Genomic DNA, 111,693 nt, shown 5'->3' on the forward strand with positions numbered 1-111,693 from the left:
CGAGCGACAGGCGCAGCGAATCGCGCTCCTGGTCGGCGAAGGTCAGCGCGGTGGAGCGCGCGCCGCGCTCGCGGTAGCCGTCGACCTCCACGCGCTGGTAGTTCACGCCGACGAACGGCCCGAAGTGCATCGCGTCCTGCGCCTGCATCAGGTTGAAGCCGAGCTTGCTGCCGACTGCCCAGAGCTGCCCGTCGGTGGAACCCTTTTCGACGCGCTCGCTGCTGCCCAGCGCGAAGCGCCGCTCAAGGCCGTGGTAATCCAGCTGGCCGCCGCTGAGGGTGAAGTCGGCGAACAGGCGATCCTGCTCGTAGCGGGCAAAGGCGGTCGCCAGGTAGCTGCGCATGTCGTAGTCGGACTCGCCGGCGCCGAGGCTGACGCCGTGCTCGCCGACCGCCAGGCTGAGGCCGGCCAGCCAGCGCTCGTCCAGCCGGTGGGACAGGCTCAGCGACAGCGACTGGCTGTCGCCGTCACCGCTGCCGTAGCCGTCGAAATCCACGCTGCGATAGCCGCCGCCGGCCTGGATGCGCCACTCGCCGACCGGTTGCCAGTGGCCGCGCTGGGCCATCAGCGCCTGGTCGAGTTGCTGCTGCTGCGCGCGCAGCGCCGCCAGGCCCATCTCCGGCAGGCGCGAGATCTCCCAGGGCGCCGCGACGATCGAGTACAGGTAGTCGGCGCTGATGCGGTGCAGCGCGGTGGTCGGGTGCACGGCATCGTTGAACAGCAGGCGGTCCGGGTCGGGCGCGCTGCCGCCACGGCCATAGGTCGGATCGGCCAGGCAACTGTCGCCGGAGAAGCACACGGCGTTCTGCTCGATGTCGGCGGCGAAGCCGAATTGCGCCAGGTCCGCGCGTACCTCGTCGAGCAGCAGGCGGCTGTTGAGCAGCACGTAGTTGGCACCGGAACTGCGCAGCTGCGCCTCGAGCTCGGCGTTGTACAGGTCGCTGAGCGCGTTGAGCTGGGCGCTGTTGCCGGTCAGGGTACCGAGTGGGGTGCTGCCGACGTCGGGGAGGTCCGAGACGATGATGTAGCGTGCCCCGGCAGCGGCCAGGGCGCTGACGCCGGCCACCAGGTCGCCCGCCGCGGCGGCCATGGTGGTCGGCCGGCTGGAGAGCTGGAAGATGTCGTTGGCGCCGCCGTTGAGGTAGTACAGCGCATGCGGGTCGGCCTGCGGATTCTCGACCAGGTAGCCGGGGCGCGAGCGGCTCAGGCCGCCGGCGGCCACCGTCGAGGTGCCGGTGATGGAGTCGAGGATCTGGTCGGTACGGTAGCCGCCGACGGCGTAGTTGGTGCCGTCCGGGTTGCCGGTCAGCAGTTGCGGCAGCAGCGGGGTGGAGGGCAGCGAGGTCAGCCCCAGGCGCTCGGCCAGCAGCTGGGTGGCGACTTGGCCGCCGTACTCGACGTTGTTGTCGCCATAGGTCGGACCGGTGCGGTTGGTGAAGCGCAAGCCGCCGGTCGGATTGACGCCCAGCAGCGGGCTGCCGACGTCGGGAAAGTTGCCGGCATCGCTGAGCGAGTCGCCGAAGTTGATGAACTGGCTGAACGGGCCGTCGGCGGCGCTGGCGCTGCCGGCGAGGATGGCCAGCAGCAGGGCGGCCAGCGGTCTTGTCGTCGGATGCATCGGGTTCTCCCTTCTTGTTGTTGTTCTGCTGCGCATTCGGGCGCCCGGCCAAGCTAGCCAGGCCGGGCCGGCGGCAACAGCGCACCAAAGGGCGATTCGGCGGGCGCGGCTGTCGCCCGAAAGACGGATAGCGCGGCCGGCGCGGGAGAAATCCAACTGTTCTTGCCTTGGCTCAATGAATCGATCGGCGACTTCGCTAGGATCGCGCTGCTGGCCGGATGCCATCACGCGCAGCCCAGGGATTTCGCAGGGTGCGGGAATGGCCGGGTCTGAATGCGTGTTCCCTGCCGTGGGTAGAACAACAATGACTGCACTGATCGATCTGCTGCGTAACCGCCTTGCCACGTTGCTGCCCGGCGAGCTGAAGACCCGCGAGCTGCGCCACCTGCTGACGCCCAAGGACCACCCGCTGCTGCTCTGCCAGCGCCGCGCGATGATGATCGTCGACCGCGTTCGGCTGTTCGCCTTTCTCTTCGCCGTGCTCACGCCGCTGTGGTCGCTGATCGACCTGATGGTCTTCGACATGCCGCTCTGGCTGTGGCTGGCCGGCTTCCGCCTGGCGGCCTGCCTGGCCTTCACCGCGCTGCTGGTGTTCTACCGCCCGAGCGGCAACCTGTTCGATGCCTACCGTGCGATCGCCATCCTCTTCGCCATCCCGACGGTGTTCTACATCGCCTCGCACACGCTGCTCGGCACCTACCAGCTGGCGCAGTTCTCGGCGGTGGTCGGCGCGGGCTATGCGTTCCTGCCCTTCGTGCTGATGGCCGGGCTGACGATCTTCCCGCTGACCCTGGCCGAGAGCCTGGTGCTGGGCGTGGTGCTGCTGCTGGCCCAGGCACTGGCGGGCTACCTGAGCTGGGCGACGCTGAACTGGCCGTCGTTCGCCGGGGCGTTCTGGTTGCTGATCCTGATCTGCGGGGTGGCGACCCTGGCCGGCATGAGCCAGCTGGCGTTCATGGTCGCGCTGGTGCGCCAGGCCATCCGCGATCCGCTGACCGGCATCTTCTCGCGCGGCAGCGGCGAGGAGATCCTGCGCCTGCAGTGGGACTCGGCGCGGCGCAGCGACGGCCCGCTGGCGCTGGCCTTCATCGACCTCGACCACTTCAAGGCGATCAACGACCAGCATGGCCACGAGGCCGGCGACGCGGTCCTGCGCGAGGCCGCCCGGGCGATGCTCGGCAGCCTGCGTGGCAGCGACAGCCTGGTGCGCTGGGGCGGCGAGGAGTTCCTGCTGATCATGCCGGACACCGACCTGGCGCAGGCGCAGCTGGCCCTGGCCCGGGTGCTGCGCAATGGCCTGGGCGTGCGCCCCGAGGGTTGCCCGCTGACCGCAAGCATCGGCCTGGCCGAGCGGCGCGACGATGGCGTGGCGGACATGCGCGAGCTGCTGGAGCTGGCCGATCGGCGCATGTACGAGGCCAAGGGCGCCGGGCGCAACTGCCTGCAGGCCGGCCAGCGGCCTGCCGAGGAACAGGATTCAGGCCTGGCCCAGGCCGAATACGTGGCGTAGGTAGCTGACGAAGGCCGGGTCGCGGCACATGGTCTTGCCCGGCGAGTCGGAGATCTTCGCCACCGGCTGGCCGTTGCAGGCGGTCATCTTGATCACCATGTTGGTCGGCCGCACGCCGGGGATGTCGCAGGTCAGCCCGGTGCCGATGCCGAAGCTCGGCTTGCAGCGCCCGACCAGCGCCCGGTAGATCTCCAGCGCGCGGGCGAAATCCAGCCCGTCGGAGAACACCAGCTGGCGGCTGCGCGGGTCGATGCCCAGCCCGTGGTAATGGGCGATGGCCTTCTCCGCCCACTCGAGCGGGTCGCCCGAGTCGTGCCGCAGGCCGTCGAACAGCTTGGCGAAGAACAGATCGAAGTCGCGCAGAAAGGCATCCATGGTGATGCAGTCGGTCAGTGCGATGCCCAGCGCGCCGCGGTATTCGCGCACCCAGCAGTCCAGCGCGGCACGCTGGCTGTCGATCAGCCGCGGGCCGAGCTGCTGGTGCGCCATGATCCATTCGTGGGCCATGGTGCCCATCGGGCGCAGGCCCAGCGTGCGTGCCAGATGCACGTTGCTGGTGCCGACGAAGTGCCCGGGAAAGATCGCCGGCAACTCGCCGACGACCATCCGCTGCACCGCATGGGAGAAGCGCCGGCGGGTACCGAAATCGGCCAGGGTGAACTCGGCCAGCTCTTCCTCGCTGGCCTGGGCGCGCAGCCAGGCGCATTTGTCCTGCAGCCGCTCGTGGGCCTGCTCGAGCGTGACCCGAGGGTTGAGCGCGCGGTTGCGCATCTCGCTGATGATCGCCAGCAGCGGCACCTCGAAGAGGATCACGTGCAGCCAGGGGCCGCGCAGGTGGATCACCAGCTCGCCGCCCTGGGCCTGGATGTCGAGGTAGCGCAGGTCGAAACGGAACAGCCCGAGGAAGCGGATGAAGTCCGGCTGCATGTAGGGAATGTGCTCGAGGAAGGCCAGCTCCTCGGGCTGCATGCGCAGCTCGGCCAGGCGCTCGATCTGCTCGACGATGGCGCCCAGGTGCGGGGTCAGGTCTTCGTCGGAGCGGCAGCGAAAGGCCCACTCCACCTTGGCGTTGGGGTAGTGGTGCAGGACCGCCTGCATCATCGTCAGCTTGTAGAAATCGGTATCCAGCAGGCTGGGGACGATCTCGTCGGAAAAGGCGCTGGTCATCGAAGCTCCCACGCAGCTGTGAACGGGCAGGGCTTCGTCCGCTTCAACCGCCGCCGATGCCCTCGATGACCTTGCCGGTTCCGCCGCAGGTTGTGCAAGGGGCGTCGTTGCACATGCCGCTGCCATGGCAGTCGGGGCAGAGATTCTCGCCGCTGCCGGGCGTGCCTGCCAGCGCCTGGTCACCCGGGTTTAGCGGTTCTTCGTGTGCGGGCAAGTTGCGTGGCCTGGGATATATGAAGTTTTGATTGGATATGCAGCGAAGCGAACTTGGCGCCCGGCTGCTTGTTGCATTTAATACCTGCCGCAAATAAACAAGGGGTAAAGGCGAGCCCATACCCCTTGTTTATTTGCAGTTGCCGCTTACTTGCTGCTGTTGCGACCGCCGCCGTGGCTGTTCTGGCCACCCTTGCGTCCGGCCTCGGAGGCCTTCTCGCGGTCATTGGCGAAGTTGCCGCCGCTGTTGTGGCCGCCCTTGCGGCCTGCTTCGGAAGCCTTCTCGCGGTCGTTGGCGAAGTTGCCAGGGTTGTTGTTAGCCATGTCTTTTTCTCCTCGATGGATAGAGACTTGCCGCGGCCGATGAAAGTGCGTCTTCATCAGCCGTCATGGATTCAGAGCAGGGGCCCGGTCAAGAGTTTCCATTCAAGCGCAGACGGCAGACGAGTGGTTTTCCACGTATTTATTGCCGGTATGGCCAAGTGCAAGTGTTGAAAATCGGGCGCCTGTTTTCTTGCGCAAACAGGGCGATTAATTGAATCGCCGAATATCAGGCCAACAGTGAAAGTTGCCGTTGTGCCAGCAGGCGCATCACGTAGCCGATCTTCAGCGCGGTCGGGCCGAGGATGACCAGCGCATGGGACAGCACGACCTGTCCCAGCGTGAGATGACGATCCAGCAGGTAGGCGCCGGCGACGCCCAGCAGGAGCAGCAGAACACCGACGGTCATCAGCAGGTTGGCCAGATGCAGCAGGCGTAGCGGGTCATGGTGGGCATCGCGCATGGTGCTTACCTCATGTCGTGGGTTTGCCTGTGGCCGTCACTCCAGGGCGGCGGCCGGGCCGAAGAACTCGTAGCGGACCTGCGCCGGCGGCACGCCGAGCGACTGCAACTGGCGCTTGACCGCCGCCATGAACGGGCGCGGGCCGAGGAAGTAGACGTCCACGTCGCGCTCGGGCAGCCACTCGGCCAGGTGCGCCTCGCTGAGCAGGCCGACGGCGTCGGGGCGGCGCTCGCCGGCCTGGTCCTGCTCGTAGCAGTAGAAGCGCTCCAGCTGCGCGTGCTCGGCGCTGAGGGCGTCGACCTGCTCGCGGAAGGCGTGCACCTCGGCATTGCGGGCACAGTGGATGAAGCGGATTGGCCGGGACTGCTCCAGCGCCGACTCGAGCATCGCCAGGGTCGGGGTGATGCCGACGCCGCCGCTGATCAGCACCAGCGGCTTGTCGCTGGGCTCGAGGGTGAACTGCCCGGCCGGTGCGAACAGCTCGACCACCTCGCCCTCGGCCATGCCGTGCAGGGCGTTGGACACCAGCCCGCCGGCCTCGCGCTTGACGCTGATGCGATAGCTGCGGCCGTTGCTGGCTGCCGACAGCGAGTAGTTGCGGCGCACTTCCTGGCCGTCGACCTGCAGGCGCAGGCCGATGTACTGCCCGGGCAGGTAGTCCATCAGCGGGCCGCCGTCCTCGGCTTGCAGGTAGAAGGAGGTGATCTCGGCACTCTCCGGAACCTTGCGCGCGATGACGAAGCGCCGCGCGCCACGCCAGCCGCCGGGTGCCTGGGCCGCCGCGTCGTAGCGCGCCTGCTCGGCGCCGATGAGGATGCCGGCCAGCTGCTGGTAGGCCGCGCCCCAGGCATCGATCACCGCGTCGGTGGCGATCTCGGCGCCGAGCACTTCACGGATGGCGCGCAGCAGGCAGCTGCCGACGATCGGGTAGTGCTCGGGCAGCACCTGCAGGGCCACGTGCTTGTTGACGATCTGTCCGACCAGGTCGCCCAGCGCCTCCAGTCGGTCGATGTGCCTGGCGTACATCAGCACGCCGTTGGCCAGTGCGCGGGGCTGGTCGCCGCTGGCCTGGTGGGCCTGGTTGAACAGCGGGCGCACCTCGGGGTACTCGCTGAGCATGATGTTGTAGAAGTGCGTGGTCAGGGCCTCGCCGCCGCTCTCCAGCAGCGGGACGGTGGCTTTGATCAGGGCACGGTGTTCGGCGCAAAGCATGGATGACTCCTCTTTCGGGATGGTTCACCGCCTCGCGGGGGCGATGTGTCTGCCCTCGTGTTTCAACTTCCGTACCAGGCCTGGAATTGACTGAAATCAAGGTCTGTCCGTGGGGCGGGGTGCGATTTACCCGAACGATCCGGGGTTTTATCGACCGTGAGGGTCGTTTGTACCCTTCGGCCTGCGGCGAACCGACCCACTCTCGCCGGCCTCTAACGCACGAACCCGAACTCGCCGGAGGCAAACGATGCAGAACTACCACGTCATCCATGAAGACGGCCGCTGGGTGCTCAAGGAGGAGGGCGACCGCCGTGTGCTGATCGAGGCGGCGACCCGGGAGGAAATCCTCAACGAGACCCGCGACTACATGAAGCTGCGCACCGCCTCGGTGAAGATCCACGACAAGGACGGCGGCCTCGAGGAAGAGCGCTGCTACCCGCGCGATCAGGACCCGCGCGCCACCTGCGGCTGAGCGTCGCCCGGCCGGACGAGCCCGCGCAGTGCCCAGCAGGCGAGGATGAAGGGCAGCGTCAGCAGCGGCACGCCGAGCCAGTGCGCGGCCAGCGCCAGCGGCGCAGCCAGCACGGCGGCCAGCAGCGGCCACAGGCCGCGATGGACCTGGCTGGCAGCCAGCGCGGCCAGCGCCGGGTTGAAGCCATGCAGGCCATTCGCGGCGCCGGCGAGGTCGAAGCCCAGGCCCGCCAGCAGGCCGGTCGTCGAGCCGAGCGCCAGCCAGAGCGCGGCCCGGCGATCGGCCAGCGCCACGCCGAGCAGCAGGCAGGCGCCGCTGGCCGCGTTGTCCAGCAGGATCACCTGGGCGATGCCGCGCAGCACGCCCAGCGGCAGCTCGGCAAGGGACGCTGGCGCAGCCACGGCCGGCGCCGCGCCGCCGGCCAGCGCAAGCAGGGCCCAGCCCAGCAGGATGAAGGGCAGGGTGAAGCCCGGTGGCCAGCGGCGCGAGCGCAGCGCGTGCAACAGGCCCGCCTGCAGCGGGCAGCTGGCGACCGCGCCGAGCAGCGCCAGCGCCAGGCCCACCGGCGTCAGCCCCAGCACGAGCACGGCCAGGCCGCCGAGCAGGGCTGCGTTGTAGCCGTACAGGCCGAGCGCGATATCGACCGGCGCCGCGCCGCGCATCCCTGCCCAGCACGTCGCCACGACGACACCCGGCAACACGCCGACCAGCAGCGCCGGTGCGCCGAGCGCCACTGCCAGCAGCACCAGCAGGCCGCAGCCGGCATGCGCCTGCAGGAAGGTCTGGCTCAAGCCGTGCAGCCAGGAACGAAGCAGGCCGGACATGGGGGCGGATTCTCGGGACGAACGCAGGGGCGCGAGGCGGCAGGCGCCTCGCGGTCGATGAAACGCTGGGGAGCCGCCGGCCTCAGTCGAGGATTTCGATGCGCAGCGAGTTGGTGGTGCCGGGCTTGCCGAGCGGCACGCCGGCGGTGACCAGCACGGTGTCGCCGCTGCCGGCCATGCCTTGTGCGCGGGCCAGCTCCAGGGCGTTCTGGCAGACCTGTTCCATGTCGCGCATCGGCGCATCGATCACCGAGTAGACGCCCCAGGCGACGGTCAGCTTGCGCGCCGTGGCGATGCTCGGCGTCAGGCTGAGGATCGGCGTGGCCGGGCGCTCGCGCGAGGCGCGCAGGCTGGAGCGGCCGGACTCGGTGTAGTTGACCAGCACCGCGACCGGCAGGATGCCGCTGATACGGCGGATCGCGCAGCTGATCGCATCCGGCAGCGTCGCCTCGGCGTGGGGCCGGTGCACGTCGAGCTGGGCCTGGAATTCCGGGCCGCTTTCCACCTGGCGGATGATCTTGCTCATCATGCTCACCGCTTCGAGCGGGTAGTCGCCCGAGGCGGTCTCGGCCGAGAGCATCACCGCGTCGGCACCCTCGGCCACGGCATGGGCCACGTCGGTGACCTCGGCGCGGGTCGGCGCCGGCGAGAAGCGCATCGACTCGAGCATCTGCGTGGCCACCACCACCGGCCGGCCAAGCTGGCGGCAGGTGGCGACGATGTTCTTCTGCACCCGCGGCACGTTCTCGGCCGGCAGCTCCACGCCGAGGTCGCCACGCGCCACCATGATCGCGTCCGACAGTCGGGCAATCTCGCGCAGGTGCTGCACCGCCGAGGGCTTCTCGATCTTGGCCATGAGGAAGGCACGCTCGCCGATCAGTGCGCGGGCCTCGTGAATGTCCTGCGGGCGCTGGACGAACGACAGCGCCACCCAGTCCACGCCCAGCTCCAGGCCGAAGGCCAGGTCGCGGCGGTCCTTCGCCGTCAGCGGCGAGAGCTGCAGCACCGCCTCGGGCACGTTCACGCCCTTGCGGTCGGACAGCTCGCCGCCGGCCATCACCCGCGTCTCGATGGCGTCGTCGCGCTTGGACAGCACGGTCAGGCGCAGGCGGCCGTCGTCGATCAGCAGGGTCATGCCCGGTTCCAGCGCGGCGATAATTTCCGGATGCGGCAGGTTGACCCGGCTGCTGTCGCCCGGCGTCTCGTCCAGGTCCAGGCGCAGGGTCTGCCCACGCACCAACTGCACCTTGCCGTCGCGGAAGCGGCCGACGCGCAGCTTGGGCCCTTGCAGGTCCATGAGGATGGCGATCGGCTGGTTCAGCTCGCGCTCGACCTGGCGGATCCAGCCGAAGCGCTCGGCGTGGTCGGCATGCTCGCCGTGGCTGAAGTTGAGGCGGAACAGGTTGACGCCGGCTTCCACCAGCGCGCGCACGTCATCGACGCTGCGGGTGGCCGGGCCGAGGGTGGCGAGGATCTTGACCTTCTTGTCGGGTGTCATGGCAGGGCTCTATCGGCAGGTATTGTCGGAAAGCGCCAGCGGGCCCGCGCCAGGGGCCCGCCGCTGGCCTGGCCGCTAGCTGCGCGACGGCGGCAGGACCAGGATGGCGCGGAAGTCGTTGACGTTGGTGCGGGTCGGGCCGGTGACGATCAGGCCGTCCAGCGCGGCGAAGTAGCCATAGCCATCGTTGTCGGCCAGCGCGTCGGCGGCGCGCAGGCCCAGCGCCTCGGCACGGGCGAAGCTGTCCGGGGTCATCAGCGCGCCGGCGTTGTCCTCCGAGCCGTCGATGCCGTCGGTGTCGCCGGCCAGGGCGTAGACGCCGGGCAGGCCTTGCAGCGCCTCGGTCAGGGCGAGCAGGAACTCGGCGTTGCGCCCGCCGCGGCCGTTGCCGCGCACGGTCACGGTGGTCTCGCCGCCGGAGAGGATCACGCAGGGCGCGGCGATCGGCTGGCCGTGCAGCACCACCTGGCGGGCGATGCCGGCATGCACCTTGGCCACCTCGCGTGCCTCGCCCTCCAGGTCGCCGAGGATCAGTGGGGTGATACCGGCGGCGCGGGCCACTTCAGCGGCGGCGTCGAGCGACTGCTGCGGCGTGGCGATCAGCTGGAAGTGGCTGCGCGCGAGCAGCGGATCGCCCGGCTTGAGCGTCTCCGAGCGCGGGTCCTCGAGCCAGACGCGCACATTGGCCGGCACCTCGATGTGGTAGCGCTCGAGGATTGCCAGCGCCTCGGCGGAGGTGGTCGGGTCGGCGACGGTGGGGCCGGAGGCGATCACCGTGGCCTCGTCGCCGGGCACGTCGGAAATCGCGTAGGTGTACACGCTGGCCGGCCAGCAGGCTCTGGCCAGGCGGCCGCCCTTGATCGCCGAGAGGTGCTTGCGCACGCAGTTCATCTCGCCGATGTGCGCGCCGGAGCGCAGCAGCGCCTTGTTGATCGCCTGCTTGTCGGCCAGCGAGATGCCTTCGGCCGGCAACGCCAGCAGCGAGGAGCCGCCGCCGGAGAGCAGGAAGATCACCCGGTCGCTTTCCTCGAGGTTGCTGACCAGCTCCAGCACCCGGCGGGCGACGCGCTCGCCGGCGTCGTCCGGCACCGGGTGCGCGGCCTCGACCACCTCGATGCGCCGGCAGTCGGCGTGGTGCTCGTAGCGGGTCACCACCAGCCCGGACAGCTCGCCTTCCCAGACCTTCTCGATGGCTTCGGCCATGGCCGCGGCCGCCTTGCCGGCGCCGATGACGATGGCGCGGCCGCTGCGGTCTTCGGGCAGATGGTCGGCCAGCACATGGCGCGGATGGGCGGCTTCGATGGCGCTGTCGAACAGCTGGCGCAGCAGGGCTTGGGGATCGATGGGCATCTCTGGCTCCTTGGTCTTTTCTTGCAGAGGGCCGATTGCAGACCTTAACGCTCGGGCACGCAAGCGCTGAGGACTGAAATCGACCCGCCCGGCATTCGAGCCGTGACATCTCCTGCCGGGCAGGTCGAGGTGCCACCCGGAGGTGGCGGATGAACCAGGCGCTGCGCAGGTTCCTGGTCGTGGGGGGACGCTGTGATTCCGGCCCCGCGCAGCGCTGGCTCAACCCTTTGAGCACCGCGGCACCTTGTGCCGCGACTACCACCGCCGGATGGATTGCTGTCTGTCTGAAGGCGGTCGTCGCAGATTCGGGTGCAGCGGGCTCGAAGCGGGTCAGTCCTTGCGGATCGAGAAGTTGGCCATGTGCTCCAGGCCCTTGATCAGCGCCGAGTGGTCCCAGCCGCTGCCGCCGATCGCCGCGCAGGTGCTGAATACCTGCTGGGCATTGGCGGTGTTGGGCAGGTTCAGGCCCAGCTCACGCGCGCCGTTGAGGGCGAGGTTGAGATCCTTCTGGTGCAGGGCGATGCGGAAGCCCGGATCAAAGGTGCCCTTGATCATGCGCTCGCCGTGTACCTCGAGGATCTTCGAGCCGGCGAAGCCGCCCATCAGCGCCTCGCGCACCTTGGCCGGATCAGCCCCGTTCTTCGCGGCGAACAGCAGCGCTTCGGCGACCGCCTGGATGTTCAACGCGACGATGATCTGGTTGGCGACCTTGGCGGTCTGGCCGTCGCCGCTCTCGCCGACGCGGGTGATGTTCTTGCCCATCGCCTGGAACAGTGGCAGCGCGCGCTCGAAGGCCGCTTCGCTGCCACCGACCATGATCGACAGGGTGGCGGCCTTGGCACCCACCTCACCACCGGATACCGGGGCGTCGAGGTATTCAGCGCCGGTGGCCTTGATCTTCTCGGCGAACTGCTTGGTGGCGGTAGGCGAGATCGAGCTCATGTCGATCACCACCTTGCCGGCACCGACGCCGGCGGCCACGCCGTCGGCACGGAACAGCACGTCCTCGACCTGCGGGGTGTCCGGCACCATGACGATGATGAACTCGGCTTCCTGGGCGACTTCCTGCGGGTTGGCCAGGCCGATGGCGCCGGCTTCGGTCAGTTCGGCCGGGGCCTGATCGTGGTGCTGGGACAGAAAGATCTGGTGACCGGCTTTCTGCAGGTTGATTGCCATGGGCTTGCCCATGATGCCGGTGCCGATGAATCCGATTTTAGCCATGAGTGTTCTCCTCGATTCTGTAGGGGGCAGGCCGCGCAGCGGCCTGCGTTGCCGCGTGAGCGTGTCAGATGGCGTTGTGGCTCTTCAGCCAGCCGAGGCCGGCCTCGGTGGTGGTGGCCGGCTTGTATTCGCAGCCGACCCAGCCCTGGTAGCCGATGCGGTCCAGGTGCTCGAACAGGAAGCGGTAGTTGATCTCGCCGGTCCCTGGTTCGTGGCGGCCGGGGTTGTCGGCCAGCTGCACGTGGTTGATCGCCGCCAGGTTGTTTTCCATGGTCCGCGCCAGATCGCCTTCCATGATCTGCATGTGATAGATGTCGTACTGCAGCGAGAGGTTGGCGTGGCCGACCTTGTCGCGCAGCTCCAGCGCCTGCGAGGTGTTGTTGAGGAAGAAACGCGGGATGTCGCGGGTGTTGATCATCTCCATCACCAGGCGAATGCCGGCCTCCTCGAGCTTTTGCGCGGCGTAGCGCAGGTTCTCGATAAAGGTGATTTCCAGCTTGCCGAGGTCGGCACCCTTGGGAACGATGCCGGCCAGGCAGTTGACCTGGGTGTTGCCCAGTACCTTGGCGTAGGCGATGGCCTGGTCTACGCCGGCGCGGAATTCCTCGACCCGCTCGGGGAAGATCGCGATGCCACGCTCGCCACCGGCCCAGTCACCGGCCGGCAGGTTGAACAGCACCTGCGTCAGCTTGTTGGCATCCAGCCGGGCCTTGATCTCCTCGGCCGGGTAATCGTAGGGGAACAGGTACTCGATACCGGAAAAGCCGGCCTGGGCGGCAGCGGCGAAGCGGTCCATGAAGTCCTGCTCGGTGAACAGCATCGACAGGTTGGCGGCAAAGCGGGGCATGGTTTTCTCCTGATCTGTAGGGATCACATTCGGTTCTGCATTGCGGTGGTGTGGTGGCCACCCTGGGTGTTGCGTTTGCGGTGGATATGCTTCGCGATATCCACCCTACGGTTGCACTGGCTGGCGTGGCGTAGGGTGGATAACGCCGCTTGCGGCTTATCCACCGTGTCGCATGGCTTCAATCCAGCAACCCAACCGCCGTCGGTGCGTCCTCGCGGCAGCTGGCCAGCGCCTCGAACTCGTTGATCGCGTCGATCTCGGTGCCCATGGCGATGTTGGTCACCCGCTCGAGGATCACCTCGATCACCACCGGCACCTGGTGCTCGGCCATCCAGGCCTGGGCCTGCTCGATGGCCGGGCGCAGGTCTTCCTGCTTGAACACGCGCAGCGCCTTGCAGCCCAGGCCCTCGACCACCGCGACGTGATCGACGCCGTAGCCTTCCATGCCGCTCTGGTCGGCATTGATGTTCTCGAAGCCGAGCTGCACGCAGTAATCCATGTCGAAGCCGCGCTGCGCCTGGCGGATCAGCCCGAGGTAGGCGTTGTTCACCAGGATGTGCAGGTAGGGCAGCTTGAACTGCGCACCGACGGCCAGTTCCTCGATCATGAACTGGAAGTCGTAGTCGCCCGACAGCGCCACCACCTTGCGCGCCGGGTCCGCGGCAACCACACCGAGCGCCGCCGGAATGGTCCAGCCGAGCGGGCCGGCCTGGCCGCAGTTGATCCAGTTGCGCGGCTGGTAGACATGCAGGAACTGCGCGGCGGCGATCTGCGACAAGCCGATGGTGCTGACGTAGCAGGTGTCCTTGCCGAAGGCGTTGTTCATGCACTGGTACACGCGCTGCGGCTTCATCGGCACGCTGTCGAAGTTGGTCTTGCGCAACATCGTGCGCTTGCGTTCCAGGCAGTCGGCGGCCCAGGCGCGGCGATCCGGCAGACGGCCTTCGGCCTTGCGTGCCTTGGCCACGTCGACGAACAGCTCCAGCGCGGCGCGGGCGTCGGAGACGATGCCGTAGTCCGGCGCGAACACCCGACCGATCTGGGTCGGCTCGATATCGACGTGAACGAAGGTACGGCCCTTGGTATAGGTCTCCACCGAACCGGTGTGGCGGTTGGCCCAGCGGTTGCCGATGCCGAGCACGAAGTCGGATTCGAGCATCGTCGCGTTGCCGTAGCGGTGGCTGGTCTGCAGCCCGCACATGCCGGCCATCAGCGGATGGTCGTCGGGGATCGAGCCCCAGCCCATCAGCGTCGGGATCACCGGCACGCCGACGGTCTCGGCGAATTCCACCAGCAAGGCCTCGGCCGCGGCGTTGTAGATGCCGCCACCGGCGACGATCAGCGGACGTTCGGCGGCGCAGAGCATGTCGATGGCCTTCTCGATCTGCTTGCGGGTTGCCGCCGGCTTATAGACCGGCAGCGGCTCGTAGGTGTCGACGTCGAACTCGATCTCGGCCATCTGCACGTCGAACGGCAGGTCGATCAGCACCGGGCCGGGGCGGCCGGAGCGCATCACGTGGAAGGCCTGCTGGAACACGCGCGGGACCAGTGCCGGCTCGAGTACGGTGACCGCCCACTTGGTGACCGGCTTGGCGATGGACTCGATGTCCACGGCCTGGAAATCTTCCTTGTGCAGGCGGGCACGCGGTGCTTGCCCGGTGATGCAGAGGATCGGAATGGAGTCGGCCGAAGCCGAGTACAGGCCGGTGATCATGTCGGTGCCGGCCGGGCCCGAGGTGCCGATGCACACGCCGATGTTGCCAGGCTTGGCACGGGTGTAGCCCTCGGCCATGTGCGAGGCGCCCTCGACGTGGCGGGCGAGGATATGACGGATGCCGCCATCGGCCCGCAGGGCGGAATACAGCGGATTGATCGCGGCGCCGGGGATGCCGAAGGCGGTGTCGATGCCTTCCTTGCGCATTACCGCGACGGCGGCGTCGATTGCTCTCATGCGGGCCATGGTTCTTCCTCCTGATTCTTGGAATCTGTTCACGATCTGCTGCGCGTCGGCCCTGCTGCGTTAGAAGCGGATCGCTAGCTCGCTGGATCGTGGCTGCCTTTTTATTCGATAGTTTTTCTACGTGGCCCAAGCATGCCGCCCTGGATTCCGTGGCGGAATTGGCCGAGACTTCAGTTCTGTCGATATCAGGAGTATCGAATGGATCGCTATACGACCCTGCGCAGCTTCGTGCTGGTGGCCGACTGCGGCAGCTTCGCCGCCGCCGCGCACAAGGAGAACGTCACCCCGGTGGTGATGGGGCGGCGGCTGGATGCGCTGGAGCGACACCTGGGCGTCAAGCTGATGCACCGCTCCACCCGCGGCCTGTCGCTGACCGATCTGGGCGAGCAGTATCTGGAGCGCGCCCGCGGGTTGCTCAAGGACTTCGATGAGGTGGACGCCAGCATCAGCCACGACCGCACCTCGGTACGCGGCCACCTGGTGGTGTCGGCGCCGGCGGCATTCGGGCGGCGGCATATCGGCCCGCACGCACCGGCGTTCCAGGCGCGCTACCCGGACCTGCAGCTGTCGTTCAATTTCACCGACAGCGTGGTCGACCTGGTGCGCCACGGCTACGACATGGGCATTCGCATCGGCGAGGTGACCGACCCCAACTACGTGGCGGTGCGGCTGTTTGCCAACCGGCGGGTGGTCTGCGGCTCGCCGGAGTACTTCGCCCGCCACGGCACGCCGGCCACCCTCGAAGAGCTGGCCGAGCACAACTGCCTGGCCTTCAACCTGCAGGGCGGCCAGCAGCGCGGCTGGACCTTTCTGCGTGACGGCCGGCAGGTGGCCATTCGTGTGGCCGGCAACCTGGACTGCAACGACGGCGAACTGTTGTTCGATTGGGTCAAGCAGGGCCTGGGCATCGGCTGGCGCTCGACGTGGGAGATCCAGGCCGAGCTCAAGCGCGGCGAGCTGGTCACGGTACTCGACGAGTACGCGTTGCCGGCCTACGACATCCAGGCCGTCTACCCGCAGCAGCGCTACCTGCCGGCCAAGGTGCGTTTCTTCATCGACTACCTGAAGGACATCTACAACGCACCGGGCTACTGGGAGGTGCGCTGAAAGTGGCGATTTAGAGTGCTTCGGTTGAACCGCCCGGGCGCCGGTCAGTCTGAGCACAGGCCGGTGCCGGAACGCGCTCGTGCGCCGCAGCTGCCGGCACGGCTCACTTCAGCTGCTACGCTCAAACCAGCTTTTTTCGTCGAGGCCTGTCGTGGACACGCTGAAAATCGCCACCTTCAACATCAATGGCATCCGCGCGCGCCTGCCCAACCTGCTCGAATGGCTGGCGCGCGAGCAGCCTGACGTGGTCTGCCTGCAGGAGCTCAAGGCACAGGACGCCGACTTCCCCATCGACGACATCCGTGGCGCCGGCTACGGCGCGATCTGGCACGGGCAGAAGTCCTGGAATGGCGTTGCCATCCTCGCCCGCGACGGCGAGCCGCTGGAGATCCGCCGCGGCCTGCCGGGCGACCCGGACGACAGCCATAGCCGCTACCTGGAAGCCGCGGTGCACGGGGTGATCGTCGCCAGCCTCTACCTGCCCAACGGCAACCCGCAGCCGGGGCCGAAGTTCGACTACAAGCTGGCCTGGTTCGAGCGGCTGATCGAGCACGCCGCAGCGCTCCTGGCCAGCGGGCATCCGGTGGTGCTGGCCGGCGACTACAACGTGGTGCCGACCGATGCCGACATCTACAACCCGCGCTCCTGGCGCAAGGACGCGCTGCTGCAGCCGGAAAGCCGCGAGTGCTACCAGCGCCTGCTGGCCCAGGGCTGGACCGATGCACTGCGCGCGCGCTACCCGGACGAGCCGGTCTTTACCTTCTGGGACTATTTCCGCCAGCACTGGCAGAAGGATTCGGGGCTGCGCATCGACCACCTGCTGCTCAGCCCCGACCTGGCGCCGCGGCTGCAGGATGCCGGCGTCGACCGCTGGGTGCGCGGCGAGGAACATGCCAGCGACCACGCGCCGGCCTGGGTCGGCCTGAAAGGCAACTGAGCGGCGCGGCAGGGCGCCGCTGGTCGGCGCGTGGCCATCGGGACCGCTTGGTCGCTATGCCGTGGCAGGGCGCCTCTGGCAGGGTGTTCGTGTTGATAGGAATCGATCGCAATTGTGACGGGAGGTACGGATGCTCAGGCATGTAGATTCTGCTTCAGCCGTATACGGCCTGATGAAGCCGATCAGAATTGCCCCGCAAGGCGCGGCACCGATCGAGCTGGACCCGGCGCGGATCCTCGCCCGGCTCGAAAGCGCCAGCCTGCCGATCGGCGCGATGCTCTGCGAGGCGTTGCATGCGGTGCGCAGCCACATGGGCATGGAGGTGGCGTTCATCGCCGAATTCAGCGAGGGCGCGCGGATCTTCCGGCATGTCGATGGCCAGACCGAGAATCTGGTGATTCGCCCGGGCGATGGCAATCCGTTGGAGGAGAGCTACTGCCAGCGCGTGGTCGACGGCCGCCTGCCGGAGCTGATCCGCGACGCCACGCAACTGGCCGAGGCGCTGACGCTGCCGGTCACCACCGAGCTGCCGGTCGGCGCGCACCTGAGCGTGCCGATTCGCTTCAGCGACGGCCAGCTGTACGGGACGTTCTGCTGTTTCAGCACCTACCCGGACGGCAGCCTCAACGAGCGCGACCTGAACACCTTGCGGCTGTTCGCGGCCTTTGCCGGCCAGTTGCTCGAATCCCAGGTGAAAACCCGGCAGGCGCACGAAAGCAAGCACAGCCGGATCAGCGATGTGCTGGCCCGGCGCGCGTTCGGCGTGATCTACCAGCCCATCGTGCATCTGGTGGAGAACCGCGTCGTCGGCCACGAGGCCCTGGCGCGCTTCCATTGCGAGCCGCAGCGCCCGCCGGACCAGTGGTTCGACGAGGCCGGGCAGGTCGGGCTGCAGGAAGAACTGGAGATCGCGCTGATCGAGGCCGCCCTGCAAGGCTTCGATCGCCTGCCGGCCGACTGCTACCTGTCGCTCAACGTCTCGCCGCAGACCATCCTCGGTGGTGGCGTGGGCAGGGTGCTCGCCGGCCACCCGCTCGACCGCCTGATGCTGGAGGTGACCGAGCACGCCTCGATCCAGGATTACCTGCGCCTGGCCGAACTGCTCGCGCCGCTGCGCCGCGGCGGGCTGCGCCTGGCGGTGGACGATGCCGGGGCCGGCTACGCGAGCTTTCGCCACATCCTCAAGCTCAAGCCGGACGTGATCAAGCTCGACAGCAGCCTGATCCGCAATGTCGACAGCGATACCGGCAGCCGGGCGCTGGCGGCCGCGCTGATCCGTTTCGCCGAGGAAACAGGCTGCAAGGTGGTCGCCGAGGGCGTCGAGACGGAGGCGGAGCTGGCCATGTTGCGTCGCCTGCAGGTCAACAAGGCGCAGGGCTACCTGCTTGGCCGGCCGGCACCGCTCGGCCCGCGGCCGGTCCCGACCTGACAGGCGCCGCGCTCGCCAGCGCAGCGACCGGCGGCCTCAGCGCGGCGTAGCCTCCGGCCCTGGCCGGGCAGGCGCCTCGCTGACTTCGCAGCCCTTGAGCACCAGGCGGATGATGGTCTCGGCGGCGGCTTCGTAGTCGTCGTCATCCAGGCGCTCCTTGCCGGTGACGCTGGTGATCTGCCAGTCGAAGTCGGCATAGGTCTGGGTCGCCGCCCAGATGCTGAACAGCAGGTGGCTCGGGTCCACCGCCGCCATCCGTCCCGCGTCGATCCAGCCCTGCAGCCGCGCGATGTTGTGCGCGGCCTGGGCGTTGAGCTGGGCGACGCGCTCGGCGGACAGGTGTGGCGCACCGTGCATGATCTCGCTGGCGAACACCTTGGAGGCGCCGGCGTGCTCGCGGGAGATGCGGATCTTGCTGCGGATGTAGGCGCGCAGCACCTCGGCCGGCTCGCCCGGCTGGTTGAACGGCGCCGAGGCCGCCAGCAACGGCTCGACGATGCTCTCCAGTACCTCGCGATAGAGGTTTTCCTTCGACTTGAAGTAGTAGTAGACGTTGGGCTTGGGGAGCCCGGCGCGGGCCGCGATGTCGCTGGTCTTGGTAGCGGCGAAGCCCTTCTCGGCGAACTCCTCGCTGGCGGCCCGCAGGATCAGTTCTTTGTTGCGCTCTCGGATGCTGGACATGGGCTGTTCGATTTCCGCGGCGGGGCCGGTCTGCACCGGGCCCGGGGCTGCTCGATGACGAGCGCTGGACAAAAGTGCGGAAATTCTGCGGCAGCAGGCCGGCTACAACAAGGGCGAACTGCGCCCGGCACGAATGCTTCCCTCATTGTGATCAGTTGTGTATACAATTGTTTGGCGCCATTGGTTCGCCATGTTGCGGCGGTGCGCCATGCCGGACGTACAAGAACAACAACGATCGCCAGGAGCACACGATGAAGCCCCTTACCGCCAGCGTACTGCTGATGTTCCCTGCCGCGCTGCATGCCGAGCCGACCTACGTCGTCGGGGTCGAGCAGGCCCACTTCATGCCGCATTACAGCGTGGAGCAGACCGGCGAATACCGGGGTTTCGCGCGCGACCTGCTGGATGCATTCGCCGCACAGGCCGGCATACGCCTGGCCTACCGGCCGCTGCCGGCCGCCGAGTTGCTGCCGGCGCTGCTCGCCGGCAGCGTCGATTTCAAGTATCCCGACAGCCCGGCCTGGTCGGCTGCCGACAAGGCCGGCCATCGGCTGCACTACAGCCAGGCGGCGGTGGCCTATGTCGATGGCGTCATGGTGGCGCCCCGGCGGCAGGGGCTGGGCATCGGGCAGCTCAAGCGGCTGGCGGTGGTCGATGGCTGGACACCGCGCGGCTACGAGGCGCCGATCGGCGCCGGGCAGATCCTGCCGATCGGCAGCCGCGATCTGCCGCGCATGATCCGCCAGGCCATGCTCAGGGAAACCGATGGCGCCTACTACAACATCGTCGTCGCCATGCATTACCTCGACCACGTGCGCACCCAGCCCGGCGCGCTGGTGTTCGATGCCGGGCTGCCGCACAGCCGCGGCACCTACCACCTGTCCAGCGTGCGCCACCCGGAGCTGATCCAGCGCTTCGACCGCTTTCTCGACGAGCAGCGCGACACGCTCGTGGCGCTGAAGGCCGAATACGGCGTGGAGGCCGGCCTGGACTCGCCGTACATCGGCATGGAGCAGTGGAAGGTCGACTTCCTCGAGCGGCAGAAGGCCAGGCAGGCGGCTGGCCGCTAGCCGGGCGCGTCATGCCTGGGGCCCGACCTGGGCGGGCTCCTCTCCGGGCCGCGCGGCAGCTAATGGACGAGTGGCCTCAAGCAATGGGCCGTGCGGGTCGATAGCGGAACGTCGAGTCGTGCGCTCGGTATACACGATTGTGCACAGATCAGAACCCATACCTATAAAGCTACGGAGTCATGCCATGCGCTTCATGCAACGCAGTATCCAATTGCAGCTGGTCGTCAGCATGGGCGCCGCGCTGCTGGCGAGCCTGCTGGTGGTCATCCTCGTCTACGCCTCGGCGGTGGAGCGGCAGGCCGAGCGCTACCTGCTGGGCGAGGCGCTGCCGGCGAGGATCGGCGCGATCGGCAATGACATCGGGCGCACCCTGGCGGCGCCGATCACCGCCACCGCCGGCATCGCCGGCAACAGCCTGGTGCATGACTGGCTGGGCGCCGGCGAGGACCCGCAGCAGGCCGAGGCCATCGCCCGCTACCTGCACGGCGTGAAGGCCCAGCAGAACGCGCTGACCACCTCCATCGCGGTGCTCGACAGCGGCCACTACTACGCCGACGCCGGCCTCAGCCGCACGCTGTCGCGGGCGAACCCGGCCGATGGCTGGTTCTACGGCCTGCTCGACAGCGGCGTGGAGCGCCGGGTGGAACTGGACATCGACAAGGCCACCGGCCAGCCGACGCTGTTCATCAACCAGCGCATCGCCGCCGGCGGGCGCACGCTGGGCGTCGCCGGCCTGGGCTACAGCCTGAGCAGCATGTCCGCGCTGATCGCCGACTTCCGCCTCGGCGAGCGCGGCGAGGTGTACCTGGTCGGTGACGATGGCCAGGTCAAGATCCATCCGCAAAGCGAGCGCAATGGCCGCGCCGCGCTGGCCGAGCTGACCGGCGCCGAGGCTGCGCGGCAACTGCAGGCGCAGGCCGGGCAGGTGGTGCGCTTCGAGCGCGACGGCGAAACCTTCCTCGCCATGGCCCAGCCGCTGCAGGGGCTGGGCTGGCTGCTGGTCGCCGAGGTGCCGGAGGCGGAGGTCTTCGGCGAGGCGCGCCGCACGCTGTGGATGACCAGCCTGATCGGCGCCGCCATCGGCCTGTTCTCGCTGCTGGCTGTCGTGCTGCTGGCGCGCGGGCTGGTACGGCCGATCCGCCAGGTCACCGCGGCGCTGGTGGAGATCGGCGGCGGCGGTGGCGACCTGACCCGTCGCCTGGACGAGAGCCGCGCCGACGAACTGGGCGACCTGGCGCGCGGCTTCAACCGCTTCATCGCCAGCCTGCGCGGGCTGATCGGCGACGTGCTGACCACCAGCGAACAGCTGCGCGGCGCCGTCGGCCAGGTGGCGCGGGTGGTGGACGACACCGCCGCGCGGGCCGGGCGCCAGCACGAGATGACCGACATGGTCGCCACCGCGGTGCACGAGATGGGCCTGACCGTGCAGGAGATCGCGCGCAACGCCAGCAGTGCCGCGCAAGCCTCCCAGGGCGCGCGCAACGAGGCGCTCGAGGCGCGCGCGGTGGTCGGCGAATCCATCGCGCATATCGAGCGGATGTCCGGCGAGATCGGTCAGGCCGCCGGCTCGGTGACCGAGCTGGCGCAGCAGGTGGCGTCCATCGACCAGGTGCTGGCGGTCATCCGCGGCATCTCCGAGCAGACCAACCTGCTGGCATTGAACGCGGCCATCGAGGCGGCGCGGGCCGGCGAGATGGGCCGCGGCTTCGCGGTGGTCGCCGACGAGGTGCGTACCCTGGCCAGCCGTACCCAGGGCTCGACCGACGAAATCCAGCAGATGATCCAGCGGCTCAAGAGCGGTGCCGACAACGCGGTTGCCTCGATGCACGCCGGGCAGGCCGCCACCGGCACCGGGGTGCAGGCCAGCCAGCGCACCGGGCAGTCGCTCGGCGCGATCACCGAGCAGGTCGAGGCGATCAGCGACATGAACACCCAGGTCGCCACCGCGACCGAGGAGCAGAGCAGCGTGACCGAGGAGATCACCCGCAACGTGCAGGGTATCGCCGACCTGGCGCAGGCCACGGCGCGCGACGTGCAGGCCTGCCGCAGCGACTGCCAGGCGCTCTCGCAACTGGCCGAGGACCTCGGGCGGCAGATGGGCAGTTTCCGCCTGTAGCCGGGCAGGGCACCCACGAAAAAGGGCGACCCGAGGGTCGCCCTTTTCAGTACTGCGCAATCAGGTTCAGAAGTGCGCCTTGACGATGGCGCTGAAGGTGCTTTGGTCGGTCTTGCCGACGAAGTTGCGGCTGACGTAGCCGCCGTCCTCGATGCCGTACTTGTCCGACCAGTAGTCGTACTCGATACCCACGTAGAGCCGGCCCGGGGTGTAGTCCAGCGCCTTGCCCAGGTCGTACTTGATCTGCGGCACGATGTGCAGGTTCTTCGAGATGAAGTCGCCGCGGCGCTCGGAGCCGGCATCGTTGATCACCCAGTCGATGAAGCCGTCGAAGAGGATGTCCGACTTGCCCACCGGGAAGGTCATCGCCCAGGTCGGGGTCAGTTGCCACTGGCCGGAAGGCTTGCCGGTGCTGCCATCGGGCTTGCGGTAGTAGAGGTTCAGCGCCAGGCGGTCGAAGCCGGGCACGTCCAGGTCCACCGCCGGGCCGAGCAGGTAGTTCTGGTTCGGCGTGCCATCGGCCTGGCTTTCGCCGCGCTCGTAGGTGGCGGCGAGCAGCACGTCCTTGACCGGGCCGAACGACAGGTCCTGGCCGCTGATCTTGCCCAGCGACAGGCGCGGGCTGAATTCGCCGTAGTAGGTGTGGCCATCGTTGCCGTTGGGGCCGTTGAACCAGATGTTGTCGACGAACAGGAACAGGTCGCCCCAGGCCCAGCCGCTTGCGTGCTCGAAGGTGACGGTCTGCTGGGTGTCCGGGTCGATCTTGTAGTCCTTGCCGTACAGGTAGGTCAGGCTGTTGTTCTGCCAGTGCAGCAGGCCTTCGGCCATGGCCGGGGCGGCCAGCAGGCTGCCGGCGAGGGCGAGGGAAGCGGTCTTCAGGTGCATGGATGATTCCTGTGTTTGCCAGTGTCGATTTTTTTGGCCTCGCATTGTCGGGTAGCGGTCGCGAGGCGGGAAGCGCGGGACGGCTCAGGCCCGACGAATGCGTGGCGGTTTCGTTGTGGCATCGGGTCGCAGGGGCGGTGCCTGCGGCGGTCGGGCAACCGTCGAGGCTCGGGGCGGAGCGGCGGAAAGGGGCGGTCGAGCGGCCGTCATCGGCCTGGGTTCTCGGATCATTGCTAAGCCTGCCATTTGTTGTTGTGCGGTCATGGGCCTGCATGGCGCGACGGCTGACGGTGCAGCGTCGGGCCGGTAGCGTGCTGGACTATAGCAGGCTGTATTCACGCATGAAAACAAGTGGCGTGTATTTTTGTACACAATTTAAGGGCTGCTCAGGCGTCGAGGCGCAGCTCGCGGGCGACGTTCTCCGCCAGGCCGGTGCCGGCCTCGGTCATGGTCAGGTAGGTGCGATCGGCGCCGGCGGCCTGGATGCGCTCGGCGATGTCCTCGTACATGGCATGCGAGACGATCAGCCCGTCGAAGCCGATGCCGCGCAGCTTGGTGGTGGAGATGATCTTGGCCTCCGGGTCGTTCATCGCCAGCACCACGGCGCGCACCTGGTTCATCTCCAGGGTCTGCCAGAACATCTGGTCCTCGGCGTCGGCGAAGAAGATGTTGCGGCCCTCGTCGATGTTGCGCTGCACCATCACCGGGTCCGAATCCAGGCTGACCACCCGGAAGCCCTTGGCCTTGAGGTGGTCGTAGGCGGCGCGGCCGGTGCGGCCCATGCCCATCACCAGGATCTGCGCATCACGCAGCGACACCGGTTGCTCGTCGGGGTGGCGGATGTTGCGTTCCAGCGGGATCAGCCGGCGGGCCAGGCGATCGTAGAGCGGGTGGGAAACGCGGTTGAGCTGCGCGGAGACGACGAACGACAGCGCCACGGCGATGGCCAAAGGTGTCAGCCACTGCGGCAGCACCACGCTGGCGACGATCAGGCCGAACTCGCTGTAGTTGGTCAGGCTCGTGGCGCTGAGAAAGGCGCTGCGCGCGCGCAGGCGGAAGCCGAGGAACAGGAAGAAGAACAGCACGCCCTTGAGCGGCAGCAGCAGGGCGACGACCACCGCGAAGATCATGGCGTCGGCATCGGGCAGGCCGCCGATGCCGATCTGCAGGAAGAAGCCGACCAGGAAGACTTCCTTGATCGCCCACAGCGAGTTGGACAGCTCGGTGGCGCGCTTGTGCTTGGCCAGCATGGCGCCGAAGGCCAGCGCGCCGAGCTCGGAACTCAGGCCCAGGTGTTCGAAGCCGACGCCGCCGACCACCAGCGCCAGCATCAGGCCGAGCAGCACCAGCAGCTCCTCGTGGCCGGAGTGGTCGAGCAGGCGGAACAGCAGCGGCCGCAGCAGCGGCAGGAGGAACACCAGCAGCGCCCAGGGCGAGGGCACCTGGCCGGCGGCCAGGCTCATGACCACCAGGGCGATGAGGTCCTGGATGATCAGCACGCCGATCGCCACGCGGCCGTGGAAGGCCTTCAGCTCGCGCTTGCCCTCGAGCACCTTGGCCGCCAGCACGGTGCTGGAGAACGACAGGGCGACGGCGATCAGCAGGGCGTCGCGCCAGCTGGATTCGAAGATGAACAGCACCGCCGGCAGCACCAGCAGGCTGGACAGCGTGAAGTGCAGCAGGCTGCCGCCGATCACCTCGCGGCGCACCAGGTTGCTGAGCTTGAGCTTGAGGCCGACGGTGAACAGCAACAGCAGCACGCCCAGGTGCGCCAGGTGCTGGAGGATCTCGCTGTCGTCCGCGCCGACGCCGATGCGCTCGCCGGCTGCGGCCAGGGCGAAGCCGGCGCCGAGGTAGCCGATCAGCGGCGGCAGGCCGATGGCACGGGCCGCCAGGCCCAGGACGAAGGCAAAGGCGATCCAGCTGGCTTCAATCATCGAGGCGATTCCGGGGCGAACGGGGCGCCGAATTGTAGCCGGCGGTCATCGATTGTCGAGCGCCGCCGGGGCTGGTGCCGCGTAGCGGTCGCCCAGCCGCCGGCCCAGCGGCGAGCGACGGATCAGCAGCTTCTCCAGTTCGGCGACCAGCAGCACCAGCAACCCGGCGGCGACGGCCTGCAGCCACTGGGTGAGGCTCAGGTCGACCGAGCCGAACAGCGCCTGCATCGCCGGGGCATGGGTGAAGGCCAGCTGCAACGGCAGGCAGGCGGCGATCGAGAGCAGCACGTAGGGGTTGCCGGTCAGCCCCTGGCGGCTGAGCACCGAGGCGAAGATCGAGCGGCTGCTGACCAGGTAGAAGATCTCGGCCATCACCACCGCGTTGACCGCCAGCGTGCGGGCGGTCTGCAGGTCGCCGCTGCGCTGCATCTCCCAGAGGAACACGCCCAGCGCGCCGATCATCATCAGCAGCGAGACCATGATCACTCGCCAGGCGAAGAAGCCGCTGAGCAGCGGCTGGCCCGGCGGCCGCGGCAGGCGCTGCATGATGCCGCGCTCGTCCGGCTCGAAGGCCAGCGCCAGGCCCAGGGTGCTGGAGGTGACCAGGTTGACCCAGAGCACCTGTGCCGGCGTCATCGGCAGCGCCAGCTCGAAGAGGATCGCGGCGATCACCACCAGCGCCTCGCCGCCATTGGTCGGCAGCGAGAACAGCACGAACTTCTTCAGGTTGTCGTAGACCGCACGGCCTTCGCGCACCGCCGAGGCGATGGTGGCGAAGTTGTCGTCGGCCAGCACCATGTCGGCAGCCTCCTTGGCCGCCTCGGTGCCCTTCAGGCCCATGGCCACGCCGACGTCGGCGCGCTTGAGCGCCGGGGCGTCGTTGACCCCGTCGCCGGTCATCGCGACCACCTCGCCGCAGGCCTGCAGCGCCTCGACCAGGCGCAGCTTGTGCTCGGGGCTGGCGCGGGCGAAGACATCGACGTCGCGCACCACGCGGCGCAGCTCGGCATCCTCCATCAGCGCCACCTCGGCGCCGGTGATCGCCGCGCGGCCGCCGCCGATGTCCAGTTGCGCGCCGATCGCGCGGGCGGTCTCGGCGTGGTCGCCGGTGATCATCTTCACGCGGATGCCGGCGCGGTGGCATTCGGCGACCGCGGCGACGGCTTCCTCGCGTGGCGGGTCGATGATGCCGACCAGCGCCACCAGGCCGAAGCCGCCGTGCAGGTCGGCGCTCTCCAGGTGGCCGCTGGCCGGTTCGGCGCGCTTGCACGCCAGGGCCAGCAGGCGCAGGCCGCGGGCGGCGATGTCGCTGGCCATGCGCCGCCAGTAGTCGGCATCCAGCGGCTGCTCGCCGTTGTCGCCGAGCTGGTGGTCGCACATCTCCATGACCCGTTCCGGCGCGCCCTTGACGAACAGCCAGGAGACGCCGTCGCTGTCGCGGTGCTGGCTGGCCATGTAGCGGTGCTGGGATTCGAAGGGAATCGAGTCGATGCGCGGCCAGGCGGCGTCGGCGATGTGCTGGCTGAAGCCGACCTTGCCGCCGAGCACCAGCAGGGCGCCTTCGGTGGGGTCGCCATCGACCCGCCAGTGGCCATCCACCTCGCGCAGCCGCGCGTCGTTGCACAGCACGCCGGTGCGGATCGCCAGCGCCAGGGACGGGTAGTGCTCGGGGTCGATGATGCGCCCGTCCAGGGTGCAGTCGCCGACCGGCGTGTAGCCCACGCCGCCGACCTCGAAGCGGTGCACGGCGCAGACCACGCGCTGCACGGTCATCTCGTTGCGCGTCAGGGTGCCGGTCTTGTCCGAGCAGATCACCGTCACCGAGCCCAGGGTCTCCACCGCCGGCAGCCGGCGGATGATGGCGTTGCGCTGGGCCATGCGCTGCACGCCGAGCGCCAGGGTGACGGTCATGATCGCCGGCAGGCCTTCGGGAATCGCCGCCGCGGCGAGGGCCACCACCATGAGGAACATGTCCTCCAGGCCGTGGCCGCGCCAGAGCGTACCGACGGCGAAGGTCAGCGCGCAGACGGCGAGAATGGCGAAGGCCAGCACGCGGCCGAAGCGGTCCATCTGGCGCAGCAGCGGCGTGGTCGCGTGGTGGATGTCGGTCAGCAGGCGGTTGATCTTGCCCAGTTCGGTGTCGGCGCCGGTGCCGACCACGATGCCGGTGGCCTGGCCGTAGACGACCAGGGTGCCGGAATAGGCCATGTCGTAGCGATCGCCCAGCGGTGCCCCGCTGGCCACCGCCTCGATGTGCTTTTCCACCGGCAGCGATTCGCCGGTCAGCGCGGCTTCCTCGATGCGCAGCTCGCGGACGGTCAGCAGGCGCAGGTCGGCCGGCACGCGGTCGCCGGAGCCGAGCAGCACGCGGTCGCCGGGCACCAGTTCGGTGGCGTCGATCTGCCGGCGGTTGCCGTCGCGGATCACCGTCGCCTGGGTCGAGAGCATCGCGCGAATGGCGTCCAGCGCCGCCTCGGCCTTGCCTTCCTGGATGAAGCCGATCACCGCGTTGATCACCGCGGCGGCCAGCAGCACGGCGGCGTCGACCCAGTGCTCGAGCAGCGCGGTGATCACCGAGCTGGCCAGCATCACGTAGAGCAGGATGTTGTGGAACTGCGCGAGCAGGCGCATCAGCGGGCCGCGGGTCTTCGGCGGGGCGAGGCGGTTGGCGCCGTACTCGGCCAGGCGCTCGCGGGCCTCGGCGTCGCTCAGGCCGCCCGGGCCGCTGCGCAGTTGGCGGGCGACATCGCCGGGCGCGAGGCTGTGCCATTCCGGTTGACGAGGGTGGCGGGGCGGGGCGGGGCGGTCTTTCATCGAGGCACCTGGGCGATCGGCAACGCCCCACCAGCCTAGCCAAGTTGGCCTTGCGGCGGCTGATTTCAGGCAAGCGCGCGGCGCTTTTCTCGATGAATTTGTAACAGCAGGCGAGGCACACGCCGGGGCCGCAGGGGCCCCGGCGCGGCGGTTCAGTCGAGGCTGGCGCCCTGGGCGATCCAGCTGGCGAGCAGGTCGCGCTCGTCCTGGGTCATCTGGGTGATGTTGCCCAGCGGCATGATCTGGCTGGCGACGCTCTGCGCGTGGATCTTCGCGGCCTGCTGGCGGATCTGCTCGGGGGTGTCGAACATCACCCCGGCCGGTGCGCTGGAGAACATCGGGCTGCTCGGGTTGGCCGAATGGCAGACGGTGCAGCGCGCATGGATCACCTCGCTGACTTCTTCGAACGCCGGTGCCCCGGCATGCGCCTGGGCCGCGGCGCTGGCCTGCTCGGGGGTGGTGGCGGCCAGGTTCGGCGTGCTGCTCGGGCGGTTCGGCGAGGTGACGAAGGCCAGGCAGATCATGCCCACGGCGGCGGCCGGCAGGGCCCAGGCGAAGCGCTGGCTGTCGTGGCGGGTGTTGAAGAAGTGCCGCACCAGCACCGCGAGTGCCGCCAGGCCGGCGAGGATCGCCCAGTTGTACTGGCTGCCGTAGGTGCTCGGGAAGTGGTTGCTGATCATGATGAACAGCACCGGCAGGGTGAAGTAGTTGTTGTGCCGCGAGCGCAGCAGGCCCTTGGCCGGCAGCACCGGGTCGGGGGTGCGGTTCTGCTCGATGGCGGCGACCAGCGCGCGCTGCGCCGGCATGATGATGCGCAGCACGTTGCCGACCATGATGGTGCCGATCAGCGCGCCGGTATGGATGTAGGCGGCGCGGCCGCTGAAGATCTGCGCATAGCCCCAGCAGGCGGCGATCACCAGCACGAACAGCACCAGACCGAGCAGCGCCGGCGTCTTGCCCAGCGGCGAGTCGCACAGCAGGTCGTAGACGAACCAGCCGACGATCAGCGAGCCGAAGCCGATCGCCACGGCAGTGGCGGGCGACAGCTCGCTGCCGGGGGCGATCAGGTACAGGCCCGGGTTGAGGTAGTAGACCACCATCAGCAGGGCCACGCCCGACAGCCAGGTGGTGTAGGCCTCCCACTTGAACCAGTGCAGGTTCTCCGGCATCTGCGGCGGGGCGAGCTTGTATTTCTCCAGGTGGTAGATACCGCCGCCGTGGATGGCCCAGAGGTCACCGGACAGCCCTTCGCGCGGGTTGCTGCGGTTGAGGTTGTTTTCCAGCCAGACGAAATAGAAGGAAGCACCGATCCAGGCGATGCCGACGATCATGTGGATCCAGCGAATTCCCAGGTTCAGCCATTCGGTCAGATGTGCGTCCACGTTGATTACCTCTTGTACGGCGGCTGCAGCTGCCGTCCTTTCTTCTTATGGGTATCGGTCCGAGTCACCGCGCGCGGTTGGGCTCAGCGCGAAACCTGTTGGGGGTCGAGGAGGAGTTGCTGATCCTCCGTGAAGAAGTACTCGTCGCAGTTGTTGCCAGAACCGCTGCGATCGACCACCAGGAATTCATCCCGCTTTTCGATCGTCAGCACCGGGTGGTGCCAGACGCCGCGGTGGTAATTGACGCCCTGCCTGCCGTTGCTGCGGAAGGCGCGGACGTGGCCCGGTACAGGTGCATCGCCAAGTGGCGCGACCACGACCAGAAAGGGGTGGCCGAGCAGCGGCACGAAGGCCTGGCTGCCCAGCGGATGACGCTCCAGCATGCGGATGACCAGCGGCATCTCGAGCGCCTCGGCGGCGAAGATGCTGATGATCGCCCTGTCCTCGGACGCGGCGGTCTCGACCGTGGCCAGCTTGTGATAGCGGCGGGTCGAGCCGTTGTTGATCATGAAGAACTCGCTGCCTTCGGTCTCGATGACATCGCCGAAGGGGGCGAAGGCTTCCTTGGTCAGTGGCTCGATGGTCAGGGTGCGCATGGCATTCTCGTTATCAAAATTCTGCTTTGTAGCCCCGCATGCTTGCGAGCCTGGTTTATCCGGTGGGCTGAAGCCCACCCTACGGCCGGGGCCTAGGGCGAGCTCAGTAGGGGCGGGCGGTGTTCTGCTTCAGTCCACCATGCCCCTATCGCCACCTTACTTCGCCACCTTGCCGAACAAGCGCAGCCGGCTGACGCCGCCGTCCGGGAAGATGTTCAGGCGCACGTGGGTCACCGGGCCGAGCCTGGCGATCTGCTCGACGAACTCGTGTTCGGCGTGCATGGAGAGCTTCTGGCTCGGCAGCAGTTCACGCCAGAACAGGCTCTGGGTCTCGATCTGGCTGTCGGTGCCGCCCTTCACGTAGGCCGCCTGGATGGTGCAGCTGTCCGGGTAGTTGCCCTTGAAGTGCAGGGTATCGACGACGATGCGCTCGATCTCGCCCGGGTGGCCGAGGGCGACGATCACCCAGTCATTGCCAGGGGTGCGACGGCGGGCGGTTTCCCAGCCGTCGCCCATGTTCTCGCCACGGTTCGGGTTGAGGATGTTGCTCATGCGGCCGAAGTGCTCGTCGGAGCAGGCCAGTGCGCGGCCGCCGTTGAGGGCGGCGGCGAGGTCGATCTGCTCGTTGTCGCCGACGCTGCTCCAGTCGCGGTACGGAATGCCGTGCACGCGCAGGCGGGCGACGCCGCCGTCCGGGTAGATGTTGAAGCGCAGGTGGCTGACCGGCTTGTCGAAGGCGATCTCGTGGTAGTGATGGCTGTTGCCCTTGAGCTCGACGGCCGGCAGGACTTCGCTCCAGACGGTGTCGTCGTCTGGATCGCCTTCGGCGACAAAGCAGGCTTCCAGCGAGGCCGACGGCGGGAAGTTGCCGGTGAAGTGGCTGGTGTCGATGTCCACGCCCTTGATCCAGCCCGGTACGCCGAGGCGGATCACCGCATGGTCATAGCCTTCGAAGCGCTTGCGGCGCGACTCCCAGCCGTCCATCCACTTGCCGTTGTCATCGAACACGCCCTCCTTCCATACGGCCGGCGTCGGCTGGAACAGCCGGTTGACGTCGGCGAACCAGTCGTCAGTGACGGAAATGGCGCGGGTGCCCAGGCGGGCGTCGGCCAGGTTGACGTATTTCTCGAAGGGTACGGCGTAAGCTTTCATCGCGATCTGCCTTGAAATGAGTGGAGCGGTTTCTGCCTTTATTGCCTGTGTTGCGGTGTTGCCTGGTTTCCCGTTCCGGCTACAGGGCCTGCAGGCGGAACAGGGCGATCTTGTTGATCTCCGCCAATGCGGTGGCGAATTCCTGCTCGGGCGTGTTGTGGATGCGCTCCTCGAACGCGGCGAGGATCTGGTGCCGGTTGCTGCCCTTGACCGCCTTGATGAAGGGGAAGCCGAACCTGGCCTTGTAGGCATCGTTGAGTTCGGTGAAGCGGGCGAATTCCTCGGCGCTGCATTCATGGATGCCGGCACCGGCCTGCTCGGAGGTGCTCGATGCGGTCAGCTCGCCGCGGATGGCGGCCTTGCCGGCCAGGTCCGGGTGGGCGTTGATCAGAGCCAACTGCTCGTCGTGGTTGGCATCGAGCAGGGCGTCAGCCATGCGCCGGTGCAGGGCCTCGACATCGTCGAGGCTGGCATCCACGCCGCGGTCGTAGGCGCGTTCGGCGACCCACGGCGAGTGCTCGTAGATGTCGGCGAAGGCGGCGACGAAGGCGTCGCGGCCGAGGGTCGAGGGCTTGATCGTCTTGAACGGGGTCATCAGCTGCGCTCCGCGGTCATGGGGTGGGTGGCGTGCCAGTGGCGGGCGATGTCGACGCGGCGGGCGAACCAGACCTTCTCATGGCCCTTCACGTAGTCGATGAAACGGGCCAGCGCGGCCAGGCGCGCCGGGCGGCCGAGCAGCCGGCAGTGCATGCCGATCGAGAGCATCTTCGGCGCGCCTTCGCAGCCCTCGGCGTAGAGCACGTCGAAGGCATCCTTCAGGTAATTGAAGAAGTCGTCGCCGCTGTTGAAGCCCTGCACCTGGGTGAAGCGCATGTCGTTGGTGTCCAGCGTGTAGGGGATCACCAGGTGCGGCTTGACCGGCGCCGAGTCCGGGTCCCAGTAGGGCAGGTCGTCGTCATAGGTGTCGGAGTCGTAGAGGAAGCCGCCTTCCTCGCGCACCAGGCGCCGGGTGTTGGGGCTGGTGCGGCCGGTGTACCAGCCCAGCGGGCGCTCGCCGGTCAGCTCGGTGAGGATGCGGATGGCCTCGAGCATGTGCTCGCGCTCCTGGGCCTCGTCCATGTACTGGTAGTCGATCCAGCGATAACCGTGGCTGCAGATCTCGTGGCCGTCGGCAACCATCGCCTTGATGACCTCGGGGTGGCGCTGCGCGGCCATGGCCACGGCGAACACCGTCAGCGGGATCCCGTGCTGCCTGAACACCCTGAGCAGGCGCCAGACGCCGGCGCGACTGCCGTATTCGTAGAGCGATTCCATGCTCATGTGGCGCACGCCCTGCAGCGGTTGCGCGGAGACCATCTCCGACAGGAAGGCCTCGGATTCCTTGTCCCCGTGCAGCACACAGCGCTCGCCGCCTTCCTCGTAGTTGAGCACGAAGGACAGGGCGATGCGGGCCTCATCCGGCCAGTGCGGGTGCGGTGGGTTGGCGGCGTAACCGATAAGGTCGCGTGGGTAGTCGGCGCTCACGACGTGATTCCTGTGTGGCGGGTCGCATGGGTGCGACCGGATGGCATTATTGTATACAAAATCAATTGCCTTCTGTAAACCGCTAAATCGCCCCGTTCACTTGTTGTCGGCTCGAGCCGCTTATCGGCGTTCGGGCAGACGCCGCCGCAGCGAAGGGCCTCCTGGCTTAGTGAAGCAGGATATTGGCGAACCAGTGCAGGACTTTATGTATACAAAAATATTGGAAATTGTCTTGAGTGATGTTGCCGGCTTTGGCTATGCTCAGCTCACACAAACAAGCGGAGGTGCCCGTGGGACGTCTGACCACACACGTACTCGATGCCGCCCATGGCTGCCCGGGTAGCGGTATCACGGTGACGCTGTTTCGCGTCGAAGATCAGCAGCTGACCCGCGTGGCGATACGCCAGACCAATGCCGACGGCCGCTGCGACCAGCCGCTGCTCGAAGGCGACGACTACCGGTCGGGCGTCTACCAGTTGCATTTCCAGGCGGGGGACTACTACCGCCGTCGCGGCGTGACGCTTGGCGAGCCGGCGTTTCTCGATGAAGTGGTGCTCAGGTTCGGCATCGATGCCGGGCAGGATCACTATCACGTGCCGCTGCTGATTTCGCCGTACAGCTACTCGACCTATCGGGGCAGCTAGCCGGTTCCCTTCAGTGCTGACTCTCCGGAGTCCCTTTACCCGCCGTCATGGCGGGTTTTTTATTTTGCGAAGAGGTGAAGCTGAGCGCTTCGCAGCACCGGAGTGGGAGCGGTCTTGACCACGAAGAGCGTTGGCACGAGCGCATCATCGGCACGCCGCGCTTTGCTCGGCGCAACCGTTAGCTCGCAGGGTGGAAACGCCATGCGGTTTTCCACCCTGCGGATCTCTTCGGCACCAGCCCCTCAGCGGCTCAGCAACGAAGCCGCCCCCGCGCCGCCGAACAGCGCCGCGCTGGTGCGGTTGAACCACACATGCCCGCGGCCGCTGCGCAAATAGCGCGCCGCCCCCTGCGCGCCGAATCCGTAGGCCAGCTTGCAGCAGAGGTCAAGCACCGCCCAGGTCAGGATCATCACCAGCAGCTGCGGTAGCAGCGGTTGCCCGGCGCTGAGAAACTGCGGCAGGAAGGCGGCGAAGAAGAGGATGTCCTTCGGATTGCTACCGCCGAGAATGAACGCGCGGCCGAACAGCCGGCTGAAACGCGGTGCCAGCGCCGGGGTTTCGACTTCCCGGGCGGCCGGCGCCTGGCGGGCCTCCTGCCAGCTCTGCCAGGCCAGGTAGAACAGGTACAGCGCACCGATCAGCTTGAGCGTGCTGAACAGCCTTTCCGAGGCCAGCAAGATGGCGCCAAGCCCCAGGGCCGAGGCGCTGAGCAGGAGGATCGAGGCGGTCACCCCGCCGAGGAACGCCGGCCACGAGCGGCGCACCCCATGGTTCAGGCTGTTGCTGATCATCAGCAGCGACAGTGGGCCGGGGATCAGGATCACCACCAGCGCTGCGCTCGCATACAACAACCAGGTTTCCAGACTCATCACACCCTCCTGACAAATGAAAAAGCCCCGCCGCTATGCGACGGGGCGGTGACGCGCGCCTCGTTCAGAGGAACGCGAACTTGGCGATGAAGATCACGCACAGCACATACAGGCTGATCGACACCTTGTCGCGCTGGCCGGTCAGCAGCTTCAGCGTGGCATAGGTGAGGAAGCCCAGGGCGATGCCGTTGGCGATGGAAAAGGTCAGCGGCATCATCACCACGGTGACGATCGCCGGGATAGTATCGGTATGGTCCTTCCAGTCGATGTGGGCCATGCCGCTCATCATCAGCATGGCGACGTAGATCAGCGCGCCGGCCGTGGCGTACGCGGGGATCATGCCGGCCAGCGGGGCAAAGAACATCGCGGCGAGGAACAGCGCGCCGACGGTGATGGCGGTCAGTCCGGTGCGGCCGCCGGCGGCGACGCCCGAGGCGCTTTCCACGTAGCTGGTCACCGGCGGGCAGCCGACGAAGGCGCCGACCACGCTGGAGGTGCTGTCGGCCTTCAGTGCCCGCGAGAGGTTCTGGATGCGGCCGTCCTCGTCCACCAGGTTGGCGCGGTGGGCAACGCCCATCAGGGTGCCGGCGGTGTCGAACATGTTCACGAAGAGGAAGGCCAGGATCACGCTGATCATCGCCACGTCGAAGGCACCGGCGATGTCCATCGCCAGCCAGGTCGGCGCCAGGCTCGGTGGCATCGACACCAGCCCGTTGTATTCGACCAGCCCCAGCGCCCAGCCGATGCCGGTGACCGCCAGCATGGCGAGCAGGATCGCGCCGAACACGTTGCGGTGGCTGAGCACGGCGATCAGCAGGAAGCAGATGCCGGCGAGCAGCGCCGAAGGTTCACCGAAGGAGCCGAGGGTGAGCAGGGTCGCCGGGCTGTCGACGACGATGCCGGCGGTCTTCAGGCCTATCAGCCCGAGGAACAGGCCGACCCCGGCGCCCATGGCGAAGCGCAGGCTCATCGGGATGCTGTTGAGCAGCCATTCGCGGATCCGCGACAGGCTCATGAAGACGAACAGCACGCCGGAGATGAACACCGCGCCGAGCGCGATCTGCCAGCTGTAGCCCATCTCGCCGACCACCGTGTAGGTGAAGAAGGCGTTCAGCCCCATGCCCGGCGCCAGCCCGACCGGCCAGTTGGCATACAGCCCCATGAGAAAGCAGCCCAGCGCCGCGCCGATGCAGGTGGCGACAAAGGCGGCGCCGTGGTCGACGCCGGCATCGGCCATGATGTTCGGGTTGACGAAGATGATGTAGGCCATGGTGACGAAGGTCGTCAGGCCGGCGAGCAGTTCGGTACGGATGCTGGTGCCGTGTTCGCTGAGCTTGAACAGGCGATCGAGCAGGCGCGGTGACGAGTGCGGTAGGGCAGCGCTCGGGTGCTGCGACTTGGTGCTTTGCATGGGGTGTTCCTCATCGTTCTTGTTGTCGATCACCCGGAGCGGTGCTCCCGAGGGTTGGGTGACGTGCGCGCCCTTCGTTTCCCGGTTATTTGACCAAGAGGTCAGAAAAGGCTCTCGGCGATTATGGAGTTGTATACAAAAAAAGCAACCCGGTATCTGTCGTTCAATCCGCTCGCTGCACGCGTGGGGCGTCATTGCTACGCTTGCAACGAGCGGGCTGTGTTCGGGTTTGTGCACAATAAATCAGGCGCTTGCGACAAAATTTCACGCCGATCGGCTGCCGGTTCGTTCGCAGACGCAGTAAAGTGATGCCCTTTCGACCCCGATGGATGCGCGCCCTCGATGAATGACCAGCTGCAGCCCCTGAAGAAGCCGACGCGTGCCGCGAAGCGAACCGGGACCCAGGACGACATCGTCTACGCCCATATCTTCGACGCCATCCTCGAGCAGCGCCTGGCACCGGGGACCAAGCTCAGCGAGGAGGCACTCGGCGAGATCTTCGGGGTCAGCCGCACCATCATCCGCCGCGCCCTGTCACGCCTGGCCCACGAAGGCGTGGTGTTGCTGCGGCCCAATCGCGGCGCGGTGGTGGCCAGCCCGAGCGTCGACGAGGCGCGGCAGATCTTCTTCGCCCGCCGGTTGGTGGAAAAGGCCATCACCGAGCTGGCCGTGCAGCACGCCAGCGCCGAGCAACTGGCCGAGTTGCGGCAGATGGTCGAGGACGAGCGTGATTGCTTCGCCCGCGGCGACCGCGGCGCCGGCATCCGCCTGTCCGGCGAGTTCCACCTCAAGCTGGCCGAGGCGGCGAAGAATGCGCCGCTGGTGAGCTTCCAGCGCAGCCTGGTCTCGCAGACCTCGCTGATCATCGCCCAGTACGAGGGCGGCAGCCGCTCGCACTGCTCCTACGACGAGCACAACGAACTGATCGACGCCATCGCCGCGCGTGACAGCGCCAAGGCTGTGCGCCTGATGCTGCACCACATGGATCACATCGACAGCAAGCTCAACCTCGAGGAAGACAGTGCCTCGAACGACCTGCACGCGGTGTTCTCGCATCTGACCTTGATGAAGAAAAAGGCGCGTACGCCCCGCTGACCTCGCATTCGCGCTGCCGTTGCAGGCGGCAGCGCGCGTATCCCGCTGGCCTCGCCATCTTTCCTGTGTCGGTGCGGCATCGCAGGCGGCAGCGTCAGCCTTCAGCCGCCGCCGGCTGAATCTATCTCATGCCTATTGAACCGCTCTGCTACCGCGCTGTGCCTGCTGGTAAATGTTATGTTATAACTTTTATTGTTTTGGTTGCTGATACCGCTTTTCGAGCGGTGCGGAGATGGAGTTTCTTGATCGTGATCGAATGTCGTGAGTTGCAGTGGGGCGCCGGCGGGCGGGCCCTCACGCCGCCGTTGAACCTTAAGCTAGCGGCCGGCAGCCTGACCGCGGTGATCGGCAGCAATGGTTCGGGCAAGAGCAGCCTGCTCAGGGTATTGGCCGGTCTGGATCGCCCCCTGGCCGGTCACATTCGAATGAGCGTGGCGCGTCCGGGCGGTGTGGCCTATCTGCCGCAGCAGCAACAGATCGACCGGCAGTTTCCGATACGTCTGCTGGAGCTGGTCAGGGGCGGTTTCTGGGGCAGTCGGCTCGGCCGTAGCGAACGCCAGGCTCGGCTACGTCAGGTACTGGCCGATTGGGGCTTGCTCGATCTGCAGACCCAGGGCCTGCACGCGCTGTCTGGTGGCGAACTGCAGCGGGCGCTGCTGGCCCGGATGAGCCTGACCGATGCGCAGCTGTTGCTGCTCGACGAACCCGAGGCGGCACTCGACGACTCCGGTGTCGATCTGCTCTGGCAGCACCTCCGACGCTGGCAGCAGCAAGGCAGAACGCTGGTGCTGGTCAGCCACAACCTCGACAGCCTACTGGAAAAGCGCTGCAACGCACTGCGTATCGCGCGCAGCGGCTGCGTCGCAGCGCCGATCAATCAGCTACTCGATCGTGATCCGCTCGGGCGAGTGGCGTGACGGCCGATCTGCTCTGGAGCCCCTTTGCCGAGTTCGCCTTCATGCGCCGCGCGCTGCTCGGCGGCGTGGCGCTGGCCTGCAGCGCGGCGCCGCTGGGTGTCTTCCTGATCCTGCGGCGGATGAGTCTGATCGGCGATGCCATCGCCCACGGCATCCTGCCGGGTGCGGCGCTGGCATTCTGGCTGTTCGGTCTCAGCCTGCCGGCCCTGACGCTCGGTGGCCTGACCGCCGGGCTCGGCATGGCCGGCGCAGCGGCCTGGGTCAGCCGCCGTACCGGCTTGCGCGAAGACGCTAGTCTCGCCGCGCTTTATCCCATTTCGCTGGCCAGCGGCGTGCTGCTGCTCGGCCTGGCGGGACGCAAGCTCGACCTCCTGCACCTGCTGTTTGGCTCCGCGCTGGCCGTGGACGCCGACACCCTCAGCGGCATGCTCGCCACGGCGGCGTTCAGCCTGCTGGTGCTGGCACTGATCTACCGCGCCCTGGCGCTGGACAGCCTGGACCCGTTGTTCCTGCGCAGCGTCAGCCGAATCGGGCCATTCGCCCATGCGGGCTTTCTCACACTGGTGGTGCTCAACCTGGTGATCGGCTTCCAGGCCATCGGTGCGCTGATGGTGGTGGGGCTGATGATGCTGCCGGCTGCGGCCGCGCGCTTCTGGAGCCGACGCCTGCCCGTCCTGTTGCCGCTCGCTGCGCTGCTGGGCGCCCTGTGCGTATGGCTGGGGCTGCTGCTGTCGTTCTACGCCAGCCTACCCAGCGGGCCGTGCATCGTCCTGCTCGCGGGGGCGTTCTACCTGATTTCAGTCGTTGCGGGCCCGGTATATGGCCTGCTGCGTTCGCGCGCTTCAATCCAGACCGTCTGAGGTATCAACCCATGCGTTACCTGTTTCTGTTGTTGGCCCTCTGGCTGCCCCTTTCCCTGCAGGCGGTCGAAAAGATCAGCGTCGTGACCAGCTTCAGCATCCTTGCCGACATGACGCGGGAGGTCGGTGGCGAGCATATCGAACTGACCAATCTGGTCGGTCCCGACGCCGACGCGCACCTTTATGAACCCAGCCCGGATGATGCCCAGGCCTTGCTCCGCGCCGACCTGATCATCGCCAACGGGCTGGGCTTCGAACCCTGGCTGGAGCGCCTGCTGGCCAGCAGCGAGCCGGCGGGCAAGCGGATCGATGCCAGTGCGGGTGTCGTGCCTCTGGTGCTGGAAGAGGAGGGCGAGGCGGTGCCTGACCCTCATGCGTGGCAGAGCCTGACCAATGCCGAAATCTACGTGCGCAATATCGCCAAGGCGCTCGTGGCGCTCGATCCGGCGCATCGCAACGACTATGAGCGGCGTCGTGACGCCTACCTGAGCCGGCTACACGCGCTGCTGAAGAAGGCCGATGCCCGTATCGGCAGCCTGCCGGCCAGCCAGCGCAAGGTGGTGACCAGCCATGACGCCTTCGGCTATCTGGGGCAGGCCTGGCAGCTCCAGTTCATCGCGCCGCAGGGGCTGTCGACCCATGACGAACCCTCGGCTGGCGACGTGGCCGCGTTGATCCGCCAGCTCCGCGAGGAAGGGGTGAGGGCCGTGTTCGTGGAGAACATTCGTGATCCGCGGCTCATCGAGCAGATCGCCGAAGAGGCGGGCGCCACGGTCGGTGGCACCCTGTACTCCGATGCGCTGGCCAGCGCAGGGCCGGCCAGCACCTACCTCGGCATGTTCGAACACAACTTGGAGACGCTGATGGCCGCGCTCAAGCCTTGAGGTCGAACGCGAGTCGTTGACCCGTGCGATCCGGCGGTGGATGTAAAAAAGCGACATCCACCCTACGAACGAAGGTTGTTGTTCCGGTCCGTAGGGTGGATCACGCTTCACCGATCCACGCGGTCATCAAGCATGGAGACGACCGTTGATGACCAGGTTCGCGATCAGCTGTTCAGCACACCTTGCGGTGCACTGAAACCCCGGCGGCGAAGGTCTCCTTCACCGCGCGGTCGTCGCCGAGGATGGTCAGGGCGAAGAGTTTTTCCTCCAGCGTCCTGGCCTGGCGCAGGCGGTAGTCGATCAGCGGGGTGGCCTGGTAGTCGAGCACCACGAAGTCGGCCTCCTTGCCCGGCTGCAGGTTGCCGATCTTGTCGTCCAGATAGAGCGCCCGCGCGCCGCCGAGCGTGGCCAGGTACAGCGACTTGAAGGGGTCGAGCTTCTTGCCCTGCAGCTGCATCACCTTGTACGCCTCGTTCAGCGACTGCAGCTGCGAGAAACTGGTGCCGGCGCCGACATCGGTGCCCAAACCGACGCGTACGCCGAAGCCCTCGACCTTCTCCAGATCAAACAGGCCGCTGCCGAGGAACAGGTTGGAGGTCGGGCAGAACGCCACGGCCGAACCGGTCTCGCCCAGGCGCCGGCACTCCTCGTCGCACAGGTGCACGCCGTGGGCGAATACCGAGCGCGCGCCGATCAGGCCATGGTGGTCGTACACGTCCAGATAGCCCTGGCGCTCGGGGAACAGCTCGCGCACCCACTCGATCTCCTTGCGGTTCTCGGACAGGTGGGTGTGCATGTAGAGGTCGGGGTATTCCTTGAACAGCCGGCCGGCCAGGGCCAGCTGCTCCGGCGTGCTGGTCGGCGCGAAGCGCGGGGTGACGGCGTAGTGCAGGCGGCCCTTGCCATGCCAGCGCTCGATCAGTTCCTTGCTGTCGGCGTAGCCCGACTCGGCGGTGTCGGTCAGGTAGTCGGGGGCGTTGCGGTCCATCAGCACCTTGCCGGCGATCATCCGCAGGTTGCGCTTTTCGCAGGCTTCGAAGAAGGCATCCACCGACTGCTTGTGCACGCTGCCGAACACCAGTGCGGTGGTGGTGCCGTTACGCAGCAGTTCGTTCAAGAAGACCTCGGCCACCTCGCCGGCGTGGGCCTTGTCGGCGAAGGCGCGCTCGGTGGGGAAGGTGTAGGTCTCCAGCCAGTCGAGCAGCTGCTCGCCATAGGAGGCGATCATGCCGGTCTGCGGGTAGTGGATATGGGTGTCGACGAAACCCGGGGTGATCAGCGCGTCCGGGTATTCGACCACCTCGGTACCGGCCGCCAGGGTCGGCAGCAGTTCGGCGGCGTGGCCGATGCGCGCGACCTTGCCGTCCTCGACGACCAGCAGGCCGTCCTCGAAGTATTCATGGGCTTGCTCGATGCCCACTTCGCGCGGGTCGGCGAGGCAGTGGAGCAGGGCGGCACGGTAGGCTTTGGTGCTTGGCATGTGTTCTCTCTATGACGCAAATGTTGGAGCGGTCTTGACCGCGATTCGGCCCCGTGTGACGTGCTTTGCTGCTTAACGCTTCGCGTCGGCCGCCATCCCGCTCCTCTGTTGTTGAATTCAGGCCCTGCGCGTGATGCGCGCGTTTTCGCCTGTCAGGTCGACATCGACAAGGCAGGGCAGCAGGGCGATGGGTAAGCCGTTTGTGCTAGACATGAGGTATCTCTGAAGTTCAGACGTGGGAGCAGTTGGGGGCGCCTAGCCGGGGGTGCCTAGCCGGGGGCGCCAAGTCGGGGGCGCCCAGCCTTGACCGCGATTGGCTCGGTGTAACGTCATTCAGCGCCATTCGCGGTCAAGACCGCTCCCACACTTGTTCGTCAGCCACGCCGCGAAGCGGGGACCAGCATCGGTACGGGCTTTTCACCGTCCCCGGTTTTCTCCCCGCCCTTTTCACCGAAATGCGCGTTGTAGGTGGCGATCACCTCGCCGGTGATGGACACGGCGATCTCCACCGGCAGCTTGCCCTTCACCTCGGCGATGCCCATCGGGCAGCGCATGCGCTGTACGGTCTCCGGCTGGAAGCCGCGGTCGCGCAGACGGTGTTCGAACCTGGCGCGTTTGCTCTTCGAGCCGATCAGCCCGTAGTAGGTGAAATCGTTGCGCTTGAGGATCGCGGCGGTCAGTTCCAGGTCGAGCTGATGGTTGTGGGTCATGACGATGAAGTAGCTGCCGGCGGGCATGTTATCCACTTCCTCGACCACATCGTCGTTGACCACCTTTTCCACGCCGCGCGGAATCTCGGCGGGAAATTCGTTATCGCGCGAATCGATCCAGCGCACCTTGCACGGCAGGCTGGCCAGCAGCGGCACCAGCGCGCGCCCGACATGCCCGGCACCGAACACGGCGATATGCGCCTGCGGCTGGCCCATGGGCTCGAACAGCAGCACCGTGGCGCCACCGCAGCACTGGCCGAGGCTGGCGCCGAGGGAGAAGCGCTCGAGGCGGGTGTCACGGCTGCGCTTTTCCAGCATTTCACGGGCGATCTCCTGGGCCTTGTACTCCAGGTGGCCGCCGCCGATGGTGTCGTACAGGCGCTCACGGCTGACCACCATCTTCGAGCCGGCATTGCGCGGCGTGGAGCCGCGCTCCTCGATGATGGTCACCAGCACGCAGGGTTCGCCTTGTTGTTGCAGGTCGGCGAGTGCTTCGATCCAGGACAGGTTGCTCATGGCTTGACTCTTCTAGGGCGGAAAACCGCGAAGCGTTTTCCACCGGAACATTCGTAATGCGGCCGTGGTGGACAAGCAAAGCGTTGTCCACCCTACGGGTCAGTGCGCGGTTTCCACGGCGGGCTCCGTTGGGGACACCGCCTGTTGCTTCAACTTGCGCATCTGTTCCACGCCCCAGAGCACGCGCTCGGGCGTCGCCGGAGCGTCGATCTGCGGCTGCGCCCGGTAGTCGGCCAGGCTCGCCACGGCATCCTTGATCGCGCACCAGACCGAGATGCCGAGCATGAACGGCGGCTCGCCCACGGCCTTGGAGTGGAACACGGTGTCTTCGGGGTTCTTGCGGTTCTCCACCAGCTTGACCCGCAGATCCAGCGGCATGTCCGCCACCGCCGGGATCTTGTAGCTGGCCGGACCGTTGGTCATCAGCTTGCCCTTGTCGTTCCAGACCAGCTCTTCCATGGTCAGCCAGCCCAGACCCTGGACGAAGCCGCCCTCGACCTGGCCGATGTCGATGGCCGGGTTCAGCGAGGCGCCCACGTCATGCAGGATGTCGCTGCGCAGTATCTTGTATTCACCGGTGAGGGTATCGACGATCACTTCCGAGCAGGCCGCGCCATAGGCGAAGTAGTAGAACGGCCGCCCGCGTGCCTGACTGCGGTCGTAGTAGATCTTCGGCGTGCGGTAGAAGCCGGTGGAGGACAGCGAGACCTGGCCGAAATAGGCCTGCTGGATCAGCTCCTCGAAGCTGATGTAGTGGTCGCGCAGGCGCACCTGGCCGTTCTTGAACTCGACGTCTTCCTCGAAGATCTGCCACTTGCGTGCGGCGAACTCCACCAGCCGCTGCTTGATGGTCTGCGCCGCATTCTGCGCCGCCTTGCCGTTGAGGTCGGCGCCGCTGGAGGCTGCCGTCGGCGAAGTGTTGGGCACCTTGTCGGTGTTGGTGGCGGTGATCTGGATGCGCTCGATATCCACTTGGAACACCTCGGCCACCACCTGTGCGACCTTGGTGTTCAGGCCCTGGCCCATCTCGGTGCCGCCGTGGTTCAGGTGGATGCTTCCGTCGGTGTAGACGTGCACCAGCGCGCCGGCCTGGTTGAGGAAGCTGGCGGTGAAGCTAATGCCGAACTTCACCGGCGTCAGCGCCAGGCCCTTCTTCAGGATCGGGCTCCTGGCATTGAACGCGCGGATATCTTCGCGTCGCTTTGCATAGTCGCTGCTGGCTTCCAGCTCGGCGGTCATCTCCTCGAGCATGTTGTGCTCGACGGTCTGGTAGTAGTGGGTGACGTTGCGCTCGGTCTTGCCGTAGTAGTTGCGCTTGCGCACCTCGAGCGGGTCCTTGCCCAGCTCGCGGGCCACGGCGTCCATGATCTCCTCGATGGCGACCATGCCCTGTGGGCCGCCGAAGCCGCGGTAGGCGGTGTTCGAGGCGAGGTTGGTCTTGCAGCGATGGCCGTTGATGGTGGCGTCGCCCAGGTAGTAGGCGTTGTCGGAGTGGAACATGGCGCGGTCGACGATCGAGCCGGAAAGGTCCGGCGAGTAGCCGCAGTTACCGGCGAGGTCGATCTCGATGCCGTGCAGCAGACCGTCATCGTCGAAGCCGACGTCGTACTCGACGTAGAACGGGTGGCGTTTGCCGGTCATGGTCATGTCTTCCATGCGCGGCAGGCGCATCTTGGTCGGCCGACCGGTGAGGTGCGCGATCACCGCGCACAGGCACGCAGGTCCGGCGGCCTGGGTTTCCTTGCCGCCGAAGCCGCCGCCCATGCGGCGCATGTCGATGACGATCTTGTTCATCGGCACGCCGAGCACTTCGGCCACCAGCTTCTGCACCTCGGTGGGGTTCTGCGTCGAGGTATAGACGATCATGCCGCCATCTTCGGTGGGCATGACCGAGGACACCTGTGTCTCCAGGTAGAAGTGCTCCTGCCCGCCGATGTGCAGCGAACCCTGCAGCCGACGCGGCGCGCTGGCCAGGGCGGTGGCCGAGTCGCCGCGCTTGTGGGTGTGGCTGTCGAGCACGAAGTGCTTCTTGTGCAGCGCCTCGACCACGTCGAGCACCGGCTCCAGATCCTCGTATTCGATGATCGCGGCCATCGCCGCCTTGCGTGCGGTTTCCAGGCTGTCGGCAGCCACGGCGATCACCGGCTGGCCGATGAACTCGACCTTGCCGTCGGCCAGCAGCGGGTCGCCGGGCATCACGGCACCGATGTCCAGCTGGCCCGGCACGTCCTTCGCCGTGATGGCGATGGCCACACCCGGAATCTGGTAGCAGGGGCTGGTATCGATGCGGACGATGCGGGCGTGGGCGCGCTCGCTCATGCGGGCATAGACGTGCAGCTGATTGGGAAACTCCAGCCGGTCGTCGACGTACACCGCCTCGCCCGAGACATGCTTGGGCGCGCTGTCGTGCTTGACGCTGCGACCGACGCCGGTGACCAGGTCCTGGGTGAACAGCGCCGCGATTTCTTCCTGAGTGCGGGTGGTTACGTGGTTAGACATAAGCGGTCACCCTCGTCTCGGTCTTCGGTGCATGTTGTTCGAGGAAGCACTTGCGCAGCAGGTTCTGTGCGACCAGCAGGCGATACTCGCGGCTGGCGCGGAAGTCGGTCAGCGGCGTGAAGTCTTCGGCCAGTGCATCGCAGGCCGCCTCCACGGTCTGCTGGTTCCAGGGCGCACCGTTCAGGGTCGCCTCGCAGGCCGCGGCGCGCTTGGGGATCGCCGCCATGCCGCCAAAGGCGACCCGGGCATCGGCGACCACGCCATCGGTGATTTGCAGGTCGAACGCGGCGCAGACAGCGGAGATATCGTCGTCCAGTCGCTTGGAAACCTTGTAGGCGCGGAACAGGCGATCCGGTGTGGCGCGCGGCACTCGTACCTTCTCGATGAATTCTCCGGGCTGGCGCGCGGTGACCTTGTAGTCGATGAAGTAATCCTCGAGCGGCAGGGTGCGGCTGCTGGCGCCCTTGCGCAGGACAACTTCGGCACCCAGGGCGATCAGCAGCGGCGGCGAGTCGCCGATCGGCGAGGCGTTGCCGATGTTGCCACCGAGCGTGCCCTGGTTGCGGATCTGCAGCGAGGCGAAGCGCTGCAGCAGCTCGCCGAAATCCGGGTACTCGGCGGCCAGCGCGGCGTAACAGTCGGTCAGCGGGGCGGCTGCACCAATCTCGATATGGCGGTCGGCGATCTGGACCTGCTTCATCTCGGTGATCTGACCGACATGGATCATCACCGGCAGCTCGCGATGGAACTGGGTGACCTCCAGTGCCAGGTCGGTGCCGCCAGCAAGCAGACGTGCATCGGGATTGGCGGCGTAGACCTCGGCCAGTTCGGCGACGGTCAGCGGCGACAGGCAACGCTTTCCGCCGTCGCTGAGCTCGGCCATTTCACGCGGGGCGATGGCCTTGAGCTGGGCGATGGTCTCGGCTTCGCGGGCATCGAACTGGTCCGGCTGCTTGGCACAGCAGGCCTGTTCGGCGGCCTCGAGGATCGGCCGGTAGCCGGTGCAGCGGCAGAGGTTGCCGGCCAGGGCTTCGTGGGCCCGGTGCGGGTCGTACTCGTTGACCGCGCCGGCGTTCTTCTGCAGGGCGAACAGGCTCATGACGAAGCCCGGCGTACAGAAGCCGCACTGCGAGCCGTGACAGTCGACCATCGCCTGCTGGACGCTGTGCAGTCGGCCCTGGTCCTTGAGGTCTTCGACGCTGATCAACTGCTTGCCGTGCAGCGCGGAGACGAAGGTCAGGCACGAGTTGAGGGTGCGATAGCGCAGGCGCTCGCCCACCAGTTCGCCGACCACCACGGTACAGGCGCCACAGTCACCGGAGGCACAGCCCTCCTTGGTTCCGGTCTTGCCACGATACTCGCGCAGATACTGCAGCACCGTGGTATTGGGATCGAGCGCGCGCTCGCTGCGCAGTTCTCGATTGAGGAGAAACTGGATCAAGGTAGACCTCCGTTTTCTTGTTCTTGGCTCGGTATCGCCTGAGCCGGGAACTTAGTCATATCTGACTTCTTGGTCAAGAAAAATTGACTCAAAAGTCAATGTGGCGGACGAGCGCACCTGCCGGCGGTGCGCCACGCCCGCAGGCAGGGGTTTGCATCCTTCAAGTAAAGCCCGCTCAGACCGCTTCGGCGCTCGCCTGGCGACGGTAGGCATCGTGCACGAGCACTACTTCATGGCAGGCGGGGCCGCTGGCGGCTACTCCTGCGATTCGGTGAGGCGTCGCTCAGCCCTGGACCAGCTCGCGCGCGGCCTGCCGGTGCTCGGCGATCAGCGCGGCCACGTCGAGCCCTTCCACCGTGCCGTCGATCACCCGCCAGCGGCCGCCGACCATCACCCGGTCGGCCCGGTCGGCCGCGCACAGCAGCAGCGCGGCGATCGGGTCGTGACTGCCGGAGAAGCGCAGTTCGTCGAGCTTGAACAGGGCGAGGTCAGCCTGCTTGCCGAGCGCCAGTTCGCCGATGTCGCTGCGCCCGAGCAGCCGTGCCGAACCGCGGGTCGCCCAGCCGAGCACCTTCTCTGGGGTGATCTTCTCGGCCCCGTAGCGCAGGCGCCCGATGAACAGTGCCTGGCGCGCCTCGAGCATCATGTTCGAGGCATCGTTGGAGGCCGAACCGTCGACGCCCAGGCCGATGATGGCGCCCCTGTCCTCCAGCTCCAGCGTGTGGCAGATGCCCGAGGCCAGGCGCATGTTGGAGCTCGGGCAGTGGCAGATGCCGACACCGGCCGCGCCCAGGCGGTGGATCTCCACCTGGTTGAAGTGAATGCCATGGGCCAGCCAGGTGCGCGGGCCGAGCCAGCCGACGCTCTGCAAGTAGTCCACGGTACGCATGCCGAAGCGCTGCGCGCAGAACTCCTGCTCGTCGAGCGTCTCGGCCAGGTGGGTGTGCAGGCGTACGTCGCGCGCCTCGGCCAGCTCGGCGCAGGCACGCATGATGTCGGTGGTCACCGAGAACGGCGAGCAGGGCGCCAGGGCGATCTGGATCTGCGCGCCGTCGCCGCGTTCGTGGTAGCGCTCGATCAGCCGCTCGCTGTCGGCGAGGATGGTCGCGGCGTCCTGCACCACGCTCTTGCAGGGCAGGCCGCCGTTTTCCTTGGACAGGTTCATCGAGCCGCGCGTCAGGGTCGCGCGCATGCCCATCGCGCGCACCGCCTCGACCTGGATGTCGATCGCTTCCTCGAGCCCGGCGGGGAACAGGTAGTGGTGGTCGGCGGCGGTGGTACAGCCCGACAGCAGCAGCTCGGCCAGCGCCACCTTGCTTGCCAGCTCCAGTGCACGCGGGGTGAGGCGGGCCCAGACCGGGTAGAGGGTCAGCAACCAGTTGAACAAGGGCTCGTTGACCACCGGGCCCCAGGCACGGGTGAGGGTCTGGTAGAAGTGGTGGTGGGTGTTGACCAGCCCCGGCAGCACCACGTGCTCGCGGGCATCGAAGGTCTCGTCGACCGGCTGCGCGGGCATGGCCCCGGCAGCAAGTAGTTCGACGATGATGCCGTTCTCGACCACCAGCCCGCCGGGGGCCTGGGTGTCGTTGGCGGTGAACAGGGCAAGGGGATTCTTGATCCAGATACGCTCAGCAGGCATGGCCGGCTTTCTCCTGAAGGGTTGAGTTCAGAGTAGCCAGCTCAGTTATGCCCTGTCTGCTGATCCAGGGGGCGCGGGTGGGGTGTGCGCCGGGGAGGAAGATAAAGGGTTCGGGGTGGTTTGTCACAGGGGCTTGCGCGTGCGCATTGGTGGAGCGGTCTTGCCGCGAACAGAGCCGGCTGCGGGCGGGTTTTTCGCGGTCAAGACCGCTCCCACGGATGGTGTGCTTGTGTTGGGGTTGCGTTTTGCCGGGGGGTAGGTGCTGGGGAGGGCGTCGGCGATCTTCGCGGTCAAGACCGCTCCCACGGATGGTGCTTGTGTTGGAGGGCGCGTTTTGCCGGGGGCAGGTGCTGGGGAGGGGCGTCGGCGATCTTCGCGGTCAAGACCGCTCCCACGGATGGTGCTTGTTGGGCTGGGTTTTGCCGGGGGCAGGTGCGGGGGGGGGGGGCGTCGGCGATCTTCGCGGTCAGGACCGCTGCCACAGGTTCTGTTGCCCAGCCTAGCGCTCAAAGCCATGCCGCATCCCAGAGCGGATAATCACCGACGCGCCTGACCAGTCCGGCCCGTAGCGGGTTGGCGACGATATAGCGCGCCATTGCAGCCAGGTCGTCCTCCTGGCGTAACGCGCGGTCGTGGTAGCCGGGCTGCCAGCATTTGCCGGCGCGACCGAGATGCCGGTTGATGGCTCGAGCGCTGTTGGTCTTGACGCGTCGCATGAGTGCGTCCAGGGAGCTGTGCTCGAGGATTACCAGCCAGTGCAGGTGGTCAGGCATCGCCACCCATGCCAGGGATGTTGCCCAGCCCGCGTCGTGCGCTGCACGAAGCTCGTGCACGAGCAGACGCCCCAGGCGGGCATCCCTGGACAGTGGCTCGCGTGCGAACGTGGCGGTGGTGAGCAGATAGGCGCGGCCCGGTTCGGAAAAGCGGCCAGTGCGCAGGTTGCCCGAATGGAAACGCGGCATTCCGTTGCCTCGCCAGAATGGATGGTTAGCCTGGATCGCCGGCTGGATTGGCTGCGAACCCGATGTCGAGGAGTGGGTATCCGAATCGTCCGGCATCGACTGGACAGTTCCTGCAGACGGGACGTCACCGGTGGGCTTTCGACCGCGAATGGGCTTGCACCGAGTGCGCCAGTTCACCCCAGCCCGGCTCCACGGCACCGCTGGCGCCTGTCACCAGGCCAACCCCTGCCCCTGAAAATCGACATACCGATGCCCACCCTGGCCGATCGCCCGGGTCACCTGCTCGACCATGCCCCGCGCGCTGGTCGCCACGTCCAGCGGTGCCTCGTCGCCGCCCATGTCGGTCTTCACCCAGCCCGGGTGCATCGACAGCACCGTCAGGCCAGTCTCGCCCAGCCCGGCGACGAAGGTTCGCGTCAGGTGGTTGAGCGCCGCCTTGCTCGCCCCGTAGAGCGCCATGCCCATGCCGGGGCCGGTCTCGACGCTGCCGAGGATCGAGCTCATGAACACGATCACGCCGCGCGCCGGGTCGACCAGCGGCAGCAGGCGTTCGGCCAGGCGTACCGGCGCCACGGCGTTGGTGAAGAACAGCTCGCCGACTTCGGCCTGGCTCGCCGCGGTCGCCGGCTTGTCCTGCGGGCCGGCGATGCCGGCGTTGACGTAGAGCACATCCAGCCGGGTACCGGCGAGGCGCTCGGCCAGGCGCTCGAGGCTGGCGGCATCGTCCATTTCCAGCGCCTCGATGCGCACGTTGCCGAGCGCACGCAGCGCCTCGGCGCGGGCCGGGTCGCGTACGGTGGCGATCACCTGCCAGCCTTCGCTGGAGAATTGCCGGGCGAGGCCCAGGCCGAGGCCGCGCGAGGCGCCGATGATGAGGACGGTTCGGGTCATGCTGGTCTCCTGAGAAGGGCTCGGTCAGGCAGTCTGGCCCAGCATGCAGGCTTTGGCGAGCCGGTGCGCCGCCGACACCCCGACCATTCATGGCTGGATTAGGGCGCGATCCGGCCGGCGCGGTGGTCGCTGGAGCGAAGGTCACTCATTGACGGGTGGCGACGACCTGCGCCAGTAGGATGCGCTCCTCTTCGAGGTTGCGACGCTGGTTCTGCGCCATCGCCTGGAAGTCGGGCCCCAGCAGCAGATGGATGCCCAGCGGCGGCAGGCCGTCGCGCTGGATCCGCTCGGCCAGCGCGACGAACCAGGCGCGCCCGGCATCGCTGCTGTCGACCCAGCTGCGCACCTCGAAACCGGCGCCTTCGAGCAGCGTGCGCAGCTCGGCGGGTGATGCCAAAAAGCTGGTCTCCGGCGAATGCGCCCAGGGCACGGGAAACAGCACCGGGCCGCCGGGGCCGGCCAGCACGTCATGGATCGCCAGCGTGCCACCCGGTTTGAGCACCCGGTGCATCTCGCGGTAGAGGCGCGGTTTGTCGGCGATGTTCATCGCCACGTGCTCGGTCCAGACCACGTCGAAGGCGGCATCCTCGAACGGGAGGTCAGCCGCGTCGCCCTGGCGGAACTGTACGAGGTCGCCAAGCCCGACCTTGGCCGTCAGCAGCGTGGCGGTGCGGCAGTATTCGTCGGTGAGGTCGATGCCGGTGACCTGGCAGCCGAACTCCCGGGCCAGGCAGCGCGACGTGCCGCCGATGCCGCTGCCGACATCCAGTACCCGCATCCCGGCGTGCAGGCCCGCTGCCCGGGCGAGCTCGAGGGTCGCCGCGCGGCCGCGGATGTGAAACGCATCGACCGGCGCCAGGTCCTCGTGGCTCAGCCGGCTGGTGTCCTTGCCAGCCGCCTCCAGCGCCGCGAGGATGGCATCGCCCAGCTGGGTGCGCGTGTAGTGCGCCTGGATCGCATCGGTGACTCGGTTCGACATGGCAGGTCCTCGCTGTGCCGCTACGGTTGGGGCAGCTAAAGCGTAGCCTGGCTATCGGCATCCGCGCATCGCCGGTGCTTGTAGGCGCATCCGTGCGCCCTCGCTCGCCTCTGCAACAGCCGGCAAGCATTGTGCCTTGGAAGGCCGGGCGGGCTGTTTCATGATCAGCCTTTGCCTGTCGCGTGGTGGCCTGCATGTCTCGATTCTCTCGCCCTTCGGCGTCGGCGCTGGGGCGCTTCCTGCAGCTGGGCGGTACCGGGGCGCGGATCGCCGGCAGCCTGCTGGTGCAGCGCATCACCCCGGGGCGAACGCGGGTGGACTGGGCGCCGGTCGGCGCGCTGCTCGGCGATGCGCTCGGGCAGATGAAGGGGCCGGTGCTCAAGCTCGGCCAGCAGGCCTCGCAATGGCAGGATGTGCTGCCCGAGCCGGTCAGCGCTGCCCTGGCACGCCTGCAGAACCAGGTGCCGGCGCTGCCGTTCGCCGCGCTGGAGGCGAACCTGCAGCGGCTCTACGAGGGCGAGCTCTACCGGTTGTTCGAGACGATCGAGGCGCAGCCGTGCGCGGCGGCCTCGCTGGGGCAGGTGCACCGCGCCCGTGACCGCCAGGGCCGGGCGCTGATCCTGAAGATCCAGTACCCGGGCATCCGTGGCATCTGCGATGCCGATCTGCGGCAGCTGCGCCGGTTGCTGCCGCTCGGCCGGTTGTTCGGCACGCCGCCGGCGCGGTTGGAGGCCGTCTACGCCGAGTTGCAACGGGCCATCGACGAGGAGCTGGACTACGCCGGCGAGCGCGTCAATCTCGAGACCTTTCGTCGGCATTTCCAGGGCTGGCCGGGCCTGCGCCTGCCGTTCGCTGCGGCCGAGCTGTGTCGCCCGGGCGTGCTGGTGCTCGAGGAACTGCCGGGTCGCTCGCTGGCGCAGGTCGAGCAGGCGCCGGCCGAGCTGCGCCAGCGCCTGGCCGAGACGCTCTGCCGCTGGCTGGCCGAGCAGGCCTTCGGCCTGGGCCGGCTGCACACCGATCCGCATCCGGGCAACCTTGCCTGGCGCGAGACGGGCGAGCTGCTGGTCTACGATTTCGGCAGCGTGCTGCGCCTGGAGCCGCGCCTCCTGGAAGGCTATGTGCGGATCTTCGAGGCCCTGCGCGGGCCTTCGAGCGAGGCGCTGGAAGCGGGCTTCCAGCTGCTCGGCGGGCGTCAGCCGGGCAGTGCGCCACCGCACGGGTTGTATCGGCGCATCCACCTGATGCTGCACCCCTTGCTGCAGCCCGGTGCGCAGTGGGATTTTCGCCAGGCGGCGCTGCACCAGCGGCTGGCCGAGCTGTTCCCCCTGCTGACGTCGGCGCTCGGCAGCCTGCAACCGGCCTCCGGCACGCTGCTGGTCAATCGCACGCTGGAAGGCCACTACTGGAACCTCTACCGCCTGGGCGCCTGCCTGCCCATCGCCGACCTGCTGGCCGGGTACATCGTGCGCTGGCAGCGGGGCGCCGGGCGGCCACAGCCCTGATGACGCTGGAGATCGCGATGCAGATGCAATCTTTTCCCGAGGGCTACCGCGCCCTGGTGATCGGCGCGTCCGGTGGGATCGGCGCGGCGCTGGTCGCGGCGCTGCGCGAGGACCCGCGCTGTGCGGCGGTGGTCGAACTCGGCCGGGCCACGCGGCCGGCGCTCGACCTGGCGCAGCCGGCGAGCATCGAACAGGCCGCGGCGCAGGTGGCCGAACGGGGGCCGTTCCAGTTGATCGTCAATGCCGCCGGCATCCTGCACGCCGAGACCTTCATGCCGGAAAGACGCCTGGCCGACCTGAACCCGGAGCAGCTGCTGGCCACCTTCCAGGTCAACACCTTCGGCCCGGCGCTGTTGCTGCGGCACTTCTGCGGGCTGCTCGACCGGCGGCGCGGCGTGCTGGCGATGCTCTCGGCCAAGGTCGGCAGCATCGGCGACAACCGCCTCGGTGGCTGGTACAGCTACCGTGCCTCGAAGGCTGCGCTGAACATGCTGATCAAAACGGCGGCGATCGAGGTCCGGCGCAGCCAGCCGAACGCCGTGCTGCTGGCCTTGCATCCCGGCACGGTGAGTTCGGCGCTGTCGCGGCCGTTTCGCGGCGGCGAGATCGGCCGGCCGGCGGCCGCGGCGGCAGATGACCTGCTGCGGGTCATCGACGCCCTGGGGCCGGAGGCCAGCGGCAGCTTCCAGGCCTATGACGGCCAGGCGCTGCCCTGGTGATCAGCGGCCCTCGCGCGTGACCGGGATGTCGAAGGCGATGCTCCAGTTGTGCAGCGGGTAGGGCTTGCCGAGCAGGGCGGGGATCTTTTCGGTGCGCTGCATGCCGGGGCGAAATTCGTAGTTCGACTCGGCGCGCTGCGGGTCGCTGTCGCGCAGCTGGCCGGCGCCGCCGACGTCGAAACTGGCATAGCTGACCCGCGGCTCGCCGACCAGCTCGCGCCCGGCGCGCAGGCGGACGATGGTGTCGGCGGCCAGCTCCACCGCTTCGATGGGCACCTCGCCCTTGCCGTCGTGCAGCAGGAAGCCCTTGTTCTTCACCTCGCGCGCCTGGTGGGCGAGGTAGGGCTGGTCGAACGCCAGCGGCGGGCGAGGCACCAGGAAGTCGACCAGCACCTCGCGGCCGGACGCGGTCGCGCCGCGCGGTGCCAGTGGCGTCCAGCCCTTACCTTCGATGACCACGCGATGGTAGACCTTGCCCAGCATCTGGCCGAACCAGCGATAGCCGTTGGCCGACAGGTGCACGCCCTTGTCGGGGTAGGGGTAGACCGGCCCGACCAGGTACCAGCCCGGTTCCTGCTCGGCCAGTTCCCACTGGGCCATGCCGACCGCCAGCGAGCCGTCCTTGACCGAGGACTTGGCGTCGGTCTGGTAGCTGAGGAACGCCGGTGGCTGCTGCTGGCCGCTGATGGCGCGGGCGTCGGCGTTGAGGTCGTCGCGCAGCTGGCGCAGCTGGGCCTTGTAGTAGTCCTTGTCGTTGCGCCCGCCGCTGGTGTGGCTGTAGTCGTATTCGCCCTGCAGCCAGAAGATCGCGCTGACCGCGTAGCTCGCGTTCTCGGCATGGGCGAGGTTCTTCGCTTCCTGCATGGCCTGCGGTGCGCGGCGGTACTCGTTGGTGCCGCCGCGCTTGGCCAGCTGTGCGATCGAGCGCCCGGAGGTGGCGGCATTGCTGGCCAGCAACAGGTGGCCGGGGTCGCTCTTCTGGCCGCGCCGCTTCAGGTACAGGTAGCGGGCCATGTTGAGCGCACCGACTTCCACCGACTCGCCTTCCTCCTGGGCATGGGCATCGAGCTGCGCGATCTCGCCGTCGGCCAGCAGCTGCGCGGCATTGCTCTTGCGCTGCACAACTGCACGCAGCGGCTGGAAGGCCGCCTGGCCGACCGGCTTGAACTGCGGCCCGCTGAAGGTCGCCGAGCGTGTCGACTCGCCGAGCATCAGGTTGTCATAGCGCGGCTCGACCGACAGCGCCGGCCAGCCTTCGGCCGCCGACCCCAGCGACTGGCCGAAGGTGAGCACATGGTTGTAGCGGCTGGTCAGCGGCTCGCTGGCGCGATTCTCGGCATCCAGCCGCTTGGCGGTTTCCTGCTTGTTGCGGGCATCGCGTGCCTGCAGGTCATCGGCGCCGGCAGCCAGGGGCGCGGCAAGCACCAGCGAGAGGGCAGCGGCCAGGGCGGAGCGGGTCATAGGCAACCTTGTGCAACGTTCGGGTGCTTTTCGACGCGTTTCGCCGTTCCAAGTTCGATTCGGTGAGTGATCAGGGTGATTCGCCGGCCTGGGCCGATCGGCGCAACCACCCCTTCGGGCAGTAGGTACCCGTCTCCGGTATCAGGCCATCGCCGGGCTTGGTACGCCCTGCTGGCGGGCCAGCCCCGCGGCGTTGCGGTTGGCCTCCAGCGCGAGCCACTCGGAGACGAGGTCGGGCAGATCCGTCCGACGCCAGAGATCGCCGAACACGTCCGCGGCGCTCAGCGGCCGGTCCGCTTCGCTCAGCAGCCGCTGCCGGGCGCGGTTCAGGGCGTCGCGCTGCCGTGCGGTCAAGCGACGTACCGCGGTGATGCCCTCGTTGTAGAGCTGCAGCAGCTGCGCGTCGGTCTTGTTGTAGAAGCGTCGGTCATGGCGCTTGCGGATTTCGTGCTGGAACTCGGCGAAGCTGCGCGGTTGCCAGCTGGCCAGTTCCTCTTCGGCACGGCGGATCAGGTGCTGGATATCCTGGATTTCCCCGGGCGTGAACAGCGCCCCGTCGCGCTCGGCAACGGCTGCATGCCAGCGCAACAGGGTGGTGAGCATGGCGCGGCTGTAGCCGCTGTCGCTGGAATGCTCGGCCGCCGAGGCCAACTGCTCGATCAGCGCGGCACGCTGGGGCATGTCGTCCTGCAGGTTCAGCGCGCCGGCATAGCGCGCGCAGGCTTGTTCTTCGATCAGACTGCAGTCGGCCTGCCAGAGCACGGCGCTCTCGCTGCCTCCACCCGGTTTTCGCGAGACGAAATGGCGCTGCGCACCGTGGTGCTCGTAGGGATCGCCCTCGAGGTTGAGCAAGCCGCCCAGCAGCAGGGAAATCCCGACCGCCGGAGCGCTGAACAACGCCACCATCCCGGCGGCCGCGAGCTTCCACTCGGCATCCATCCAGACGAAGGGGACCCCAGGGATGGGATCGTTGTGGTTGACCAGGCGGTGGTGAGCGAGGCCGCTCGCCGCCTGGACGAAGGCCCGGTCGGCGGCACGGGGGGCGCCGAAGGTGTAGAGCTGAGTATCCGTCGTCCAGTGCTGGTTCACCCATTCGGCGAGAAGCAATGCAACCGCTCCGCCGAGGCTGTGCCCGCAGATGACTATGGTCTGCTCCATATAGAACGCTTCCATATAGCGTTCGACGAAGGCCTTGGCGGCGTTGAACGCGTTATAGAAACCACGATGCGCTTGGCCTGTGCCGTCCTTGATCGGTACTTGGCGGGCATCGGCGTCGAGCAAGAAATCCTCCAGCTCAAGCGTGCCGCGCACCGAAATGAGCATGACCTTGTCGCTGTGCGTAATGAAGGCCTGGGTGTTGGATTGTTCGTCGTGCAGGAAATGGACATCTTCCGGGGTGCGCCAGCCTTTCAGCGCCTCATCCTGATAGCGCTCCGGGTCGTAAGGCATGATTTCCAGACGCTTTGAATAAGGCACCTCCTCGTAGATCAAGTCATAACGCGCGCTATCGAACAGTTGCGATTTCTGCAGTTGCGCCAACTGCTCGCGTAGAACATGTCCAATCGAGCCCGGTTTGATGTAGGGGGGAGGGTTGGATGTATAGGGGATGCCCGATTCGCGAGGCTTGCTGAACGGGGCGTAGGCGAAAGTGCTCATCACGGCCAGGTGGTAGGCATTCAAGGCGCAGAACGCCTTGCTTCGCGAAAGCAGCGGGCTGTAAGCGCGTAGCGCCTTCACTTCCAGCACATGGTGGCTGTTCGAAGCGAGCGCTACCCCAGGCTGCTTGCGAGCAGGGCCGGCGTTTTGCTTGAGCATGACCGACGGCCGCGGGCCCCATGTCGCGTCGGGCTCTGGTAGATGAGCCTTGGCATCAGCGAAGTCACTGACTTCTACGCGATGAAAGACAGCGTTTTCCTGCCTTGCGCGTGCTTCGGCGAGATAAGTCCGGCCGTCTGGCCGGCGCGGGCCGGAGGGAGATTGTTCGGCGGCTATTTGCAGCGCCGTTAGAGGAAGCGGGAAAGCGTCCCTGAGAGAAAGTTCTTCATACCAAGGATCTGCATATCGCGACAGCTTGTCCGAAAGGTTAAGAACTAAGGGGCCGCAATGAGTACTGGCTATTAGTGCAAATCCCTCGCCGTCTAGATTACCTTCGAATGTCTGATCATGCCTATCGTGAAGCAGATATCGTAGGCCGGCAAAGGGGCGGCCATCTCCGTGTTCATCTACCAATCGAAAGCTGACCTTGTGATTCTGTAGCGGACATTCGAGGCCCTCCTTGGCCGTGCTATTCATCCCTGTTTACTCCTTGCAGTTTGGGTATACGGTGCAATCTAGACCGTTCATTTTGAATTTTTTAAATACAGGTGGTTTTTGGCATCGTTGCCATCCTGTTTTGGGTAGGCAGGGCTTCCATCCTGTTGAAGTATTTATCCAAGTGTTTTTCCGAGATGGACGCTCCGCTGAGTCGACTTTAAATGACAGCTGAACATGTTTTTCTGGAAGTTCAAAGCGGGGTAAATACGCCCCAGCATTTTCGCAGATCAGCAGTTTGCTGATCTCGCCTTGTCTAGATTGCGCTCTACTAAGTTGAAAGAGCCATGTACATTCCGCCGTCTTGCTCAACGTACCGTTCGAGTCGAACCCTGGCGCGCCCTCAGGCAAGGTGTCGACCAGCACCAAACCACCGTTGTCGTAGGTGCGCTGCCAATCCTTATCGCCATAGCGCCCGTGAATGAACAGGCCGACGCGTGCCAGCTGCATTTCGCAGAGGCCATCGCGGTAGTTGATCGGAATGCGGAATCGATACTCGTGGGGCGCGCCTTCGAAGTTTCGTTGGAAGGAACGCGTCTGGCTACGGCCATCGCAGCCGTTGGCGACGCCGTAATGGGCTTGTGCCTTGATGGCGAAGTTGGCAGGGAGTTGGCCTTCGAGCGTGAAGCTGTCGCCTGTCAGCGGGGCGAGCGAGCCGCAGCCGGAGAGCAGGTTGGTGGCCAGGCTAATGGCCAGCAGGTGCGGGGCATGACGGTTCATGGGTGGCTGGGCTCCATGTAGGCGACGAAGGCCTGGCAGCGATCGAAGTGTTGCTCGGGGGATTCGGCGGGGCGGGGCGTCCAGAATGGCTGTGATGCCAGGGCCGGCTGCAGGCGGCCCTGCAGCAGGAAGCGTTGCTGCTCCAGCGCGTGCCATTGCCAGTGCTCGGCCTGGTCCAGCTGTTCGGCGAGCCAGTCGTCCAGCACGACCTGTTCGGCCAGGGTCGTGGCATGGGTGGGATGCTCCTGCCAGAGCCACTGCAACAGGTTGTGCTGACGGATCTGCCGCGAGACGTCCGCTGGCTCGGGGAGTTCGAGCCAGGGTGTTGCGAACGGGGCGGGGCAGGGCCCGGGGCTGGGGTTGTCGAATGTCGACCACGTGCGACCGTCCCAGCACAGTACGCTGGCCAGCGGGCCCAGTAGTGGAGCGCGCTGTTCGGGTGCCAAGGCGCCGAGGTGGCGGGCGAGGACGCGGTTGTCTTGGAAGCGGTACAGGGCGCGTTGGCCTCGATCGTCGATCAGCATGCGCGCTTGCCAGTGTTGGCGCAGGGCATCGAGGTCGATGCTGTCGGCGCTGGCCAGCCAGCCCCAGTTGCGCTCGGGGCTATCGAGCATTGGCTGCAGCGCGACGAGGTCCGTGTCGTCCAGCCGGAGCAGCCATGGGCCGACGTTGGCCAGGTCGGCGAGCTCGGTGCCCAGGTAGAGATTGACGTAGTCGCGCATCAGGTCGGCTGCGAACAGCTCCCTGACGGGGTCGGGTTCCGCCAGGCTGTCGATGACCAGCAGCAGTTGCCGTTGCTGCCGGTGCTGTTCATCCAGCCACGGGTCCAGGCGAGCGTTCATCGGGTCGCTCCCGTGTCGCAAAGGCCTTCGCGGCAGGCTTCGCAGAGCGGGCAGCGGCTGGCGCCGAGTTGCCGGGCCGTGCGGGCGATCTGCAACTGGGCATTGGCCAGCGCAAGCTTCGGACGGGCGCCGGCCTGGTCGCTGTCCGCGGCGTTGGCCCGTACCGGCGCCAGCACCTTCACGCCCGAGCCCGTTCCAGCCGCGCCGCCGGAGTTCAGCCTGATGGTCGCGCCGCTCAGCGTCACGCCGCTGGGGTCGAGCTTGAGGAAGCTGCCGCCGCCTGATGCGGTGAGTTCCATGCCGGCGTCGATGACCACCTTGCTGCCGGCGTAATAGTGGATTTCATCGCCCGCCTCGACGAACTGCCCGGTGCCGATCTTCAGGTGCTGGCTGTGGCCGATGGTGAGGTGATCGTTGGCGCGGATTTCGGTCTTGCGATCGGCGTGGGTGGTGCGGTGTTCCTCGGCGCGGCATTCGCTGTAGCTGTTGGCTTCCACCGTGTCGTGGCGCTCGTGGCCGACGCGGATCTTCTGGTCGTGCTCGATGTTCTGGTCCCAGTCGCGCTGGGCGTGGAGGTAGATCTGCTCGGCGCCCTTGCGGTCTTCGATGCGCAGTTCGTTGTAGCCGCCACCGCCCGGGCTGCTCAGGGTCTTGAACACCGTGCGGGTCTTGTTGGCCGGCAGGTCGTAGGGGATCACGTGCTCGGCGTGATACAGGCAGCCAGTGACCAAGGGCTGATCGGGATCACCTTCGAGGAAGGTCACCAGTACTTCCATGCCGACCCGCGGGATGGCGAGGCCGCCATAGCGGTCGCCAGCCCAGCTGGAGCTCACGCGCAGCCAGCAGCTGGTCTTGTCGTCGGCCTGGCCATGACGATCCCAGTGGAACTGGACCTTTACCCGGCCGTATTCGTCGCAGTGGATCTCTTCGCCGGCAGGTCCCGTGACCACGGCGGTCTGGCTGCCGAGCACCTTGGGTTTCGGATGGCGCAGGGCCGGGCGGTAGGGAACGGTCCAGGGCGTGGCGGTGAAGTGGTTGCGGTAGCCTTGGACGAAGCCGTCACCGCCATCGATATGGCTGGATACGGACTCCTCCAGCACCTGCGGCTGCTTGCCTTCGTGGAGCACTTCGTCCAGCAGCCAGAGCTGGTTCCAGTCGGCCCTCGGATGCTCGGTCAGCTCGAGGAAGTGACCGCTGATCAGCGAGGGCTGGTCACTTTCGCCTTCGGCCCGTTCGTAGTCGTGGCGGTGGCGCTCCAGGGCGCGTTGGGCCAGGTGCTTGCCGCGGGCGCGGTCGACGAAGCGGCCGGGATAGTCGTAGTCCTCCAGATCCGGCTGGAAGTCGCTGTGAAACGCCGCTTCCATGGTCAGCCGCGGTTTCTCGAAGTCGTAATCACGACGGGTCACGCGGCTGGTGCGAGTCTCCAGGCGCACGCCGAAGCGCTTGATCACCGGCTGATCGGCGACCAGCCCGGAGTCCTGCTGGTAGGCCACTGGTGCCAGCGTGGGGAACACCGTCTGGTCGTCGCCGAACACCAGCACATGGCCGTCGGCGCTGTGCTGGAAGTGATAGTGGATGCCTTCCTCTTCGCAGAGGCGCTGGATGAAGTGCAGGTCGCTCTCGTCGTACTGCACGCAGTATTCGCGCGCGGGATAGAGCACCGGGCCGAGCTCGAAGCGATGGCCGACGCCGGCGAGGATGCCGTGCTCCTCCAGCACCCGGGCGACGATCTGCGGCACGCTGAGGTGCTGGAAGATGCGCTGGTTGCTGCGGTGGGCGAGGTAGGCGAGCTGCGGCACCAGGGTCAGCCGATAGCGGGTCAGGCGCCGGCCGGACTCACCCTGGGCGATGCGCTGCACCTGCCCGTGAATGCCGGCCCCATCCGGGGCGAAGGCGAGAAAGGCCGGCTGGTGCAGCAGCGACTCCAAGTCCAGGTCGGGGCGTTCGCTGACCAGCTCGACCTCGAAGGCGAAGGGCGTAGAGAGCGCCTCGCGGCCGTGGAATTCGAGCACCTGCAGGTCGTGCTCGACCGGCAACTGCAGGCTGAAATGGGCATGGTTGGCCGGGTTGAACATTCCTTGTTCCTCCGTCAGTCCGTTGAGCGGTAAGCGGCCAGCTTTTTACGGCGGGACGGTAGCGGAGGAGTGTACCGGTCGAGGTTTGCGCGGCTCTAGCAGGGCGTTACGTGACCTGTTGCACATAGCGTTGCTTCTGCGCGACGAGGTATTGCCTGGTTGCCCTCTGCTGGCGCGTGGCGTCTGGCGATTCACCGACCGCTTTGCCGCACGGCAGCGGGCGCTACAATGCGCGCCCCCTGACCCACGGCTATTCGCATATGACCCCGACGGCCCTCGAAACCCTGCGCCAGCATCTGGCCGGCGCCCTGGCGACCGCGCCCGACGAGGCGCGCCGGCTGTTCCATGGGCGTGGCCGCTGCTGGCCGGAGCTCGAGCAGATCACCGTGGACTGGCTGCAGGGCATCGTGCTGGTGGCCTTGTACCGCGAGCCGCCCGCGCAGCAGCTGCAGGCGTTGCGGGCGATGCTGCTGGACTTCGCCGCCTCGCCGGCGTGGCAGCACCGCGGTGCCCATACGCTGCTGCTGCAGCATCGCTACCGGCCGGACAGCCCGTGCGACTGGCTGGTCGGCGAGGTGCGCGAGCAGTGGCCGGTCAGCGAGCATGGCCTGCGCTACCTGCTCGACCTGGGCCGCAAGCAGAACAGCGGGCTGTTCCTCGACATGCGCCTGGGCCGCTGCTGGGTGCGCGAGCAGGCGGCGGGGCGGCGGGTACTCAACCTGTTCGCCTACACTTGCGCCTTCTCGGTCGCGGCGCTGACCGGCGGTGCCAGCCAGGTGGTCAACCTGGACATGGCCAGCGCGGCGCTGGCGCGCGGGCGGGACAACCATCGGCTCAACGACCAGGACCTTTCGCGGGTGAGCTTCCTCGCCCTGGACCTGCTCAAGTCGTGGGGGCGGGTGCGCAAGCTCGGGCCCTACGACCTGGTGATCATCGACCCGCCGTCGTTCCAGAAGGGCAGCTTCGCCCTCGACCGCGACTACGCCAAGGTGCTGCGCCGGCTGCCCGAACTGGTGGCGCCGGGCGGGCTGGTGCTGGCCTGCATGAACGACCCTGACGTCGGGCCAGGTTTCCTCATCGACAGCATGCTGGCCGAGGCGGCGGAATTCGAGTTCCAGGAGCGCCTGGCCAATCCGCCGGAATTTCCCGACGTCAGCGCCGACAGCGGGCTGAAGGCGCTGGTGTTCCGCCGGCGCGGCTGATCAGGCCTGCCCGCCTTCGCAAGCCGGCTCGACGGTGAAGGTCCTGCCCGAATCCACCGGGGCGAGTTTTTCCAGGGTGCGGCGGCCGAGCAGCACCGGGTAGTTCATGTCGTCGCGGTCGTTGAGCGAGAACTCCTCGGTGAGCAGCTGGCCGCCGATGCAGACCTTCATCCGCACCACCGGCCGGTCCTCGGTGCCACCGGCGCCGCGCACGGTCAGTTCGCGCTCGAGCTTGCGCTCGATGCGCGACTCCACCCGCTTGCCGTTCTCGACATCCTTGAGGTCCATGTCGAAGCGCACCCACTTCTCGCCGTCCTTGCGGAAGTACTCGACGTCCTCGCCGTGCAGCGACGAGGTCAGCGCGCCGGTATCGAGCTTGAACTTCACCGTGACGCCCTCGGGGTAGACGATCCCGCGCTCGACCCAGCCGAGCGCCGCGCGGGACTCGGCCAGGGCGACATGCGGCAGGAGCAGGGTGAAACCGGTGGCAAGGAAGGTGGCAGCTAGGGTGGAGCGGATTGCGAGGGGCATTGGGTGCTTGTCTCCTGTTGACTGGAAAAGGTGGGCTCAGCGCTTCAGTTCGGCGATCAGCGCCTTCATCTCGGCGATCTCTTCGCGCTGGGTCTTGATGATGCCGTCGGCCAGCTCGCGCACGCGCGGGTCGTCGATGTCGGCGCGTTCGCTGGTGAGGATGGCGATCGAGTGGTGCGGGATCATTGCCTTCATCCACGACACCTGGTCGATGGTCGCCTGGCTGCGCACCAGGCCCAGCGAGACGGCGAACACCACGGCACTGCCCAGCAGGATGGCGATGTTGAGCGTGCGGTTGCGGTACATGCCGCGCATGAACAGCAGCATGACGATGGCCATGCTGGCGCCCATCAGCAGCGCCATGTAGGCGCGCGTCTCGCTGAACAGCAGGTGGTCCAGGCTGTAGGTGTTGAGGTACATCAGGCCGAACATGACCAGTGTCGAGGTGGCGATCATGGTGCCGAAGCGGGCATAGGGCTGCATGCGGGTCTCCTGCGTCGCTGGGTCGGGGTGTGTGCAGACGACCCCGAAACCGCGCAGAGAGTTCGCTGGCCGCACGCGGCGCCGGTTCGCCGGCGGCGCGGCGGCTTGGTCAGCGCGGGGCGTCGGGCGGGGTGAGCCCGCAACCCTTGAGGATGATCTGCACCAGCGCCTCGGTGGCCTGGGCGAAGTCGGCCTTGGTCATGCGCTTGGCGGTGATGCGGCGGATCTGGTCGGAGAAATCGGCGTAGTGCTGGGTACCGGCCCAGATCAGGAAGATCAGGTGCATCGGGTCGACCGGGTCCATCTTGCCGGCGGCGATCCAGGCCTCGATCACCGCGGCGCGCCCGCGGAACCAGTTGCGATAGTCCTGGTTGAAGTGCGCGGACAGGCACTCGCAGCCGCTGATGATCTCCATGGCGAAGATCTTCGAGGCCTGCGGGTGGCGCCGGGAAAACTCCATCTTCAGGCGGATGTATCCGGCCAGGGCGAGGGCGGGGTCGTCGTCGACCGTGAGGTCGTCGAAGGCGGTGTCCCAGAGCTCGAGGATATGGCGCAGCACCTCGACATAGAGGTTCAGCTTGCTGCTGAAGTAATAGTGCAGGTTGGCCTTGGGCAGCCCGGCGCGCTGGGCGATGGCGTTCATGCTGGTGCCCTTGAAGCCGTAGCGGGCGAATTCCTCGGCTGCCGCGGCGAGGATGCCTTCCTCGTTCTTCTGCCGGATGCGCCCGGCGGGCTTGCCATGGGCGCCGTACAGCGGCGGGGAGGTGTCGTTGTTGTTCATCGTCCCTAGTCCGGAAGCGCGGGGCGAGGCCCGCCGTTGCAGGACGCCGGGCCCATGTCGGGCGACGGCGATCGGCCGGCCTGCGCGCCGTCGCGGGCCGGGCGCAGGGATTCTGCACGGTTTCGTCGTCCGCTGCAGCCGTTGCAACCGGCCGCAGTGCCCTGCTGGCTGTCCGAAATGCACCTTGACGAGGGCGTAGTGGTCGCCGCGGCAGGCAGCGCCTTGCGATCGGCGGTCCGCTGCACAAGCGCCTCGCGCGGGCGGTAGGGCGATCGCAACGGTGCCCGCGTCGCAGCGGCCTGGAGTTCGGCCGGCCGGTGAGCATCGGCCGCAACGTGTGGATCGGCGGCGGGGCGCTGATCCTGCCCGGCGTGAACATCGGCGACGACGCCATCATGGGTGCCGGCAGCGTGGTCACCCGCGATGTCGCCGCCGGTGCCACGGTGGCCGGCAACCCGGCGCGGCCGCGCGGCTGAGCGCCGGGCCGGCAGTCAGGGCTGGTCCGGCCGGCCGAGGTAGCGGGCCAGCGCCGGATGGTCGGCGCTGCTGCCGTCGGCGGTCTGCCAGAGCCGCCGCTCGACGCCCTGGGCGATCAGGTGCGCCACGGCCGACTCGATCGCCGCGAGCACGCACAGCTGCGCCGGTTCGTTGGTGGTGTAGCCGGCCTCGGCCTCGAGCAGCTCCTTGAACTCGATGAACTTGTAGACGTTGGCGCTGCGTCCGACCGAGAAGATCGTCTTGGTGGTCATCACGTTGGACAGCACCCGCCCGCTGCGCACGTCCACTGCGCGCAGGTTCACCGTCACCTGGTCGACCCGGTACTCCTGCGACACGCCGATGCCCAGGTAGCGCGCGCCCTGGCCACCGCTGCGGACGTTGGTCTCGTAGGCGACGATGGCGCCCTCCATGATGATGTTCGCCGCCAGCAGCGACGGCAGCTCGGCCTGGATGTTCGGCGCCACGTCGGGCTTGGCCTGGGAGGCGCGGATGATCTTGCGCTCGGTCAGCACGTTCTGCAGCCCTTCGCGCTCGAGCACCACGAACCAGCCGCTGGCCTGCATGGCGTCGACCAGCATGCTTGCCGCGCCCTGGGTCACCGCGGTGGAGAAGGAGCTGGCGGGGTTGGGCTTGTACTGCCCGGTCTGGTCGCGAAAACCGTAGACCGCGGCCACCAGCGGGCCCTTCGGGCGCGGCAGGGCGAGCAGGTCGCGGTAGGTGGAGGTGCGCGGCGTCAGGGTCGGTGCCTGGGCATCGGCCGGCATCGGCTCGCGCAGCGAACACCCTCCAAGCAATGCCATCGTCCCGATGGCCAGCAGCAGGCTTCTCATGGCCCTTGGCTCTCCCTGCGTCAACGGTAGTCGCTGTAGCCGTTGACGATGATCTCGGAGACTTCGCCGGTCAGCTTGTCGGTGATGTTCACCGTCAGGTTGCCGAGCTCGTCGTTGAGGATGTGGATGATGAAGTCGTCGGTGGTCAGCACGCCTTCCTTGCCCTGCTCGATATTGCTCAGCATCTGCGACAGCAGGCGCGACTCCAGCTGGCTGGTGAAACGCTCCAGTGCGCTGCCCGACAGCGCCGAGCGATCGAGCGCGTCGGGGTCCTTGTGGTCGTCCTGGGCCTGGGCGTTGCCCAGCAGCCAGGCGCCATTGAGCGGGCTGCCGCCGAACGACGGGTTGACCGGGGTGTAGACCAGCTCGGTGGCGCCTGCGCTGGCGACCAGCAGGGCCGCCAGCGAGGCCGTGGCGAAGCGGCGGGAGCGTTTCATAACTCGTCCTTGGCTAGGTCGATGTTGTCGTCGAACAGCGCCTCGATCTTGCGCCGGTTGATGGCCTCGAGCACGGAGTCCGCCGCCGCGTAGGCGGTGGCTTGCATGTCCGCCACGTTGGGCTGCAGGAAGCGGCGGTACAGCGGCTGGTTCTCGTGCTCGACCCAGATCAGCACGCCCCAGCGCGCCGACGGGCGCTCCCTGACCGCCAGGTTGAAGTCCAGCCGGCTGGTGTCGTTCAGCCGCTCGCAGAACTTCACGTAGAACGCCTGGCCGGTGCGGGTGATGGTGCCGTTGGTGATCAGGCCCTGCAGCTCGGCTTCCTCTGCCCGGGCCGCCAGGGCGCCGAGCAGGGCCAGCAGCACGGCCAGGCGCTTCATGCGCTGGGCTCGTAGACGTAGGCCAGGACCATCGCCGCGCCCTGGGCGCGATTGCTGGCGCCGAGCTTGCGCAGGGCGTTGTGCACATGGCTCTTGATGGTGTGGGTGCTCAGGTGCAGGGTCCGGGCGATCTCCGCATTCGACAGTCCCTTGCCGGCCAGCGCGAGGATCTGCTTTTCGCGAACGGTGAGCTGGTCGATGCCCTGGCTGGTCGGCGTCAGCTGGCGGTAGCGCGACACCAGGCGCTCGGTGAGCCCGCGCGGCAGCCAGTCGCCGCCGTCGAGCAGGCGACCGAAGCCCTGGCCGAAGGTCTGCCCGGAGCTGCCCCGGTAGAACACCCCGCGTATCCAGGGGTGCGCCTCGACCAGGGCCTCGGCCTGCTCGGGCAGGGCGTTGACCAGCGCCAGCGGCGCCTGCTCGGCGCGGCGCAGCAGGCGCACAGCGTCGTCGCGGGTATAGCTGGTCGGGTCGAGCAGCACCAGGTCGCAGCGCAGCTGATCCGGGCGTGGCTGGGTGCAGCGCTGCATCTGGCAGTCGCTGATCTGGTGAAGATGCTGACGCATGGTGCCTTCCAGCAGCTCGCTGCCCGAGAGCAGCAGCACGCGCGGGCTGGCCGGCAGGGGCGCCGGCGAGGCCTTGAAGTCGTTCATTCGCATGTCCCTTGTCGAACTGGACGAGTAGAGTGGGTGGCGCCTCCGATCCGGCGGAGGTGGCTGATTGACATTACCGAAGCCAAGCTAGTTCACCGCGGTGACAATAAAGCAGCATTCCTGCGTCAGCTCGTCAGTTTTCCGACGAGCGTGGTGACCGGTCAATCCATCCGGAGATTGATTCGCTGGCCCCGGCCCTGCCGCTTGCTAGCCTTGGGCGTTCGTGAGGGAGGAGTGCGCCATGTCCGACCCGCTGTTCTGGGGTGTCTTCCTGTCCGCCGCACTGGCGCTGAACCTGTCGCCCGGCCCGGACCTGCTCTACGTGCTTTCGCGCACCCTCGGCGGCGGCCGACGGGTCGGCATCGCCAGCGCGCTGGGCGTGTGCAGTGGTGCCATGGTGCACGTATCGGCCGCGGCCCTCGGGCTGTCGGCGATCCTCGCAACCTCGGCGCTGGCCTTCTCGGTGGTCAAGTACGTCGGCGCGGCGTACCTGATCTACCTTGGCCTGCAGGCACTGCGTGCGTCCGGCAGCGGCCTGCAACGGCTGCCCCAGATGGCGGGTTCGACCAGTGCCTGGCGGGCCTACCGCCAGGGCGTGCTGGTGGACATCCTCAACCCCAAGGCGGCGATCTTCTTCATGGCCTTCCTGCCGCAGTTCGTCCGCCCCGGGCATGGCGCGACGGCATTGCAGCTGTTCTGGCTGGGCTTTCTCGTGGTGCTGGTGGCCATCGTCGTCGAGCTCCTGCTGGTGCTGCTGGCCGCGCGGGCCAGCGCGCTGCTGCGCAGCCAGCGGGCGGTGGCGGCCTGGCTCGACCGGCTGTTCGGCTCCCTGCTGGTGGGGCTGGGCATCCGCCTCGGCCTGAGCGAGCGCATCTGACCGCCTGCTTCGAACCCTGGAGATGCCATGTCCCGTAGTCGTTTCGTTTCTGCACAATCGCGCGCCCGCCGTGCCGTCGCGGGGTGCCGCGCATGAGCATGCCGTTCTGCCTGGCTGACGGCGCGCCGGTTTCGCCGATCGGCCAGGGTACCTGGCACATGGGCGAGCGCCGTGACCAGCGCGCGCGGGAAGTTGCCGCGCTGCGCCTGGGCATCGAGCTCGGCATGCAGCTGATCGACACCGCCGAGATGTACGGCGAGGGCGGTGCCGAGCAGGTGGTCGGCGAGGCGATCCGCGGCCGGCGCGAGCGCGTCTACCTGGTCAGCAAGGTCTATCCGCACAACGCCAGCCGGCGCGGCGTTGTCGAGGCCTGTGAGCGCAGCCTGCGCCGGCTGGATACCGATTGCCTCGACCTCTACCTGCTGCACTGGCGCGGCGGCTATCCGCTCGGCGAGACGGTGGAGGCGTTCGAACGGCTGCGCGAGGCGGGGCGGATCCGCGCCTGGGGCGTTTCCAACTTCGATGTGGCGGACCTCGAGGAGCTGCCGCCCGGCGCTGCCTGCGCCACCGACCAGGTGCTCTATAACCCGGCCGAGCGCGGCATCGAGTTCGACCTGCTGCCCTGGTGCCAGGCGCGCGGCATGTCGCTGATGGCCTACTGCCCGCTGGGCCAGGGCGGTGCCTTGCTGCGCGCTCCGGCGCTGCTCGAGGTCGCCCGCCGCCACGGTGCGCAGCCGGCGCAGGTGGCGCTGGCCTGGGCGCTGCGCCAGCCAGGCGTGCGAGTGATCCCCAAGGCCAGCGACCCGCAGCACGTGCGCGCCAACGCACAGGCCGCCGACCTGCAGCTGGCGGCCGAGGACCTGGCGCTGCTCGACGCGGCCTTCGCGCCGCCGTGGCGCAAGGTGCCGCTGCAGATGGTCTGAGGCGCGACGGGCGACGGGCGACGGACGGGTTGAATGTTCACCGCCGACGGGCGGTCAGCTGAAGACAGCCGAACCGCAGGAGGACCCCCCATGAACAACCCTTCGCTCGACGGCGCCGTGGTGGTGATCACCGGCGCGTCCAGCGGCATCGGTCGCGCCGCGGCGCAGGCCTTCGCCGGGCGCGGTGCGCGCGTGGTGCTGGCGGCGCGCGACGCCCAGGCGCTGGAGGAGGTGGCCGCGCAGTGCCGCGTCGCCGGTGGCGAGGCGCTGGTGGTGCCGACCGATGTCGGCGTGGCCGACGAGGTGGAGCGCCTGGCCAGCGCGGCGGCCAAGTTCGGCCGCGGGCACATCGACGTGTGGATCAACAACGCCGGCATCGGCGCAGTCGGTGCCTTCGACGAGACGCCCCTCGAAGCCCACGAGCAGGTGGTGCAGACCGATCTGCTCGGCTACCTGCGCGGCGCCCATGCCGTCCTGCCGTATTTCAAGCAGCAGAGTGCCGGTGTGCTGATCAACACCCTGTCGGTTGGCAGCTGGATCGCGCAGCCCTACGCGGCGGCCTATTCGGCGAGCAAGTTCGGCCTGCGCGGGCTGACCCAGGCGCTGCGTGGCGAGCTGGCCCAGTGGCCGCACATCCACGTCTGCGACATCTACCCGGGCGTGATCGACACGCCGGGCTTTCGCGATGGCGCCAACTACACCGGTCGCCAACTGGTGCCGCCGCCGCCGCGTTACGATCCCGCCCGGGTCGCCGAGGCAATGCTGCGGCGCGCGCTGCGCCCGCGCGACAGTACCGCGGTGGGCGCGAGCGCCACGCTGCTGCGCATCGCCCATGCGCTGCTGCCGGGCTTCGACCGGTTCAACGGGCTGCTTACGGGCATGGCGCTGCGCCGCGCCGAGCCTGCGGCGAGTTCGTCGGGCAACCTGTTTGCGCCGCCGTCGGGCGAGCGCCGCGTCGACGGTGGCTGGCGTGCTGGCGAGCGGGTCGACAGCCGGCTGTTGCTGGCCGGCGGGTTGGCGCTCGGGGTGCTTGGCGCGCTGCTGTTGCGCCCGCGCCGCTGAGCACGGGCGTCAGCGGGCCCGCGCGGCGGCGCTGACACCTTCGAGAGTGGCGAAGGAGGTGTCCTTGGCGGTCAGCAGGAAGTCGCGCATGAATGGTGAGTCGAGCATGTCGGCGCGGATCGCCGCATACAGCGTGGCGAACAGCCCGCGCTCGCCGAGGCGCTTGGCAGTGACGTAGCCGCGCGCGCTGTACTCGTGCAGCGCCCAGTTGGGGATGCAGCACACACCGCGGCCCGAGGCCACCAGCTGCATCATCATCACCGTCAGTTCCGAGGTGCGCACCTGCGCCGGCTCCACGTCGGCCGGCTCGAGGAAGCGGGTGAAGATGTCCAGCCGGTCGCGTTCGACCGGATAGGTGATCAGCGTTTCGCTGGCCAGGTCCTGCGGCTGGACATAGGCGCGGCTGGCCAGCGGGTGCTGGTTGGCCACCGCGAGCAGGGCTTCGTAGGTGAACAGCGGTACGTAGGTGATGCCCGGCAGCTCCACCGGATCGGAAGTGACCACCAGGTCGAGATCACCACGCGCCAGTGCCGGCAGCGGCGCGAAGGAAAAGCCCGAGGCCAGGTCCAACTCGACTTCCGGCCAGGCGTCGCGAAACTGGTCAATGGTCGGCATCAGCCACTGGAAGCAGCTGTGGCATTCGATCGCCATGTGCAGGCGCCCGGCCGTGCCGCCGGCCAGCCGCGCCAGGTCGCGCTCGGCACTGCGCAGTTGCGGCAGCAGCGAGTCGGCCAGCTGCAGCAGGCGCAGCCCGGCGCTGGTGAAGCGCACCGGGCGGGTCTTGCGTACGAACAGCTGGAGGCCGAGCCGCTCCTCGAGCTCCTTGAACTGGTGGCTCAGTGCCGACTGCGTCAGGTGCAGCCGCTCGGCGGCCTCGACCAGGCTGTCGGTTTCGCGCAGTGCATGAAGCGTCTTCAGGTGGCGGATCTCGAGCATCGTGGGGCGGTCCTTGCGGTGCGCAGTCGACGGGGCGTGGCCCGGGCCACTCGCCCGGGTGGCCGCGACATGAGCGCGGCTCAACGAGGCGAGAGTGTGTCGCAGCCCGGGCGGGCTGTCGAGGGGCCTTCGCCGGGCCTGCTTTCATGAGCAATATCGAAGATAAACTTTAGATACTTGAGTTTGTTTCAGTTTCTGCGCCCCCGGACAATGACCGTCATTCATCTGGACGGACTTGGAGAAAGGTCATGGTGGTTGCGCACTCACTGGGTTTCCCGCGGATCGGTCGGGACCGCGAGCTGAAGAAGGCGCTGGAAAGCTACTGGAAGGGCGAGCTGGACGAAGCCGGCCTGCGCCAGGTGGGGCGCGAGCTGCGCGCCGCGCACTGGCAGCTGCAGGCCGAGGCCGGGCTGGATCTGCTGCCGGTCGGCGACTTCGCCTGGTACGACGGCGTGCTGACCCATTCGTTGATGTTCGGCGTGATCCCCGAGCGCTTCCGCCCGGCCGCCGGCAAGCCGGGCCTGGACACGCTGTTCGCCATGGCCCGCGGCGTTTCCGGACGCTGCTGCGGCGGCGGTGCGCAGGCGCAGGAAATGACCAAGTGGTTTGATACCAACTATCACTACCTGGTCCCCGAGTTCAGCGCCGAACAACGCTTCGAACTGGCCTGGGAGCAGCTGTTCGAGGAAGTCGACGAGGCGCTGGCGCTGGGCCACCGGGTCAAACCGGTGGTCATCGGCCCGCTGACCTACCTGTGGCTGGGCAAGGTGCGCGGCGGCGAGGCGTTCGATCGGCTCGACCTGCTCGAACGCCTGCTGCCGCTCTATGGCCAGGTGTTCGAGCGACTGGCCGGGCAGGGCGTGGAATGGGTGCAGATCGACGAGCCGATTCTCGCCCTCGATCTGCCGCAGGCCTGGAAGAACGCCTTCGAGCGTGGCTACAACCTGCTGCAGCGGACGCCGCTGAAGAAGCTGGTGGCGACCTACTTCGGCGGCCTGGAGGACAACCTCGGGCTCGCCGCGGCGCTGCCGGTGGACGGCCTGCACATCGACCTGGTGCGTGCGCCGGAGCAGTACCCGCTGATCCTCGACTGGTTGCCGGCCTACAAGGTGCTCTCGCTCGGCGTGGTCGACGGGCGCAATGTCTGGGCCTGCGATCTGGAGCGCACCCTCGCGCTGCTGCGCGAGGCGCATGCCCGGCTGGGCGAGCGCCTGTGGGTGGCGCCGTCCTGCTCGCTGCTGCACAGCCCGGTGGACCTGGCGCGCGAGCAACAGCTGGACGAGGAACTGCGCAGCTGGCTGGCCTTCGCCGTGCAGAAGTGCGCGGAAGTGGCCGTGCTCCGGCAGGCGCTGCTGCAGCCCGAGGCCGCCGCGGTGCAGGCAGCGCTGGACCGCAGCCGCCGCGTGCAGGCCGGTCGCGCGGCGTCCAGCCGGATCCATCGTCCAGAGGTACAGGCGCGCCTGCAGGCGATCCAGCCGGGCGATCAGCGGCGCGCCTCGCCGTTCGCCACGCGCATCGAGCTGCAACGCGAGCGGCTGCAGCTGCCGCCGTTCCCCACGACCACCATCGGTTCCTTCCCGCAGACCGCGGCGATCCGCCTGGCGCGCCAGGCCTACCGCCAGGGCAAGCTCTCGGCCGGCGACTACACCGAGGCCATGCAGGCCGAGATCCGCCATGCCGTGGCCATCCAGGAGCAACTGGGGCTGGACGTGCTGGTGCACGGCGAGGCCGAGCGCAACGACATGGTCGAGTACTTCGCCGAACAGCTCGACGGCTATGCCTTCACCCGCTTCGGCTGGGTGCAGAGCTACGGCTCGCGCTGCGTCAAGCCGGCGATCATCTACGGCGACCTGAGCCGCCCGGCGCCGATGACGCTGGACTGGATCCGCTACGCCCAGCAGCAGACCGGCAAGGTCATGAAGGGCATGCTGACCGGCCCGGTGACCATGCTGATGTGGTCCTTCCCGCGCGAGGACATCAGCCGCGAGGAACAGGCGCGGCAGCTGGCGCTGGCGATCCGCGACGAGGTCTGCGACCTGGAGGCGGCCGGCATTCGCATCGTGCAGATCGACGAGGCGGCCTTCCGCGAGGGGCTGCCGCTACGCCGGGCGCACTGGCAGGGCTACCTGGACTGGGCGGTGAAGGCCTTCGGCCTGTGCGCCAGCGGCGTGCGCGACGAAACGCAGATCCACACGCACATGTGCTACAGCGAGTTCAACGACGTGATCGAGGCCATCGCGGCGATGGATGCCGACGTCATCACCATCGAGACCTCGCGCTCGCAGATGGAGCTGCTCGAAGCCTTCCGTGCCTTCGACTACCCCAACGACATCGGCCCGGGCGTCTACGACATCCATTCGCCGCGGGTGCCGACGGTCGAGGAGATGGTCGCGCTGCTGGAGCGGGCCGCCGAGCGGATTCCAGCCGAGCGGCTGTGGGTCAACCCCGACTGCGGGCTGAAGACCCGCGGCTGGGTGGAGACCGAGGCCGCGCTGGTGAACATGGTCGCCGCGGCGCGGCGCCTGCGCGGCCGCAGCCTGCGCGCCTGAGCCTGGCCTCAGGCGCGCAGGCTGCGGTCGAATACCACCAGGTGCTCGGCGGTCTGGCGCTCGAGGTAGCGCTGCAGGCGGGCGCGGCCTTCGTCGTCCAGGTTCAGGCCGAGCTTGCTGCGGCGCCAGAGGATGTCCTCGGCGCTCAGCGCCCATTCCTCGGCCATCAGGTAGTCGACCTCGCGGGCGTGCAGGCCGGCGCCGAAGTGCTCGCCGAGCCCCTGCGGCCCGGCGACGTGCTTGAGCAGCAGCCAGGCGCGGCTGCCGTAGCTCCTGGCCCAGCGCGTGGCAAGCGCCTCGTCGAGCCAGGGATGCGCGACGCACAGGGCCTCGCTCAGCTCGCGTACGCTGCTCATGTCCTCGCCGCCGGGCAGCGGCGCGTCGTGGGTCCAGGCCGGGCGGAGTTGGGTGAACCAGGGTGCGAGTTCGGTGAGCGCCGCCTCGGCCAGCTTGCGGTAGGTGGTCAGCTTGCCGCCGAACACCGACAGCAGGGGCGCGCCGTGGGCCTGCCGCGTCAGGGCGAGGGTGTAGTCGCGGGTGACCGCGGCCGGCTCCTGCGCCTCGTCGTCGCACAACGGCCGGACCCCGGCATAGGTGTGGCAGATGTCGCTGCGCTGCAGCGGCCGGGCGAAGTGCTCGTTGACCGCCGCCAGCAGGTAGTCGATCTCCGCGTCGGTCACCGCGACGCTGGCCGGGTCGCCGGTGTACTCGCGGTCGGTGGTGCCGATCAGGGTGAAGCGCTCCAGGTAGGGAATGACGAACACCACCCGGCGGTCGCAGTTCTGCAGGATGTAGGCGTGCTCGCCTTCGTAGAGCCGCGGCACGATCAGGTGGCTGCCCTGGATCAGGCGGATGTCGTGTGGCGAGGGCAGGTGCAGGTCGTCCTCGATGAAGCGCGCGACCCAGGGGCCGGTGGCATTGACCAGCGCGCGGGCACGGACCGAATAGCGGCTGCCGTCGGCGCGCTCCAGATGCAAATGCCAGAGGCCCTTGCTGCTGCGAGCGCTCAGGCAGCGGGTGCGGGTATGCACGTGGGCGCCGTGCTCGCGCGCGGCGATGGCATTGACCACTACCAGGCGGGCGTCGTCGACCCAGCAGTCGGAGTACTCGAAGCCGTGGTCGATCTCGGCCTTCAGCGGGCTGTCGGCGCCGAAGCGCAGGCTGCGCGAAGGCGCCAGGCGCTCGCGCCGGCCGAGGTGGTCGTAGAGGAACAGCCCGGTGCGGATCACCCAGGATGGCCGCAGGTGCGGGCGGTAGGGCAGGATGAAGCGCAGCGGCGCGACCAGGTGCGGTGCCTTGTTCAGCAGCACTTCGCGTTCGGCTAGCGCCTCGCGCACCAGGCGCAGTTCGTAGTGCTCCAGGTAGCGCAGGCCGCCGTGCACCAGCTTGCTGCTTGCCGACGAGGTGTGCTGGGCCAGGTCGCCCTGCTCGCAAAGGAACACACCGAGGCCGCGGCCGGCGGCATCGGCGGCGATCCCCACGCCATTGATGCCGCCACCGATCACGGCCAGGTCGTAGACCTCGGCCACCGGGGCGAGAAGCGTGTGCTGCATGTCTGTCCACCTCTTGTCCGATGTCGCGGTCCGGCCTGGCTCGACGCCGTTTCGCCCAGCGCCTAAGGTAGCGGCATTTCACCCTGTGGATCATTACAGAAGATGACACCGGCCATCGACCTGCTGAAAAAGAAAGGTGCCGCGCACCGCGTGCTCAGTTACCAGCACGACCCCAAATCCGCGTCCTACGGGTTGGAGGCGGCCGAGAAGCTCGGCCTCGACCCGGCGCGGGTGTTCAAGACGCTGCTGGCCTGCAGCGAGCGCAACGAACTGGTGGTGGCGGTGGTGCCGGTGGCCGGCACGCTGGATCTCAAGGCGCTGGCCCAGGCTGCCGGGGCGAAGAAGATGGAGATGGCCGATCCGCAGGCGGCGCAGCGTGCCACCGGCTACCTGGTCGGCGGCATCAGCCCGCTGGGGCAGAAGAAACGCCTACGCACCTTCATCGATGCATCGGCGCGCCAGCAGCCGACGATCCACGTCAGCGCCGGCCGCCGCGGGCTGGAACTGGAGCTGGCCGCCGAGGTGCTGGCCGAGCACAGCGGTGCGCAGTTCGCCGACATCGGCCGGGGCTGAACGGCGCCTCAGAGCGGCGGCAGTTCCTCGCCGAGGTCGGTGGAATAGATGCCGGGGATGTGCAGGTCGCTCTGCACGAGCTGGCCTTCCATCTGCGGCTGGGTCACCCAGGTGAGGATGTCGTAGTAGCGGCGGATGTTGGCGACGAAGTGCACCGGCTCGCCGCCGCGGGCATAGCCGTAGCGCGTCTTGCTATACCACTGCTTCTGCGCCAGGCGCGGCAGCATCTGCTTCACGTCCAGCCACTTGTTGGGGTTCAGGCCCTCGGCCTCGGCCAGCTTGCGCGCATCCTCGAGGTGCCCGCCGCCGACGTTGTAGGCGGCCAGGGCGAACCAGGTGCGATCGGGCTCCTCGATGCTCTCGGGCAGGCTGTCGCGCACCTTGACCAGGTAGCGACCACCGCCGCGGATGCTCTGCACCGGGTCCAGGCGATTGCTCACGCCCATCGCCTCGGCGGTGCGCAGGGTCAGCATCATCAGGCCGCGCACGCCGGTCTTGGAGGTGGCCTCGGGCTGCCAGTGGGATTCCTGGTAGCCGATCGCCGCCAGCAGGCGCCAGTCGACGCCGACTTCGCGGGCCGTCTCGCGGAAGGTCTTCTCGTAGCGCGGCAGGCGCTGCTGCAGGTGCTTGGCGAAGGCGTAGGCGCCGACGTAGCCGAGCATGTCGACATGGCCGTAGTAGCGCTCGCGCAGGCGCTGCAGGATGCCGTTCTCCTGGGCCTTGTCGATGAACGCGTTGGCCGCCTGCAGCAGGCTGTCGTCCTCGCCCTTGCCGAGCACCCAGGCCAGGCTGTTCGGCTCGCCGATGTCGAAGCCGGTGCGGATGTTGGTGAAGTAGACCTGGTTCATCGACAGCTCGTTGGATTCGACCAGGGTCAGGTCGATCTGCCCCTCGTCGACCATGCGCAGCAGGTCGACCACTTCGACCGCGTCGGATTCCTCGTAGCGCAGTTCCGGCAGCTCGGCCTGCAACGCGGCGAGGCGTTCGGCCTGGCTGCTGCCCTTGAGCACGAGGATGCGCTTGCCGACCAGGTCGGCGGCGCGGGTCGGGCGGCGCTGGCCGTTGCGATAGACCACCTGGGTGGTGACGTCCAGGTAGCTGTGGGTGAAGCGCGCCAGCTCGCGGCGCCCGTCGCTGGCGACCAGGCCGGCCGCGGCCAGCACCGGACCGCCGGGGCGGTTGAGGCGGGTGAAGATCTCCTCGATGCTGTCGGCGGTCTCGATCTGCAGCTCGACGCCCAGGTCGTCGGCGAAGCGCTTGACCAGCTCGTATTCGAAGCCGGCTTCGCCGTTGCGATCCTGGAAAAAGGTCGACGGGCTGTTGCGGGTGATCACGCGCAGCACGCCTTCCTCGCGGACGCGCTCGAGCTCGCTGGGCTTTTCTGCACAGCTGCCGAGCATCAGGAGGATTCCGGTCGCCAGGAGCCAGGAGGCCCAGCGCTTGCGGAACGCAGTTTGAGCAAACATCGGCGCAGTATACGCAAAGGCGAACGGCCACCATATCTGGACAGTCGGGAGCAGGTCTGCTAGCCGCTGCGGCCGGCCTTGTTCGCCATGCCCCGACTGGCGACAATTGCGGCCGTCACCATCGCCGCGGAAGCGCAATGAGCAACGAGCAAGCCAAACCCTGGTTCGTCTACCTGGTGCGGGCGGCCAATGGCGCGCTGTACTGCGGCATCAGCGACGATGCCGAGCGCCGCTTCGCCGCCCATGCCAGCGGTCGGGGCGCGCGTTTCTTCCGCTCGAGCCCGGCGGTGGCGCTGGTCTACACCGAGCGCTGCGCCAGCAAGAGCGATGCGCTGCGCCGCGAGCTGGCGATCAAGCGCCTGGGCAAGGCGGCCAAGGAGGTGCTGGTCGGGCTGCCGGCATCATCGGCTGAATGCTGCGCCAATCAGGCCAACGGGTAGGCTGGCGGCGGCGCCGGGGCTAAGCTCTGCCGACCATCCATTGGCGGAGCCGGCCATGCACGAAATCATCCTGCACCACTATCCCACCTCGCCGTTCGCCGAGAAGGCGCGCCTGCTGCTGGGCTTCAAGCAGCTATCCTGGCGCTCGGTGGGCATCCCGCCGATCATGCCCAAGCCGGACCTGACCGCGCTCACCGGCGGCTACCGACGCACGCCGGTGCTGCAGATCGGCGCCGACATCTATTGCGACACCGCGCTGATCGCCCGTCGCCTGGAGGCGGAGAAGGCCACTCCGGCGCTGCTGCCCGACGGCCAGGAATTCGTCGTCGCGGCGCTGGCGCAGTGGGCCGACACGGTGCTGTTCCTCAACGCCGTGACGCTGATGTTCCAGCCCGAATCCATGGCCCTGCGCTTTGCCCAGGTGCCCGCCGAGTTCGCCGAGAAGTTCGGCAAGGACCGCGCCCAGCTGTTCGGCAGCGGCTCGGTGCGCCGCGTGCCGCTGGAGCAGGCGAAGAACGACTGGCCGACCTTCATGGCCCGGTTGCAGCAGCAGCTGGCGCGCGACGAGGGCGAGTTCCTGTTTGGCGCGGCGCCGACCCTGGCGGACTTCGCGGTGGCGCCCTGCCTGTGGTTCCTGCGTGCCACGCCGGTGACCTCGCCGCTGGTCGACGACTACCCCGAGGTCGCGGCCTGGCTGGACAAGGTGCTGGCGGTCGGGCATGGCTCGTTCAGCGAGCTGGCGTCGGCCGACGCGGTGCAACTGGCCGCCCAGGCGAGCCCGGCGGCGCTGCCCGACGAGCCGTTCTGCGAGCCCAACGGCTTCAGCCGCGGCCAGCGGGTGGCGGTGGCGCCGGTGGACTACGGCGTCGACCCGGTGGAAGGCGAGCTGGTGTTCGCCGGAGCCGAGGAGCTGATCGTGCGTCGCGAAGACCCGCGCGCCGGCGAGCTGCACGTGCATTTCCCGCGGGTCGGCTATCGCCTGGAACTGCGCTGAGGGCTCAGGGGATGGCGTCGAGGTCGGCCTGAGCGAACGGCGCCGGCCGCTGCGGCCAGTCCAGCTGCAACCGCTCGAAGGCGCGCGCCAGCAGGCTGGCGACCAGCAGGTCGCGCAGCCAGCGGTGGTCGGCGGGGATCACGTACCAGGGCGCCTGTGCGCTGTGGGTGGCGACGAGCACCTCGGCCCAGCGCGCCTGGCGGCTGCCGAACTCGCGGTGATCGAGCAGGTCGCCAGGGCTCAGCTTCCAGCGCTTGTTCGGGGCCTCGAGGCGGCGGCGCAGGCGGTGTTTCTGTTCGGCATGCGACAACTGCAGGTAGCACTTGAGCGGCTGGATCCGGCGCGCGATCAGGCCTTGCTCGAAGGCGCACACGGCGTCCTGGCGCGCCGGCAGCTCGGCGCTGCGGCACAGGCCATCACGCAGGTCGCTGACCAGGCCCTCGTAGTAGCTGCGGTTGAAGGCGCCGAGCTGGCCGGCACCCGGCAGTTGCCGTTCGTAGCGACAGAGAAAACCTTGCGCCCGCTCGGCCGCAGTCGGTGGCTGGAAGCCCTTGGCGACCAGCGCCAGCGGGTCGAGGCCGCCGAGTACCCGGCGGATCACGCCGCTCTTGCCGGCGCAGTCCGGCCCCTGCAGGACCAGCAGCAGGGCGTCGTGGCGGTTGGCCCAGAGCATGCTGTGCTGCTGGCGCAACCAGGGCTTGAGCCGGGCCAGGCGTTCGCCGGCCTCTTCGCGGTCGAGCCCCAGCCGCCGTGCCGGGTCGCCGGCCAGCGGTGCGGCCGGGTCGAGGCGGCAGGCCTCGAGCAGGGCGTCGGGCAGGCGCGCCATGGCGGAGCCTTCAGTCCTTGCGGCGCTTGAGCTGGTCCTTCAGCTGGGTCGGCAGCTGGCGGATGATCAGCATGTCGCGGGCCTCGTCGTACTCGATCTTCGAGCCCAGCAGGTGCGATTCGAAGCTGATCGACAGCCCCTCGGCGCGCCCGGTGAAGCGACGGAACTGGTTCAGGGTGCGCTTGTCCGGCGGGATCTCCGGCGACAGGCCGTAGTCCTTGTTGCGGATGTGCTCGTAGAAGGCGCGCGGGCGCTCCTCGTCGATCACCCCCGACAGCTCCTCGAGCGTCATCGGTTCGCCGAGCCGGGCCTGGGTGCTGGCGTAGTCGACCAGTGCGCTGGTCTTCTCGCGCGCCTGCTCCTCGGGCAGGTCCTCGCTCTCGACATAATCGCTGAAGGCCTTGAGCAGGGTGCGCGTCTCGCTTGGCGCGTCGACGCCTTCCTGGCAGCCGATGAAGTCGCGGAAGTACTCCGAAACCTTCTTGCCGTTCTTGCCCTTGATGAAGGAGATGTACTGCTTCGACTGCTTGTTGTTCTGCCACTCGGAAATGTTGATGCGCGCCGCCAGGTGCAACTGGCCGAGGTCCAGGTGCTTGGCCGGCGCCACGTCCAGCGACTCGGTCACCGCCACGCCCTCGCTGTGGTGCAGCAGGGCGATGGCCAGGTAGTCGGTCATGCCCTGCTGGTAATGCGCCAGCAGCACGTGGCCGCCGGTGGACAGGTTCGACTCGTCCATCAGCTTCTGCAGGTGCTCGACGGCCTGGCGACTGAAGGCGGTGAAGTCCAGCGCGCCGTCCAGGTACTGCGCCAGCCAGCCGCTGAACGGGTAGGCGCCGGACTCCTCGTGGAACAGGCCCCAGGCCTTGCCCTGCTTGGCGTTGTAGCTCTCGTTGAGGTCGGCGAGCAGGTTCTCCATCGCCTGCGATTCGCCCAGCTCGCTGTCGCGCGCATGCAGGGTCGAAGGCGAGCCGTCGGGTTTCTTGTCGATCAGGTGGACGATGCAATGGCGGATCGGCATGGGGCACTCAATACAGGATGGACTGGAACAGCTGCAGTTTAACTGAGCGGGACAGTCCGATGAGCAGTTGCGGCAGGCCGGGGCCTGCTGAGTAAACTGGTCGCCTTTTCCCAAGGAATATGCTCATGACTTCCACATGGCGCACCTGCGGCTGGATGCTGCTCGGGGCTTCACTGATTCTGGCGGTCTCGCTCGGCGTGCGGCACGGCTTCGGCCTGTTCCTGTCACCGATGAGCGCCGAGTTCGGCTGGGGGCGCGAGGTGTTCGCCTTTGCCATCGCGCTGCAGAACCTCATCTGGGGCCTGGTGCAGCCGTTCACCGGCGCGCTGGCCGATCGCTTCGGCGTGGCGCGTGCGGTACTCATCGGCGGCATTCTCTACGCCATCGGGCTGGCCCTGATGGCGGTGGCCGACTCGCCGACCACGCTGGCGCTGAGCGCCGGGTTGCTGATCGGCCTGGGCCTGTCCGGCACCTCGTTCTCGGTGATCCTCGGTGCCGTCGGCCGTGCCGTGCCGGCCGAGCAGCGCAGCATGGCGATGGGCATCGCCAGCGCCGCGGGTTCCTTCGGCCAGTTCGTCATGCTGCCGGGCAGCCTCGGCCTGATCCAGTGGCTGGGCTGGTCGTCGGCACTGCTGGCGCTGAGCCTGCTGGTGGCGCTGATCCTGCCGCTGGCGGCGATGATGCGCGGCCAGCGCGAGCTGCCGGCAGCGCCCGGTACGCAGCAGTCGCTGGGCGAGGCGCTGCGCGAAGCGGCCGGCCACTCGGGGTTCCGCCTGCTGGCGCTGGGCTTCTTCGTCTGCGGCTTCCAGGTGGTGTTCATCGGTGTGCACCTGCCGGCCTACCTGGTCGACAACCACCTGCCCGCGCAGGTCGGCACCACGGTGCTGGCACTGGTCGGGCTGTTCAATGTGGTCGGTACCTACACCGCCGGCTGGCTGGGCAGCTGCTACTCCAAGCCCAAGCTGCTCGCCGGGCTGTACCTGACCCGCGCGGTGGTGATCAGCCTGTTCCTGCTCGCGCCGCTCTCGGAGTGGTCGGCCTATGCCTTCGGCATCGCCATGGGGCTGCTCTGGTTGTCGACCGTGCCGCTGACCAACGGCACGGTGGCGACGCTGTTCGGCGTGCGCAACCTGTCGATGCTCGGCGGCATCGCCTTCCTGTTCCATCAGCTGGGTTCATTCTTCGGCGGCTGGCTGGGCGGCTGGCTGTACGACCGCACGGGCAGCTACGACCTGGTCTGGCAGATCGCGATCGGCCTGAGCCTGATGGCCACGGTGCTCAACTGGCCGATCCGCGAGCAACCGGTGGCGCGCCTGCAGGCGCGCGAGGCGGCCACGTGAAGGCGCTCTGGCTCGCCGGCGCGGGCCTGGCGGCGTTGCTGCTGGTGCTGCTGACCTGGTGGGGCTGGCAGCGCGGCGGGCTGGCGCTGCTGCAGCTCGGGCTGGGTACTTGCTGAGCGTTCGTCGCCATTGGACGAAAAATGCTTCGCGTTGGGAATCAAATCGGCATTCGGGTGCTCAAACAGGCGAGACGGGCAGAGAACCTGTCGCAGAACCGTAACCCAAGCCATGTAAAAAGCTGCCGAGCAGTTTTTTGGAGCCCGAAATGTCCACCCTCACCGAACTCGCCCAACACATCGCCAAGCTCTATCCGCTGCAGGACAAGCAGGCCGGCAAGCGCTATCGAGTGGTAGGCGAGTTGGCCGGCATGACCGAACTCGAAGAGATCAACGGCGAGCCGCGCTACATCCAGACCCTGGCCCTGAAGAACAGCCAGCGCTGGGAAATCGCCGTCTGAGGCGATTCGCCGCTCATTCCGACCGGTTCGCGCCGCGCTTGGCCAGCCAGGCCGTCCGGCGCTCGCCGTCCAGGTAGCTCCAGGCTACGAAGCGGCTGCGCTTCTGCCCCTGGGCCATATCTACCACGCGCACCTCACGCGCGCCGGCTCGCTGCAGCCGCGCCTTCAGTGGCTCGACATTGCCGCCCTTCGAGACCAGGGTACTGAACCAGCAGACCTGCGTGGCGAAGGCCGCGCTTTCCTCGGCGAGGCGGGCGATGAAGGCCGCCTCGCCGCCTTCGCACCAGAGTTCTGCCGCCTGCCCGCCGAAGTTGAGCAGCGGCAGCTTGCGCTTGGGATCGAGCTTGCCCAGGTTGCGCCACTTGCGCTTGCTGCCACTGCTGGCCTCTGCTGCCGAGGCATGGAAGGGCGGGTTGCACAGTGTCACCTCGAAGCGTTCACCGGCCTGGATCAGTCCGGCGAAGAGCTTTTGCGGGTCGGCCTGGCGGCGCAGCTCGATCGCCCCGCCGAGGCGGTTGGCGCGCACGATGGCCTCGGCCGAGGCCAGGGCGGTGGCGTCGATGTCCGAGCCGGTGAAGCGCCAGCCGTACTCACGGTGGCCGATCAGCGGGAAGATGCAGTTGGCCCCGGTGCCGATATCCAGCACGCGGACGGCCTTGCCGCGCGGAATCACCCCGGCGTTGTCGGCGGCCAGCAGGTCGGCCAGCCCGTGCAGGTAGTCGGCCCGGCCCGGTACCGGCGGGCACAGGTAGCCGGCGGGAATGTCCCAGTGCTCGATGCCGTAGAACAATCGCAGCAGGGCGCGGTTGAACACCTTGACCGCCTCGGGATCGGCGAAGTCGATGCTCTGCTTGCCGTAGGGATTGAGGATGACGAAGCGGGCCAGCGCCGGGCAGGCGGCGATCAGGCGCGGGAAGTCGTAGCGCCCGCCGTGGCGGTTGCGCGGGTGCAGCACGGCCTTGGCGCTGGCGGTATGGGCGGTGCGGTTCGGGGGCTTGCTTGGCATGCGGACGGCTGCTGGCGGATCAGGCGCGCATTGTCCCACAGCTCTAGCGTACGCGCGGCACCATCAGCATCCACAAGAGGCCCCAGAGCAGCGCGCCGGCGCCCAGCCAGAAGGCGCTGTGCAGGCTGCCGCCCTGGCCGACCCACAGGCTGGTGAGCCAGGGCGCGGCAAGCTGGGTCAGCCCGTAGAGCGCGATCAGCGCCGCCGACAGCCGCGGCCCCTGGTGCGGGTGCAGCGTGCGCGCCAGGCGCTGGGTGAGCAGCACGGTGCCGAGGAAGGTGCCGCCGACCAGCACCGCGCAAAGCAGGATGCCGCTGGTCGCCGGCAGCAGCAGCGCGGCCAGCACGCCGACCAGCTGGGTCAGGTAGCTCAGGCGCAGGGCGATGTCGTCGCCCAGGCGCACGCCGAGCCGGTTCCACAGCCAGGGCGAGGGCAGGGTCGCCAGCGCCACCACCAGCCAGCTGCTGTCGACCAGGAAGTCGCCGGGTGCGGCTTGCAGCCGCGCGACCATCGGCAGGAAGGTCATCGGCAGGATGTAGCCCATCCCCGCGCCGGCATAGGCCAGGAACAGCGGCGTACTGGAGCGATCCAGCAAGCGACCGCTGGGCACCTCGCTGTTGGCCGGGCGCGGCGGCTGTTCGGGCAGGTCCAGCCGCGCCAGCTGGCGCCAGCCCCACAGCGCCAGCGGCACGGACAGCACGGCTGCCGGCCACCAGCGCGCCGCGCCGTCGAGCAGGCCGCCGCTCAGGCTGACCAGCAGGCTGGACAGGATCAGCCCGACGCAGACGCCGAGGTAGACCAGGCCGCTGGCCGAGGCGCGCTGCTGGCGTGCCAGCCATTCGAGAATCAACGAGGGTGCCTGGACGAACACCAGGCCGTTGGCGATGCCGTTGGCCAGGCGCAGGGCCGCCAGGGTATCGGCGGACTCGGCCTGGGTTTGCAGCAGGCTGCTCGCCACGTGCAGCGCCAGGGCCCAGGGCAGCGAGCGACGGATCTTCGTCACGCTGTGCCAGCGCAGCGCGAGCAGCGCGCCGATCAGGTAGCCGAGGTAGTTCCAGCTGGCGATGCTGGCACCCTGCTGGATGGTCAGCAGGCCGTCCTCGACGAGCCAGGGCAGCAGCGGCGTATAGACGAAACGGCCAAGGCCGTGGACGACCAGCAGCAGGATGGCGCCGGCGAGCAGCACCGGGAACAGGGCAAGGCGTTGGGGCATCGCGGGCTTCTTGTCTGGTTTTTTCGGCGAGCTTACCGCGCCGGGTTCGACAGCGGCCATGCCACTTTCGCTGCGTCAGAAGGGAAACAGCCGCGGCACCAGGACCAGGCTCAGCGCCATCACCAGCAGGGTGAAGGGCACGCCGATGCGCACGAAATCGGCGAAGTGGTAGCGGCCCGGGTTGAGCACCAGGGTGTTGACCGGCGAGGAGATCGGCGTCATGAAGGCGGCCGAAGCGGCCAGCGCGACGGTCATCGCGAAGGGATAGGGCGAGGTGCCGAGGTGCTCGGCGGTGGACAGGGCGACCGGCGCCATCAGCACCGCCGTGGCGGTATTGGAGATGAACAGGCCGGTCAGCGCGGTGATGACGAACAGGCAGGCCAGCAGCGCCAGCGGCCCGGCATCGCCGAACAGCCCGATCAGGCCGTCGACCGCCAGGGCGATGCCGCCGGTCTTCTGCAGCGCCAGGGCGAAGGGCAGCATGCCGACGATCAGCACCAGGCTCTGCCAGTGGATCGCCTTGTAGGCGCTGTCCATGTCGATGCAGCGGAACAGCCCCATCGCCAGGCAGCCGATCAGCGCGGCGAGCACGTTGGGCACTGCGCCGCTGACCATCAGCCCGACCATGATCGCCAGGCTGAGCAGGGCGAAGGGCGCGCGCCGCGCCGCCGGCGCCACGTCGTCGACCTCGGCCGGCAGGCTGAGCACGAGGAAGTCGCGGCCCAACCCCTGCAGGCGGTGGATGTGCTTCCAGCTGCCGGCCACCAGCAGGGTGTCCGCCGGCTTCAGCTTCTCGTCCACCAGCAGGCCGTCCAGTGCCCGGTGGTCGCGCCTGAGCCCGACCACGTTGAGTTTGTGCCGGCTGCGAAAGCCCAGCTCCTGGATGGTCTTGCCCGGCAGGCGCGAGTCCGGCGGCAGGGCGACTTCGGCCAGCCCGAGTTCCTGGGCATGCTCGGTGTAGTAGGAACTGGGCAGGTGCAGCGGCTCCAGGCCGAGCTCGTCGAAGGTCCCGAGCAGGCCGATCGCCGGACTGGCGAGATCGGCCAGCAGCACGTCGCCGGCCAGCAGTTCGCTGTTGCCGGTGGCGGTGATCAGCAGCTTGCGCAGGCGGTGCTGGCGTTCGATGGCGATCACGTTGATGCCGTACTGCTTGCGCAGTTCGAGGCCGTCGAGGATGCGGTTGGCCAGCACCGAGCCCGGCCGTACGCGCAGGCGCCGCTCGCGCTCGGCCAGGTGGTAGTCGCGGCCGAGATCGGCCAGGGTCAGCCGCGGCGGCGCGCCGTCCTGCCGGTCGCCCCGGTCCAGCCAGCGGCGCGCGACCAGCATGTAGGCGATGCCCAGCAGCAGTACGGCCAGGCCCAGCGGGGTGAAGGAGAAGAAGCCGAAGCCGTCGAGGCCGGCGCGGCGCAGTTCGCTGTTGATCACCAGGTTCGGCGGCGTCGCCACCAGCGTCAGCATGCCGCTGATCAGCCCGGCGAAGGCCAGCGGCATCATCAGCCGGCCGGGCGGCAGCTGCATGCGTGCGGCGATGCCCAGCACCACCGGGATGAAGATGGCGACCACGCCAGTCGAGCTCATCACCGAGCCGAGCCCGGCCACGGCCAGCATCAGCAGGACCAGCAGGCGCGTCTCGCTGCTGCCCGCGCTGCGCACCAGCCAGGCGCCCAGGCGATAGGCGATGCCGGTGCGCACCAGGCCGTCGCCGATGACGAACAGCGCGGCGATCAGCACCACGCTCGGATCGCTGAAGCCGGCCAGCGCCTCGTTGACCGTGAGGATGCCCGACAGCGGCAGGGCGACCATCGCCAGCAGCGCGACCACGTCCATGCGCGGCCGGTCGAGGATGAACAGGCCGACGCAGGCGGCCAGCAGGAACAGCACCAGCAGCAGGTCGGCGTTCATCGGTCAGGGATAGTGCAGCAGGGCCTTGATCCGCGCCAGGTTGGCCTCGACCCAGCGCCGGTCGATCGGGCCCCAGTCACGGATGCGATAGTGGCCGGCGTTGTGGCGCTCGCCGGTGTCCTGTTCGAACTGGCAATCGATGTCCAGTTCTTCCAGCGCGGCGAGGGTGTCCTGGGCGGTGCGCCGCGGCATGCCGGTCGCCTCGGTGAGCGCCGGCACGCTGGTGGCGGTGCCGCTGTCGACCAGCCAGGCGACGTAGAGGCGCCGGTAGAAGCTGGTCCTGGTCTTGCTGACGGTCATCCGCCGGGGCCCTCGTCCGTTGCGCCGATCACCTCAGCGCGAGCATGCCGATATAGGTAGCCGTGCCGGCGGTATAGCCGAGGAACGCCAGCAGGCTGACCCGCTTGAGATACCAGATGAAGCTGATCTTCTCCATGCCCATCGCCGCAACCCCGGCGGCCGAGCCGATGATCAGCGTGCTGCCGCCGGTGCCGGCGCAGTAGGCCAGCAGTTCCCAGAAATTGCCGTCGACGACGAACTGGCTCAGCCAGGAGGTTTCTTGGGGCGCTGCCGCAGCCAGTACCGGCGGGCTGACCAGCGGGTACATCTTCATCGCACCGGCGACCAGCGGCACGTTGTCGACCACCGCCGAGAGCAGGCCGATCGCGTAGTTGATCGCATAGACGTTGCCCAGCGACTCGCGCAGCAGGGTGGCGACCTGGGTCAGGTGGCCGGCGGTGGCCAGGCTGGAGACCGCCAGCAGGATGCCGAGGAAGAACAGCACGCTCGGGGTGTCCACCTTGCGCAGCACGCCGACCACGGACAGCGGGTGCTTGTCCTCGGCGTTCTTCGAGCGGTGGACGATCTCGGTGGCAACCCAGAGCACGCCAAGGCCGAAGAGGATGCCCATGTACGGCGGCAGGTGGGTGACGGTCTTGAAGACCGGGACGAACAGCAGCGAGCCGAGGCCCAGGGCCAGCACCAGGTTGCGCTCGAAGGCGGTGGTCGACGGCGGCTGCTTCTCGGCCAGGTGGGCGCGGGCGCGGGGGCGCGGGGCTTCGCCGCGCAGGCGCAGGCTGAGGATCAGCAGCGGCACCAGCAGGCAGACCATGCTCGGGATGAACAGGCCGGTGATCACGCCGGTCGCCGAGATCTGCGTGCCGATCCAGAGCATGGTGGTGGTCACGTCGCCGATGGGCGACCAGGCACCGCCGGCGTTGGCAGCGATGACCACGATGCCGACGTACAGCCAGCGCTCGGGGCGGCCGCGGATCAGCTTGCGCAGGAGCGAGACCATCACGATGGTGGTGGTCAGGTTGTCCAGCACCGCAGAGAGGAAGAAGGTGAGCAGGCCGACGATCCACAGCAGGTTGACGCGCTTGCGCGTCTGGATGCGGTCGGTGATGACCTTGAAACCTTCGTGGGAGTCGATCAGCTCGACGATGGTCATGGCGCCGAGGAGGAAGAACAGGATCTCCGAGACCTCGCCAAGGTGGTGGCGCAGGGACTCGACTACCACCGCCGAGGAATCGGCCGGGTCGTGGCTGCCATGCGCCAGCAGGGGCAGGATCTGGTCCGCGCCGAGGACCAGCACGGTCCAGGTCAGCACGGCGGTGAGAATGGCCGCGGCGGCCTTGTCTATTTTCAGGGGATGTTCGAAGGCGATACACAAGTAGCCGACAACGAACACGATTGCCATAAGCACATACATCGCAGGGTCTCCATCTTGAGGAACCGGCTCGAACCCGGGCGTACGCGCCCATGGCCCGTGCTGGCAGACCGAAGACCGGTGGCTGGCGTGGAGAAAGAGACGGAACCGCGGCGGGCGGACAGGGCGCGGCCGGGACGGTTGTTGGGTCAGCGACGTCGTGCGTGGTGTCGGGGCGCTGAGTCTGGGCTCATTTCAGATTGCCGAGCGACGATGAATGCCTTGCTTGTCTACCAGTTGTAATAGGGTGTGTCAGGTGCGGCATAGTGTAACAGCCCGGACGGCAAAGACTTGTCATCGATCAAGTCCGGCGCGTTTGCCCTGCGGGCTGGCGCGAAGGCCGGCTCGCAGGGCAATCCCCGGAGGGTTTCAGAGGCTGGCGATGCGGGCGCGCTGCTCGAGCAGGCTGGCGCGGGCCTGTTCGGCTTCGGCCAGCTTGGCGCGCTCCTTGTCGATCACCTGCGGCGGTGCCTTGTCGACGAAGCCGGCGTTGGCCAGCTTGCCGCCGACGCGCTGTACCTCGCCGTCCAGCCGTGCGATCTCCTTGTCCAGGCGCGCCAGCTCGGCGTCCTTGTCGATCAGCCCGGCCATCGGCACCAGCACCTGCAGGTCGCCCACCAGCGCGGTGGCAGCCAGCGGCGCGTTCTCGTCGGCAGCCAGCACGCGCACGCTCTCCAGCTTGGCCAGTTTCTTCAGCAGCGGTTCGTTGTCGGCGAGGCGGCGCAGGTCCTCGGCCGAGGCATTGGCGAGCACCACGTCGATGCGCTTGGCCATGGAGATGTTCATCTCGCCGCGGATCTGGCGGATGCCGAGCATGAACGCCTTGACCCACTCGATATCGCCCTCGGCGGCCTCGTCGAGGCGCTCGGGGTTGAATTCCGGCCAGGGTTGCAGCATCAGCGTCGGGCCGGACTTGCCGGCCAGCGGCGCGACGCGCTGCCAGATTTCCTCGGTGATGAAGGGCATGAACGGGTGCGCCAGGCGCAGCGAGGTCTCCAGCACGCGGGCCAGGGTCCGACGGGTGCCGCGCTGGCGCTCGGTCGAGGCGTGCTCGTCCCACAGCACCGGCTTGACCAGCTCCAGGTACCAGGCGCAGTACTCGTCCCAGATGAATTCGTAGAGCGCCTGGGCGGCGAGGTCGAAGCGGAAGGCTTCGAGCTGGCGGTTGACCTCGGCCTCGGTGCGCTGCAGCGCGGAGATGATCCAGCGGTCCACCGCCGACAGCTCCACGGGCTCGCCGTCCACCCCGGTGTCCTTGCCTTCGGTGTTTTCGAAGACGAAGTTGGCGGCGTTCCACAGCTTGTTGCAGAAGTTGCGGTAGCCCTCGACGCGGCCCATGTCGAACTTGATATCGCGGCCAGTGGAGGCCAGCGAACAGAAGGTGAAGCGCAGCGCGTCGGTGCCGTAGCTGGCGATGCCTTCGGGGAACTCGGCGTGGGTCTGCTTGGCGATCTTCTCGGCCAGCTTGGGCTGCATCATGCCGCTGGTGCGCTTGGCCAGCAGCTCGTCGAGGGTGATGCCGTCGACGATGTCCAGCGGGTCGAGCACGTTGCCCTTGGACTTGGACATCTTCTGGCCCTGGGCATCGCGGACCAGGCCGTGAACGTAGACGGTCTTGAACGGAATCTGCCCGGTCAGGTGGGTCGACAGCATGATCATCCGGGCGACCCAGAAGAAGATGATGTCGAAGCCGGTGACCAGCACGTCGGTGGGGTGGAAGGTCTTGAGGAACTCGGTCTGCTGCGGCCAGCCGAGGGTGGAGAAGGTCCACAGGCCGGAGCTGAACCAGGTGTCCAGCACGTCCTCGTCCTGGCGCAGCGGCTCGTCGTTGCGGATGTTGTACTTGCCGCGCACCTCGGCCTCGTCGCGGCCGACGTAGACGTTGCCGGCCTCGTCGTACCAGGCCGGGATGCGGTGGCCCCACCACAGCTGGCGGCTGATGCACCAGTCCTGGATGTCGCGCATCCAGCTGAAGTACATGTTCTCGTACTGCTTGGGCACGAACTGGATCTGCCCGCTTTCCACCGCGCGGATGGCCTTCTCGGCCAGCGGCTTGGTGGAGACGTACCACTGGTCGGTGAGCCAGGGCTCGATCACCGTGCCGGAACGGTCGCCGCGCGGCACCTTCAGCGCGTGGTCGTCGATCTTCTCGAGCAGGCCCATGGCCTCGAACTCGGCGACGATCGCCTTGCGCGCATCGAAGCGGTCCATGTGCGCATAGCCATCGGGCAGGCTCGGGTCGACGCGGTCGTTGAGGCTGCCGTCGAGGTTGAACACCTGGGCGCGGGCCAGCACGCAGGCGTTCTGGTCGAAGATGTTGATCAACGGCAGATGGTGGCGCTTGCCGACCTCGTAGTCGTTGAAGTCGTGGGCCGGGGTGATCTTCACGCAGCCGGTGCCGAACTCGCGGTCGACGTATTCGTCGGCGACGATCGGGATCAGCCGGTTGACCAGCGGCAACAGGATGTGGCGACCGATCAGGTCCTTGTAGCGTTCGTCCTCCGGATGCACGGCGACGGCGGCGTCACCGAGCATGGTTTCCGGGCGGGTGGTGGCCACGATCAGGTAGTTGAGGCCGTCGGCGGTGCGCGCATCGTCGGCCAGCGGGTAGCGCAGGTGCCAGAGATGGCCCTTCTCGTCGTGGTTCTCCACTTCGAGGTCGGAAATCGCGGTGTGCAGCTTGGTGTCCCAGTTGACCAGGCGCTTGCCGCGGTAGATCAGGCCGTCCTCGTGCAAGCGCACGAAGGCTTCCTTGACCGCTTCGGACAGGCCCTCGTCCATGGTGAAGCGCTCGCGCGACCAGTCCACCGACGAGCCCAGGCGGCGGATCTGCCGGGTGATGGTGCCGCCGGATTCCTCCTTCCACTGCCAGACCTTCTCGAGGAACTTCTCGCGGCCCAGGTCGTGCCGGCTGACGCCCTGCGCGCCGAGCTGCCGCTCGACCACCATCTGCGTGGCGATGCCCGCATGGTCGGTGCCCGGCTGCCACAGGGTGTTGCGGCCCTGCATGCGACGCCAGCGGATCAGTGCATCCATGATCGCGTTGTTGAAGCCATGGCCCATGTGCAGGCTGCCGGTGACGTTCGGCGGCGGGATCATGATGGTGTAGGGCTCGCCGGAGCCCTGGGGGGCGAAGTAGTTGTTCGACTCCCAGGTCTGGTACCAGGAGGATTCAATGGCATGCGGCTGGTAGGTCTTGTCCATGCGGCGGGACCCTTAAGAACGGCTGATCGGAAAAACGCGCAAGTATAAAGGCAAAACGTCGCCGCGCAGTCGCCAGCATGGTTTTGCCTCGCGACGGCCCGCTCAGGGGCGTGGCGTGCGTACCAGTTCCTCGACCCGGCTCTGCAGGCGGCGTCGCAGTTCGGCCTCGATCTGCGGCACGAAGTCATCGATGACTTCCTGCAGGATCAGGTCGGCGGCGTTGCGCAGTTCGTGGTCCAGGTGGCGCTCGGCCAGCGAGCGGAACGCCGTGCGCACGGCGGGCTCGCGGGGCGCCTCGGGCGGTGCGGCGGCGCTGCTGGTGGCCAGCGGGCCGGGCTCGACGATGTCCGACAGCAGCGGGATGGCGTCGGCATCGAGGTCGTCGTGGGGTTCGGCGTCGCCGAGCAGGGCGCGGATCGACTCGAGGTCGTGGAGCAGTTCGGCGGGCTTGCTTGGGGGCTTGGGGGTCATCGCAGTGCAGTCCGGAGGTGGCGCATCCCAGCGGGGTTCAGAGTTCGACCCGCTTGGGGTCGTAGCCGTGCCGTCGGTACCGGCGGAAATTTTCGCGGCTGAGGGCCAGGCGTTCCGGTTCCTGGTTGACGATCTCGATCACCCGGCTGAACTGCTCCAGGTGGGCCGAGAGCGTCGGCGCGAGGTTGACCAGCAGGCCCTGCGGCTGTGCTGGCGGCTCGTCGCAACCGAGCACCACCGGCGCCTGCGGGTCTTCGAGGTAGCGCTCATGCGGGATGAAACGCTCGGCACGAAAGCGCCATAGCAGTTCGTCGAGGTGCTCGCACTGGGCGGGATCCTCGCAGCGCACGAACACGCGCAGGCCGTGTTGCCAGCCCTTGGCGGCGAGCTGGCAGGCCGCCCGCAGCCGCCCGGCCGGCTCGGCATCGGGCAGCACGTAGAACTCGACGCGGGTCATTGGGCGCTGCGCCGCTCAGGCTGGCCGGGCATTCAGCCCACCCGGTCCAGCAGGTACTGGGTGAGCAGCGGGACCGGGCGCCCGGTCGCGCCTTTCTCCTTGCCGCCGCTGATCCAGGCGGTGCCGGCGATGTCCAGGTGCGCCCAGGGATAGGCCTTGGTGAAGCGCGACAGGAAGCAACCCGCGGTGATGGTGCCGGCCTTGGGGCCGCCGATGTTGGCGATGTCGGCGAACGGGCTGTCGAGCTGTTCCTGGTATTCGTCGAACAGCGGCAGCTGCCAGGCGCGGTCGGCAGCGCTTTCGCCGGCGGCAAGTACCTGGTCGACCAGCACCTGGTCATTGCCGAGCAGGCCGGAGGTGTTGCTGCCGAGGGCGACGATGCAGGCGCCGGTGAGGGTCGCCACGTCGATCACCGCGCGCGGCTTGAAGCGCTCGGCGTAGGTCAGGGTGTCGCAGAGCACCAGGCGGCCTTCGGCGTCGGTGTTGAGGATCTCCACGGTCTGTCCACTCATGGTGGTGACGATGTCGCCAGGGCGGGTGGCACGGCCGCTGGGCATGTTCTCGGCACAGGCCAGCAGGCCGACGAGGTTGATCGGCAGCTGCAGCTCCAGCACGGCGCGGAAGGTGCCGAGCACGCTCGCCGCGCCGCACATGTCGTATTTCATCTCGTCCATGCCCAGGCCCGGCTTGAGGCTGATGCCACCGGTGTCGAAGGTGATGCCCTTGCCGACCAGGGCGTAGGGCTGCTCACCCTTCTTGCCGCCGTTGTACTGCATGACCACGATGCAGCCCGGTTGCTCGCTGCCCTGGGAGACCGCGAGGAAGGCGCCGGCGCCGAGTTCGCGTAGCTTCTTCTCGTCGAGCACCTCGACCTTCAGCGACTTGTGGCTCTTGGCCAGTTGGCGGGCCTGCTCGGCCATGAACGTCGGGTGGCAGTGGTTCGGCGGCAGGTTGCCGAGGTCGCGGGCCAGCGCCATGCCGGCTGCAATGGCCTTGGCCTCTGCGGCAGCGCGCTCGAATTCGGCCTGCTGGGCCTTGTCGCAGAGCAGCACGACCTTGTTCAGCGGCCTGGCGTCGGCCTTCTTGCTCTTGAAACGATCGAACTGGTAGTCGCCATCGGCGAGGATTTCCACCAGCAGGCGGGTGGCCGCGCGCGGGTCGCGATTCTTCACCTGCACGTCCTGCATCGCGAAGGCCGCATCGGCCCCGCCGAGGGACTTCAGCACACCGGCCGCGGCGCCGACGATCTTGCGCCATTGGCGGGTGTCCAGCTCGTCGGCCTTGCCGACGCCCAGCAGCAGCAGGCGCTCGGCCTTGAGCCCGGGAATGTCGTGCAGCAGCAGGGTCTGCGCCGCCTTGCCGTCCAGATCGCCGCGCTTGAGGATCGCGCTGATCGCGCCTCCGCTGGCCTGGTCCACGCTGCGGGCGTAGTCACCCAGGCTGCGATCCTGCGCAACGGGCAACACCAGCGTGGCGGTTTTCAGCGAGGGCGCTTTGGCGGTCTTTACAACGAATTCCATGACGGGAGTCCCCAAGACAAAGAGTCGGGTTTGCAGGATAATGCCGGGCTTGTTTTTCCGGTGGTTCGTCTGCCGGGCCACCGGCGCAGCGCGCCCGGCGGCCTGTCGCGGCGGGCCGGTAACGGCGGCTAGTTTGAGCGTAGCCGCCGGAGCCTGACAACCCTGGAGTGTCCGGTTTGATCGTCTTTCGCTACCTCTCCCGTGAGCTGTTGATCACCCTGAGCGCCGTCAGCGCCGTGCTGCTGGTGATCATCATGAGCGGGCGTTTCATCAAGTACCTGGCGCAGGCCGCGCAAGGCCTGCTCGACCCCGGCGTGCTGCTGCTGATCATGGCCTTCCGGCTGCCGGGCTTCCTGCAGCTGATCCTGCCGCTGGGGCTGTTCCTCGGCATCCTGCTGGCCTACGGGCGGCTCTACCTGGACAGCGAAATGACCGTGTTGGCGGCGACCGGCATGAGCCAGCGCCGGCTGGTGGCCTACAGCATGGCGCCCGCCGCGCTGGTGGCTGCGCTGGTCGGCTGGCTGAGCCTGGGGCTCGCTCCGCAGGGGATTGCCGAGGTCGACCGCATCCTCAACCAGCAGGATTCGCTGACCGAGTTCGACACGCTGATGCCGGGGCGCTTCCAGACCCTGCGCGACGGTTCGCGGGTGACCTATACCCGCGAGCTGACCGATGACCGCCGCGAGCTGTCGGGCGTGTTCATCTCCGAAACCACGACCGGCAGCCGCGCGAAGGAGCGGGGCGTATCGGTGCTGGTCGCCGAGAGCGGCCGGCAGGAAATCCAGCCCGACGGCAGCCGCTACCTGATCCTGGAAAACGGCTATCGCTACGACGGCAAGCCGGGGCAGGCCGACTACCGGATGATCCAGTACGACACCTACGGCGTGCTGTTGCCGCGTCCGGAGGTCAGCCTGGAGCTCAGCGAGCGCGAGGCGCTGCCGACCGCGGAGCTGTTCGGCAGTGGTGATCGGCGCCTGCAGTCCGAGCTGCACTGGCGGCTGTCGCTGCCGGTGCTGGTGTTCATCGTGACCCTGCTGGCGGTGCCACTGGCCAAGGTCAATCCACGGCAGGGACGCTTCCTCAAGCTGTTGCCGGCGATCCTGCTGTACATGGCCTACCTGGCACTGCTGATCGCCGCGCGGGGCGCGCTGGACAAGGGGCGTATCCCGATGGCGCTCGGCCTGTGGTGGGTGCACGGCCTGTTCCTCGCGATCGGTTTGCTGATGCTGTTCTGGGAACCGTTGAGGCTGAAGCTCAAGCAGCGTCGCGCAGGGGAGGTGAGCCGTGGCTAAGCTGGATCGCTACATCGGTATTCACGTCTTTCTCGCCATCCTGTCAGTGCTCGGGGTCATCGTCGGCCTCGCCTTGCTGTTCGCCTTCATCGACGAACTGGGCGATATCGAGGGTGGCTACGGCCTGATGCAGGCACTCGAGTACGTGGTGCTGACCACGCCGCGCCGGCTGTACGAAATGCTGCCCATGGCCGCGCTGATCGGCTGCCTGATCGGCCTGGGGACGCTGGCCAGCAACAGCGAGCTGACCATCATGCGCGCCGCCGGCGTCTCCCTGGGACGCATCGTCGTCGCGGTAATGAAGCCGATGCTGGTGCTGCTGATGGTCGGCGTGCTGATCGGCGAGTACGCCGCGCCCTGGAGCGAGGACATCGCCCAGGCACGGCGCTCCCTGGCGCAGAGCGCCGGCGAGGCGCAAAGCAGCAAGCGCGGCCTGTGGCACCGCCAGGGCGAGGAGTTCGTGCACGTCAACGCGGTGCAGCCCGGCGGCGTGCTGGTCGGAGTGACGCGCTATCGTTTCGACGGTGAGCGGCGCCTGCAGTCGGCCAGTTTCGCCCGGCGCGCCGAATACCAGGGCGGCCACTGGCAGCTGAGCGATATCGCCACCACGCAGTTTCTCGGCGAGCGCACCGAAGTCAGCAAGGCCGCCGAGGAGCGCTGGGAGGTGCAGCTGACGCCGCAGCTGCTCGGTGTCGTGGTGGTGGAGCCGGAGGCGCTGTCGATCACCGGCCTGTGGCGCTACATCCATTACCTGGCCGACCAGGGCCTGAGCAACGGCCGCTACTGGCTGGCGTTCTGGAGCAAGACGCTGCAGCCGCTGGTCACGGTGGCGCTGGTGCTGCTGGCGATCTCCTTCATCTTCGGCCCGTTGCGCTCGGTGACGCTCGGCCAGCGGATCTTCACCGGCGTGGTGGTGGGCTTCGTCTTTCGCATCATCCAGGATCTGCTCGGTCCGGCGAGCCAGGTGTTCGGCTTCTCGCCGCTGCTGGCGGTGGCCCTGCCGGCGGCGCTCTGTGCGCTGATCGGCGCCTGGCTGCTGCGCCGAGCGGGGTGAGGGCAGGCCCCGCCTTGTTTGCCGGCGGGGTCTATTTCTTGTGGATGTTCTTCGGCAACTGCACGGCCTGGCTTTCCGAATAGATGTCGTGCCAGGTGCGCTTGTCCTTGTCCCACAGCATCCAGAAGAAGCCGAGGCCCAGGCAGAGCCACGAGAGGATCGCCAGCAGGAAGCGCAGCAGCGCCTGCCACAGGTCGATGGCGCTGCCATCCTTGTTCTGGATGCGGATCCCCCAGACTTGCATGCCGAGCGTCTGGCCGTTATGGGTCCAGAACTTGGCGAAGAAGCCGAACAGGCTGAACAGCAGCAGGGTGGAGAGCAGCGGGTCGATATCCAGTTGGCCGGCTTCGGCGAGCGTCTTCAGCTGTTCGCTGCCATACAGCAGGCGCAGGATCACCTGCTGGTAGAACAGCGTGACCACCATCATCAGGGCGATGCACAGCAGGCTGTCGTAGAACATCGCGGCGAACCGGCGGACGATGCCGGCGGCGGGAAACTGCCCCTGCGGGGTCAGCATGTGTTTGCGCATGTCGGGTCTCTGCAAGCTGGACGGCGCGTAGTGTACGAAAAGACGCGCATAAAAAAGCCCCTGATGTTTCCATCAGGGGCTCTTCGAAGCCGGAGGCTTAGCCCAGGATCTGAACCTGGTCGGCCTGCATGCCCTTTTGACCTTGCACAGCGACGAAGCTGACCTTCTGGCCTTCCTTCAGGCTCTTGAAGCCGTTGCCTTCGATCGCGCGGAAGTGCACGAACAGATCCGGACCGCTTTCAGGAGTGATGAAACCAAAACCTTTCTCGTCGTTAAACCACTTGACGGTACCGTTCTGACGATTCGACATGTCTTTGTATCCTTGGAACTCAAAAGTAGATTTGCCCCTGACGTGCAGGAAGCTGGAACTGGTTGCAAGGAGTAAGAGAGTCGAGCGGAGAGCGGATCTTCAGATCTACTGCACCAGGTCACGATTCAACAGCGACCCATGCAAACACAGTGGGCACACTCTACGACAAGTCTTCGGGCAATCCAAGCCCTCGGAGCCAAGCAATTGCCCGATCGGATTGCACCTCGTCGGCGCTATGTGACATGGCCGCAGGCCGCTATCGTGCCTGGCCAGCAGGCCCGGTCTGCCAGATGCAGCTGGGCGTGCGGTGCAGCGGGGCGCTTGAGTGGCCGAGCCAGGATGCCTGGCGGATCCTGTTTTAGCTGCGCCGGAGGCTTTTATGATTCGCTCGGTCTGCCGCGGCGAAGGAGGTTCGTCGCCCCGACATGATCGCTGGTGTCTGACAGGCCACGGCCTGTCATTGATCTGATGGTGCCCCGAGAGAGACTCGAACTCTCACGCTGTCGCCAGCGGCGGATTTTGAATCCGCTGCGTCTACCGATTCCGCCATCGAGGCACGAGGCGGCGCAGTATAGGGACCAAGGTGCGCCTGGTCAATCGGCCGGCGTGGCCAGGGCAAGGCGTTTCGGCTAAGCTTTGCGCCCCGTTCCGAAGCCGCTCGTCATGCAAGTCTCCGATTTTTCCTTCGACCTTCCAGAATCGCTGATCGCCCGCTATCCGCTGGCCGAGCGGCGTGCCAGTCGCCTGCTCGTGCTCGATGGCGAGACCGGTGCGCTCGACCATCGGCGCTTCGCCGACATCGCCGAGTTCGTGCGCCCCGGTGATCTGATGGTGTTCAACGATACGCGCGTCATTCCCGCTCGGCTGTTCGGCCGCAAGGCCAGCGGCGGGCAGGTCGAGGTGCTGATCGAGCGGCTGCTCGACAGCCACCGTGCCCTGGCGCATGTGCGTGCCAGCAAGTCGCCCAAGCCCGGCAGCACGATCCTGGTCGAGGGGGGCGGCGAAGCCGAGGTGCTGGCGCGTCAGGAAAGCCTCTTCGAGCTGCGCTTCGCCGAGCCTGTGCTGCCGCTGCTCGAGCGGGCCGGCCACATGCCGTTGCCTCCTTATATAGACAGGCCGGACGAGGGCAGCGACCGCGAACGCTACCAGACCGTCTACGCGCAGCGCGCCGGTGCTGTCGCGGCGCCCACCGCGGGCCTGCATTTCGACGAGGCGATGCTGGCGAGCCTGCGCGAGCAGGGCGTGGCCATGGCTTACGTCACCCTGCACGTCGGCGCCGGGACCTTTCAGCCGGTGCGGGTCGAGCGCATCGAAGACCATCACATGCACAGCGAGTGGCTGGAAGTGAGCCAGCAGGTGGTCGATGCGGTGGTCGAGTGCCGGGCGCGTGGCGGTCGCGTCATCGCAGTCGGCACCACCAGCGTGCGCTCGCTGGAAACCGCCGCGCAGAGTGGCGAGTTGCGCCCCTATGCTGGCGATACCGACATCTTCCTTTATCCCGGCAAGCCCTTTCACGTCGTCGATGCGCTCGTCACCAACTTCCATTTGCCCGAGTCGACCCTGCTGATGCTGGTCTCCGCCTTCGCCGGCTACCGCGAGACGATGGCCGCCTATGCCGAGGCGGTCCGCGAGGGCTATCGCTTCTTCAGTTATGGCGATGCCATGTTCATTACCCGCAACCCCGCCGCGCGCGGCCCCGAGGATCGCTGATGAGCCGTACCTGTCACATGTCCTTCGAACTCCTGGCCACCGATGGCAGGGCCCGCCGCGGCCGGCTGACCTTCCCCCGCGGGGTGGTGGAGACCCCCGCGTTCATGCCGGTGGGTACCTACGGCACGGTCAAGGGCATGCTGCCGCGCGATGTCGAGGGCATCGGCGCGCAGATCATCCTCGGCAATACCTTCCACCTTTGGCTGCGCCCGGGGATGGAGGTGATCCGCGAGCATGGCAGCCTGCATGGCTTCATGCAGTGGAACGGGCCGATCCTGACCGATTCCGGCGGCTTCCAGGTGTTCAGCCTGGGGGCGATGCGCAAGATCAAGGAGGAGGGGGTCTACTTCGCCTCGCCGGTCGATGGCGCCAAGGTGTTCATGGGGCCGGAGGAATCGATGCAGGTACAGCGCGACCTCGGCTCCGACATCGTGATGATCTTCGACGAGTGCACGCCCTATCCGGCGGATGAGGAGACCGCGCGCCGCTCCATGGAGCTGTCGCTGCGCTGGGCCAGGCGTTCGAAAGTCGCCCACGGCGACAGCCCGGCGGCGCTGTTCGGCATCGTCCAGGGCGGCATGCACGAGGACCTGCGCATGCGCTCGCTGGAAGGCCTGTGCGAGATCGGCTTCGACGGCCTGGCCATCGGCGGCCTGTCGGTGGGCGAGCCCAAGGAGGAGATGATCCGCGTGCTCGACTTCCTGCCGCCGCAGATGCCGGCCGACAAGCCGCGCTACCTGATGGGTGTCGGCAAGCCGGAGGACCTGGTCGAGGGCGTGCGCCGCGGAGTCGATATGTTCGACTGCGTGATGCCAACCCGCAACGCGCGCAATGGCCACCTGTTCACCGAGGCCGGCGTGGTGAAGATCCGCAACGCCGTGCACCGCCACGACAACTCACCGCTGGATCCGGCCTGCGACTGTTACACCTGCAAACACTTCTCGCGCGCCTATCTGCATCATCTGGATAAATGCGGCGAAATGCTCGGTAGCATGCTCAACACCATCCATAACCTGCGCCACTATCAGCGCCTGATGGCTGGTTTACGCGACGCCATTCAAAAGGGTACATTGGCGGCCTTTGTCGACGCCTTCTATGCCCGACGCGGCCTGCCAACGCCGCCGCTTGCGTGACGAATCACCTATAAAACACCTCTTCTGCAACAGGAGTGCTACATGAGCTTTCTGATTTCCGCCGCCCATGCCCAAGAGGCCGCCGCCGCTCCCGCCGGTACCGGTTTCGAGTGGGTGTTCCTGGTCGGCTTCCTGGTCATCTTCTACCTGATGATCTGGCGTCCGCAGGCCAAGCGTGCCAAGGAGCACAAGAACCTGATCGGCGGCCTGCAGAAGGGCGACGAGGTGGTGACCTCCGGTGGTATCGCCGGCAAGGTGACCAAGGTCGCCGACGACTTCGTGGTGATCGAGGTTTCCGACAATGTCGAGCTGAAGTTCCAGAAGGTGGCGATCGCCGCGACCCTGCCCAAGGGTACGCTGAAGGCCATCTGAGCCGACTTCATCTCCACATCTACGACGGGGCGCGCAAGGCGCCCCGCGTCATTAGACGGGCTGTTCCATGCTCAACAAATATCCTCTCTGGAAGTACCTGCTGATCCTGGTGGTGCTCGCGGTCGCCACCATCTACTCGGTTCCCAATCTCTACCCCGACGACCCGGCGATCCAGCTCACCGGCGCGAGCACCGCGCAACTGGTCGAGCAGGCGGATCTGACGCGGGCCAGCGAAGCGCTGACCGAGGCCGGGATCACGGTCAAGGCTGCAACACTCTCCGAATCGGGTAGCCAGGGCCTGTTGCGCCTGGAGCGGCAGGACGACCAGCTGCCGGCCAAGGACATCGTACGGCGCGCCCTGGGCGACGGCTTCGTGGTGGCCTTGAACCTGGCGCCGACGACCCCGCAGTGGCTGCGCAACCTGCGCGCCAGCCCGATGAAGCTGGGCCTCGATCTTTCCGGGGGGGTGCACTTCCTCCTCGAGGTCGACATGGACAAGGCCATCGAGACGCGCATGAACGTCTACGAAGGCGAGGTCAAGAGCCTGCTGCGCAAGGAGCGGGTGCGCTACCGCAGCCTGCCGAGCCAGAAGGGCGCGATCCAGCTGGGCTTCGCCGACGAGGCGGCGGCCAGCAGTGCCCAGGCGCTGATCCGCAAGGACTACAACGATTTCCAGATGAGCCTGGCGCCGCGCGGCGAGCAGCAGGTGCTCACGCTCACGCTGACCGAGGCCAAGCTGGCCGAGATCCGCGAGTATTCGATCAAGCAGAACCTGACCACCGTGCGCAACCGGGTCAACGAGCTGGGTGTCGCCGAGCCGCTGGTGCAGCGCCAGGGCGGCAATCGCATCGTCGTCGAGCTGCCCGGCGTGCAGGACACCGCCGAAGCCAAGCGTATCCTCGGCAAGACCGCCAACCTCGAGTTCCGCCTGGCCGCCGATTCCGACGCGCCGCGCGCCTCCACCGAGCGCTTCGAGTTCCGCGAGCCGGGTCGGCCGCCGGTCGAGCTGGAGCGTAACCTGATCATCACCGGTGACCAGGTCACCGACGCCCAGGCCAGTTATGACGAGAACGGCCGTCCGCAGGTGAACATCCGCCTGGACGGGCACGGCGGCGACCTGATGAACCGGGCCACGCGCAACAACGTCGGGCGCAGCATGGCGGTGATCTTCATCGAGCAGAAGCCTGTGACCCGCTACGTTCGCGAGGTGGTCGAGGGTGTCGAGCAGGAAAAGCGCATCGAGACCTTCCAGGAAGAGAAGAAGATCATCAGCCTGGCGACCATCCAGTCGCCGCTCGGCAGCCAGTTCCGCATCACCGGCCTGGACGGCCAGGGCGAATCGTCCGAGCTGGCCCTGCTGCTGCGCGCCGGCGGCCTGGCGGCCCCGATGTACTTCGCCGAGGAGCGCACCATCGGCCCGAGCCTGGGGGCCGAGAACATCGAGCTGGGCGTCCAGGCGGCCATGTGGGGCTTCCTCTTCGTCGCCCTGTTCATCATTGCGATCTACAAGTTCTTCGGCGTGCTCGCCACGCTGGCGCTGCTGTTCAACATGGTGGTGCTGACGGCGCTGATGTCGATCCTGAACGCGACGCTGACGCTGCCGGGGATCGCCGGTATCGTCCTGACCATGGGTATGGCGGTGGATGCCAACGTGCTGATCTTCTCGCGCATCCGTGAGGAGCTGGCCAACGGCATGTCGGTGCAGCGCGCCATCCACGAGGGCTTCGACCGTGCGCTGTCGGCGATCGTCGACGGCAACCTCACCACCCTGCTGGTCGGCGCGATCCTGTTCGCCATGGGAACCGGGCCGATCAAGGGCTTCGCGGTGACCCTGTCGCTGGGCATCCTCACATCGATGTTTACCGCTGTCGTCGTGACGCGCGCCATGGTCAACCTGATCTATGGCGGCCGCGATCTCAAGAAGTTGTGGATCTAAGGGGTTGATGACGATGAAGCGTGTGATCAATTTCATGGCCATCCGTCATGTGGCCTTCGCCCTGACGGTGCTGGTGACCGTTGTCTCGCTGGTGAGTCTGGTGACCCGCGGGCTGAACTTCGGTCTGGATTTCACCGGCGGCACCCTCATCGAGCTCAGCTACGAGCAGCCGGTGGCGCTCGACAGCGTGCGCGCGCAGCTGGGCCAGGCCGGCTACGGCAGTGCCGTGGTGCAAAGCTTCGGCGCAACCACCGATGTGCTGGTGCGCATGCCGGGCGACGATCCGCTGCTTGGCGAGCGCGTCGCGCAGGTGCTGCAACAGGGCGACGCCGGGGCGGCGGTGGCGGTCAAGCGGGTCGAGTTCGTCGGCCCGGCGGTGGGCGAGGAGCTGCGTGACCAGGGCGGTCTCGGCATGCTGCTCGCGCTGGCCGGCATCCTGGTCTACGTGGCGTTCCGCTTCCAGTGGAAGTTCGGCTTTGGCGCGGTGGTGTCGCTGTTCCACGACGTGATCGTGGTGCTGGGGGTGTTCTCGCTGTTCCAGATCACCTTCGACCTGACCGTGCTGGCTGCGGTGCTGGCGGTCATCGGCTACTCGCTGAACGACACCATCGTGGTCTTCGACCGCATCCGCGAGAACTTCCGCATCCTGCGCAAGACCGAGCTGATCGACAACATCAACATCTCCACCACGCAGACCCTGCTGCGGACCCTGGCGACCTCCATTTCCACGCTGCTGGCGGTCATGGCACTGATGGTCTTTGGTGGCGAAAACCTCTGGGGTTTCTCGCTGGCGCTGATGGTCGGAGTCGGTGCGGGCACCTACTCGTCGGTCTACATCGCCAGCCTGTTCCTGATCTGGCTGAAGCTGACCCGCGACGACCTGATTCCGCCGGCCGTCGAGGAAGTCGACGAACGCCCCTGAACTTCTCGCCCTGCCGCCTGTCAAAGCGGGCGTGCAGGGTTCGCCCGGAGTGGGCGAAGGAGAAGTTGCAATGAACAAGTCGATGCTGATCGGAACCGGCCTTGGCGTGGTACTGGCTACGGCCGGAGGCGCTTTCGCCACCTACAGCCTGATCGATCACGGCCCGCGGTTCGCCAGGGTACTGGCAGTCGAGCCGATCAAGGAAACCATCCGCACGCCCCGTGAGGTCTGTCGCGACGTCACGGTGACCCGGCAAAAGCCGGTGCAGGACGAGCATCGCATTGCCGGTACCGCCGTCGGCGCGGTGGTCGGCGGTCTGCTGGGCAGCCAGGTCGGCGGCGGCACCGGCAAGAAGATCGCGACCGTGGCTGGCGCCGTGGGCGGTGGCTATGCCGGCAACCAGGTGCAGGAGCGCATGCAGCGCAACAGCACCTACACGACCACCGAGACGCGCTGCGACACGGTGATGGACAGCCATGACAAGGTGGTCGGCTACGACGTCAAGTACGACCTAGATGGCGAGGTTTCCCGGGTTCGCATGGAGCGTGATCCCGGCGAGCAGATTCCGGTGAAGGACGGCCAGTTGGTGCTGACGCAGCAGCAATAGCAGGTCATCCGGCCCGCCGGTCCCGCGATTCGCGATACGAAAAAGCCCCGGTCATCTGGCCGGGGCTTTTTTTGTTGGCGCTGGCTGGCACCGCGTGCGGTCAGCGCTTGAGTGAAGGCGTCAGGCACGGCTGGATGGTGGTCAGCACGGCCTTGAAGCACTTGGTGTTGCCGGCGACGATCTGGCCCTTCTCGAGGAATTCGTGGCCGCCCGAGAAGTCGCTGACCAGGCCGCCGGCTTCCTGGATCAGCAGCGCGCCGGCTGCCATGTCCCACTCCGAAAGGCCGAACTCCCAGAAGGCGTCGAAGCGGCCGGCTGCGACGTAGGCCAGGTCGAGGCTGGCGGCGCCGGCGCGGCGCAGTCCTGCGGTCTGGCCGACCAGGCTGCGGAACATGTTCAGGTAGCTGTCCAGGTTGTCCATCTGGCCGTCGCGGAAGGGGAATCCGGTACCCAGCAGGGCGCCGTCCAGGCTCTTGCGCGTGCTCACGCGCAGGCGGCGGCCGTTCAGTGCTGCTCCGCGGCCGCGGCTGGCGGTGAACTCTTCCTGGCGAACCGGATCCAGCACCACGGCATGCTCCAGGCGGCCGCGGTACTTGCAAGCGATGCTGACCGCATAGTGCGGCACGCCGCGGACGAAGTTGGTGGTGCCGTCCAGCGGGTCGATGATCCACAGGTAGTCGGCGCCGTCGCCACTGCCCTCGATGCTGCCGCCTTCCTCGGCCAGGATGCCGTGATTCGGATAGGCCTTGCGCAGTGCGTTGACAATGACCTGCTCGGCGGCGCGGTCGATCTCGCTCACGTAGTCCTTGGCGTCCTTCTCGTTCACCGAGATCACGTCCAGGCGCTCGGTGGAACGGACAATCAGTTCGCCAGCGCTGCGGGCGGCGCGCAGCGCGATATTCAGCATGGGCTGCATGGAACGGTACCTGGTCGTTTAAAGAAAGCCGGAAATAATATCAGAAAGTGAGCCTGCTTACAGCGTCGCGCATGGCAGTGCATGGTGTGGCGTTGGGTGCGTGCGACGCTTTGCTGTAAGCTGCGTGCCTTCTCCATTCCGGGCGAGATGCAAGGTGTCGCTACAGAACATTCGCGTGGTGCTGGTCAATACCAGTCATGCCGGCAATATCGGTGGTGCGGCGCGCGCCATGAAGAACATGGGGCTGTCGCGGCTGGTGCTGGTCCAGCCCGAGGATTTCCCCAGTTCGGACGCGATCGCCCGCGCCTCCGGCGCGACCGATGTCCTCGACAATGCCCAGGTCGTCGATACCCTGGAGCAGGCGCTGGTCGGCTGCAGTCTGGTGCTGGGGACCAGCGCACGCGACCGGCGCATCCCCTGGCCGTTGCTCGATCCGCGCGAGTGTGCCGCAGTCAGCCTGGAGCAGGCCGAGGCGGGCGGCGAGGTGGCGCTGGTCTTCGGTCGCGAATATGCCGGCCTGACCAACGAAGAGCTGCAGCGCTGCCAGTACCACGTGCATATCCCGTCGGATCCGGCGTTCGGCTCGCTGAACCTGGCGGCCGCTGTGCAGGTGCTGGTTTACGAGGTGCGCATGGCCTGGCTGGCGGCGCAGGGGCGGCCAACCAAGTCGGAGAAGCTCGAGACCACGGCGATTCTCGATACCCAGTCGGTCACGGTCGACGAGCTGGAGCACTATTTCGGCCACCTGGAACAGACCCTCGTCCAGATCGGCTTTCTCGATCCGGAAAAGCCGCGGCACCTGATGCCGCGGTTGCGGCGCCTCTATGGACGCAGCGCCATCACCAAGCTGGAAATGAACATATTGCGCGGTATCCTCACCGAGACCCAGAAGGCGGCCCGCGGCGAGCCGCACAAGCGGAGAAAGGAATGATGTTCGAGCGCGTGCGTGAAGATATCCAGAGCGTTTTCCATCGCGATCCGGCGGCGCGTAATGCGTTCGAGGTGCTTACCTGCTATCCGGGGCTGCACGCCATCTGGATGCATCGCCTGTCGCATTGGCTCTGGCAGCGCGAGTTCAAATGGCTGGCGCGCATGTCGTCCAATCTCGGTCGCTGGCTGACCGGTGTCGAGATCCATCCGGGCGCTAAGATCGGCCGGCGCTTCTTCATCGATCACGGTATGGGGATCGTCATCGGCGAGACCGCCGAGATCGGCGACGACGTCACCCTGTATCACGGCGTGACGCTGGGCGGCACGAGCTGGAACAAGGGCAAGCGTCACCCGACCCTGGGTGATGGCGTGATCGTCGGGGCCGGTGCCAAGATTCTCGGCCCGTTCACCGTGGGTGCCGGTGCGAAGATCGGCTCCAATGCGGTGGTCACCCGGGAAGTGCCGCCCGGCGCCACGGCGGTGGGGATTCCGGGGCGGATCATCGCCAAGACCGATGATGAGCAGGAGGCCCGGCGCAAGGCGATTGCCGAGAAGATCGGCTTCGACGCCTATGGCGTCAGTGGCGACATGCCGGACCCGGTCGCCCGTGCCATCGGCCAGTTGCTCGACCATGTCCAGGCCGTCGAGGAGCGCCTGGAGGGCATGTGCGGTGCGCTCAAGGCGTTGGGCAGCGATTACTGCGCCAAGGAGCTGCCCTCGCTGCGCGAAGAGGACTTCGCCGAGGTGCAGCCCAAGGAAAAGGGCTCGTCGGCGTGAGCGTGACGGGGCATGAGCTGCTATCATGCGCGCCGCCGAGGCGCGCTGCATGGCTGTGTCTGATCAATACCTGACTAATTCGATCAGACTTATAGTTGACCCTAATACTCGGGAATTGCATAATTGCGCCAAACCGTGATGCCTGGTGCAAGCCGATGCGATTGACCACTAAAGGCCGTTATGCCGTTACCGCCATGCTCGATCTGGCGCTGCATGCGCAGCATGGCCCGGTTTCCCTTGCCGATATTTCCGAGCGGCAGGGTATCTCGCTTTCCTACCTCGAGCAGCTGTTCGCCAAGTTGCGGCGCGGCAGCCTGGTGACCAGCGTTCGCGGGCCGGGTGGCGGCTACCAGCTGTCACGCGACATGGCCGGCATCCAGGTCGCCCAGGTGATCGATGCGGTGAACGAATCCGTCGATGCGACGCGCTGCCAGGGGCTCGGGGGCTGCCATTCCGGTGATACCTGCCTCACCCATCATCTGTGGTGCGACCTCAGCCAGCGGATCCACGAGTTTTTGAGCGGCATCAGCCTTGCCGACCTGGTCAACCGCCAGGATGTACAGCAGGTCGCGCTGCGCCAGGATATGCGCCGTGCCAACGGTGTCAGCGCGCCCCTGGATAAGATCGAAACGTCCGCCGTCGAATGAGCCGGGCGTCGCCTGATAGGAGAGTCTCCATGAAGTTGCCGATTTACCTGGACTATTCCGCCACAACGCCGGTCGACCCCCGCGTCGCCGCCAAGATGATCGAGTGCCTGACCGTCGAGGGTAACTTCGGTAACCCTGCGTCGCGTTCCCACCTGTTCGGCTGGAAGGCCGAGGAGGCCGTGGAAAATGCCCGTCGCCAGGTGGCCGAGCTGGTCAACGCCGACCCGCGCGAGATCGTCTGGACCTCTGGCGCCACCGAGTCCGACAACCTGGCGATCAAGGGTGTCGCGCACTTCTATGCCTCCAAGGGCAAGCACATCATCACCACCAAGATCGAGCACAAGGCCGTTCTGGACACCACGCGCCAGCTGGAGCGCGAAGGTTTCGAGGTGACCTACCTGGAGCCGGGCGAAGACGGCATCATCACGCCGGCAATGGTCGAGGCCGCGCTGCGCGACGACACCATCCTGGTCTCGGTCATGCATGTGAACAACGAGATCGGCACGATCAACGACATCGCGGCCATCGGCGAGCTGACCCGTTCGCGTGGCGTACTGTTCCATGTCGATGCGGCGCAGTCGACCGGCAAGGTGGCGATCGACCTGGACAAGCTGAAGGTCGACCTGATGTCCTTCTCCGCCCACAAGACCTACGGTCCCAAGGGCGTCGGCGCGCTTTATGTCCGTCGCAAGCCGCGCGTGCGCCTCGAGGCGCAGATGCACGGTGGTGGTCACGAGCGCGGCATGCGCTCGGGCACCCTGGCGACTCACCAGCTGGTCGGCATGGGCGAAGCGTTCCGGATCGCGAAAGAGGAAATGGCCCAGGAAAACGAGCGCCTCCGTGCCCTGCGCGATCGCTTCCTCAAGCAGGTCGAGGGGCTCGAGGAGCTCTACATCAACGGCAGCATGACGGCGCGCGTGCCGCACAACCTCAACCTGAGCTTCAACTACGTCGAAGGCGAGTCGCTGATCATGGCGCTGAAGGACCTGGCCGTGTCGTCTGGCTCGGCCTGCACCTCGGCTTCGCTGGAGCCCTCCTACGTGCTGCGTGCGCTGGGGCGCAACGACGAGCTCGCGCACAGCTCGATCCGCTTCTCCTTCGGCCGCTTCACCACCGAGGAAGAGGTCGACTACGCGGCTGCGAAGGTCTGCGAGGCGGTGAACAAGCTGCGCGAACTTTCGCCGCTGTGGGACATGTACAAAGACGGCGTCGACATTTCCAAGGTGCAGTGGCAGGCCCACTGATGCCCGAACGCGAACGCCCGAGACTTAGAGGATTGCACCATGGCTTACAGTGACAAGGTCATCGACCACTACGAAAACCCTCGCAACGTCGGCAAGTTCGATGCAGAGGATCCGAATATCGGCACCGGCATGGTCGGCGCGCCGGCCTGCGGCGACGTGATGCGCCTGCAGATCAAGGTCAACGAGCAGGGTGTCATCGAGGACGCCAAGTTCAAGACCTACGGCTGCGGTTCGGCGATCGCTTCCAGCTCCCTGGCCACCGAGTGGATGAAGGGCAAGACCCTGGAAGAGGCGGAGACCATCAAGAACACCCAGCTGGCTGAAGAGCTGGCACTGCCGCCGGTGAAGATCCACTGCTCGGTATTGGCCGAGGACGCGATCAAGGCGGCGGTGCGCGACTATCGCGAGAAGAAAGGTCTGCTCTGAGGAGGTCCCGATGGCGATCACCATGACCCCCGCCGCTGCCAACCATGTCCGTCGTTCGCTGGAAGGGCGGGGCAAGGGTGAGGGCATCCGGCTCGGCGTGCGCACCACAGGTTGCTCGGGGCTTGCCTACGTGCTCGAGTTCGTCGACGAGGCGGCCGCCGAGGACCAGGTCTTCGAGAGCTACGGCGTAAAGGTCATCATCGACCCGAAGAGCCTGGTCTACCTTGATGGCACCGAGCTGGACTTCGTGCGTGAGGGGCTGAACGAAGGCTTCAAGTTCAACAACCCCAACGTGCGTGGCGAGTGCGGCTGCGGCGAAAGCTTCAACATTTGAGGAGTCCTGTGGGCAGTCCCTGTCACTTCGCATTGTTCGACTTGAGCCCGGCGTTCGATCTGGATCTTGAGCAGCTGGCTGCGCGCTACCGCGAGCTGGCCAGGCAGGTCCATCCGGATCGCTTCGCCGATGCCTCCGAGCAGGAGCAGCGCCAGGCCCTCGAGCGCTCGGCCAACCTCAACGAGGCCTTCCAGACCCTGAAGAGCCCGACCCGGCGCGCACGCTACCTGCTGACCCTGCAGGGGCATGAAGTGCCGCTGGAGGCCACGGTGCAGGATCCGGAGTTTCTCCTGCAGCAGATGCACTGGCGCGAGGAACTCGAAGACCTGCAGGACAGTGCCTACCTCGACGGCGTGGGCGCCTTCAAGGTGCGGCTGCGCGACGCCCAGGCCTCGCTGAACCAGCAGTTTGCGGCGGTCTGGCAGGAACAGGCGCAGCGCGAGACTGCCGAGCGGCTTGTGCGCCGGATGCAGTTTCTCGACAAGCTTTCCCAGGAAGTGCGCGAACTGGAAGAGCGCCTCGACGATTAACCCGCGCGGCGCCCGCGCCGTGCCCGATACCAGACTGATATGGCCCTACTTCAGATTGCTGAGCCCGGACAGAGTCCGCAGCCGCACCAGCGTCGACTGGCTGTTGGCATCGACCTGGGAACCACCAACTCGCTGGTCGCCACGCTGCGCAGCGGTGTAACGGCGCCGCTGCCGGACGAGCAGGGGCAGGTGATCCTGCCCTCGGTGGTGCGTTACCACGCCGACCGGGTGGAGGTGGGTCATGGCGCCCGGCAGGCGGCCGCGAGCGATCCGCTGAACACCATCATCTCGGTGAAGCGCCTGATGGGGCGCGGCCTGGCCGATGTCCGGCAGATCGGCGGGCAGCTGCCGTACCGCTTTGTCGAGGGTGAATCGCAGATGCCCTTCATCGAGACGGTGCAGGGCGCCAAGAGCCCGGTGGAGGTCTCCGCGGAGATCCTTCGCAGCCTGCGCCAGCGCGCCGAGCAGACCCTGGGCGGCGAGCTGGTCGGCGCGGTCATCACCGTGCCGGCGTACTTCGACGATGCGCAGCGCCAGGCAACCAAGGATGCCGCGCGCCTGGCCGGCCTGAATGTGCTGCGCCTGCTCAACGAGCCGACCGCAGCGGCAGTCGCCTATGGTCTCGATCGCCAGGCGGAAGGCGTGGTGGCGATCTACGACCTGGGTGGCGGTACCTTCGACATCTCCATCCTGCGCCTGACTCGCGGCGTGTTCGAGGTGCTGGCCACCGGTGGTGACACGGCCCTTGGCGGCGACGATTTCGACCATGCGGTGGCCGGCTGGATCCTGGCCCGCTCGGGCGCGTCGGCCGATCTTTCGCCCGGCGACCAGCGTGCACTGCTGAAGATCGCCTGCGACGCCAAGGAGCAGCTCAGCGAGGTCACCGCGGTGGAGCTGCAGTATGGCGGCTGGCAGGGCGTGCTGACCCGCAATGAATTCGATGCGCTGATCAAGCCGCTGGTGGCGCGCAGCCTCAAGGCCTGCCGTCGTGCGGTGCGCGACTCCGGCATCGAGCCTGCCGAGGTGACTGCGGTGGTGATGGTCGGTGGTTCGACGCGCGTGCCCTATGTGCGCAGTACGGTGGGCGAGCTGTTCGGCCTGCCGCCGCTGACCGACATCGATCCGGACCAGGTGGTGGCGATCGGTGCGGCGATCCAGGCCGAGACACTGGCCGGCAACAATCGCGACGGTGACCAGCTGCTGCTGCTCGATGTGATCCCGCTGTCGCTCGGGCTGGAAACCATGGGCGGCCTGATGGAGAAGATCATTCCGCGCAACACCACCATCCCCGTGGCACGTGCGCAGGATTTCACCACCTACAAGGATGGCCAGACGGCGATGATGATCCACGTGCTCCAGGGCGAGCGCGAGCTGATCGCCGACTGCCGTTCGCTGGCGCGCTTCGAGCTGCGCGGCATTCCGCCGATGGTGGCGGGCGCCGCGAAGATCCGCGTGACCTTCCAGGTCGATGCCGATGGCCTGCTCAGCGTCTCGGCGCGCGAGCTGTCCGCCGGCGTCGAGGCCAGCGTGCAGGTCAAGCCGTCCTACGGGCTGACCGATGGCGAGATCGCCCGCATGCTCGAGGATTCCTTCCGCAGTGCCGGCAGCGACAAGCAGGCACGCGCCTTGCGCGAGCAGCAGGTCGATGCCCGCCGCCTGCTCGAGGCGGTCGATGCGGCCCTGCTCGCCGATGGCGAGCGCCTGCTCAGCGCCGAGGAGCGCGAGGCCATCGATGCGCAGATGGAAGCGCTGCGTGCTCTGCTCGACAGCCAGGACATCGCTGCGCTCGAGCAGCAGGCCCGGCGCCTGACACAGATTACCGACGCCTTCGCTGCGCGTCGGCTGGATTCGACCGTCAAGGCCGCGCTGGCCGGCCGGCGGCTCAACGATATCGAGGACTAGAGATGCCCCAGATCATTTTCCTGCCCAACGCCGAGCATTGCCCCGAGGGCGCGGTGGTCGAGGCGAATCCGGGCGAGACGGTGCTCGATGCCGCGCTGCGCAATGGCATAGAGATCGAGCATGCCTGCGAGAAGTCCTGTGCCTGCACCACCTGCCACGTGGTGGTGCGCGAGGGCTTCGAGTCGCTCGAGCCGTCCGACGAGCTGGAGGACGACATGCTCGACAAGGCCTGGGGGCTGGAGCCGAATTCGCGGCTGTCCTGTCAGGCGGTGGTTGCCGATCGCAACCTGGTGGTGGAAATTCCCAAGTACACCATCAACCAGGTTTCCGAAGGTCATTGATGCGAGGCGCAGCAGATGAGTCTTAAGTGGGGCGACGTACAGGACATCGCCATCGAACTCGCCGAAACGCACCAGGACGTGGACCCGCGCTACGTGAACTTCGTCGACCTGCACCGCTGGGTGCTGGCGCTGCCGGATTTCGCCGACGATCCGCAGCGCGGCGGCGAGAAGGTCCTCGAGGCGATCCAGGCCGCCTGGATCGAAGAGGCCGAGTAGTATCCCGGCGCTGGCGCCCGCCGGCGCGCGCCCTTATGTTTTGACCGGAACCCGCGTATGATTCGCGGGTTTATTCATTTGCATCCACCCACAGTCTGGAGTCCCTACATGGCCCTGCAACGCACCTTCTCCATCATCAAGCCGGACGCCGTCGCCAAGAACGTCATCGGTGAAATCACCACCCGTTTCGAGAAGGCCGGCCTGCGCGTCGTCGCGTCGAAGATGGTCCAGCTGTCCGAGCGCGAAGCAGCCGGTTTCTACGCCGAGCACAAGGAGCGCGGCTTCTTCAAGGACCTGGTTGCCTTCATGACCTCCGGCCCGGTCATCGTCCAGGTGCTCGAAGGCGAGAACGCCGTCGCCAAGAACCGCGAGCTGATGGGTGCCACCAACCCGAAGGAAGCCGCTGCAGGCACCATCCGCGCTGACTTCGCCGTGTCCATCGACGAGAACGCCGTGCACGGTTCCGATTCCGAGGCCTCCGCTGCCCGCGAGATCGCCTACTTCTTCTCCGCCACCGAGCTGTGCGATCGCATCCGCTGAGTCTGGCGAAGGTGAGTCCGATGAATACCGAAACCGGCAAGACCAATCTGCTGGGCCTGACCCAGCCGCAACTGGAACAGTTCTTCGAGTCGATTGGCGAGAAGCGCTTCCGGGCCGGTCAGGTCATGAAGTGGATTCACCACTTTGGCGTCGATGATTTCGACGCCATGAGCAACCTCGGCAAGGCCTTGCGCGAAAAGCTCAAGGCCTGTGCCGAGATTCGCGGCCCCGAGATCGTCAGTCAGGACATCTCCAGCGATGGCACCCGCAAGTGGGTGGTCCGTGTGGCTTCGGGCAGCTGCGTGGAAACCGTATACATTCCGCAGAACGGTCGCGGCACCCTTTGTGTGTCGTCACAGGCCGGCTGCGCACTCGATTGCAGCTTCTGTTCGACCGGCAAGCAGGGCTTCAACAGCAACCTCACCGCCGCCGAGGTGATCGGCCAAGTGTGGATTGCCAACAAGTCGTTCGGCACCGTGCCGGCGAAGATCGACCGTGCGATCACCAACGTGGTGATGATGGGCATGGGCGAGCCGCTGCTGAACTTCGACAATGTCGTCGCGGCGATGCAGATCATGATGGACGACCTGGGCTACGGCATCTCCAAGCGCAAGGTCACGCTGTCGACATCCGGCGTGGTGCCGATGATCGACGAGCTGGCCAAGGTGATCGATGTCTCCCTGGCGCTGTCGCTGCATGCGCCCAACGACGAACTGCGCGACCAACTGGTGCCGATCAACCGCAAGTATCCGCTGGAGATGCTGCTCGCAGCCTGCAAGCGCTACATCTCGCGGCTTGGCGAAAAGCGCGTGCTGACCGTCGAGTACACCCTGCTCAAGGGCGTCAACGACCAGCCCGAGCATGCCGAGCAGGTGATCGCCCTGCTGGCCGATATTCCCTGCAAGATCAACCTGATCCCGTTCAATCCGTTCCCGCATTCGGGGTATGAGCGGCCGAGCAACAATGCGATCCGCCGCTTCCAGGACATCCTCCACAAGGGCGGACA

General features: G+C 67.3%; 102 protein-coding genes, 1 tRNA gene and 4 pseudogenes (2 of these 107 running past the window's edge). 46 read left to right on the plus strand and 61 right to left on the minus strand.

Translation table 11 applies throughout. The annotated features are described in order from the left end of the window. Window positions 1-1,618 carry the 5' portion of an autotransporter domain-containing SGNH/GDSL hydrolase family protein gene (locus L3N39_RS07515; protein ID WP_237256712.1) on the minus strand. It extends 290 nt beyond the left edge of the window, so 1,618 of the gene's 1,908 nt are visible here — the first part of the coding sequence; the start codon lies at window positions 1,616-1,618; its stop codon lies off the left edge, out of view. Window positions 1,619-1,922: 304 nt separating this feature from the next. Here L3N39_RS07515 and L3N39_RS07520 point away from each other — a divergent pair, with 304 nt between their 5' ends. Next, window positions 1,923-3,128, plus strand: coding sequence for a GGDEF domain-containing protein (locus tag L3N39_RS07520; RefSeq protein ID WP_237256713.1), 1,206 nt, complete (start codon window positions 1,923-1,925; stop codon window positions 3,126-3,128). Here L3N39_RS07520 and pncB read toward each other — a convergent pair. From pncB to hmpA, 5 genes and pseudogenes are all read right to left on the minus strand, one after another. Beyond that, window positions 3,096-4,295 (minus strand): nicotinate phosphoribosyltransferase, encoded by a 1,200-nt coding sequence (pncB, locus tag L3N39_RS07525; RefSeq protein WP_237256714.1) that lies wholly within the window; start codon window positions 4,293-4,295, stop codon window positions 3,096-3,098. The genes L3N39_RS07520 and pncB overlap by 33 nt on opposite strands. A 43-nt stretch (window positions 4,296-4,338) precedes the next feature. After that, window positions 4,339-4,509, minus strand: coding sequence for a hypothetical protein (locus L3N39_RS07530; RefSeq protein WP_237256715.1), 171 nt, complete (start codon window positions 4,507-4,509; stop codon window positions 4,339-4,341). A 146-nt stretch (window positions 4,510-4,655) separates the two neighbouring features. Beyond that, window positions 4,656-4,814: pseudogene (locus L3N39_RS07535) on the minus strand (general stress protein); the annotation flags it as partial. 244 nt (window positions 4,815-5,058) lie between these two features. Next, the gene (locus L3N39_RS07540) at window positions 5,059-5,292 is read right to left on the minus strand and encodes a hypothetical protein (protein ID WP_237256717.1); all 234 of its coding nucleotides are present in this window, start codon (window positions 5,290-5,292) and stop codon (window positions 5,059-5,061) included. A 36-nt stretch (window positions 5,293-5,328) separates the two neighbouring features. Then, window positions 5,329-6,504 (minus strand): NO-inducible flavohemoprotein, encoded by a 1,176-nt coding sequence (hmpA, locus tag L3N39_RS07545; RefSeq protein WP_237256718.1) that lies wholly within the window; start codon window positions 6,502-6,504, stop codon window positions 5,329-5,331. A gap of 247 nt (window positions 6,505-6,751) precedes the next feature. Here hmpA and L3N39_RS07550 point away from each other — a divergent pair, with 247 nt between their 5' ends. After that, window positions 6,752-6,976, plus strand: a complete 225-nt coding sequence (locus L3N39_RS07550) for a DUF2188 domain-containing protein (protein ID WP_237256719.1) — start codon at window positions 6,752-6,754, stop codon at window positions 6,974-6,976. On the opposite strand, the gene L3N39_RS07555 is transcribed toward L3N39_RS07550, so the two are convergent. The 6 genes from L3N39_RS07555 to gcl form a co-directional block, all read right to left on the minus strand. Next, window positions 6,949-7,800: an urea transporter gene (locus L3N39_RS07555; protein WP_237256720.1), complete on the minus strand. Its 852-nt coding sequence runs from the start codon at window positions 7,798-7,800 to the stop codon at window positions 6,949-6,951. The genes L3N39_RS07550 and L3N39_RS07555 overlap by 28 nt on opposite strands. Before the next feature lie 82 nt (window positions 7,801-7,882). Then, a complete protein-coding gene (gene pyk, locus L3N39_RS07560; RefSeq protein WP_237256721.1) occupies window positions 7,883-9,298 on the minus strand; it encodes a pyruvate kinase in 1,416 nt (471 codons plus the stop codon). Between the two features lie 75 nt (window positions 9,299-9,373). Further along, a complete protein-coding gene (locus L3N39_RS07565; protein WP_237256722.1) occupies window positions 9,374-10,648 on the minus strand; it encodes a glycerate kinase type-2 family protein in 1,275 nt (424 codons plus the stop codon). A 330-nt stretch (window positions 10,649-10,978) separates the two neighbouring features. Further along, window positions 10,979-11,869: a 2-hydroxy-3-oxopropionate reductase gene (locus L3N39_RS07570; RefSeq protein WP_043218982.1), complete on the minus strand. Its 891-nt coding sequence runs from the start codon at window positions 11,867-11,869 to the stop codon at window positions 10,979-10,981. A gap of 64 nt (window positions 11,870-11,933) precedes the next feature. Further along, window positions 11,934-12,716, minus strand: a complete 783-nt coding sequence (gene hyi, locus L3N39_RS07575; RefSeq protein WP_237256723.1) for a hydroxypyruvate isomerase — start codon at window positions 12,714-12,716, stop codon at window positions 11,934-11,936. A gap of 178 nt (window positions 12,717-12,894) precedes the next feature. Then, the gene (gene gcl, locus L3N39_RS07580) at window positions 12,895-14,676 is read right to left on the minus strand and encodes a glyoxylate carboligase (protein WP_237256724.1); all 1,782 of its coding nucleotides are present in this window, start codon (window positions 14,674-14,676) and stop codon (window positions 12,895-12,897) included. Window positions 14,677-14,874: 198 nt separating this feature from the next. On the opposite strand from gcl, the gene L3N39_RS07585 reads away from it, so the two are divergent. From L3N39_RS07585 to L3N39_RS07595, 3 genes are all read left to right on the plus strand, one after another. Then, entirely contained in the window at window positions 14,875-15,783 is a 909-nt protein-coding gene (locus L3N39_RS07585) for a LysR family transcriptional regulator (protein ID WP_237256725.1), read from the plus strand. Window positions 15,784-15,934: 151 nt separating this feature from the next. After that, window positions 15,935-16,720, plus strand: coding sequence for an exodeoxyribonuclease III (gene xth / locus L3N39_RS07590; RefSeq protein ID WP_237256726.1), 786 nt, complete (start codon window positions 15,935-15,937; stop codon window positions 16,718-16,720). Window positions 16,721-16,892: 172 nt separating this feature from the next. Then, window positions 16,893-18,149, plus strand: coding sequence for a sensor domain-containing phosphodiesterase (locus L3N39_RS07595; protein WP_237256727.1), 1,257 nt, complete (start codon window positions 16,893-16,895; stop codon window positions 18,147-18,149). A gap of 36 nt (window positions 18,150-18,185) precedes the next feature. Here L3N39_RS07595 and L3N39_RS07600 read toward each other — a convergent pair whose 3' ends face one another. Continuing rightward, on the minus strand, window positions 18,186-18,830 hold the full coding sequence (locus tag L3N39_RS07600) for a TetR/AcrR family transcriptional regulator (protein WP_237256728.1): 645 nt from the start codon (window positions 18,828-18,830) through the stop codon (window positions 18,186-18,188). Window positions 18,831-19,081: 251 nt separating this feature from the next. Here L3N39_RS07600 and L3N39_RS07605 point away from each other — a divergent pair, with 251 nt between their 5' ends. The 3 genes and pseudogenes from L3N39_RS07605 to L3N39_RS18990 all read left to right on the plus strand — a co-directional run. After that, window positions 19,082-19,900, plus strand: coding sequence for a transporter substrate-binding domain-containing protein (locus L3N39_RS07605; RefSeq protein WP_237256729.1), 819 nt, complete (start codon window positions 19,082-19,084; stop codon window positions 19,898-19,900). Window positions 19,901-20,129: 229 nt separating this feature from the next. Continuing rightward, window positions 20,130-21,158 (plus strand): annotated as a pseudogene (locus L3N39_RS18985) (cache domain-containing sensor histidine kinase); the annotation flags it as partial. A 270-nt stretch (window positions 21,159-21,428) separates the two neighbouring features. Continuing rightward, window positions 21,429-22,016: pseudogene (locus L3N39_RS18990) on the plus strand (methyl-accepting chemotaxis protein); the annotation flags it as partial. 66 nt (window positions 22,017-22,082) lie between these two features. On the opposite strand, the gene L3N39_RS07615 reads toward L3N39_RS18990, so the two are convergent. From L3N39_RS07615 to puuE, 8 genes are all read right to left on the minus strand, one after another. After that, a complete protein-coding gene (locus L3N39_RS07615) occupies window positions 22,083-22,901 on the minus strand; it encodes an outer membrane protein OmpK (RefSeq protein WP_237256731.1) in 819 nt (272 codons plus the stop codon). Between the two features lie 386 nt (window positions 22,902-23,287). Then, the gene (locus L3N39_RS07620) at window positions 23,288-24,838 is read right to left on the minus strand and encodes a cation:proton antiporter family protein (protein ID WP_237256732.1); all 1,551 of its coding nucleotides are present in this window, start codon (window positions 24,836-24,838) and stop codon (window positions 23,288-23,290) included. Window positions 24,839-24,883: 45 nt separating this feature from the next. Continuing rightward, entirely contained in the window at window positions 24,884-27,652 is a 2,769-nt protein-coding gene (locus L3N39_RS07625; RefSeq protein WP_237256733.1) for a cation-transporting P-type ATPase, read from the minus strand. A 152-nt stretch (window positions 27,653-27,804) separates the two neighbouring features. Then, window positions 27,805-29,034 carry a urate hydroxylase PuuD gene (locus L3N39_RS07630; protein WP_237256736.1) on the minus strand — a complete coding sequence of 410 codons (1,230 nt, stop codon included), beginning with the start codon at window positions 29,032-29,034 and terminating at the stop codon, window positions 27,805-27,807. A gap of 83 nt (window positions 29,035-29,117) precedes the next feature. Further along, window positions 29,118-29,630 (minus strand): ureidoglycolate lyase, encoded by a 513-nt coding sequence (locus tag L3N39_RS07635; protein ID WP_237256737.1) that lies wholly within the window; start codon window positions 29,628-29,630, stop codon window positions 29,118-29,120. A gap of 156 nt (window positions 29,631-29,786) precedes the next feature. Further along, the gene (alc, locus tag L3N39_RS07640; protein WP_237256738.1) at window positions 29,787-30,782 is read right to left on the minus strand and encodes an allantoicase; all 996 of its coding nucleotides are present in this window, start codon (window positions 30,780-30,782) and stop codon (window positions 29,787-29,789) included. A gap of 79 nt (window positions 30,783-30,861) precedes the next feature. After that, on the minus strand, window positions 30,862-31,377 hold the full coding sequence (uraD, locus tag L3N39_RS07645; protein WP_237256739.1) for a 2-oxo-4-hydroxy-4-carboxy-5-ureidoimidazoline decarboxylase: 516 nt from the start codon (window positions 31,375-31,377) through the stop codon (window positions 30,862-30,864). Beyond that, window positions 31,377-32,306 carry an allantoinase PuuE gene (gene puuE, locus L3N39_RS07650; RefSeq protein ID WP_237256740.1) on the minus strand — a complete coding sequence of 310 codons (930 nt, stop codon included), beginning with the start codon at window positions 32,304-32,306 and terminating at the stop codon, window positions 31,377-31,379. Before puuE ends, uraD begins: the two co-directional genes overlap by 1 nt. 290 nt (window positions 32,307-32,596) lie before the next feature. On the opposite strand from puuE, the gene uraH reads away from it, so the two are divergent. Further along, on the plus strand, window positions 32,597-32,950 hold the full coding sequence (gene uraH, locus L3N39_RS07655) for a hydroxyisourate hydrolase (RefSeq protein WP_237256741.1): 354 nt from the start codon (window positions 32,597-32,599) through the stop codon (window positions 32,948-32,950). 242 nt (window positions 32,951-33,192) lie between these two features. Here uraH and L3N39_RS07660 read toward each other — a convergent pair whose 3' ends face one another. Next, a complete protein-coding gene (locus L3N39_RS07660; RefSeq protein ID WP_237256742.1) occupies window positions 33,193-33,819 on the minus strand; it encodes a LysE family translocator in 627 nt (208 codons plus the stop codon). Between the two features lie 64 nt (window positions 33,820-33,883). Next, on the minus strand, window positions 33,884-35,230 hold the full coding sequence (locus L3N39_RS07665) for an NCS2 family permease (protein WP_237256743.1): 1,347 nt from the start codon (window positions 35,228-35,230) through the stop codon (window positions 33,884-33,886). A gap of 342 nt (window positions 35,231-35,572) precedes the next feature. Between L3N39_RS07665 and L3N39_RS07670 the strand changes: the two genes are divergently transcribed. The 4 genes from L3N39_RS07670 (at window position 35,573) to L3N39_RS07685 (ending at window position 38,986) form a co-directional block, all read left to right on the plus strand. Next, window positions 35,573-36,325 (plus strand): GntR family transcriptional regulator, encoded by a 753-nt coding sequence (locus L3N39_RS07670; protein ID WP_237256744.1) that lies wholly within the window; start codon window positions 35,573-35,575, stop codon window positions 36,323-36,325. Between the two features lie 242 nt (window positions 36,326-36,567). Beyond that, on the plus strand, window positions 36,568-37,242 hold the full coding sequence (locus tag L3N39_RS07675) for a metal ABC transporter ATP-binding protein (protein WP_237256745.1): 675 nt from the start codon (window positions 36,568-36,570) through the stop codon (window positions 37,240-37,242). Window positions 37,243-37,283: 41 nt separating this feature from the next. Beyond that, entirely contained in the window at window positions 37,284-38,102 is an 819-nt protein-coding gene (locus tag L3N39_RS07680; RefSeq protein ID WP_049339510.1) for a metal ABC transporter permease, read from the plus strand. 11 nt (window positions 38,103-38,113) lie between these two features. Beyond that, a complete protein-coding gene (locus L3N39_RS07685) occupies window positions 38,114-38,986 on the plus strand; it encodes a metal ABC transporter substrate-binding protein (protein WP_237256746.1) in 873 nt (290 codons plus the stop codon). A 172-nt stretch (window positions 38,987-39,158) separates the two neighbouring features. Here L3N39_RS07685 and guaD read toward each other — a convergent pair whose 3' ends face one another. The 8 genes from guaD to L3N39_RS07725 all read right to left on the minus strand — a co-directional run bounded on the left by guaD (window position 39,159) and on the right by L3N39_RS07725 (window position 50,103). Then, a complete protein-coding gene (gene guaD, locus L3N39_RS07690; protein WP_237256747.1) occupies window positions 39,159-40,466 on the minus strand; it encodes a guanine deaminase in 1,308 nt (435 codons plus the stop codon). A 374-nt stretch (window positions 40,467-40,840) separates the two neighbouring features. Beyond that, window positions 40,841-41,683 carry a xanthine dehydrogenase accessory protein XdhC gene (xdhC, locus tag L3N39_RS07695; RefSeq protein ID WP_237257066.1) on the minus strand — a complete coding sequence of 281 codons (843 nt, stop codon included), beginning with the start codon at window positions 41,681-41,683 and terminating at the stop codon, window positions 40,841-40,843. Window positions 41,684-41,791: 108 nt separating this feature from the next. Continuing rightward, window positions 41,792-44,191, minus strand: a complete 2,400-nt coding sequence (xdhB, locus tag L3N39_RS07700; RefSeq protein WP_237256748.1) for a xanthine dehydrogenase molybdopterin binding subunit — start codon at window positions 44,189-44,191, stop codon at window positions 41,792-41,794. Beyond that, the gene (gene xdhA, locus L3N39_RS07705; RefSeq protein WP_237256749.1) at window positions 44,184-45,632 is read right to left on the minus strand and encodes a xanthine dehydrogenase small subunit; all 1,449 of its coding nucleotides are present in this window, start codon (window positions 45,630-45,632) and stop codon (window positions 44,184-44,186) included. The genes xdhB and xdhA overlap by 8 nt, the downstream gene beginning before the upstream one ends. Before the next feature lie 283 nt (window positions 45,633-45,915). Beyond that, window positions 45,916-47,271, minus strand: coding sequence for an 8-oxoguanine deaminase (locus tag L3N39_RS07710; RefSeq protein WP_237256750.1), 1,356 nt, complete (start codon window positions 47,269-47,271; stop codon window positions 45,916-45,918). A 506-nt stretch (window positions 47,272-47,777) separates the two neighbouring features. Continuing rightward, on the minus strand, window positions 47,778-48,233 hold the full coding sequence (locus L3N39_RS07715) for an REP-associated tyrosine transposase (protein WP_237257067.1): 456 nt from the start codon (window positions 48,231-48,233) through the stop codon (window positions 47,778-47,780). 210 nt (window positions 48,234-48,443) lie between these two features. Continuing rightward, window positions 48,444-49,124, minus strand: a complete 681-nt coding sequence (locus L3N39_RS07720; RefSeq protein WP_237256751.1) for an SDR family oxidoreductase — start codon at window positions 49,122-49,124, stop codon at window positions 48,444-48,446. A 145-nt stretch (window positions 49,125-49,269) separates the two neighbouring features. After that, window positions 49,270-50,103, minus strand: a complete 834-nt coding sequence (locus tag L3N39_RS07725; protein WP_237256752.1) for an SAM-dependent methyltransferase — start codon at window positions 50,101-50,103, stop codon at window positions 49,270-49,272. Window positions 50,104-50,297: 194 nt separating this feature from the next. On the opposite strand from L3N39_RS07725, the gene L3N39_RS07730 reads away from it, so the two are divergent. Both L3N39_RS07730 and L3N39_RS07735 read left to right on the plus strand, forming a co-directional pair. Next, entirely contained in the window at window positions 50,298-51,605 is a 1,308-nt protein-coding gene (locus tag L3N39_RS07730; protein ID WP_237256753.1) for an ABC1 kinase family protein, read from the plus strand. A 17-nt stretch (window positions 51,606-51,622) separates the two neighbouring features. Continuing rightward, window positions 51,623-52,324 (plus strand): SDR family NAD(P)-dependent oxidoreductase, encoded by a 702-nt coding sequence (locus tag L3N39_RS07735; protein ID WP_237256754.1) that lies wholly within the window; start codon window positions 51,623-51,625, stop codon window positions 52,322-52,324. Here the strand turns inward: L3N39_RS07735 and L3N39_RS07740 are convergent, their stop codons facing one another. The 5 genes from L3N39_RS07740 to L3N39_RS07760 all read right to left on the minus strand — a co-directional run bounded on the left by L3N39_RS07740 (window position 52,325) and on the right by L3N39_RS07760 (window position 59,732). Beyond that, window positions 52,325-53,785: a phosphate ABC transporter substrate-binding protein gene (locus L3N39_RS07740; protein WP_237256755.1), complete on the minus strand. Its 1,461-nt coding sequence runs from the start codon at window positions 53,783-53,785 to the stop codon at window positions 52,325-52,327. A 141-nt stretch (window positions 53,786-53,926) separates the two neighbouring features. After that, on the minus strand, window positions 53,927-56,077 hold the full coding sequence (locus L3N39_RS07745) for a lipase family protein (protein WP_237256756.1): 2,151 nt from the start codon (window positions 56,075-56,077) through the stop codon (window positions 53,927-53,929). Between the two features lie 6 nt (window positions 56,078-56,083). After that, window positions 56,084-56,815, minus strand: a complete 732-nt coding sequence (locus L3N39_RS07750) for a hypothetical protein (RefSeq protein WP_237256757.1) — start codon at window positions 56,813-56,815, stop codon at window positions 56,084-56,086. Then, complete coding sequence (locus L3N39_RS07755) at window positions 56,812-57,657, minus strand: DUF4123 domain-containing protein (RefSeq protein ID WP_237256758.1); 846 nt, start codon at window positions 57,655-57,657, stop codon at window positions 56,812-56,814. The genes L3N39_RS07750 and L3N39_RS07755 overlap by 4 nt, the downstream gene beginning before the upstream one ends. After that, window positions 57,654-59,732 carry a type VI secretion system Vgr family protein gene (locus L3N39_RS07760; protein ID WP_237256759.1) on the minus strand — a complete coding sequence of 693 codons (2,079 nt, stop codon included), beginning with the start codon at window positions 59,730-59,732 and terminating at the stop codon, window positions 57,654-57,656. The genes L3N39_RS07755 and L3N39_RS07760 overlap by 4 nt, the downstream gene beginning before the upstream one ends. 260 nt (window positions 59,733-59,992) lie before the next feature. On the opposite strand from L3N39_RS07760, the gene L3N39_RS07765 reads away from it, so the two are divergent. After that, complete coding sequence (locus L3N39_RS07765; protein WP_237256760.1) at window positions 59,993-60,934, plus strand: class I SAM-dependent methyltransferase; 942 nt, start codon at window positions 59,993-59,995, stop codon at window positions 60,932-60,934. Here L3N39_RS07765 and L3N39_RS07770 read toward each other — a convergent pair whose 3' ends face one another. From L3N39_RS07770 to L3N39_RS07780, 3 genes are all read right to left on the minus strand, one after another. Further along, entirely contained in the window at window positions 60,935-61,465 is a 531-nt protein-coding gene (locus L3N39_RS07770) for a retropepsin-like aspartic peptidase RloA3 (RefSeq protein ID WP_237256761.1), read from the minus strand. It lies immediately after the preceding gene. A gap of 36 nt (window positions 61,466-61,501) precedes the next feature. After that, a complete protein-coding gene (locus tag L3N39_RS07775) occupies window positions 61,502-61,948 on the minus strand; it encodes a DUF305 domain-containing protein (RefSeq protein ID WP_237256762.1) in 447 nt (148 codons plus the stop codon). 109 nt (window positions 61,949-62,057) lie between these two features. Beyond that, a complete protein-coding gene (locus L3N39_RS07780; protein WP_237256763.1) occupies window positions 62,058-62,729 on the minus strand; it encodes a TetR/AcrR family transcriptional regulator in 672 nt (223 codons plus the stop codon). 287 nt (window positions 62,730-63,016) lie between these two features. Between L3N39_RS07780 and L3N39_RS07785 the strand changes: the two are divergent. Beyond that, a pseudogene (locus L3N39_RS07785) lies at window positions 63,017-63,205 on the plus strand (DapH/DapD/GlmU-related protein); the annotation flags it as partial. A 15-nt stretch (window positions 63,206-63,220) separates the two neighbouring features. Here the strand turns inward: L3N39_RS07785 and L3N39_RS07790 are convergent. Genes L3N39_RS07790 through L3N39_RS07805 form a run of 4 tightly spaced genes read right to left on the minus strand, consistent with a single transcriptional unit; the run spans window position 63,221 to window position 65,524 of the window. Next, a complete protein-coding gene (locus tag L3N39_RS07790; protein WP_237256764.1) occupies window positions 63,221-64,057 on the minus strand; it encodes a CsgG/HfaB family protein in 837 nt (278 codons plus the stop codon). 20 nt (window positions 64,058-64,077) lie between these two features. Then, complete coding sequence (locus L3N39_RS07795) at window positions 64,078-64,494, minus strand: curli assembly protein CsgF (RefSeq protein ID WP_237256765.1); 417 nt, start codon at window positions 64,492-64,494, stop codon at window positions 64,078-64,080. Next, window positions 64,491-64,874, minus strand: coding sequence for a curli production assembly/transport protein CsgE (csgE, locus tag L3N39_RS07800; RefSeq protein ID WP_237256766.1), 384 nt, complete (start codon window positions 64,872-64,874; stop codon window positions 64,491-64,493). The genes L3N39_RS07795 and csgE overlap by 4 nt, the downstream gene beginning before the upstream one ends. Continuing rightward, the gene (locus tag L3N39_RS07805) at window positions 64,871-65,524 is read right to left on the minus strand and encodes a helix-turn-helix transcriptional regulator (RefSeq protein WP_237256767.1); all 654 of its coding nucleotides are present in this window, start codon (window positions 65,522-65,524) and stop codon (window positions 64,871-64,873) included. Before L3N39_RS07805 ends, csgE begins: the two co-directional genes overlap by 4 nt. 241 nt (window positions 65,525-65,765) lie before the next feature. On the opposite strand from L3N39_RS07805, the gene L3N39_RS07810 reads away from it, so the two are divergent. The 3 genes from L3N39_RS07810 (at window position 65,766) to L3N39_RS07820 (ending at window position 68,386) form a co-directional block, all read left to right on the plus strand. Then, window positions 65,766-66,401: a LysE family translocator gene (locus L3N39_RS07810; protein WP_237256768.1), complete on the plus strand. Its 636-nt coding sequence runs from the start codon at window positions 65,766-65,768 to the stop codon at window positions 66,399-66,401. 92 nt (window positions 66,402-66,493) lie between these two features. Then, a complete protein-coding gene (locus L3N39_RS07815; RefSeq protein ID WP_431978011.1) occupies window positions 66,494-67,324 on the plus strand; it encodes an aldo/keto reductase in 831 nt (276 codons plus the stop codon). 90 nt (window positions 67,325-67,414) lie between these two features. Then, window positions 67,415-68,386, plus strand: a complete 972-nt coding sequence (locus L3N39_RS07820; RefSeq protein ID WP_237256769.1) for an SDR family oxidoreductase — start codon at window positions 67,415-67,417, stop codon at window positions 68,384-68,386. A 9-nt stretch (window positions 68,387-68,395) separates the two neighbouring features. Here the strand turns inward: L3N39_RS07820 and metR are convergent, their stop codons facing one another. Beyond that, window positions 68,396-69,322 carry a transcriptional regulator MetR gene (gene metR / locus L3N39_RS07825; protein ID WP_237256770.1) on the minus strand — a complete coding sequence of 309 codons (927 nt, stop codon included), beginning with the start codon at window positions 69,320-69,322 and terminating at the stop codon, window positions 68,396-68,398. A 248-nt stretch (window positions 69,323-69,570) separates the two neighbouring features. Here metR and metE point away from each other — a divergent pair, with 248 nt between their 5' ends. After that, window positions 69,571-71,871 (plus strand): 5-methyltetrahydropteroyltriglutamate--homocysteine S-methyltransferase, encoded by a 2,301-nt coding sequence (gene metE, locus L3N39_RS07830; protein ID WP_237256771.1) that lies wholly within the window; start codon window positions 69,571-69,573, stop codon window positions 71,869-71,871. A gap of 8 nt (window positions 71,872-71,879) precedes the next feature. Here the strand turns inward: metE and glpD are convergent, their stop codons facing one another. Then, window positions 71,880-73,424 (minus strand): glycerol-3-phosphate dehydrogenase, encoded by a 1,545-nt coding sequence (gene glpD, locus L3N39_RS07835; protein WP_237256772.1) that lies wholly within the window; start codon window positions 73,422-73,424, stop codon window positions 71,880-71,882. A 102-nt stretch (window positions 73,425-73,526) separates the two neighbouring features. Here glpD and ybaK point away from each other — a divergent pair, with 102 nt between their 5' ends. Then, window positions 73,527-73,997: a Cys-tRNA(Pro) deacylase gene (ybaK, locus tag L3N39_RS07840; protein ID WP_237256773.1), complete on the plus strand. Its 471-nt coding sequence runs from the start codon at window positions 73,527-73,529 to the stop codon at window positions 73,995-73,997. Between the two features lie 8 nt (window positions 73,998-74,005). On the opposite strand, the gene mltF is transcribed toward ybaK, so the two are convergent. After that, window positions 74,006-75,463 (minus strand): membrane-bound lytic murein transglycosylase MltF, encoded by a 1,458-nt coding sequence (mltF, locus tag L3N39_RS07845; protein ID WP_237256774.1) that lies wholly within the window; start codon window positions 75,461-75,463, stop codon window positions 74,006-74,008. 137 nt (window positions 75,464-75,600) lie between these two features. Between mltF and L3N39_RS07850 the strand changes: the two genes are divergently transcribed. Beyond that, window positions 75,601-75,903 (plus strand): GIY-YIG nuclease family protein, encoded by a 303-nt coding sequence (locus L3N39_RS07850; RefSeq protein WP_237256775.1) that lies wholly within the window; start codon window positions 75,601-75,603, stop codon window positions 75,901-75,903. A gap of 55 nt (window positions 75,904-75,958) precedes the next feature. After that, window positions 75,959-76,897: a glutathione S-transferase family protein gene (locus tag L3N39_RS07855; protein WP_237256776.1), complete on the plus strand. Its 939-nt coding sequence runs from the start codon at window positions 75,959-75,961 to the stop codon at window positions 76,895-76,897. A 4-nt stretch (window positions 76,898-76,901) separates the two neighbouring features. Here L3N39_RS07855 and L3N39_RS07860 read toward each other — a convergent pair whose 3' ends face one another. Together L3N39_RS07860 and yejK are read right to left on the minus strand one after the other, a co-directional pair. After that, a complete protein-coding gene (locus L3N39_RS07860; RefSeq protein ID WP_237256777.1) occupies window positions 76,902-77,723 on the minus strand; it encodes a polyphosphate kinase 2 family protein in 822 nt (273 codons plus the stop codon). Between the two features lie 10 nt (window positions 77,724-77,733). After that, entirely contained in the window at window positions 77,734-78,741 is a 1,008-nt protein-coding gene (gene yejK / locus L3N39_RS07865) for a nucleoid-associated protein YejK (protein WP_237256778.1), read from the minus strand. Between the two features lie 125 nt (window positions 78,742-78,866). Between yejK and L3N39_RS07870 the strand changes: the two genes are divergently transcribed. Further along, window positions 78,867-80,081 carry an MFS transporter gene (locus L3N39_RS07870; RefSeq protein WP_237256779.1) on the plus strand — a complete coding sequence of 405 codons (1,215 nt, stop codon included), beginning with the start codon at window positions 78,867-78,869 and terminating at the stop codon, window positions 80,079-80,081. Between the two features lie 265 nt (window positions 80,082-80,346). Next, window positions 80,347-80,538, plus strand: a complete 192-nt coding sequence (locus tag L3N39_RS07875; protein ID WP_237256780.1) for a hypothetical protein — start codon at window positions 80,347-80,349, stop codon at window positions 80,536-80,538. Between the two features lie 13 nt (window positions 80,539-80,551). On the opposite strand, the gene rlmF is transcribed toward L3N39_RS07875, so the two are convergent. The 9 genes from rlmF to L3N39_RS07920 all read right to left on the minus strand — a co-directional run bounded on the left by rlmF (window position 80,552) and on the right by L3N39_RS07920 (window position 92,019). Further along, entirely contained in the window at window positions 80,552-81,544 is a 993-nt protein-coding gene (gene rlmF / locus L3N39_RS07880) for a 23S rRNA (adenine(1618)-N(6))-methyltransferase RlmF (protein WP_237256781.1), read from the minus strand. Window positions 81,545-81,587: 43 nt separating this feature from the next. Then, window positions 81,588-82,757, minus strand: a complete 1,170-nt coding sequence (locus L3N39_RS07885; protein ID WP_237256782.1) for a YbfB/YjiJ family MFS transporter — start codon at window positions 82,755-82,757, stop codon at window positions 81,588-81,590. Window positions 82,758-82,832: 75 nt separating this feature from the next. Then, window positions 82,833-84,659 (minus strand): SLC13 family permease, encoded by a 1,827-nt coding sequence (locus tag L3N39_RS07890; RefSeq protein ID WP_237256783.1) that lies wholly within the window; start codon window positions 84,657-84,659, stop codon window positions 82,833-82,835. A gap of 3 nt (window positions 84,660-84,662) precedes the next feature. Further along, entirely contained in the window at window positions 84,663-84,959 is a 297-nt protein-coding gene (locus tag L3N39_RS07895; RefSeq protein WP_237256784.1) for a winged helix-turn-helix domain-containing protein, read from the minus strand. A 28-nt stretch (window positions 84,960-84,987) separates the two neighbouring features. Then, window positions 84,988-86,370 (minus strand): sodium:proton antiporter NhaD, encoded by a 1,383-nt coding sequence (nhaD, locus tag L3N39_RS07900; protein WP_237256785.1) that lies wholly within the window; start codon window positions 86,368-86,370, stop codon window positions 84,988-84,990. A 366-nt stretch (window positions 86,371-86,736) separates the two neighbouring features. Then, window positions 86,737-89,571: a valine--tRNA ligase gene (locus L3N39_RS07905; protein WP_237256786.1), complete on the minus strand. Its 2,835-nt coding sequence runs from the start codon at window positions 89,569-89,571 to the stop codon at window positions 86,737-86,739. A 102-nt stretch (window positions 89,572-89,673) separates the two neighbouring features. After that, window positions 89,674-90,042: a DNA polymerase III subunit chi gene (locus tag L3N39_RS07910; RefSeq protein WP_237256787.1), complete on the minus strand. Its 369-nt coding sequence runs from the start codon at window positions 90,040-90,042 to the stop codon at window positions 89,674-89,676. 37 nt (window positions 90,043-90,079) lie between these two features. Then, on the minus strand, window positions 90,080-90,499 hold the full coding sequence (locus L3N39_RS07915) for a DNA polymerase III subunit chi (protein WP_237256788.1): 420 nt from the start codon (window positions 90,497-90,499) through the stop codon (window positions 90,080-90,082). Between the two features lie 32 nt (window positions 90,500-90,531). Further along, a complete protein-coding gene (locus L3N39_RS07920; protein ID WP_237256789.1) occupies window positions 90,532-92,019 on the minus strand; it encodes a leucyl aminopeptidase in 1,488 nt (495 codons plus the stop codon). Between the two features lie 176 nt (window positions 92,020-92,195). On the opposite strand from L3N39_RS07920, the gene lptF reads away from it, so the two are divergent. After that, on the plus strand, window positions 92,196-93,311 hold the full coding sequence (lptF, locus tag L3N39_RS07925) for an LPS export ABC transporter permease LptF (RefSeq protein ID WP_237256790.1): 1,116 nt from the start codon (window positions 92,196-92,198) through the stop codon (window positions 93,309-93,311). Next, on the plus strand, window positions 93,304-94,365 hold the full coding sequence (lptG, locus tag L3N39_RS07930) for an LPS export ABC transporter permease LptG (RefSeq protein ID WP_237256791.1): 1,062 nt from the start codon (window positions 93,304-93,306) through the stop codon (window positions 94,363-94,365). Before lptF ends, lptG begins: the two co-directional genes overlap by 8 nt. A 31-nt stretch (window positions 94,366-94,396) precedes the next feature. On the opposite strand, the gene L3N39_RS07935 is transcribed toward lptG, so the two are convergent. The 3 genes from L3N39_RS07935 to L3N39_RS07945 form a co-directional block, all read right to left on the minus strand. Continuing rightward, window positions 94,397-94,894, minus strand: a complete 498-nt coding sequence (locus L3N39_RS07935) for an RDD family protein (RefSeq protein WP_237256792.1) — start codon at window positions 94,892-94,894, stop codon at window positions 94,397-94,399. A gap of 97 nt (window positions 94,895-94,991) precedes the next feature. Next, entirely contained in the window at window positions 94,992-95,204 is a 213-nt protein-coding gene (locus tag L3N39_RS07940) for a cold-shock protein (protein ID WP_003298189.1), read from the minus strand. A 469-nt stretch (window positions 95,205-95,673) separates the two neighbouring features. Continuing rightward, a tRNA-Leu gene (locus tag L3N39_RS07945) sits at window positions 95,674-95,760 on the minus strand. Window positions 95,761-95,867: 107 nt separating this feature from the next. Here L3N39_RS07945 and queA point away from each other — a divergent pair. From queA to L3N39_RS07975, 6 genes are all read left to right on the plus strand, one after another. Further along, the gene (gene queA, locus L3N39_RS07950; RefSeq protein ID WP_237256793.1) at window positions 95,868-96,914 is read left to right on the plus strand and encodes a tRNA preQ1(34) S-adenosylmethionine ribosyltransferase-isomerase QueA; all 1,047 of its coding nucleotides are present in this window, start codon (window positions 95,868-95,870) and stop codon (window positions 96,912-96,914) included. 17 nt (window positions 96,915-96,931) lie between these two features. Beyond that, the gene (gene tgt, locus L3N39_RS07955; protein ID WP_237257069.1) at window positions 96,932-98,047 is read left to right on the plus strand and encodes a tRNA guanosine(34) transglycosylase Tgt; all 1,116 of its coding nucleotides are present in this window, start codon (window positions 96,932-96,934) and stop codon (window positions 98,045-98,047) included. Window positions 98,048-98,089: 42 nt separating this feature from the next. Beyond that, window positions 98,090-98,419 (plus strand): preprotein translocase subunit YajC, encoded by a 330-nt coding sequence (gene yajC / locus L3N39_RS07960; RefSeq protein WP_237256794.1) that lies wholly within the window; start codon window positions 98,090-98,092, stop codon window positions 98,417-98,419. Window positions 98,420-98,486: 67 nt separating this feature from the next. Beyond that, a complete protein-coding gene (gene secD, locus L3N39_RS07965) occupies window positions 98,487-100,355 on the plus strand; it encodes a protein translocase subunit SecD (RefSeq protein ID WP_237256795.1) in 1,869 nt (622 codons plus the stop codon). Between the two features lie 13 nt (window positions 100,356-100,368). After that, a complete protein-coding gene (gene secF, locus L3N39_RS07970) occupies window positions 100,369-101,277 on the plus strand; it encodes a protein translocase subunit SecF (protein WP_237257070.1) in 909 nt (302 codons plus the stop codon). A gap of 70 nt (window positions 101,278-101,347) precedes the next feature. Then, a complete protein-coding gene (locus L3N39_RS07975) occupies window positions 101,348-101,884 on the plus strand; it encodes a glycine zipper 2TM domain-containing protein (RefSeq protein ID WP_237256796.1) in 537 nt (178 codons plus the stop codon). Window positions 101,885-101,984: 100 nt separating this feature from the next. Here the strand turns inward: L3N39_RS07975 and suhB are convergent, their stop codons facing one another. Continuing rightward, the gene (gene suhB, locus L3N39_RS07980; RefSeq protein ID WP_237256797.1) at window positions 101,985-102,800 is read right to left on the minus strand and encodes an inositol monophosphatase family protein; all 816 of its coding nucleotides are present in this window, start codon (window positions 102,798-102,800) and stop codon (window positions 101,985-101,987) included. Window positions 102,801-102,954: 154 nt separating this feature from the next. Here suhB and trmJ point away from each other — a divergent pair, with 154 nt between their 5' ends. From trmJ to rlmN, 12 genes are all read left to right on the plus strand, one after another. Continuing rightward, window positions 102,955-103,731, plus strand: coding sequence for a tRNA (cytosine(32)/uridine(32)-2'-O)-methyltransferase TrmJ (gene trmJ, locus L3N39_RS07985; protein WP_237256798.1), 777 nt, complete (start codon window positions 102,955-102,957; stop codon window positions 103,729-103,731). After that, on the plus strand, window positions 103,731-104,507 hold the full coding sequence (gene cysE / locus L3N39_RS07990; RefSeq protein WP_237257071.1) for a serine O-acetyltransferase: 777 nt from the start codon (window positions 103,731-103,733) through the stop codon (window positions 104,505-104,507). Before trmJ ends, cysE begins: the two co-directional genes overlap by 1 nt. A 155-nt stretch (window positions 104,508-104,662) precedes the next feature. Then, on the plus strand, window positions 104,663-105,154 hold the full coding sequence (iscR, locus tag L3N39_RS07995; RefSeq protein WP_237257072.1) for a Fe-S cluster assembly transcriptional regulator IscR: 492 nt from the start codon (window positions 104,663-104,665) through the stop codon (window positions 105,152-105,154). A gap of 29 nt (window positions 105,155-105,183) precedes the next feature. After that, entirely contained in the window at window positions 105,184-106,398 is a 1,215-nt protein-coding gene (locus L3N39_RS08000; RefSeq protein WP_237256799.1) for an IscS subfamily cysteine desulfurase, read from the plus strand. Window positions 106,399-106,437: 39 nt separating this feature from the next. Next, window positions 106,438-106,824 (plus strand): Fe-S cluster assembly scaffold IscU, encoded by a 387-nt coding sequence (iscU, locus tag L3N39_RS08005; protein WP_011914136.1) that lies wholly within the window; start codon window positions 106,438-106,440, stop codon window positions 106,822-106,824. A gap of 10 nt (window positions 106,825-106,834) precedes the next feature. Next, window positions 106,835-107,158, plus strand: coding sequence for an iron-sulfur cluster assembly protein IscA (iscA, locus tag L3N39_RS08010; protein WP_237256800.1), 324 nt, complete (start codon window positions 106,835-106,837; stop codon window positions 107,156-107,158). Between the two features lie 8 nt (window positions 107,159-107,166). Further along, a complete protein-coding gene (hscB, locus tag L3N39_RS08015; RefSeq protein ID WP_237256801.1) occupies window positions 107,167-107,688 on the plus strand; it encodes a co-chaperone HscB in 522 nt (173 codons plus the stop codon). A gap of 39 nt (window positions 107,689-107,727) precedes the next feature. Next, entirely contained in the window at window positions 107,728-109,590 is a 1,863-nt protein-coding gene (hscA, locus tag L3N39_RS08020; protein WP_237256802.1) for a Fe-S protein assembly chaperone HscA, read from the plus strand. Window positions 109,591-109,592: 2 nt separating this feature from the next. After that, the gene (gene fdx / locus L3N39_RS08025) at window positions 109,593-109,931 is read left to right on the plus strand and encodes an ISC system 2Fe-2S type ferredoxin (protein WP_237256803.1); all 339 of its coding nucleotides are present in this window, start codon (window positions 109,593-109,595) and stop codon (window positions 109,929-109,931) included. Between the two features lie 15 nt (window positions 109,932-109,946). Beyond that, a complete protein-coding gene (iscX, locus tag L3N39_RS08030) occupies window positions 109,947-110,147 on the plus strand; it encodes a Fe-S cluster assembly protein IscX (protein WP_237256804.1) in 201 nt (66 codons plus the stop codon). Window positions 110,148-110,255: 108 nt separating this feature from the next. Then, window positions 110,256-110,687 (plus strand): nucleoside-diphosphate kinase, encoded by a 432-nt coding sequence (gene ndk, locus L3N39_RS08035; RefSeq protein WP_041107174.1) that lies wholly within the window; start codon window positions 110,256-110,258, stop codon window positions 110,685-110,687. A gap of 20 nt (window positions 110,688-110,707) precedes the next feature. After that, window positions 110,708-111,693: the 5' portion of a dual-specificity RNA methyltransferase RlmN gene (rlmN, locus tag L3N39_RS08040; RefSeq protein WP_237256805.1), read on the plus strand. It continues 163 nt past the right edge of the window; 986 of the gene's 1,149 nt are visible here — the first part of the coding sequence; the start codon lies at window positions 110,708-110,710; the stop codon falls past the right edge of the window.

It is taken from the genome of Pseudomonas oligotrophica (genome assembly GCF_021726475.1).
GTDB lineage: Bacteria > Pseudomonadota > Gammaproteobacteria > Pseudomonadales > Pseudomonadaceae > Stutzerimonas > Stutzerimonas oligotrophica.

Excerpts from the sequence above, each read along its gene's own strand:
- L3N39_RS07520 (WP_237256713.1), top strand. The coding sequence starts at position 1,923 with ATGACTGCACTGATCGATCTGCTGCGTAACCGCCTTGCCACGTTGCTG.
- pncB (WP_237256714.1), bottom strand. The coding sequence starts at position 4,295 with ATGACCAGCGCCTTTTCCGACGAGATCGTCCCCAGCCTGCTGGATACC.
- L3N39_RS07540 (WP_237256717.1), bottom strand. The coding sequence starts at position 5,292 with ATGCGCGATGCCCACCATGACCCGCTACGCCTGCTGCATCTGGCCAAC.
- hmpA (WP_237256718.1), bottom strand. The coding sequence starts at position 6,504 with ATGCTTTGCGCCGAACACCGTGCCCTGATCAAAGCCACCGTCCCGCTG.
- L3N39_RS07550 (WP_237256719.1), top strand. The coding sequence starts at position 6,752 with ATGCAGAACTACCACGTCATCCATGAAGACGGCCGCTGGGTGCTCAAG.
- L3N39_RS07555 (WP_237256720.1), bottom strand. The coding sequence starts at position 7,800 with ATGTCCGGCCTGCTTCGTTCCTGGCTGCACGGCTTGAGCCAGACCTTC.
- pyk (WP_237256721.1), bottom strand. The coding sequence starts at position 9,298 with ATGACACCCGACAAGAAGGTCAAGATCCTCGCCACCCTCGGCCCGGCC.
- L3N39_RS07565 (WP_237256722.1), bottom strand. The coding sequence starts at position 10,648 with ATGCCCATCGATCCCCAAGCCCTGCTGCGCCAGCTGTTCGACAGCGCC.
- L3N39_RS07570 (WP_043218982.1), bottom strand. The coding sequence starts at position 11,869 with ATGGCTAAAATCGGATTCATCGGCACCGGCATCATGGGCAAGCCCATG.
- hyi (WP_237256723.1), bottom strand. The coding sequence starts at position 12,716 with ATGCCCCGCTTTGCCGCCAACCTGTCGATGCTGTTCACCGAGCAGGAC.
- gcl (WP_237256724.1), bottom strand. The coding sequence starts at position 14,676 with ATGGCCCGCATGAGAGCAATCGACGCCGCCGTCGCGGTAATGCGCAAG.
- L3N39_RS07585 (WP_237256725.1), top strand. The coding sequence starts at position 14,875 with ATGGATCGCTATACGACCCTGCGCAGCTTCGTGCTGGTGGCCGACTGC.
- L3N39_RS07595 (WP_237256727.1), top strand. The coding sequence starts at position 16,893 with ATGAAGCCGATCAGAATTGCCCCGCAAGGCGCGGCACCGATCGAGCTG.
- L3N39_RS07600 (WP_237256728.1), bottom strand. The coding sequence starts at position 18,830 with ATGTCCAGCATCCGAGAGCGCAACAAAGAACTGATCCTGCGGGCCGCC.
- L3N39_RS07605 (WP_237256729.1), top strand. The coding sequence starts at position 19,082 with ATGAAGCCCCTTACCGCCAGCGTACTGCTGATGTTCCCTGCCGCGCTG.
- L3N39_RS07615 (WP_237256731.1), bottom strand. The coding sequence starts at position 22,901 with ATGCACCTGAAGACCGCTTCCCTCGCCCTCGCCGGCAGCCTGCTGGCC.
- L3N39_RS07620 (WP_237256732.1), bottom strand. The coding sequence starts at position 24,838 with ATGATTGAAGCCAGCTGGATCGCCTTTGCCTTCGTCCTGGGCCTGGCG.
- L3N39_RS07625 (WP_237256733.1), bottom strand. The coding sequence starts at position 27,652 with ATGAAAGACCGCCCCGCCCCGCCCCGCCACCCTCGTCAACCGGAATGG.
- L3N39_RS07635 (WP_237256737.1), bottom strand. The coding sequence starts at position 29,630 with ATGCGCACCCTGACCATCGAGCCACTGACCAAGGAAGCCTTCGCCCCC.
- alc (WP_237256738.1), bottom strand. The coding sequence starts at position 30,782 with ATGAAAGCTTACGCCGTACCCTTCGAGAAATACGTCAACCTGGCCGAC.
- uraD (WP_237256739.1), bottom strand. The coding sequence starts at position 31,377 with ATGACCCCGTTCAAGACGATCAAGCCCTCGACCCTCGGCCGCGACGCC.
- L3N39_RS07660 (WP_237256742.1), bottom strand. The coding sequence starts at position 33,819 with ATGAGTCTGGAAACCTGGTTGTTGTATGCGAGCGCAGCGCTGGTGGTG.
- L3N39_RS07665 (WP_237256743.1), bottom strand. The coding sequence starts at position 35,230 with ATGCAAAGCACCAAGTCGCAGCACCCGAGCGCTGCCCTACCGCACTCG.
- L3N39_RS07670 (WP_237256744.1), top strand. The coding sequence starts at position 35,573 with ATGAATGACCAGCTGCAGCCCCTGAAGAAGCCGACGCGTGCCGCGAAG.
- L3N39_RS07680 (WP_049339510.1), top strand. The coding sequence starts at position 37,284 with ATGCGCCGCGCGCTGCTCGGCGGCGTGGCGCTGGCCTGCAGCGCGGCG.
- L3N39_RS07685 (WP_237256746.1), top strand. The coding sequence starts at position 38,114 with ATGCGTTACCTGTTTCTGTTGTTGGCCCTCTGGCTGCCCCTTTCCCTG.
- guaD (WP_237256747.1), bottom strand. The coding sequence starts at position 40,466 with ATGCCAAGCACCAAAGCCTACCGTGCCGCCCTGCTCCACTGCCTCGCC.
- xdhB (WP_237256748.1), bottom strand. The coding sequence starts at position 44,191 with ATGTCTAACCACGTAACCACCCGCACTCAGGAAGAAATCGCGGCGCTG.
- L3N39_RS07710 (WP_237256750.1), bottom strand. The coding sequence starts at position 47,271 with ATGCCTGCTGAGCGTATCTGGATCAAGAATCCCCTTGCCCTGTTCACC.
- L3N39_RS07715 (WP_237257067.1), bottom strand. The coding sequence starts at position 48,233 with ATGCCGCGTTTCCATTCGGGCAACCTGCGCACTGGCCGCTTTTCCGAA.
- L3N39_RS07720 (WP_237256751.1), bottom strand. The coding sequence starts at position 49,124 with ATGACCCGAACCGTCCTCATCATCGGCGCCTCGCGCGGCCTCGGCCTG.
- L3N39_RS07725 (WP_237256752.1), bottom strand. The coding sequence starts at position 50,103 with ATGTCGAACCGAGTCACCGATGCGATCCAGGCGCACTACACGCGCACC.
- L3N39_RS07730 (WP_237256753.1), top strand. The coding sequence starts at position 50,298 with ATGTCTCGATTCTCTCGCCCTTCGGCGTCGGCGCTGGGGCGCTTCCTG.
- L3N39_RS07735 (WP_237256754.1), top strand. The coding sequence starts at position 51,623 with ATGCAGATGCAATCTTTTCCCGAGGGCTACCGCGCCCTGGTGATCGGC.
- L3N39_RS07740 (WP_237256755.1), bottom strand. The coding sequence starts at position 53,785 with ATGACCCGCTCCGCCCTGGCCGCTGCCCTCTCGCTGGTGCTTGCCGCG.
- L3N39_RS07745 (WP_237256756.1), bottom strand. The coding sequence starts at position 56,077 with ATGAATAGCACGGCCAAGGAGGGCCTCGAATGTCCGCTACAGAATCAC.
- L3N39_RS07750 (WP_237256757.1), bottom strand. The coding sequence starts at position 56,815 with ATGAACCGTCATGCCCCGCACCTGCTGGCCATTAGCCTGGCCACCAAC.
- L3N39_RS07755 (WP_237256758.1), bottom strand. The coding sequence starts at position 57,657 with ATGAACGCTCGCCTGGACCCGTGGCTGGATGAACAGCACCGGCAGCAA.
- L3N39_RS07760 (WP_237256759.1), bottom strand. The coding sequence starts at position 59,732 with ATGTTCAACCCGGCCAACCATGCCCATTTCAGCCTGCAGTTGCCGGTC.
- L3N39_RS07765 (WP_237256760.1), top strand. The coding sequence starts at position 59,993 with ATGACCCCGACGGCCCTCGAAACCCTGCGCCAGCATCTGGCCGGCGCC.
- L3N39_RS07770 (WP_237256761.1), bottom strand. The coding sequence starts at position 61,465 with ATGCCCCTCGCAATCCGCTCCACCCTAGCTGCCACCTTCCTTGCCACC.
- L3N39_RS07775 (WP_237256762.1), bottom strand. The coding sequence starts at position 61,948 with ATGCAGCCCTATGCCCGCTTCGGCACCATGATCGCCACCTCGACACTG.
- L3N39_RS07780 (WP_237256763.1), bottom strand. The coding sequence starts at position 62,729 with ATGAACAACAACGACACCTCCCCGCCGCTGTACGGCGCCCATGGCAAG.
- L3N39_RS07790 (WP_237256764.1), bottom strand. The coding sequence starts at position 64,057 with ATGAGAAGCCTGCTGCTGGCCATCGGGACGATGGCATTGCTTGGAGGG.
- L3N39_RS07795 (WP_237256765.1), bottom strand. The coding sequence starts at position 64,494 with ATGAAACGCTCCCGCCGCTTCGCCACGGCCTCGCTGGCGGCCCTGCTG.
- csgE (WP_237256766.1), bottom strand. The coding sequence starts at position 64,874 with ATGAAGCGCCTGGCCGTGCTGCTGGCCCTGCTCGGCGCCCTGGCGGCC.
- L3N39_RS07805 (WP_237256767.1), bottom strand. The coding sequence starts at position 65,524 with ATGAACGACTTCAAGGCCTCGCCGGCGCCCCTGCCGGCCAGCCCGCGC.
- L3N39_RS07810 (WP_237256768.1), top strand. The coding sequence starts at position 65,766 with ATGTCCGACCCGCTGTTCTGGGGTGTCTTCCTGTCCGCCGCACTGGCG.
- L3N39_RS07815 (WP_431978011.1), top strand. The coding sequence starts at position 66,494 with ATGAGCATGCCGTTCTGCCTGGCTGACGGCGCGCCGGTTTCGCCGATC.
- L3N39_RS07820 (WP_237256769.1), top strand. The coding sequence starts at position 67,415 with ATGAACAACCCTTCGCTCGACGGCGCCGTGGTGGTGATCACCGGCGCG.
- metR (WP_237256770.1), bottom strand. The coding sequence starts at position 69,322 with ATGCTCGAGATCCGCCACCTGAAGACGCTTCATGCACTGCGCGAAACC.
- metE (WP_237256771.1), top strand. The coding sequence starts at position 69,571 with ATGGTGGTTGCGCACTCACTGGGTTTCCCGCGGATCGGTCGGGACCGC.
- glpD (WP_237256772.1), bottom strand. The coding sequence starts at position 73,424 with ATGCAGCACACGCTTCTCGCCCCGGTGGCCGAGGTCTACGACCTGGCC.
- ybaK (WP_237256773.1), top strand. The coding sequence starts at position 73,527 with ATGACACCGGCCATCGACCTGCTGAAAAAGAAAGGTGCCGCGCACCGC.
- mltF (WP_237256774.1), bottom strand. The coding sequence starts at position 75,463 with ATGTTTGCTCAAACTGCGTTCCGCAAGCGCTGGGCCTCCTGGCTCCTG.
- L3N39_RS07850 (WP_237256775.1), top strand. The coding sequence starts at position 75,601 with ATGAGCAACGAGCAAGCCAAACCCTGGTTCGTCTACCTGGTGCGGGCG.
- L3N39_RS07855 (WP_237256776.1), top strand. The coding sequence starts at position 75,959 with ATGCACGAAATCATCCTGCACCACTATCCCACCTCGCCGTTCGCCGAG.
- L3N39_RS07860 (WP_237256777.1), bottom strand. The coding sequence starts at position 77,723 with ATGGCGCGCCTGCCCGACGCCCTGCTCGAGGCCTGCCGCCTCGACCCG.
- yejK (WP_237256778.1), bottom strand. The coding sequence starts at position 78,741 with ATGCCGATCCGCCATTGCATCGTCCACCTGATCGACAAGAAACCCGAC.
- L3N39_RS07870 (WP_237256779.1), top strand. The coding sequence starts at position 78,867 with ATGACTTCCACATGGCGCACCTGCGGCTGGATGCTGCTCGGGGCTTCA.
- L3N39_RS07875 (WP_237256780.1), top strand. The coding sequence starts at position 80,347 with ATGTCCACCCTCACCGAACTCGCCCAACACATCGCCAAGCTCTATCCG.
- rlmF (WP_237256781.1), bottom strand. The coding sequence starts at position 81,544 with ATGCCAAGCAAGCCCCCGAACCGCACCGCCCATACCGCCAGCGCCAAG.
- L3N39_RS07885 (WP_237256782.1), bottom strand. The coding sequence starts at position 82,757 with ATGCCCCAACGCCTTGCCCTGTTCCCGGTGCTGCTCGCCGGCGCCATC.
- L3N39_RS07890 (WP_237256783.1), bottom strand. The coding sequence starts at position 84,659 with ATGAACGCCGACCTGCTGCTGGTGCTGTTCCTGCTGGCCGCCTGCGTC.
- L3N39_RS07895 (WP_237256784.1), bottom strand. The coding sequence starts at position 84,959 with ATGACCGTCAGCAAGACCAGGACCAGCTTCTACCGGCGCCTCTACGTC.
- nhaD (WP_237256785.1), bottom strand. The coding sequence starts at position 86,370 with ATGTATGTGCTTATGGCAATCGTGTTCGTTGTCGGCTACTTGTGTATC.
- L3N39_RS07905 (WP_237256786.1), bottom strand. The coding sequence starts at position 89,571 with ATGGACAAGACCTACCAGCCGCATGCCATTGAATCCTCCTGGTACCAG.
- L3N39_RS07910 (WP_237256787.1), bottom strand. The coding sequence starts at position 90,042 with ATGACCCCCAAGCCCCCAAGCAAGCCCGCCGAACTGCTCCACGACCTC.
- L3N39_RS07915 (WP_237256788.1), bottom strand. The coding sequence starts at position 90,499 with ATGACCCGCGTCGAGTTCTACGTGCTGCCCGATGCCGAGCCGGCCGGG.
- L3N39_RS07920 (WP_237256789.1), bottom strand. The coding sequence starts at position 92,019 with ATGGAATTCGTTGTAAAGACCGCCAAAGCGCCCTCGCTGAAAACCGCC.
- L3N39_RS07935 (WP_237256792.1), bottom strand. The coding sequence starts at position 94,894 with ATGCGCAAACACATGCTGACCCCGCAGGGGCAGTTTCCCGCCGCCGGC.
- L3N39_RS07940 (WP_003298189.1), bottom strand. The coding sequence starts at position 95,204 with ATGTCGAATCGTCAGAACGGTACCGTCAAGTGGTTTAACGACGAGAAA.
- queA (WP_237256793.1), top strand. The coding sequence starts at position 95,868 with ATGCAAGTCTCCGATTTTTCCTTCGACCTTCCAGAATCGCTGATCGCC.
- tgt (WP_237257069.1), top strand. The coding sequence starts at position 96,932 with ATGTCCTTCGAACTCCTGGCCACCGATGGCAGGGCCCGCCGCGGCCGG.
- yajC (WP_237256794.1), top strand. The coding sequence starts at position 98,090 with ATGAGCTTTCTGATTTCCGCCGCCCATGCCCAAGAGGCCGCCGCCGCT.
- secD (WP_237256795.1), top strand. The coding sequence starts at position 98,487 with ATGCTCAACAAATATCCTCTCTGGAAGTACCTGCTGATCCTGGTGGTG.
- secF (WP_237257070.1), top strand. The coding sequence starts at position 100,369 with ATGAAGCGTGTGATCAATTTCATGGCCATCCGTCATGTGGCCTTCGCC.
- L3N39_RS07975 (WP_237256796.1), top strand. The coding sequence starts at position 101,348 with ATGAACAAGTCGATGCTGATCGGAACCGGCCTTGGCGTGGTACTGGCT.
- suhB (WP_237256797.1), bottom strand. The coding sequence starts at position 102,800 with ATGCAGCCCATGCTGAATATCGCGCTGCGCGCCGCCCGCAGCGCTGGC.
- cysE (WP_237257071.1), top strand. The coding sequence starts at position 103,731 with ATGTTCGAGCGCGTGCGTGAAGATATCCAGAGCGTTTTCCATCGCGAT.
- iscR (WP_237257072.1), top strand. The coding sequence starts at position 104,663 with ATGCGATTGACCACTAAAGGCCGTTATGCCGTTACCGCCATGCTCGAT.
- L3N39_RS08000 (WP_237256799.1), top strand. The coding sequence starts at position 105,184 with ATGAAGTTGCCGATTTACCTGGACTATTCCGCCACAACGCCGGTCGAC.
- iscU (WP_011914136.1), top strand. The coding sequence starts at position 106,438 with ATGGCTTACAGTGACAAGGTCATCGACCACTACGAAAACCCTCGCAAC.
- iscA (WP_237256800.1), top strand. The coding sequence starts at position 106,835 with ATGGCGATCACCATGACCCCCGCCGCTGCCAACCATGTCCGTCGTTCG.
- hscA (WP_237256802.1), top strand. The coding sequence starts at position 107,728 with ATGGCCCTACTTCAGATTGCTGAGCCCGGACAGAGTCCGCAGCCGCAC.
- fdx (WP_237256803.1), top strand. The coding sequence starts at position 109,593 with ATGCCCCAGATCATTTTCCTGCCCAACGCCGAGCATTGCCCCGAGGGC.
- iscX (WP_237256804.1), top strand. The coding sequence starts at position 109,947 with ATGAGTCTTAAGTGGGGCGACGTACAGGACATCGCCATCGAACTCGCC.
- ndk (WP_041107174.1), top strand. The coding sequence starts at position 110,256 with ATGGCCCTGCAACGCACCTTCTCCATCATCAAGCCGGACGCCGTCGCC.